General features: G+C 44.3%; 79 protein-coding genes and 1 tRNA gene (2 of these 80 only partly in view). 34 read left to right on the forward strand and 46 right to left on the reverse strand.

Features of this window, described 5'->3' with window-relative positions; genetic code table 11:
- Both G9Q97_RS15665 and G9Q97_RS15670 read right to left on the reverse strand, forming a co-directional pair.
- Positions 1–524, reverse strand: the 5' portion of a protein-coding gene (locus G9Q97_RS15665; protein WP_166148445.1) for a xylulokinase. It extends 967 nt beyond the left edge of the window; only the first 524 of its 1,491 coding nucleotides appear in the window; it begins with the start codon at positions 522–524; its stop codon lies off the left edge, out of view.
- A 19-nt stretch (positions 525–543) separates the two neighbouring features.
- Positions 544–2,187 carry a sodium/sugar symporter gene (locus G9Q97_RS15670; RefSeq protein WP_166148447.1) on the reverse strand — a complete coding sequence of 548 codons (1,644 nt, stop codon included), beginning with the start codon at positions 2,185–2,187 and terminating at the stop codon, positions 544–546.
- Between the two features lie 266 nt (positions 2,188–2,453).
- On the opposite strand from G9Q97_RS15670, the gene G9Q97_RS15675 reads away from it, so the two are divergent.
- Positions 2,454–3,845 (forward strand): transglutaminase-like domain-containing protein, encoded by a 1,392-nt coding sequence (locus G9Q97_RS15675; protein WP_166148448.1) that lies wholly within the window; start codon positions 2,454–2,456, stop codon positions 3,843–3,845.
- 50 nt (positions 3,846–3,895) lie between these two features.
- Here G9Q97_RS15675 and G9Q97_RS15680 read toward each other — a convergent pair whose 3' ends face one another.
- Complete coding sequence (locus tag G9Q97_RS15680) at positions 3,896–4,096, reverse strand: hypothetical protein (protein ID WP_166148115.1); 201 nt, start codon at positions 4,094–4,096, stop codon at positions 3,896–3,898.
- A 205-nt stretch (positions 4,097–4,301) separates the two neighbouring features.
- On the opposite strand from G9Q97_RS15680, the gene G9Q97_RS15685 reads away from it, so the two are divergent.
- Entirely contained in the window at positions 4,302–4,763 is a 462-nt protein-coding gene (locus G9Q97_RS15685) for a hypothetical protein (RefSeq protein WP_166148450.1), read from the forward strand.
- Between the two features lie 53 nt (positions 4,764–4,816).
- Here the strand turns inward: G9Q97_RS15685 and G9Q97_RS15690 are convergent, their stop codons facing one another.
- From G9Q97_RS15690 to G9Q97_RS15700, 3 genes are all read right to left on the reverse strand, one after another.
- Positions 4,817–5,500, reverse strand: a complete 684-nt coding sequence (locus G9Q97_RS15690) for a DUF2490 domain-containing protein (RefSeq protein ID WP_166148452.1) — start codon at positions 5,498–5,500, stop codon at positions 4,817–4,819.
- A complete protein-coding gene (locus tag G9Q97_RS15695; RefSeq protein ID WP_166148453.1) occupies positions 5,500–6,072 on the reverse strand; it encodes a hypothetical protein in 573 nt (190 codons plus the stop codon). The genes G9Q97_RS15690 and G9Q97_RS15695 overlap by 1 nt, the downstream gene beginning before the upstream one ends.
- Before the next feature lie 271 nt (positions 6,073–6,343).
- Positions 6,344–7,924 (reverse strand): M81 family metallopeptidase, encoded by a 1,581-nt coding sequence (locus tag G9Q97_RS15700; protein ID WP_394352995.1) that lies wholly within the window; start codon positions 7,922–7,924, stop codon positions 6,344–6,346.
- A gap of 185 nt (positions 7,925–8,109) precedes the next feature.
- Here G9Q97_RS15700 and G9Q97_RS15705 point away from each other — a divergent pair, with 185 nt between their 5' ends.
- Positions 8,110–9,177, forward strand: coding sequence for a serine hydrolase domain-containing protein (locus G9Q97_RS15705; RefSeq protein ID WP_166148455.1), 1,068 nt, complete (start codon positions 8,110–8,112; stop codon positions 9,175–9,177).
- 23 nt (positions 9,178–9,200) lie between these two features.
- Here the strand turns inward: G9Q97_RS15705 and G9Q97_RS15710 are convergent, their stop codons facing one another.
- Together G9Q97_RS15710 and G9Q97_RS15715 are read right to left on the reverse strand one after the other, a co-directional pair.
- Positions 9,201–10,520, reverse strand: coding sequence for an ABC1 kinase family protein (locus G9Q97_RS15710; RefSeq protein ID WP_166148457.1), 1,320 nt, complete (start codon positions 10,518–10,520; stop codon positions 9,201–9,203).
- 3 nt (positions 10,521–10,523) lie between these two features.
- Positions 10,524–11,180 carry a TetR/AcrR family transcriptional regulator gene (locus G9Q97_RS15715; RefSeq protein WP_166148458.1) on the reverse strand — a complete coding sequence of 219 codons (657 nt, stop codon included), beginning with the start codon at positions 11,178–11,180 and terminating at the stop codon, positions 10,524–10,526.
- 192 nt (positions 11,181–11,372) lie between these two features.
- On the opposite strand from G9Q97_RS15715, the gene G9Q97_RS15720 reads away from it, so the two are divergent.
- Positions 11,373–12,698 (forward strand): S41 family peptidase, encoded by a 1,326-nt coding sequence (locus tag G9Q97_RS15720; RefSeq protein WP_166148460.1) that lies wholly within the window; start codon positions 11,373–11,375, stop codon positions 12,696–12,698.
- A 224-nt stretch (positions 12,699–12,922) separates the two neighbouring features.
- On the opposite strand, the gene G9Q97_RS15725 is transcribed toward G9Q97_RS15720, so the two are convergent.
- The 4 genes from G9Q97_RS15725 to G9Q97_RS15740 form a co-directional block, all read right to left on the reverse strand.
- Positions 12,923–14,437, reverse strand: coding sequence for a RagB/SusD family nutrient uptake outer membrane protein (locus G9Q97_RS15725; protein WP_166148462.1), 1,515 nt, complete (start codon positions 14,435–14,437; stop codon positions 12,923–12,925).
- 25 nt (positions 14,438–14,462) lie between these two features.
- A complete protein-coding gene (locus tag G9Q97_RS15730) occupies positions 14,463–17,774 on the reverse strand; it encodes a SusC/RagA family TonB-linked outer membrane protein (RefSeq protein ID WP_166148464.1) in 3,312 nt (1,103 codons plus the stop codon).
- Positions 17,775–17,902: 128 nt separating this feature from the next.
- On the reverse strand, positions 17,903–18,961 hold the full coding sequence (locus G9Q97_RS15735; protein ID WP_166148465.1) for a FecR family protein: 1,059 nt from the start codon (positions 18,959–18,961) through the stop codon (positions 17,903–17,905).
- A 148-nt stretch (positions 18,962–19,109) separates the two neighbouring features.
- A complete protein-coding gene (locus tag G9Q97_RS15740) occupies positions 19,110–19,721 on the reverse strand; it encodes an RNA polymerase sigma factor (protein ID WP_166148467.1) in 612 nt (203 codons plus the stop codon).
- A 181-nt stretch (positions 19,722–19,902) separates the two neighbouring features.
- On the opposite strand from G9Q97_RS15740, the gene G9Q97_RS15745 reads away from it, so the two are divergent.
- Entirely contained in the window at positions 19,903–20,655 is a 753-nt protein-coding gene (locus G9Q97_RS15745; RefSeq protein ID WP_166148469.1) for an acyl-CoA desaturase, read from the forward strand.
- 167 nt (positions 20,656–20,822) lie between these two features.
- On the forward strand, positions 20,823–21,191 hold the full coding sequence (locus G9Q97_RS15750) for a BlaI/MecI/CopY family transcriptional regulator (RefSeq protein ID WP_166148471.1): 369 nt from the start codon (positions 20,823–20,825) through the stop codon (positions 21,189–21,191).
- Positions 21,192–21,241: 50 nt separating this feature from the next.
- Here G9Q97_RS15750 and G9Q97_RS15755 read toward each other — a convergent pair whose 3' ends face one another.
- From G9Q97_RS15755 to G9Q97_RS15790, 8 genes are all read right to left on the reverse strand, one after another.
- The gene (locus tag G9Q97_RS15755; protein ID WP_166148473.1) at positions 21,242–22,639 is read right to left on the reverse strand and encodes a UDP-glucose 6-dehydrogenase; all 1,398 of its coding nucleotides are present in this window, start codon (positions 22,637–22,639) and stop codon (positions 21,242–21,244) included.
- 223 nt (positions 22,640–22,862) lie between these two features.
- Complete coding sequence (locus tag G9Q97_RS25050) at positions 22,863–43,616, reverse strand: PKD domain-containing protein (protein ID WP_166148475.1); 20,754 nt, start codon at positions 43,614–43,616, stop codon at positions 22,863–22,865.
- 1,103 nt (positions 43,617–44,719) lie between these two features.
- Positions 44,720–45,478, reverse strand: coding sequence for a 3'(2'),5'-bisphosphate nucleotidase CysQ (gene cysQ, locus G9Q97_RS15765; RefSeq protein ID WP_187357729.1), 759 nt, complete (start codon positions 45,476–45,478; stop codon positions 44,720–44,722).
- A gap of 135 nt (positions 45,479–45,613) precedes the next feature.
- The gene (locus G9Q97_RS15770; protein ID WP_166148477.1) at positions 45,614–45,985 is read right to left on the reverse strand and encodes a four helix bundle protein; all 372 of its coding nucleotides are present in this window, start codon (positions 45,983–45,985) and stop codon (positions 45,614–45,616) included.
- A 315-nt stretch (positions 45,986–46,300) separates the two neighbouring features.
- Complete coding sequence (gene cysN / locus G9Q97_RS15775; RefSeq protein ID WP_166148478.1) at positions 46,301–47,560, reverse strand: sulfate adenylyltransferase subunit CysN; 1,260 nt, start codon at positions 47,558–47,560, stop codon at positions 46,301–46,303.
- 806 nt (positions 47,561–48,366) lie between these two features.
- Positions 48,367–49,272 (reverse strand): sulfate adenylyltransferase subunit CysD, encoded by a 906-nt coding sequence (gene cysD, locus G9Q97_RS15780; RefSeq protein WP_166148480.1) that lies wholly within the window; start codon positions 49,270–49,272, stop codon positions 48,367–48,369.
- Positions 49,273–49,274: 2 nt separating this feature from the next.
- On the reverse strand, positions 49,275–49,868 hold the full coding sequence (cysC, locus tag G9Q97_RS15785; RefSeq protein ID WP_166148482.1) for an adenylyl-sulfate kinase: 594 nt from the start codon (positions 49,866–49,868) through the stop codon (positions 49,275–49,277).
- Positions 49,869–49,889: 21 nt separating this feature from the next.
- Entirely contained in the window at positions 49,890–51,647 is a 1,758-nt protein-coding gene (locus G9Q97_RS15790; protein ID WP_166148483.1) for an SLC13 family permease, read from the reverse strand.
- Between the two features lie 745 nt (positions 51,648–52,392).
- Between G9Q97_RS15790 and G9Q97_RS15795 the strand changes: the two genes are divergently transcribed.
- Together G9Q97_RS15795 and G9Q97_RS15800 are read left to right on the forward strand one after the other, a co-directional pair.
- Positions 52,393–53,334: a metallophosphoesterase gene (locus G9Q97_RS15795; protein ID WP_166148485.1), complete on the forward strand. Its 942-nt coding sequence runs from the start codon at positions 52,393–52,395 to the stop codon at positions 53,332–53,334.
- Positions 53,335–53,520: 186 nt separating this feature from the next.
- Positions 53,521–55,422: a beta-N-acetylhexosaminidase gene (locus G9Q97_RS15800; protein ID WP_166148487.1), complete on the forward strand. Its 1,902-nt coding sequence runs from the start codon at positions 53,521–53,523 to the stop codon at positions 55,420–55,422.
- A 293-nt stretch (positions 55,423–55,715) separates the two neighbouring features.
- On the opposite strand, the gene G9Q97_RS15805 is transcribed toward G9Q97_RS15800, so the two are convergent.
- From G9Q97_RS15805 to scpA, 4 genes are all read right to left on the reverse strand, one after another.
- Complete coding sequence (locus tag G9Q97_RS15805) at positions 55,716–56,303, reverse strand: CPBP family intramembrane glutamic endopeptidase (RefSeq protein ID WP_166148489.1); 588 nt, start codon at positions 56,301–56,303, stop codon at positions 55,716–55,718.
- A 71-nt stretch (positions 56,304–56,374) separates the two neighbouring features.
- Positions 56,375–56,812, reverse strand: a complete 438-nt coding sequence (locus G9Q97_RS15810; RefSeq protein WP_166148490.1) for an OsmC family peroxiredoxin — start codon at positions 56,810–56,812, stop codon at positions 56,375–56,377.
- 168 nt (positions 56,813–56,980) lie between these two features.
- A complete protein-coding gene (locus G9Q97_RS15815) occupies positions 56,981–58,855 on the reverse strand; it encodes a TIGR00341 family protein (RefSeq protein WP_166148492.1) in 1,875 nt (624 codons plus the stop codon).
- 9 nt (positions 58,856–58,864) lie between these two features.
- Positions 58,865–61,987: a methylmalonyl-CoA mutase gene (scpA, locus tag G9Q97_RS25055; protein ID WP_187357730.1), complete on the reverse strand. Its 3,123-nt coding sequence runs from the start codon at positions 61,985–61,987 to the stop codon at positions 58,865–58,867.
- Positions 61,988–62,274: 287 nt separating this feature from the next.
- Between scpA and dnaA the strand changes: the two genes are divergently transcribed.
- Positions 62,275–63,699: a chromosomal replication initiator protein DnaA gene (gene dnaA, locus G9Q97_RS15825; RefSeq protein ID WP_166148494.1), complete on the forward strand. Its 1,425-nt coding sequence runs from the start codon at positions 62,275–62,277 to the stop codon at positions 63,697–63,699.
- Here dnaA and meaB read toward each other — a convergent pair.
- Positions 63,693–64,688 carry a methylmalonyl Co-A mutase-associated GTPase MeaB gene (gene meaB, locus G9Q97_RS15830; protein WP_222852006.1) on the reverse strand — a complete coding sequence of 332 codons (996 nt, stop codon included), beginning with the start codon at positions 64,686–64,688 and terminating at the stop codon, positions 63,693–63,695. The genes dnaA and meaB overlap by 7 nt on opposite strands.
- A 3-nt stretch (positions 64,689–64,691) precedes the next feature.
- Complete coding sequence (locus G9Q97_RS15835) at positions 64,692–65,099, reverse strand: hypothetical protein (RefSeq protein WP_166148496.1); 408 nt, start codon at positions 65,097–65,099, stop codon at positions 64,692–64,694.
- Positions 65,100–65,150: 51 nt separating this feature from the next.
- Between G9Q97_RS15835 and G9Q97_RS15840 the strand changes: the two genes are divergently transcribed.
- From G9Q97_RS15840 to G9Q97_RS15850, 3 genes are read left to right on the forward strand one after another with little or no spacing between them, the layout of a single operon-like run.
- Positions 65,151–65,687, forward strand: coding sequence for a CopD family protein (locus G9Q97_RS15840; RefSeq protein WP_166148498.1), 537 nt, complete (start codon positions 65,151–65,153; stop codon positions 65,685–65,687).
- A 32-nt stretch (positions 65,688–65,719) separates the two neighbouring features.
- A complete protein-coding gene (locus G9Q97_RS15845) occupies positions 65,720–66,391 on the forward strand; it encodes an SCO family protein (protein ID WP_166148500.1) in 672 nt (223 codons plus the stop codon).
- Positions 66,372–66,839 carry a c-type cytochrome gene (locus G9Q97_RS15850; protein WP_166148501.1) on the forward strand — a complete coding sequence of 156 codons (468 nt, stop codon included), beginning with the start codon at positions 66,372–66,374 and terminating at the stop codon, positions 66,837–66,839. Before G9Q97_RS15845 ends, G9Q97_RS15850 begins: the two co-directional genes overlap by 20 nt.
- Here the strand turns inward: G9Q97_RS15850 and G9Q97_RS15855 are convergent.
- Positions 66,819–67,241 (reverse strand): hypothetical protein, encoded by a 423-nt coding sequence (locus tag G9Q97_RS15855; RefSeq protein ID WP_166148503.1) that lies wholly within the window; start codon positions 67,239–67,241, stop codon positions 66,819–66,821. The genes G9Q97_RS15850 and G9Q97_RS15855 overlap by 21 nt on opposite strands.
- A gap of 157 nt (positions 67,242–67,398) precedes the next feature.
- Here G9Q97_RS15855 and G9Q97_RS15860 point away from each other — a divergent pair, with 157 nt between their 5' ends.
- On the forward strand, positions 67,399–68,235 hold the full coding sequence (locus G9Q97_RS15860) for an aminotransferase class IV (RefSeq protein ID WP_166148505.1): 837 nt from the start codon (positions 67,399–67,401) through the stop codon (positions 68,233–68,235).
- Between the two features lie 11 nt (positions 68,236–68,246).
- Here the strand turns inward: G9Q97_RS15860 and G9Q97_RS15865 are convergent, their stop codons facing one another.
- From G9Q97_RS15865 to G9Q97_RS15885, 5 genes are read right to left on the reverse strand one after another with little or no spacing between them, the layout of a single operon-like run.
- On the reverse strand, positions 68,247–68,672 hold the full coding sequence (locus G9Q97_RS15865; protein WP_246255720.1) for a hypothetical protein: 426 nt from the start codon (positions 68,670–68,672) through the stop codon (positions 68,247–68,249).
- 16 nt (positions 68,673–68,688) lie between these two features.
- Entirely contained in the window at positions 68,689–69,915 is a 1,227-nt protein-coding gene (locus G9Q97_RS15870; RefSeq protein ID WP_166148508.1) for an ABC transporter permease, read from the reverse strand.
- Complete coding sequence (locus tag G9Q97_RS15875; protein WP_166148510.1) at positions 69,912–70,550, reverse strand: ABC transporter ATP-binding protein; 639 nt, start codon at positions 70,548–70,550, stop codon at positions 69,912–69,914. Before G9Q97_RS15875 ends, G9Q97_RS15870 begins: the two co-directional genes overlap by 4 nt.
- Before the next feature lie 6 nt (positions 70,551–70,556).
- Positions 70,557–71,735, reverse strand: coding sequence for a hybrid sensor histidine kinase/response regulator (locus tag G9Q97_RS15880; protein WP_166148512.1), 1,179 nt, complete (start codon positions 71,733–71,735; stop codon positions 70,557–70,559).
- A 39-nt stretch (positions 71,736–71,774) separates the two neighbouring features.
- On the reverse strand, positions 71,775–75,206 hold the full coding sequence (locus tag G9Q97_RS15885; protein WP_166148513.1) for a sensor histidine kinase: 3,432 nt from the start codon (positions 75,204–75,206) through the stop codon (positions 71,775–71,777).
- Positions 75,207–75,338: 132 nt separating this feature from the next.
- On the opposite strand from G9Q97_RS15885, the gene sucD reads away from it, so the two are divergent.
- The 6 genes from sucD (at position 75,339) to G9Q97_RS15915 (ending at position 83,733) form a co-directional block, all read left to right on the forward strand.
- Entirely contained in the window at positions 75,339–76,220 is an 882-nt protein-coding gene (sucD, locus tag G9Q97_RS15890; protein ID WP_166148515.1) for a succinate--CoA ligase subunit alpha, read from the forward strand.
- 199 nt (positions 76,221–76,419) lie between these two features.
- Positions 76,420–78,378: a DUF1592 domain-containing protein gene (locus G9Q97_RS15895; RefSeq protein WP_222852007.1), complete on the forward strand. Its 1,959-nt coding sequence runs from the start codon at positions 76,420–76,422 to the stop codon at positions 78,376–78,378.
- A gap of 81 nt (positions 78,379–78,459) precedes the next feature.
- Positions 78,460–79,845 carry a DUF1552 domain-containing protein gene (locus G9Q97_RS15900; RefSeq protein WP_166148517.1) on the forward strand — a complete coding sequence of 462 codons (1,386 nt, stop codon included), beginning with the start codon at positions 78,460–78,462 and terminating at the stop codon, positions 79,843–79,845.
- A 69-nt stretch (positions 79,846–79,914) separates the two neighbouring features.
- Entirely contained in the window at positions 79,915–81,411 is a 1,497-nt protein-coding gene (locus G9Q97_RS15905) for a c-type cytochrome domain-containing protein (RefSeq protein ID WP_166148518.1), read from the forward strand.
- A gap of 90 nt (positions 81,412–81,501) precedes the next feature.
- Complete coding sequence (locus G9Q97_RS15910; RefSeq protein ID WP_166148520.1) at positions 81,502–82,926, forward strand: PhoPQ-activated pathogenicity-related family protein; 1,425 nt, start codon at positions 81,502–81,504, stop codon at positions 82,924–82,926.
- Between the two features lie 300 nt (positions 82,927–83,226).
- Positions 83,227–83,733, forward strand: coding sequence for a SixA phosphatase family protein (locus G9Q97_RS15915; protein ID WP_317168769.1), 507 nt, complete (start codon positions 83,227–83,229; stop codon positions 83,731–83,733).
- On the opposite strand, the gene G9Q97_RS15920 is transcribed toward G9Q97_RS15915, so the two are convergent.
- From G9Q97_RS15920 to G9Q97_RS15945, 6 genes are all read right to left on the reverse strand, one after another.
- Positions 83,720–84,451: an SDR family NAD(P)-dependent oxidoreductase gene (locus tag G9Q97_RS15920; protein WP_166148522.1), complete on the reverse strand. Its 732-nt coding sequence runs from the start codon at positions 84,449–84,451 to the stop codon at positions 83,720–83,722. The two genes, G9Q97_RS15915 and G9Q97_RS15920, sit on opposite strands and share 14 nt — an antisense overlap.
- Before the next feature lie 25 nt (positions 84,452–84,476).
- Entirely contained in the window at positions 84,477–85,841 is a 1,365-nt protein-coding gene (locus tag G9Q97_RS15925; protein WP_166148523.1) for an MATE family efflux transporter, read from the reverse strand.
- A gap of 10 nt (positions 85,842–85,851) precedes the next feature.
- Positions 85,852–86,394 (reverse strand): NUDIX domain-containing protein, encoded by a 543-nt coding sequence (locus G9Q97_RS15930; RefSeq protein WP_166148634.1) that lies wholly within the window; start codon positions 86,392–86,394, stop codon positions 85,852–85,854.
- Positions 86,395–86,454: 60 nt separating this feature from the next.
- Positions 86,455–86,937, reverse strand: a complete 483-nt coding sequence (locus tag G9Q97_RS15935) for an Lrp/AsnC family transcriptional regulator (RefSeq protein WP_073095209.1) — start codon at positions 86,935–86,937, stop codon at positions 86,455–86,457.
- 210 nt (positions 86,938–87,147) lie between these two features.
- The gene (locus tag G9Q97_RS15940) at positions 87,148–88,350 is read right to left on the reverse strand and encodes a tetratricopeptide repeat protein (protein WP_394352996.1); all 1,203 of its coding nucleotides are present in this window, start codon (positions 88,348–88,350) and stop codon (positions 87,148–87,150) included.
- Positions 88,351–88,550: 200 nt separating this feature from the next.
- Positions 88,551–89,732 (reverse strand): SAF domain-containing protein, encoded by a 1,182-nt coding sequence (locus tag G9Q97_RS15945; RefSeq protein WP_166148525.1) that lies wholly within the window; start codon positions 89,730–89,732, stop codon positions 88,551–88,553.
- A 383-nt stretch (positions 89,733–90,115) separates the two neighbouring features.
- Here G9Q97_RS15945 and G9Q97_RS15950 point away from each other — a divergent pair, with 383 nt between their 5' ends.
- Complete coding sequence (locus G9Q97_RS15950; protein WP_166148527.1) at positions 90,116–93,082, forward strand: glycosyltransferase family 117 protein; 2,967 nt, start codon at positions 90,116–90,118, stop codon at positions 93,080–93,082.
- A 124-nt stretch (positions 93,083–93,206) separates the two neighbouring features.
- Here G9Q97_RS15950 and G9Q97_RS15955 read toward each other — a convergent pair whose 3' ends face one another.
- The gene (locus G9Q97_RS15955) at positions 93,207–93,986 is read right to left on the reverse strand and encodes a class I SAM-dependent methyltransferase (protein WP_166148529.1); all 780 of its coding nucleotides are present in this window, start codon (positions 93,984–93,986) and stop codon (positions 93,207–93,209) included.
- Positions 93,987–94,061: 75 nt separating this feature from the next.
- On the opposite strand from G9Q97_RS15955, the gene G9Q97_RS15960 reads away from it, so the two are divergent.
- The 3 genes from G9Q97_RS15960 to G9Q97_RS15970 are packed head-to-tail and all read left to right on the forward strand — an operon-like array spanning position 94,062 to position 97,402.
- Complete coding sequence (locus G9Q97_RS15960; RefSeq protein ID WP_246255722.1) at positions 94,062–95,285, forward strand: GWxTD domain-containing protein; 1,224 nt, start codon at positions 94,062–94,064, stop codon at positions 95,283–95,285.
- Positions 95,258–96,040: a 23S rRNA (guanosine(2251)-2'-O)-methyltransferase RlmB gene (gene rlmB / locus G9Q97_RS15965; protein ID WP_166148533.1), complete on the forward strand. Its 783-nt coding sequence runs from the start codon at positions 95,258–95,260 to the stop codon at positions 96,038–96,040. The genes G9Q97_RS15960 and rlmB overlap by 28 nt, the downstream gene beginning before the upstream one ends.
- A gap of 12 nt (positions 96,041–96,052) precedes the next feature.
- A complete protein-coding gene (locus G9Q97_RS15970; RefSeq protein ID WP_166148534.1) occupies positions 96,053–97,402 on the forward strand; it encodes a DNA recombination protein RmuC in 1,350 nt (449 codons plus the stop codon).
- On the opposite strand, the gene G9Q97_RS15975 is transcribed toward G9Q97_RS15970, so the two are convergent.
- A complete protein-coding gene (locus G9Q97_RS15975; protein ID WP_166148536.1) occupies positions 97,399–98,043 on the reverse strand; it encodes a SprT family zinc-dependent metalloprotease in 645 nt (214 codons plus the stop codon). The genes G9Q97_RS15970 and G9Q97_RS15975 overlap by 4 nt on opposite strands.
- A 274-nt stretch (positions 98,044–98,317) precedes the next feature.
- On the opposite strand from G9Q97_RS15975, the gene G9Q97_RS15980 reads away from it, so the two are divergent.
- The 4 genes from G9Q97_RS15980 to G9Q97_RS25400 all read left to right on the forward strand — a co-directional run bounded on the left by G9Q97_RS15980 (position 98,318) and on the right by G9Q97_RS25400 (position 103,240).
- Complete coding sequence (locus tag G9Q97_RS15980) at positions 98,318–100,099, forward strand: FAD-dependent oxidoreductase (protein ID WP_166148538.1); 1,782 nt, start codon at positions 98,318–98,320, stop codon at positions 100,097–100,099.
- A gap of 2 nt (positions 100,100–100,101) precedes the next feature.
- The gene (locus tag G9Q97_RS15985) at positions 100,102–101,961 is read left to right on the forward strand and encodes a 2-oxoacid:acceptor oxidoreductase subunit alpha (protein WP_166148636.1); all 1,860 of its coding nucleotides are present in this window, start codon (positions 100,102–100,104) and stop codon (positions 101,959–101,961) included.
- Complete coding sequence (locus G9Q97_RS15990) at positions 101,936–102,988, forward strand: 2-oxoacid:ferredoxin oxidoreductase subunit beta (protein ID WP_166148539.1); 1,053 nt, start codon at positions 101,936–101,938, stop codon at positions 102,986–102,988. Before G9Q97_RS15985 ends, G9Q97_RS15990 begins: the two co-directional genes overlap by 26 nt.
- 165 nt (positions 102,989–103,153) lie before the next feature.
- On the forward strand, positions 103,154–103,240 hold the full coding sequence (locus G9Q97_RS25400) for a hypothetical protein (protein ID WP_394352999.1): 87 nt from the start codon (positions 103,154–103,156) through the stop codon (positions 103,238–103,240).
- Positions 103,241–103,288: 48 nt separating this feature from the next.
- Here G9Q97_RS25400 and dinB read toward each other — a convergent pair whose 3' ends face one another.
- On the reverse strand, positions 103,289–104,479 hold the full coding sequence (dinB, locus tag G9Q97_RS16000; RefSeq protein ID WP_166148548.1) for a DNA polymerase IV: 1,191 nt from the start codon (positions 104,477–104,479) through the stop codon (positions 103,289–103,291).
- 115 nt (positions 104,480–104,594) lie between these two features.
- On the opposite strand from dinB, the gene G9Q97_RS16005 reads away from it, so the two are divergent.
- From G9Q97_RS16005 to G9Q97_RS16035, 7 genes are all read left to right on the forward strand, one after another.
- Complete coding sequence (locus tag G9Q97_RS16005; RefSeq protein WP_166148640.1) at positions 104,595–105,290, forward strand: XRE family transcriptional regulator; 696 nt, start codon at positions 104,595–104,597, stop codon at positions 105,288–105,290.
- 267 nt (positions 105,291–105,557) lie between these two features.
- Positions 105,558–106,043 (forward strand): methylated-DNA--[protein]-cysteine S-methyltransferase, encoded by a 486-nt coding sequence (locus tag G9Q97_RS16010; RefSeq protein WP_166148550.1) that lies wholly within the window; start codon positions 105,558–105,560, stop codon positions 106,041–106,043.
- Between the two features lie 53 nt (positions 106,044–106,096).
- A complete protein-coding gene (locus G9Q97_RS16015) occupies positions 106,097–106,558 on the forward strand; it encodes a GNAT family N-acetyltransferase (protein WP_166148552.1) in 462 nt (153 codons plus the stop codon).
- Between the two features lie 272 nt (positions 106,559–106,830).
- A tRNA-Leu gene (locus G9Q97_RS16020) sits at positions 106,831–106,912 on the forward strand.
- A 98-nt stretch (positions 106,913–107,010) separates the two neighbouring features.
- Complete coding sequence (locus G9Q97_RS16025; protein ID WP_166148554.1) at positions 107,011–107,904, forward strand: aldose 1-epimerase family protein; 894 nt, start codon at positions 107,011–107,013, stop codon at positions 107,902–107,904.
- Positions 107,905–107,983: 79 nt separating this feature from the next.
- Positions 107,984–109,909, forward strand: coding sequence for an ABC-F family ATP-binding cassette domain-containing protein (locus G9Q97_RS16030; protein ID WP_166148556.1), 1,926 nt, complete (start codon positions 107,984–107,986; stop codon positions 109,907–109,909).
- A gap of 25 nt (positions 109,910–109,934) precedes the next feature.
- Positions 109,935–111,212 (forward strand): type IX secretion system plug protein, encoded by a 1,278-nt coding sequence (locus G9Q97_RS16035; protein ID WP_166148558.1) that lies wholly within the window; start codon positions 109,935–109,937, stop codon positions 111,210–111,212.
- Positions 111,213–111,362: 150 nt separating this feature from the next.
- On the opposite strand, the gene cas6 is transcribed toward G9Q97_RS16035, so the two are convergent.
- From cas6 to G9Q97_RS16060, 5 genes are all read right to left on the reverse strand, one after another.
- On the reverse strand, positions 111,363–112,259 hold the full coding sequence (cas6, locus tag G9Q97_RS16040; RefSeq protein WP_166148560.1) for a CRISPR-associated endoribonuclease Cas6: 897 nt from the start codon (positions 112,257–112,259) through the stop codon (positions 111,363–111,365).
- Between the two features lie 110 nt (positions 112,260–112,369).
- Positions 112,370–113,467 (reverse strand): redox-regulated ATPase YchF, encoded by a 1,098-nt coding sequence (gene ychF / locus G9Q97_RS16045; protein WP_166148561.1) that lies wholly within the window; start codon positions 113,465–113,467, stop codon positions 112,370–112,372.
- A gap of 5 nt (positions 113,468–113,472) precedes the next feature.
- Positions 113,473–114,564 (reverse strand): AI-2E family transporter, encoded by a 1,092-nt coding sequence (locus G9Q97_RS16050; RefSeq protein ID WP_166148563.1) that lies wholly within the window; start codon positions 114,562–114,564, stop codon positions 113,473–113,475.
- Between the two features lie 127 nt (positions 114,565–114,691).
- Positions 114,692–115,042 carry a DUF3276 family protein gene (locus tag G9Q97_RS16055; protein WP_166148565.1) on the reverse strand — a complete coding sequence of 117 codons (351 nt, stop codon included), beginning with the start codon at positions 115,040–115,042 and terminating at the stop codon, positions 114,692–114,694.
- A 172-nt stretch (positions 115,043–115,214) separates the two neighbouring features.
- Positions 115,215–115,343, reverse strand: partial view of a 4Fe-4S binding protein gene (locus tag G9Q97_RS16060; protein ID WP_166148567.1) — the 3' end only. Its footprint extends 219 nt past the window's final position; the window shows 129 of its 348 coding nt (coding positions 220–348); its start codon lies beyond the right edge, outside the window — the gene reads right to left on this strand; it ends in the stop codon at positions 115,215–115,217.

Here is a 115,343-nt window from a genome sequence, read left to right on the forward strand (position 1 = left end):
AGTATTTCACCGGTCAGCTTCATTGCGATAAAATCACCGGGAAGCATGATTTTATGGATTTTATCAAACTTATCCGGTTCGTTTTCTTTCACCCATTTAAGCTTGGATGCGGTAAAGTTACCGGGTGAGTTCAGCAGGTTTTCCAAACAATAGGCACTTCCTAAAGCCTCAAATGCTTTGTTGCCAATTTCTACCGCTCGGCTATCACACCAGATGATGGCCGGTCTGATTACGGATAATTTTTCATCCACAAGTACCAGTCCATGCATCTGGTAAGAAATTCCGATGGCCTTGACTTCTCCGGCTTTGACACCTCCCTTTTTGATTACCTCTTTTGTGGTGGCTATGATGTATTGCCACCAGGTTTCCGGATCCTGTTCTGCCCAATCCGGTTGAGGGGCCTCAATACGCATTTCTTCTTTGGGCAACCCTTCTGAAGCTACCACCTTTCCGGAATCAGCATCCAGCAAAGTAGTTTTCACAGAAGAACTTCCCACATCATATCCAATCAGTAGTTGTCTCATGCTTTCTTAAATAAATATTTTACCAGAACACGATATAAAGGGCGGCAATGATCCCGGAAATCAGGATAGCTCCTATTTTGAATTTGGTACTGGTAACAAAAAGATCTTTTGTAATTTCAATTCCTTTGGGATGGTCTTTGCCTTTTCCATCCAGCAAACTGATAACAATGATCAATGCCGAAAGGATCAGAAAAACAACTCCCATACGATCAATAAATGGAAGGTCTGGTGTCAAAAATTTAAAGGCTGTGGACAAAGGAATGGTCAGGGCAGCAGCGGTGAGGGCAGCGTTGGAAGTAGTTTTCTTCCAGAAGAAGCCAAAAATAAATATGGCAAAAACACCCGGAGACACGAAACCTGTATATTCCTGAATATACTGAAATGCCTGATCCAACTCGCTCAAGGCTGGTGCCACTATAGCAGCTATAATAAATGCAATGATAGCCGTCAATCTACCTACCCTTACTTGTTTATTTTCCGATGCATTTTGGTCGAAGAAAGTTTTGTAAATATCCAGGGTAAATATGGTGGAAGTGCTATTGGCCATGGATGCCAGGGAGGAAACAATGGCAGCGGTTAAAGCGGCAAATGCCAGGCCTTTTAAGCCAGATGGCAATAACTGAAGCAAGGTAGGATAAGCCCGGTCTGACTTGATGATGCCCGTTTCCGGATCCGTCATGGATGAAATAAAAGAGGTGTCCACCCCTTGATTGACAATCACAAAGGCAGCAATGCCCGGAATCACCACAATCAAAGGCATGACCAGCTTAAGGAAGCCAGCGAAAACCATTCCTTTTTGGGCTTCATTTAAGGATTTGGCCGCCAATGCCCTTTGGGTTATATACTGGTTAAAGCCCCAATAATTCAAGTTGATTACCCACATCCCCCCTATCAACACACTGATACCAGGCAAATCAAGGTAAGCGTCCCTTTGACCACCATCACCATCGGGGATCATCATCTCTCCCTGATTGATAATCATGTTGAAATGGGAAGGGGCTTCTTTCAACAAAGAGGTAAAACCCGCAATAACATCCCCTGAACCTACAATGGACAAGGCCAGGTAGGTAGTGGCAAGGCCACCCAGGACAAGGAAGAAAACCTGAACTACATCCGTCCAGGCCACAGCTTTCAACCCACCATATATAGAATACAACATGGCAAAAAGTGCCAAACCGGCAATGCCATAGGTCAGGGGGACACCCAGGATGGTTTCCAAACTCAAGGCTCCCAAATAAAGTACAGAGGTTAGGTTTACAAATACATAGACCAATAACCAGAATACCGCCATTACCGTCCTCACCCTGCTATCATACCTTTTCAACAAGAATTGGGGCATGGTGCTGATTCCTTCTTTCAGGTACACCGGTAGGAAAAAAATGGCCACAATGATCAGTGTGGCCGCTGCCATCCATTCATAGGTCGAGATGGCAAGTCCCAGAGCAAAACCGGATCCTGACATGCCGATAAATTGCTCGGCGGATATATTGGAGGCAATCAGCGAAGCACCCACCGCCCACCAGGGCAAAGCTTTACTCGCCAGAAAATAATCATTGGAATCCTTGATATGTCCCTTCTTTTCCCTGGAGACCAGGTATCCCATCATGAGGATTAAAATACAGTAACCTACAAAGATGATAAGGTCTAAAGTGGTGAAATTCATGAATGTTTGGATTAATGGGTTCGGTCTTAAGTCAATTCACTTGGTTTTACTATTAAAAACAAAGATGCAATATAGTCAAATAAGGTTTTTATAAAATAAAATTAAATAGATTTCATCATTCAGGATTCCGAACCTTGTTGATGAATCCCAGGAGCAAGATAAATCCGGGCTTGTCAGAACTTTGTCTTCCATATTCGATGGAACCTCCTTGTTCCTACACAGATATATTTTATCTTTGAAAAAATCAACCCTGAGCCCGATTATAAATGAAAATCAATCCATACCACTACCGGATAATAAATACCGCTTGCCTTTTCAGTCAAAAGCTACTGATTTTAGGATTAATCTTGTTTTATGGCTGCCAGCCCAATGAAAAAAAGGAAAATGCTCAACAGGAAAATAAGGTAGTTTCCCGCCCAAAAGTTGATATAGCTGATATTGAAAAGGGTATCAAGGCATACATAGATTCCAAAACGGAAGAAAACGATGGCTTTTTCATCGTAAAAGACGGGGATAAATTGTTACGGTTGAAGCTGGTCCGGGTACATACTGAGTACCTTTCAAATCTCGGCCCTAAAAGCCATTTTGCCTGTGTTGACCTGGCAGATGCAAATGGAGATGTCTATGACGTGGATTTTTTTATGGAGGGGGACCCCGGAGCCATGGATGTAACAGCAACATCGGTGCACAAACTCAATGGGAAACCATTTTACAGCTGGAAACAAAAAGAAGACAAAACCTGGTACAAATTACCCATAGAAGAAGCTACCAATGAATTGTTAGGGGTAATTGAAGGAGAGGATCAATTTGTTTTTAATTATCAAGCTACCCTTCCAATCTTGGAAGAAGCTGCTGAGATGTGGATTCCGATCGCTTTAAGTGATGCTTTTCAACAGGTGGAATTGGTAACCACGGACATTCCGGGAATTCACCGGATGATTGAGGACAAAGTCAACCTTAACCAGATCCTATACATGAAGTTGGGCCCGGAACACAGTGGACAAAAGGTAAGATTGGTTTATAAAGTAAACCGGAAGGAAAAGGGTCCTTACACTGCTCAGGAAGAAGTAGCCGACAGGTACCTGGCATCCAATCGCCTGATGCCTGTAGATAGAAGGTTCCGCGAAATAGCCATGGAAGCCATCGGAGAAAAAAACAAAGACAGCCAACTCATGCAGGCCAGGGCCATTTACGATTACATCATTGACAATATGCGGTACGCCAAATCAGGAGAATATGGTAAAGGTGATGCAGTTTATGCCTGTGATGCAAAGACAGGTAATTGCACTGAATTCCATTCCTTGTTCATTTCTCTGGCTAGATCAGTGGGCATACCCGCCCGGTTTTCGATTGGGGCAGCCATTCCATCGGATAGAAACGAAGGAGGAATAGATGGGTACCATTGCTGGGCAGAATTCTTTGCAGAAGGGAAGTGGTGGCCGGTAGATATCAGTGAAGGAAATAAATATACCGCTTTGGCCACGTATTACTTTGGACGCCACCCTGCCAATCGCATAGAATTTAGCAGGGGAAGGGATTTAGAGCTAAATCCCGGACCAGCCTCAGGCCCAATAAATTTTCTGGCCTACCCTTTATTGGAAATTGATGGAAAATCTGCCGTGGCACAGACTACATTTACTTTTTCCAGAAGTAATTAAGGCTCGATAGAAACACCGGAAGGATGCTTCTATCGACCTTATTTTAGGATTTATTCGGGATGTTCTCCTCCCCCGTCGGTGGGGTGCTCGTCTTCGCTACCTGCTTCAGGGTGTTCTCCTTCCGGATGTTCGGCAGATTCTTCTGTATCGTCCGTCTTTTTGTTGCCACAAGAACTTACAGTAGCAGAAAAGAAGAACGCAATCAATACCATCAATACTGCCGTGGATTTTACACTCTTTAATAATTTCATAGTTCTCTCGTTTCGGTTTTAAGTAATTTTAAAGTTAACAATTTTTAAAAATAAACATATTTGTTCCCTCAATCATTTTAAAAACATGCCATTATTTCCCTCTTTCATAATTTGCTCGCTGAACTAATTGTGTGTACATTAAAGTTATAAATGGAATTTTATACAAAAACTTTGCAACAAATATTTTTCACCATAATCTTTAAACATGGACAAAAAAGCATATAAAAAGAAAGTGATGGAACAAGCCATCAAATACCAGGAAGCCATTGTTTCTGATTTTCAAACCCGCATCAGGGAATTGAGGGAAGGGGAGCAACAAGCCCAGGATGACAAATATGAATACGACCAGCAAGGTCAGGAGGATGAAAGCGCTATTGTGATTAACAGGATTGCGGACGAGTTAAATTTTGTAGTAGCCGAACTGGACTTTTTGAAACAAATGAAAACTGCAGGAAACATCTTTGATGAAGTCACCCTGGGAGCCGTGGTCAAAACCGATAAAATGACCTTTTTCCCAAGTGTGAGTATAGAGAACTTTGAAGTAGAAGGAGAAGCACTTTTTGGTATTTCCAGAGAGGCGCCAATCTATAAAGAAATGAAAGGAAAAAAGAAAGGCGATTCGTTCGGGTTAAATGACCGTACCTATAAAATCCTGGATGTCTTTTAACCGATGATAAGAACAGCACCCCTATTCGGATAGTACCCAAGGCATATTCCGCATTATAACTTGAGGTACCATCCGAATTTAAACCAGGTGCGTTGCCGGAAATCATCGTCGAAAAAACGATCGGTTCTGTAATCTATGCCGGCCTGGAATTTTTGTTTCCCTTTGGAAAAATGACCTAAAGCAGCTACAACCCTGTTTTCAAGACCACTTTCTCCGGATTGTATACTATATATCGGTTCATCACTGAAGACCAGGTAAAATTCTCCCGGATCAAGGCTTTGGCCCTCTATAGGTATTTCATAGGAAATCCGGTATCTTAACCGGAATTCTACCGGATCATTTGGTGCAAAAGTCTGGTCTGTACGGATCCTGTGTCCGATCTTGAAATTTCCTTTTCTTTGCAAAATGGAAACTTGCTGTATGGAGCGGTGGCTGTTTTCACTCCCTGATTCCAACCGGTATTGATAACCACCAGTTATGGAGACAAATGGATTGATGGATGTTCCTAAAAAACCCTGAAAATCTGTTTGGTTGTGGTAATAACCCCATTTTGCATCACTGTTTTCAACCTTATCAACCATTCCATGCTGGCTTTCTATTTTACCAGTTACTTTAAGCTTTTCGGTTGCGTCGAATCCAATTTGAAATTCAGGAAAAAGGCCGAAATTACTCACCCTTCCCTGTGCCATTATTTCAATTGGCAAAACCAATAAAATAATCCAAAATATTTTTCTCATCAAAAAAACAAATTATCTGCTGGTGGAATAATGATTTCTCTTCGGCCAATAAGTTTTCCTTTATCGTCAAACAGGCCTTCCCAAAGGTTTTTCCCTTCTTCCCCTTCGGCGTAATACTCGATCTCATACCGCAGCTGTATATCCTCCTGCTCCTCTTCATCCATTAAATCTTCCAGATCATCCGGGTCACCTGTATATTGCAATTGGATCTTTTCAATTCTCCATTTGTTGTATTTGCCATCAAAATAAGATCCCAGATTAATCCTGACTTCCTCTTCTAAATCCTCCCAATCTTTTTGGATTTCAATATCTTCAATTTTTCCGGACAGGTCAAACTCTACACTGTAGGCCTCTTTTTTCCAGGAAAACTTGGCCTCATAACTTCTCTTACCAGAAGTTTCTTCCATAAACCATTTTACTTTTTTACGCCCTTCAAAGGAATCATCCAGCCAATCCCTTGCTTCAGCAGGTACCTCAGGGGCTTTTACCCTGTACTCCCTTTCCACCTTCTCCTGAGCAAGGGATTGTAAAGGAATTAAAAAAGAAAAAAAACAAGCAATTCTCAGTAACATGATAATTGAAATTTAGGGACAAGATTTTAAACAAAAGCCTTGCCAAGGGTTTTTAACCTTATAAACTATTGAATCCACTAAAGGAATTAGGTATTCTCCAACCACCTGATCCCATGACAAAATCAATCACACGTTGCCGTTTTCAACATAGCGACGGATTTTCCGAATATTTTCTTGAAATTTCAGCTTTTACTGATGCTCCTTTGGATTTACAGACAAGCTATAAGGTAACCCGATACAAAATCCGCGTTGAAATGTGCACAGTTAATAATTAATACTCATGAGACAAAGGAACGAGGCGGGCAGAAAGATCCGGCGTTTCCATGTCTTTATCAAAGGGAAACATCGGCCGGTTGATCCTTTTGAATTCGAGTCGCTCCAGATCCTGGTCCACACCTCCCGGTGTTAGGGCCATGACCCAATCAGCACGCATATCATAAAGTTCAGGAACCAAATAACCGATTTTCACAACTACTATATCCGTTTCCCGGGGATTTAAGCCCAAATTGGTGAAATCACTTTCCCTGTGATATGGCTTGCGTTTTTTGGTGACAATCACCTGCACACTGCCAACAGCTACCACCACTTCCGTTTCCGCATTTCTATCCCCATGGGCGATAGCCTTCACCGTACCCGATAATAAAACAGGTGGAGAAAAGCGATCATCCACTGCTGCTCCAACATTGGCAGACACTTGTTCCCCCACACCTGCAGCTACGGCGGCTTCCACCAATTCCGGACCTGGTATGGAAGCATAAATCAAAGAAGGTCCATCGGCATCTTTAAACTCTGGTCGCGCAAGTATTTCCCTCAAAGTCCAGGTAACATCCCCGGCTCCCCCCGCAGTGGGATTATCTCCCATATCGCTGATCATGAACGGTTTTTTATCGCTGCCTATGGCCATATCCAAACTTTCTTTCAAAGTTGCAGTTGGTGCAATAAATTCAAATTCATTTCGCTTCTCCCAAAAACTTTGTGCCAACTCTTCAGCTGTCTGGGTCACTTTGGCCTGATCATCTCCCGTGACCATTACCACCGCATGATTTCTCGGTTCATCGGCCCAGGCATACCCTACCCAGATGGCAGCATCTACAACACCTTTTTGTTCGGCTGCAGGATAAACGGCTGCATACAGACTTTTTCCAGGATCTACTCTGGTGCTGGTCTTTTCTCCTGGCAATAATATCGGTACAGGAATCCAGGCTTTATAGGCAGGTTTGCCCTTACCTGATTCCAGTCTTTCCAGCAAATTATCTACGGCCCTTTTTTTAGATTCTAAAGCATCTTCATGAGGTGCCATGCGGTAACAGGTAATCAGGTCCGAATGTGCCGCCAGCCGCCAGGATACATTTCCATGCAAGTCCATGCTGGTTGAAATGATGGTTTCATTACCAACCACAGCCCTGACTCTTTCGATAAAATCTCCTTCAGGGTCATCTAATCCAACTACGCTCATGGCGCCATGGATATCAAAAAACAAGCCGTCATATGGCAAATTTTCCTTCAGACGCGCTAATGTTTCTCCCACCAATGATTCATAGGCCTCTCTCGAAACAATTCCACCTGGAATGGCATGCCCTCTTAAAGTTGGAAACCAATTGGCCCTGCTCCTGTTCACGGAGTCCTCTTGCAAGAAGGGATAGTAAGAAAAAACTTCCTCCCCTCTTCTGGCTAGAAAAGCCTCCTCTTCAGTGACTGCCGGAGAAAAAGTACTGGACTCAATGGCTAAACCGGCAATGGCAACACGTGGTAGCTCTTCCGATACCTGCGTCTCCTTGCCGCCACAACTTATGGCAGTACAAAGCAGAAAGCCGACTAAAACCCTGGAATAAAAGTGATTGGTCATATGCATAAATCAATAATCTGGTTTGAAATATCTAAGAATGGGCTGGGGTTCTTTTGGGCAATGTTCAAATTAAGTGAAATTCATGGACAAATACAGGGAAATTCTTTCCTAATTTTCCTGGTACTCCTGAATCATTTTACAAAAACGCTCCCAAAATTTTTAGTATCTTTAAACCTTAATCCTCTTAAAGAATGATATCTTCCAGTGAAACCAACCAAGGGATTTTTACTGCCTGGCAGAATCGATTGAACGAGTTTTCCCGGCAGAATAAATTAAAGGGAACGATCCTTTCTGTTTTCAGGGAAAAAAAGGACCCGATCTCCTGGACAGGGGCAACTGGCAATCTTTCCAGGGAGCAGCCTTATTTTATTACCAGCGTAGCCAAACTGCATCTTCTGGCCCTGGTCCTGAAATTAAAAGTAAGGGGTTTGGTAAATTTGGATGATCCCATAACAAAGTTCCTTAATGAGGACATCTATCTTGGCTTGAGCATTGTCAAGGGGCAGGATTTCACCCCCAAAATCACAGTAGGGCACCTGCTTTCCCATCTTTCCGGACTTCCAGACTATTTTCAATTTTCTTTTAGTGGGGAAAAGAGCCTGAGGGAAGAACTCTTTACAGGTAAGGATCAATCCTGGAGGCCAAAAGACTTGCTGAAGGCCATTAAGGAATTAGGTCCCATTTCCAAACCAGGAAATAGGAAATCTATAGCCTATGCGGATACTAATTTTCAACTGTTGGGGAAAATTGCTGAAAAAATCACCAGGCAAGACCTGGAGGAGGCATTGATAAATTTTCAATTAAAGCCACTGGGGATGAATGAAACTTACGTTTACAATGATGTGCATGACCGGACTCCTGCCACCTTTTATCACTATGAAAAGCAACTGGAAATACCCATGGCGATGAGCTCATTCGGGCCCGTAGGAGGAATGGTCAGCACGGCCAGGGACAGTATGATTTTCCTTAAAGCCTTTTTTCACGGACAATTGTTTCCACTCACAGAATTGGATACCATCCAGCAATGGAAATCTATGAATAAATACCTTTCCTACGGCCTGGGCATAAGCAGGTCTGAAAAGCCCCGTTATGCCCTGCCGCTTAAAGCATATCCTGAGATCATTGGGCATACGGGTATGTCAGGCGCTTTTGCATTATTTGTTCCTGAAAAGAAAGTTTTTTTTACTGGAACAGTAAACCAATCCAAAGACCCTTACCTTCCCTACAAGCTGGCAAGAAAAATCATCGGAACACTTTGACCTTTAAAGGAATTTACACTTTTTCATTTTAACCATTCTGGCTTGGTTGTGTCCACAGCCGCCTGCAGTTGGTTCAATAAATTATACAAACCAAAGTAAGTACGGTTGATGTACAAACCATGCCTTGATCCTCTGGCCTGTTTGGATTTTCTAAACATCTTGTCATTGGAAATCTTATCACCTAAAGCAAAAATCTGCTGGAAATAACCATCATCTGCAAAATCAAAATGGTCTACATGGAAAGGTTTTCCCAAAAGCGAAATCATTTCTTTAAATGTATTTTTAAAATAGATTTTTTCCTCCTCAGAGTCTTTGTTTGATATAAACTCCAGGCCATAAAATATTTGGTTTAGTTCATCCTCATTGATCAAAAGGTCTTTTTTGATCAATGAAAAATAGCCGGTATAGAAATCTTCGGGTATCACCTTCACACAGCCGAAATCAATTACGGCAAGTTGATTGCCATCCTGAATGATAAAATTACCAGGATGGGGATCGGCATGTACCTGCTTTAACTCGTGGACCTGATGGTGATAAAAATCCCATAAAGCCTGCCCGATTCGGTTTTTTGCTTGCTGATCAGGATTGGTGGCAAGCCACTCCCTGAGATGCAATCCTTCCATCCAATCCATGGTAATGATCCTTGGACTACTGAGTGATTCATAATAGCGGGGAAACTGTAAATCCGCAATATGGGAACAGGCTTCTGAAATTTCTTTGCTTCTCCTGACCTCCAGTTCATAATCTGTCTCTTCCAGCAATTTCTCCTCAACTTCCTCCATGTAATGATCCAATTCCCGCTCATTCATGTTCAGCAGGCGAAGTGCAAAGGGTTTTACCAATTTCAAATCAGAGCGAACACTGGAAGCTACTCCGGGATATTGTATTTTGACTGCATAAATTTTGCCGTCTTTTGTTGCCTGGTGAACCTGACCGATGGAAGCAGCATTTACAGCTGAAGGTGTAAAGGTGTCGAAAAGTGATTCAGGCCCTTTATTAAAATGCTGCTGGAAGGTTTTTACCACCAATGGATAAGACAGTGGTGGAGCACTGTACTGTGCCATGGTGAATTTATCCTGGTAGGCACGGGGCAGCATGTTTTTATCCATAGCCATCATTTGGGCTACCTTTAAAGCACTTCCCTTCAATTCACTTAAGGAATCATAGATATCTGTAGCATTGCTTTTGTCCAGGTCATCTCTGGTCAATGAAGGATTTACTACCTTTTTTGCATAATGCTTCATGTAATTACCTCCCACCCTTGCACCGGTACTAATAAATTTGGCCGCCCTTTGCACCTTTGACACAGGGATGCTTTGTTGCTCTTTCAATTTTTGAGTCATTTGTTATCTGGATTGAAATAAAAATTTTGAGAAATCCACAAAACTGTCAAGTGCTGATTTTCCCATAAGGTCAAAAGCAAGGTTCACTGATTTTTCTATGGCAGCATCTGTTTTTTCGAATGCAGGAGAGTCATCTTTCAGCCAAAACTTAAAAACAAACATTACCTGGAGCCATAAGGCCTCATCATATCGGTCTGTAATGTAAGGCCGCTCAGCAATTTCATCTGTCTCTTTTCCTTCCATGATAATTTCATTGACGAAGGTTTTGAATTCAGACTTGAAACCCTTAAGCTCTGCAGGGAATTTTTTATCCTTCATCAAGTTCTCTCCGTAAACGGCAAGCAGATAAGACCTTCTTTTTTTCAATTCTTCTATCCAGGTGAAAAAAAATCCCAGGAGCTTTTCCCTTGCACTGTAACTTTTATACACTTCCTGCCCTTCCAGATCAGTTAGCGTCCGGTCAAAAATCATCTCCCAAACAGCTTTCTTGATGGCTCCGAAATTGGTAAAATGTTCGTAAAAAGCAGCCTCCTGCATTTTCAGATCTTTTGCAAACTTAAATACAGAAACTGGTTCCGAACCTGTTTCCAAAATGTGATTGATGTATCCTTCGATAATTTTATATTTATCCGTCTTTTGACTTTTGGCTTTTTCTGTCATCTCCTCATATTTTTAAACATACAGTCAAGTAACAATATCCGAAGGCAAGTGGTTTGTAAAAATGTGCAATTAATTTGCCCTATAGCTTTTGTCATCGCGGGAAATTATATACTTCATGTTCAAATGTTTCAAATTGGGGCATCCAAATGGACTTTGAATACGTTACTAATGAGAAGTTTAAGCAGAATAAAGATGTTGGTAGAATTTAAAAAATTAGTTTTTGTCTTTCTTTTTGGGTTTTCATTTCTTCTTTTTTCCTGTAAAGAAGATATTGGCGAATTGCCCAGAAACCAAAATCTGGTGAAGGAAGCCATTTATGAAAGCATGCAGGAATGGTACTATTGGAATGATCGTTTACCCCTTGCCCTGGATGTAAGCAATTACCGCAGCAATGATGAGCTGCTATATGGGCTGATGTACCAAGAATTGGATCGCTGGTCTTATATTACAACCAGGGAAGACTTTAACAAGGCCTTTACCGGCCAAAATGCCGGCCATGGTTTTGGCTTTGCTTTGAGCGAGGACAATAAACTTTATGTTTCTTTTGTCTATGAAGATTCTCCAGCCGGCCAGGATGGCTGGCAGCGGGGGTGGGAAATTATCGAAATCAATGGGAAACCTATTGCTGATTACAGAAGAAGCAATGGGTACAATTTTGATCTGGGTGAAAACCTGCCTGGTGTTTCCAATTCCTTTACTTTCAGGCTTCCGGATGGAACTACTACTACCCGCAGCAATACCAAGGCCGAATACCAGGCCAATTCTGTCTTGTATAAAAATGTCATTGAAACCGGAGGCAAAAAAACTGGCTATTGGGTATATAACAGTTTCAAAGCCACCGCTGGTTTAAGTCCCAACCGAAGTACCGAAGTAGAGGAAACTTTGGATTACTTTGACGCTGCGGGAATAGATGAACTAATTTTAGATTTGAGATACAATGGGGGTGGATCCGTGGATGTGGCCGAGCAAATCATGAATGGACTGATTCCGGCAGCCGCCAATGGAGAATTGATGTATACCAATGCCTTAAATGCGGACAAGAGTAATCTCAATGAAACATACAGGTTTGAAAAAAGAGGCGGTATTGCTTTGGAGAGATTGATCGTCATCACCTCCAGAGGATCTGCCTCTGCCAGTGAATTGATCATCAATTGCCTGAACCCGTACATGGATATAGTGCTGGTAGGACAAAGAACCTATGGTAAGCCTGTAGGTTCTTTTCCCCTATCTCAATTTAACCCTGTTCTGGAACAAAATGATGTGGAGTTGGTCCCCATAACCTTTGCTATTGCGAATGCTGCCGGTAATGCAGCCTATTACGATGGCTTTCCGGTGGACATTCCCGCGGCAGACGATCCTTCGTCCAATTGGGGGGATATTAAGGAATTCAGACTTGCGAGTGCACTCACTTACGTACAATATGGGGCAGCTTCAACGGCCCGACAAAAAATCCCCGAAGACCAATGGCAAATGATTGATAATTTCCATGGCCTGGAAAAGGAATTCCCTGTTTATTAAATATCGTTTTTTCGCAAGGCCAAACTACAATAGTACCATCCAGGATGGATCGGTGGTAGCCTAAGCCCGTTTAATAGGTGGCTCAGTAAATAGGTTAAGGTAAATTATACCGTACGCCCCTTCCGGGGCTTTTGGGAATCGGTAAGGGTTTAAACCAAACCCGGAAAAAATAAAAGGCGATGGAAAATATCCATCGCCTTTTGCATTGTAATTGGGTCAAGTTCTCAATAGCCAGGGTTTTGCGGACCAAGGTTGGGATTGACATCCAATTCTATTCTGGGAAGTGGCATCAGGTAATCCCTTGCAGGGTCAAAATTAGGATGAGGCTCCAGGCTTTCCGGGCCAGTGAACACCTGTTCTCCCAATTGCCTCCTTTTGATGTCATACCATCTTTTATATTCAAAAGATAATTCCAACCTGCGTTCGTCCAATACCAACTCGATAAAGCTGTCCTTATTCAAACCTGCAGGTACATCTTCAGGAAAAGCATTTTGTGTTCCGCCGGCATTTCTGGCTCTCTCCCGGATGGCATTGACATATTCGACGGCCTCTGCTGTAGGCCCACTATTCACCTCAGCTGCCGCTTCTGCAGCGATCAGTAAAACCTCGGCATAGCGCATGGCAGCATAATTATGATCCGAGTACCTTCCATCAGAATTGCTATTACCGGGATACATTCTGTATTTGGCGATATGAGGCCGTTGCGTATTGGCATATTCGGTATATGGTTCCATTACCCCATTGATCAAAGCCTCTGGTTGGAAACCAACTTCCTTGCGGTAGTCGCGGTCATCCCAGGTATTGTACACTGCCATGGAGGGAACGCAAACGCTCCATCCCAGCTGATCTGCTCCCCGGATGCCGGTCATCGGTGGCATGATATCGTCATTGGCACCCCCTCCGCCGTTTTGTTGACCCAGGAAGTCCAGTGTAAAAATTGGTTCATTCAAATTATCTGCCATCTCCGCCCGGAAGAGGTTTTGATAATCTGCCTCCAAAGCATAACCAAACCTTTCTTTATTGTCAATTACCCATTTGGCTTCCTCATAGGCCTTGGGATAATCCGCAAGGGTAAGGTGTACGGAAGCCAGATAAGATGCGGCCGTGCCTTTGGTAGGCCGGGACCTGACATTATTGGGCTGATTGTCAGGAAGCCATTGTTTGGCAAATTCCAGGTCAGCCAATATTCCCTGATAAACTTCTGAGGAACTGGTTTTGGAAATATCCTTAACCGCTTCCGGATCATTGATAAAATAATCGATATAGGGGATGTCTCCAAAAACACGGACCAGATGGTAATAGCTAAAGGCACGAACAAACCTGGCTTCTGCAACCAACCTGTTGTTGACCTCTTCTTGCAATTCAAGGCTTTCGGCACCGGAAATAGCGGCATTGGCCGCACTGATCACCTGGTACCAATAAGGCCAAAAAGAGCGGACCATTCCATTATTATCATCCATATTGAAATCATTCACCTGCTGCCGCTCGGCAGGGGTACCCCGGTCTCCAATATCTACCATATCGCCGCGAAGCATCAGCGCAGTTACAAATTGTCTTCCGTACAATCTTTCGGAAGCAATCCATCCATAAGCTCCAAAAATGGCCGTTTCCACATCACTTGCTGAATTAAACAAGCTTTCCGGGGCCAACAAACCAACCGGTTTTTCTTCCAGATCGGTACATCCGGCAAACCAGCAAGTCATGGCCAAAACCAAAGATTTATATATTTTCGTTTTCATGGTTATTTCTTTTTTGGTGGCTAGATTAAAATCCTACATTTAAACCCACTGTATAACTTTTTGCATTGGGATAGCTTCCGTAATCCAATCCCAGGTTCCTGTTGCCATCGGTAGCTCCACCGGATCGGTAATTCACCTCTGGATCATACCCTTCATACTGGGTAAAGGTCAGAACGTTCTGGGCACTCACATATACTCTCAGCCTGGATAAACTCAACCTGTCAACAATCGATTTAGGGAAATTGTAGCCCAGAGAGAGGTTTTTCAACCTGGTAAAAGTACCGTCGTAAATCCAACGGGTAGACACCCTTCTGGTCCTTCCATTAAAGGCCCTTGGGATATCCGTTTGCGTGTTTGTGGGCGTCCATCTGTTCAGCGCCGCAGTAGTGGCATTGTTTATCCCTGACATTAAATCCAACTCCATCAGGGTGTAACTCAGGATATCGTTGCCAAAGGAACCCTGAAAGAATACATTCAGGTCAAAATTCCGGTACCTGAAATCATGGTTCCAACCCCAGAAGAAATCGGGATGGGGATTACCAATGATCTCCCTATCGTCGCTGTTTAACGTACCGTCGTTGTTCAGGTCTCTGAATTTTTCCCCTCCTGGAGTTTGTTCAAAACCTCCACCGGGAAGGAAACCTTCTCCCTCCTGATAAACACCATCGTAAACCCAACCAAAGAAACTACCAACAGGATAACCCTCTTTAAGCAGTTGTGTGGTGCCAAGGCCTACCATATGTCCCGGACCGGAACCATATTGTATATCATTTCCATCGGGCAGCGATAAAACGGTGTTCCGGTTTCTGGAGAAGTTGATATCCATGTCCCATTGAAAGGCTCCAACCAGGTTTCTTGAGCCCAGGGTTAATTCCACTCCTTTGTTTTCCACCTCACCGATATTTCTCAATTGATTGGTGTAACCGGAATATTGTGGCAATTGAACAGCAAATAAAAGGTCAGAGGTGACCATGCGGTAATATTCTGCTGATAAAGTTACCCGATCGTCCCAGAAGCCAATATCCGCTCCAATATTAAATTGGGCGGTGGTTTCCCAGGTGAGGTTGTCGTTCGCTACCGTGGTTGGGCGGACGGCATTGACGGGCACACCATCGATCACTGTAAACACCGGCGAAAACCTGGCCAATGTCTGGTAGGGAGAAATCGCCTGATTTCCTGTAATTCCGTAGCTGGCTCTCCACTTCCAGAAACTGATCAGATCCGAGGTCTCCAGGAATGGTTCATTTTTCATGTTCCAGGCAATGGCTCCTGAAGGAAAAAAGGCCCACTTGTTATTTCTTGAAAAGGTAGAAGATCCATCATAACGGGCATTAAAAGTAAGGAGGTACTTGTCTCCCAGAGAATAATTCAAACGACCATAAAATGATGAAATCCTCCAATCGGTAAGACCTGAATTGGGGGTTTGCCAAACCGCAGCAGAGCCCAGATTCCAGAAGGAAAAGGCATCGGTGATGAATGAAGTACCCCTTGCTCCCCAATTTTCATTTTCAGATGATTGGTAGGAATACCCTCCCATGGCGGTGAATGTATGGTCACCGGCAAAGTTCTTCGTGTAGGTCAGGTAATTTTCATTTAAGAACAAGGTGTTTCGGGAGGCATTAATGCGTGCATCTCCTCCTACATTTCTGCCTTCCGTCACGGTAGTTGGGGAATACAAACCAGTGCGACTGGCATTGGCAGTTGCTCCTAAGGTAGTCCTGAATTTCAGGTTCTCCAACAGGTCATATTCTGCAAAGAAATTGCCCTGAAACCTGTCGTTTACATTTTCATTGACCAATTGTGTAGCCACAGCATACGGGTTGTCATGGGGATCATTCAGGCGTGCAACCGTGAAAGTTCCATCCTCCCTGTAAATGGGTTGATCCGGTTCAAACTTAAATGCTGAGGCAACTACGCCCGGGGTGAGTCCGCCGGAACCTTCCTGGGTTCTTACCCCGTCACTACTGCTTCTCCGGGCGAAAAGGTTCAATCCTATTTTTAGCTTTTCCGTAGCCTGAATATCCAGGTTACTGGTAATGCTGAACCGATTGAAATCCGAATTGATGATTACCCCTTTTTGATCAAAATAGGCTCCTGATACATAATAATTGACATTATCTGTTCCTCCACTGATGGAGAGCTGGTAATTCTGAATGCCTCCCGTCCGAAATATCTGATCCTGCCAATCGGTATCTCCTCCAGCAGGCTCAATGTTGGGTCTGGCATCGGATATATAGTCATTGAATTGGTCCGCATTCAATAAGTCCAACCGGTTGATTTCGTTTTGCATGGAGTAAGAAGTATTGAATTCAATTCTGGCGGCCCCCTTCTTGCCTCTCTTGGTGGTGACCATAATGACTCCATTGGCTCCTCTGGATCCATAAATGGCCGTGGCCGAAGCATCTTTCAACACTTCAATGGATGCAATATCTTCCGGAGGAGGCATGGCCGCACCTATAAATCCGTCCACCACAAAAATAGGGTCACTGCTGGCATTGATAGAAGTACCTCCCCTGATCCGAACCTTAAGACTTGCACCTGGTGCTCCGTTATTGGCCTGAATCTGCACCCCCGCAGCCCGTCCTTGTAAGGCCTGCACCGCATCGATGGCGGGATAAGCTGTCAATTGTTCTGCCTTAACAGAGGATACTGCACCAGTCAGATCACTTCTCTTCTGAGTACCGTAACCGATGACCAAAACTTCCTCCAGAGAAGACTCATCCATACTCATGGTGATATTGATCGTTGTCTGGTTGCCTACTGTTACCCTTTGGGTATCGTAACCTATGTATGAAAAGATCAATACGGCATCATCAGGAACAGTCAGGGAATAACTGCCGTCCAGATCCGTAACAGTACCCGTAGAAGTTCCCTGTACAGAAACAGTGGCACCCGGCAGGGGTTGACCCTGCTCATCTTTTACCATTCCACTCACCGTTATTTCCACCAAGGTTTCCACTTTAGCGGATAACTTGTTAATTTTTCTCACATCAATCTGATCATTGACCTGGCGGAAACCCAGTGAAGTTTGCTGGGATACTTCCTGAAGCATGGTCTCCACACTTGCACCGCTGTCGGTCAAAACCACTTTCATTTCCCTATCCAGATCCTTTTTGTCATAGGAAAAGGTGAAGGGTGTCCTGGATTCAACCTGCCTGAAAAACTGGCCCAAAGACATCTCCTTTTGATTCAAATTGACCCAAACCTTATCAATAGTCTCCAATTGGGCATTGACACTTCCTGCTAGAACCAGGTTTAATACCAGTAGTTGCAGGGAAAATCCATAAAGGAAATAGCGTGACAACATATAAATTGTCTTTTGTAATTTAAATTTCATAATTTTAAAAGGTTTATTGAAACATTCATTAAGCCTGGTTCGGTGATGGTGCATTCCCCAATGACTTTCCATCCCGGACCATTTTAGGGGTTCTTTACCCATTTTTTCATTGGAAGTCTGTCATATATTTAAAATTTTAGGTTTACGTTTTTGCCGCTGATGTAATATTCGAAATTTTCTATATAAGCCATTCGATCCAACACCAAATCGAGATTTTGATTGTTGTATTTTCCGCTGAGTTGCCAGGTATTGGATGGATGGCCTGTAACTGAAATGCTGACCCCATACCAGCGTTCCAATTGACGAATCACCTCTTCAAATCCAGCATTGGAAAATTGAAGCAGCCCTTCCCTCCATCCTGTAATTTCAGCAGTAGAAAAGGGTTTTACCTCAAAACGCCTATCTGAATCAAGGTAACTAAGCTGCTGGCCTGCTTGTAAAATCAAGCCACGTTCCAAGCTATCGTGGTTTATCCTTACCTTCCCACTGACCAAGGAAACTGCCAATTGATCCGTATCAATGTATTTGATATTGAAAGAAGTGCCTACTGCCTCGGTGACCAGATTACCGGACACTACCCTAAATGTGCTGCTGGAATCCTGCTGAACGTCAAAAAACCCCTCTCCAGTCAGGATAACCCTTCTCTCCAATGAATCGAATCTTTCCGGGAAAATCAATTCACTGCCTGAATTCAACCAAACTGTTGAGCCATCGGGAAGTTTGAAATTCAATTTTTCCCCAAATTGCGTAGTTTTTGCTATCATGGCCACTTTTGGTACATCGGCAGGTTCCAATGGTGCCGGATCAATGGCCATCCTGCTCAATAAAAAAATGGATACCAGTACAAAAACCAAAATGGCAGCTACCTTGGTCCACTGCCCCATAATGAGCCAAAAAAACGGGTCTCTTTGCGAGGTGTTTTTTTCTGATGAAGGCCCTGTCCCCGGTGTTTCTGTTGCCAAAATTTTTTGTAATACCTCGTATTTATTATTTTTTGGCAAGACACCTTGTTTCGACTTCAAACCATTAATTATTTCTCTGGCCTCTTTTACACTCTTTATTTTATCAGGATGTGCTAGCAGCCAATTTTTCCAATACGTATCCAACTCCGCATCAGGGGACCTGACCCAACGGACAAATTCCGGATCGGTTAACAATAGAAAGGTGGTATCCTTAGCCATTTTCATATTTCAGCTGCTTTCTTATGGGTATAAGGCAAAGGGAAGGAAAATGACATCATTATTTTTAAAAAAAAATCAGAAAATTTCACTTTGATGGTAGAGGAAATACTTTAAAAAGGCAAATGCAAAAAAAATACTATAGCCAGCTAAAGGGCTATTGAAGTACCAATTTCAATGTGGATATGGCTTGGTAAATCAGGTTTCTGGCGGATTTAACATGGGAAAACCCCATTAACTCGCTAATTTGGTGATAGGGAAGGCCCTCAAAATAAAAATAATATAGCGCTTCCTTTTTCCGTCCTGACAATTTTTTCAAAGCTTGATTAAGTTGATTTGCCTGTTCTTCATGAAATTGTTGATCAATCATTACCTGCTCATGGGAATAAATGATCTGAAATGGTTCATGATCTTTGAAGGCTACGGTCTTTTTGGATTTGCCCATTTCACGAATCAGTTTCCTTTTCAGGCATTTCATCAGGTAAAATTTGATGCTATCTGTATCTCCCAACCCCGATCTTTTTAGCCTGATTTGAATAAAAAGGTCCTGAATACAATCTTCTGTAAGCTGCGGCTGTCCGGAAAGCCTTAACCCATAATTAAAAAGCTGATCGTAGTACCTTTCATAAATTTTAATAAATGCGGTTTCACTACCCTGCTTAAATTGAATCCAAAGATCAGCATCTTTCTCATTTACAGCCAATTCTGAATTTCGCAAGTTATTATGCTTTCCCTGATTTGGGTCGGTATAATTTTTGGGTTTATTCATTCTAAACTTAAATGTAGCCCATTCTGTTAAGAAATAAAAAAACAGGTTTCTTATAACTCCTTTTACATTGCTCAAAAAAGTGACATGAATCACCTTTTATATAAATAATAGGTTCTGATGCTTTTTTTAAAAAAAAATGGATTTAATTTTACCTTATAATTACAATCAAATCTGACAGCTAGTGATTCTACTATTTCTATTTCTTATCCATTGGTATTTCTCCTTGTTTTGCCAGAGTTTTTTCCTTCACCGCTATGCGGCTCACCAAATGTTTATCATGAGCAAATTCTGGGAAAAATTCTTTTACGTTTTCACCTGGATTGCTCAAGGGAGTTCCTATTTATCCCCCAGAGCTTATGCTATTTTACATCGCATGCATCATGCCTACAGTGATACCCCGGATGATCCTCATAGTCCACACCATACAGAGAACCTGTTTACCATGATGTGGAAAACAAAAAAAATCTACAATGAGCATTTCACATTCAAGGTAAAGCCCGAAGAAAGGTTCTCAAAGGATGTACCGGACTGGAATCGGTTTGACCGCTTTGCCGATACCATGGGCATTAGAATAGGATGGGTTTTGGTTTACGTATCTATCTATGTGTTATCGATAAGCGTGTTTGAATTGGCTGGCACCCATTGGTGGATGTATTTTCTATTGCCCATACATTTTATGATGGGACCAGTACATGGTGCCATCGTCAATTGGAGCGGCCACAAATACGGTTACGCAAATTTTAACAATAACGACCAGTCAAAAAATTCTCTGTTTCTGGATTTTCTGATGCTTGGAGAATTGTTTCAAAACAACCACCATCGCCTTCCAAAACGGGTTAATTTTGCGGTCAAATGGTTTGAGTTTGACCCAACTTATCCGCTTATCAAATTATTGCATGCTTCTGGAATAATAAAAATGAAAACTTTGCAATAAAACCAATATGAGCAAATTCATGGATATTTGTAGGCCCTACAGGTAATTTTAATTTTAAACACTTTTTTTTGAATAATTCCATTTAAAAAAAATTTTTTTTATAAAAGTTTTGCAAATAAAAAACTAAATGGTTAAGTTCATGAAAAATCACCTACTTAAATAAAAATATGAGAGAATTAACAAGAGCGGAAGAGCAGATCATGCAGATCCTTTGGGACATTGAGAAAGGTTTTGTCAAGGATGTCCTGGAAAAAATGAAAACACCGAAACCAGCCTATAATACTGTTTCAACCATTATACGGATATTAGAAAGGAAAGGTTTTGTCAAGCACAATGCCTATGGTAAGTCTCATGAATACTATCCAATCGTTTCAAAGGATGAATACAGGAGTTTTACCATAAAAAACCTGCTTTCGGGTTATTTTAGCGGTTCCTTTGCCAAACTTGCATCATTTTTTGCGAAAGATGAAAAGCTTGATGTGAAAGCTGTCGAAAAAATATTGGACGAGGTTAAGGATGATGTTAAGGACAAATAATTGAATTAAAAAAGGGGATCAATTGATCCCCTTTTTTGTTTTACTTTTTTTTAATCTGCAGTGCCTATTGCATGAACCTGAAATCCGATAGCCCTCAGGGCTTCTTTATCCAATAAATTCCTTCCATCAAAAACATGGGCAGGTTTTAACATGCTATCATAAATTTTCTGCCAATCATAAGTTTTAAATTCATCCCACTCTGTAAGGACCGCAACTGCATGTGATCCTTCGCAAACCTTGTAAGGGTCAGAGCCAACTGTAAGATTTTTCCGGTTGTCCTCGGGGCTTCTGGAGCCCAGATAATCAAGATCAGAAAAAATCTGCTGTTTGTTGACTTTTGGATCGTACACTTCAATAATAGATTGTTCATTCAAAAGGTGATCTGCCACATAAATGGCCGCCGACTCCCTGGTATCGTTGGTGTCCTTTTTAAAGGCCCAGCCTAAAAATGCAATTTTTTTACCACTTACGGTATTGTACAAATTCCTGATGATTTTTTTGGAAAACCGCCTTTTCTGATGGTCATTCATAATGATCACCTGTTCCCAATAGTCAGCCACTTCATGCAATCCGTAAGACCGGGAGATATAAACCAGATTCAAAATGTCCTTTTGAAAGCAGGACCCTCCAAAGCCCACTGAAGCCTTCAGAAATTTGGGGCCAATACGCGAATCTGTCCCGATGGCCTTGGCTACCTCATTCACATCTGCTTCAGTAAATTCGCAAAGTTCAGACAGTGAATTGATAGAAGACACCCTTTGGGCCAAATAGGCATTGGCTGTCAATTTTGACAATTCAGAAGACCAAACATTCGTGGTTAGTATCCTGTCTTTAGGTACCCATCTGGCATAAACCTCAACTAGTGCCTGAATGGCCCTTTCCCCATCAGGTGTCTGATCTCCTCCAATAAGTACCCTATCAGGTTTCATTAAATCATCCACCGCCGTACCTTCTGCTAAAAATTCGGGATTAGACAAAATCTGGAAATTCAACCCATTTCCCGTATGGGTCAGGATATCTTTTAATGTACTGGCCGTGCGGACCGGAAGGGTAGATTTCTCTACCACTATCTTATCCCCTTTTGCCACCCTTGCGATTTGACGGGCACACAATTCAATCCATTTCAGATCTGCAGCCTGGCCTTTTCCCTCCCCGTAGGTTTTGGTAGGTGTATTCACAGATATAAAAATCATCTCTGCCTCGTCAATGGCCTTATCCACTTCAGATGAAAAAAACAAGTTTCTTCCTCTGGCCTCGGCTACAACTGCAGACAAGCCAGGTTCATAGACCGGAATATTTTCCACATTCGGATCGTTCCAGGCTGCGATTCTGGCTTTATTGATATCTACAACAGTAACATTAATGTCAGGACACTTCTTCGCGATCACGGCCATAGTCGGGCCTCCAACATACCCGGCACCGATACAACATATATTTCGGATTTTCATTTTTTATGTGTTAAAAACAATAGAAAATTTAAAAACAGCGTTAATTAGCAATAATAAAAATTATTTTTATTTCAAAGTCAACACTTATTTGAGTTCAGGTTTCAAAATTAAAATATTCAAACGAATATCAAAAACAAACCATTCTTTTTGATTGGATATGTAAATAAAAAAAGGGGAATCCTTTTAGGATCCCCCTTATTCAATCTAATCGGGTAATCAAGCACTAATGCACCACAATCAACCTTTGCATGTCTCTGGCTCCGGTTTGGGTGACAGTACTTACAAAGTACACGCCAGCAGCCAGATCATTTACAGGTATCTCAAATGCGTTACTGCTGACTTCATCTGCAGGCTCGTAAATGTTCACCAGCCTACCCCTCAGGTCAAAGATCCTCACTTCTGCTATTCGCTCTGTTTCATGATCAATGCTAAGGGTTACAAAGTTAGATGCCGGATTAGGATACATGCTAATGTGCAACAGCCTTTCAGCAGCTTCTTCAGAATCAGGATTGATTCCCTCATCCCAAACCGAAATCGAAATGGTTTCAGTAAGTAATGGAATACCATATTTACTGATTCGCACTTTGACTTCATACGCTCCTGCCTGCTCAAAGGTATGCTTAGGATTCTTTTCCTTGGAAGCGTTGCCATCCCCAAAGTCCCAGAAGTAACTAAGTTCAGGATCAGCTGTTCCCAGGAGGTCTCCGGAGAAGCTTACCAATAAAGGCCCATCTCCTTCCATAGGACTAGCCACCAGCATTGGGGTACTGCTTGTTTTTATCCTTGCTCCTTCAGTACTAAATCCTTCTATAGCTATTCCGGAAATAGTTGGCCTGTTGGCACTGACAGGGAAATCGATATTCATCTCTCCGTCGCTAACCACGACGTCTTCGAAGGTAAACTTGACAGGTTCATTTCCTGATTCAAGGAATAGGTCCATATCATCTTTCACCAAAACTCCTTCGATTAAGATATCAAACACCCTGTTTCCTGCACCACCTTCAAAGAACAGTTCATTGTGATAAGTACTTACAGTATAAACCCCATCCGGCACCTCAATTGCCAAGCCCAATGGTTTCAATCCATCATCAGGACCTCTCTCTGTTTGATAAAGAGGTTCTTCACTTGCAGCTGAATTTGTATAGGTGTGGTCAGAATCATAGTACACTGGAAGATTAACATCTCCAATAAAGGTTTTACCCTCAAAACTCACATCATCTGCACTACCCGTATTCAGGTACAAGGTGAAATCAGGTTGGATTTGCTGACCTGTAATTTCAAAGGCTGACAGTTTTGGTTGGTTTACACCATCCAAAGAGGAGAAATTCATGTTGAGCTCCCCATCAGTCACTGTAACTTCAAAGGTTTCGGCCAATATCGTTTGAGCACCAACTTCAGCATTGAGATCCAGGTCGTTTAATACCATGTCGTTTTCAATGTTCACATCAAATATCCGCTTACCGGTACCTCCAGTTCCTCCTGCATTCGCTCCCCAATAAATCTCTGCAAAGTGCAGGGTTACCTGGTAAGTGCCATTCGGTAAAGGAACAGCATAATCAAATACCTTCATTGGAGAACTCCGTTCGGTCTGATACAGGGCTGGCACTTCCGCATTGCTATTGGAATAGGTCTGTCCGCCGATGAAATAAGTGTCGGCCACAAAATCCCTGCCTTCATAAGTCAATGCTGGTCCTCCCGCATTTACCCTCAGTTCAAATTCCGGGTCATCAGGGATAACTACCACTGGCTCCTCTACTTCAACGCCGACAACCGCCATATCGGTAAGTCCCTCTTCATCGGTCACCGTGAGGCTTACTTCATAAATGCCCGCACTGGTAAAGGTGTAAACCGGATTGGCAGCTGTGGAGGTATCTCCCGTGCCAAAGTCCCACTGATAGGTGACAGGTCCCTCAGGATCACTGCTCGCATCTCCAGTGAAATTCACTGTCAGCGGAGCTGTTCCTGAACTGGCGGATGCCGATGCAACAGCTACCGGAGCTTCATTCTGCTTCTCTCTTATGATTTCAAAAGCAGACAGTTTGGGCTGATCCGATCCGCCTACAGAAGTCAGAGATGAGAAGTTCATATTTAATTCTCCGTCGGTCACTTCCACTTCAAAGGTTTTCGTTAATGCGGTCTGTGATCCTGCTTCCTCATTGATATTGAGATTATCCAGTACCAACTCTCCTTCTATTCCCACATCAAATACCCGCTTACCGGCTCCCTGAGGCGCACCTCCAGTGGCTCCCCAGTAAATCTCTGCAAAATGAAGCGTCACCTGGTAAGTACCGTTCGGTACAGGTACCACATAGTCGAATACCTTTGGAGAAGAACTCCGCTCTGTCTGATACAGGGCTGGCACTTCCGCATTGCTATTGGTGTAAGACTTGCCGCCGATAAAATAAGTGTCGGCCACAAAATCCCTGCCTTCATAAGTCAATGCTGGCCCTCCCGCATTTACCCTCAGTTCAAATTCCGGATCATCAGGGATGACTACCACTGGCTCCTCTACTTCAATGCCGACAACCGCCATATCGGTAAGTCCCTCTTCATCGGTCACCGTGAGGCTTACTTCATAAATGCCCGCACTGGTAAAGGTGTAAACCGGATTGGCAGCTGTGGAGGTATCTCCCGTGCCAAAGTCCCACTGATAGGTGACAGGTCCCTCAGGATCACTGCTCGCATCTCCAGTGAAATTCACTGTCAGCGGAGCTGTTCCTGAATTGGCTGATGCCGATGCAACAGCTACCGGGGCTTCATTCTGCTTCTCTCCTATGATTTCAAAAGCAGACAGTTTGGGCTGATCCGATCCGCCTACCGAAGCCAGAGATGTGAAGTTCATATTTAACTCTCCGTCGGTCACTTCCACTTCAAAGGTTTTCGTTAATGCGGTCTGTGATCCTGCTTCCTCATTGATATTGAGATTATCCAGTACCAACTCTCCTTCTATTCCCACATCAAATACCCGCTTACCGGCTCCCTGAGGCGCACCTCCAGTGGCTCCCCAGTAAATCTCTGCAAAATGAAGCGTCACCTGGTAAGTACCATTCGGTACAGGTACCGCATAGTCAAATACCTTTGGAGAAGAACTCCGCTCTGTCTGATACAGGGCTGGCACTTCCGCATTGCTATTGGTGTAGGACTTGCCGCCGATGAAATAAGTGTCGGCCACAAAATCCCTGCCTTCATAAGTCAATGCTGGTCCTCCTGCATTCACCCTCAGTTCAAACTGTGGATCATCAGGGTTGACCACTACTGAACCAACAGTTATTTGTATTTCATCAGAATCTTCCAGTCCAAGGGCATCCGTTACTGTCAGGCTCACCAAATAGGTTCCTTCCTGATTGAAAGTAAAAGTCGGATTTGGTTGGGTGGAAATAAATCCATTGCCAAAATTCCACAGGTAAGTAAGCGATCCTTCCTGATCACTGCTTCCATCCCCCGTAAAGTTCACCGTCAACGGCAAACTTCCTGAGGTTACATTCGCAGCTGCAACAGCGACTGGTGGCTGATTGGCGACCACACTTATGGTTAATGTAGCCGTATTCGTTTCACCCAATTCATCCGTTACGGTCAGAGTTACCTGATACTCGCCTGCCGATTCGAAGGTATAGGTCGGATTGGCCGCCGTTGAGGTGATTCCGGTTCCGAAATCCCAGGCATAGCTCACTTCTCCTTCTGCATCACTGCTCTCATCTCCAGTAAAGTTTACGGTCAAAGGCGTGGATCCTTCAGTTACATCTGCCGACGCTACCGCTACCGGAGGCTCATTCGTTACCACCGAAATATTCAGTGTGGTCGTGTTTACAGCACCCAGTTCATCGGTTACGGTCAATGTCACTTCAAAATCTCCCGGATCGGCAAAGGTATAAATAGGATTAGCTTGAGTGGAAGATATTCCGGTTCCAAAATCCCAGACATAGCTCACTTCGCCTTCTGCATCACTACTCTCATCTCCGGTAAAGTTTACGGTCAATGGAGCAAAGCCTTCGGTCACATCTGACGAAGCTACGGCTACAGGCGCCTCATTGACTGCCACTGCAATGTTCAGTGTGGCAGTATTAGTAGCTCCAAGATCGTCCGTCACCGTCAGGGTGACTTCAAAATCTCCCGCAGATTCGAAAGTGTAAGTCGGATTAGCTTCCGTGGAAGAAATTCCCGTTCCAAAATCCCACGCATAACTCACTTCGCCTTCTGCATCACTACTCTCATCTCCGGTAAAGTTTACGGTCAATGGAGCGAATCCTTCGGTCACATCTGCGGAGGCCACAGCTACAGGCAATTCATTGGCTGCCACCGCAATGTTCAGCGTAGCTGTGTTGGTAGCTCCAAGTTCGTCAGTTACCGTCAATGTCACTTCAAAGTCTCCCGCAGATTCGAAGGTGTAAGTCGGATTAGCTTCCGTGGAAGAAATTCCCGTTCCAAAGTCCCATGCATAGCTCACATCGCCCTCTGCATCGCTGCTGTTATCTCCGGTAAAGTTGACCGTCAATGGGGCGATTCCCTCAGTTACATCTGCTTCTGCCACAGCTACAGGGGGTTCATTGGCCGATGTAGCACCTACTATGGCGATACCAGAAATACTTGGCCGATTGGCACTTGGATCAAGCGTAATATCCAGTAAACCATCCGAAACTTCAATATTGGTGAAAGTCAATTTAAGTGGTTCATTTCCTGATTCCAGGAAGAAGTCCAAATCATCTTTTACAAGCTGACCTTCCATCAACACATCAAACACCCTGCTTCCGGCGCCTCCACCAACGACTTTACCAAAATACAATTCATTGTGGTAAGTGCTCACGGTATAAGTACCATTTGGCACTGCTATACTTAAAGTAACCGGTGCCAGATTGGCTCCTGAACCTCGTTCCGTCTGGAATAGCACATCCGGACTGGCAGCTACATTGGTGTAAGTATGATCGGTATCATAATAAGGGGGTAGATTTACATCTCCCACAAAAGTTTTACCCTCATAACTCACATCCGCTGTTCCACCCGTATTCAGGTATAGCGAAAAGTCAGGTACAACCGGCTCTTCAGCCACACTTATGATTTCAAAAGCAGACAATTTGGGTTGATCTGTTCCTCCATCTGCCGAAAGCGCAGAGAAATCCATGTTCAATTCCCCATCAGTAACCTCCACTTCAAAAGTTTGCGTAGTGGGTGTTTGAGGTCCAACAGCTGCATTGATGTCATAATTATCCAGAAGCAGTTCCCCCTCAATGCTCACGTCAAAGACCCGCTGACCTGCTGTTCCAGTGCCACCGCCTCCGGTAGCGCCATGAAAGATCTCTGCAAAATGCAGGGTGACCTCATAGGTACCATTGGCCACTGGTACATTGTAGCCGAATACTTTCGGTGTTGAGCTGCGCTCGGTCTGGTACAATGCAGGTACAGTAGCACTGGCATTGGAATAGGTTTTTCCACCTTCAAAATAATTATCAGCAGCAAACACATTCCCCTCAAAAGTCACTTCCGGACCACCGGCATTCACCCTGATTTCCAGAGAAGGCTGCAGGCCAGGATCAGTAACCACGACCTGAATCTGCTGAACATCTTCGTTTCCATTTGCATCCGTTACGGTCAGGGTTACATTATAGGTTCCTGTCTGGGTAAAGGTATAGTCAGGATTCGCTTCGGTAGAAGTATCACCGTTTCCAAAATCCCACAGGTAAGTCACTTCACCCTGATCATCACTGCTACCATCACCATTAAAAGCTACTGTAAGCGGCGCATTCCCCGTGGTCACACTCGCATCCGGTATAGCTACCGGTGGAAGGTTCTCCTGCACTTCGATTACCAGGGAGGTTTGCGCACTTTCTCCGGTATCATCAATCACCGTCAAACTTACCGTGTAAGTACCGGGGTTATTAAAGGTATGGACAGGACTTACCATCGTAGCAGTGGCTTCATCATCAAAATCCCAGGCATAGGATACTATACTGCCATTGGCTTCCGACTCACTGCCATCAAACTGAACTGTCAACGGAGCAATTCCCTGCTGCACATCTGCAGTTGCGACAGCTATCGGCTCTTCCAAATCCACTACTTTTATCTGCACAGTAGCTGAACTTTCAAGACCGCTGTCATCAGTAAGTGTAAGTACCACGTCAAACTCACCTATATTGTTGTAAGTATATGTTGGATTTGGAGCTGTGGAATTGTTTCCATCTCCAAAGTCCCAGGCATAACTGACGATCTCGCCTTCATCTGAAGAATTCTCACTACTGAACGCGACAGTAAGTGGCACCCTTCCCTCCGTAACATCTGCGTCCAATACCACCACCGGAGCCTTATTAATTAGCAAGCTCATGGTTGCGTCTGCTGTCAAACCATTAAGGTCTGTAGCAGTGATTACCAGATCGTAATTGTTTTCTTCATCTTCTGGAACTGTTCCTGACAACACCCCTTCATTATTTATGCTTAACCAGCCTGGCAAAGAAGTTCCGCCAGCTAGTGTAGCTGTGTATTGCAGTTTGTTGCCGGGATAGCCCTTATCAAAGGAGCCTGAAAGATCGGTGCTGAAGGTATCTCCAATATCTACCAGATAATCCTCAATGGCTTCGGCTGTAGGTACAGCTTCCGGCCTGATGTTGATGTAGTAGAAGGTATTGTCGTTCCAGTCGCAATTGGCTGATCCTGCCCCGCAACCATTCTGCACAAAATCCTGAAGCACGATGTATTCATTGGGTATGATGTTTCCATCACTGTCAATCGCCTTGTAAATTCTCAGCCCCAATAAATCCGGCCGATCACCATTGACATTATTGCCTCCACTAGAGAGGTAACCGGAAACGGAAATTCGGAAGGCCTGATTGATACTATTGGCCACATCGAAGTTAACGGTTTCATTATCATTGGCTTTTGGCAGCAAGGTCTGGTACCAATTTCCCTGGTGGCTAAAACTTATTCCACCTACAGTTCCAGTGCCATCAACTTCCACCAAACGAGATCCATTGCTGGACGGTCCCCCATGAAGGGCCGACAATTGTATGCCGATCACCGGTTTGGTTGGATCTGCCTGTACAAAATTATCGGACAGGATCATGTCTCCTTCATAACCGGCATCAATGTTTGCCGGATCAGGATAATTTGAACTTGGCCGGTAAGTAATGGTATTTGGCGGATCAATGGTGCCATCGTCATTGACGATACTCAGCATGCTGGTTTTGAAGCCAAAGGCATCAAAGACCTGCTGGGCATCAATCTCTTTTCCACCTTCAGGTACCGGTACATATCCGCCATGCAGTGTTGCCATGGCCTTGATCCCATTATCGGCATTGCTGACAATTTCTATACTCTCTTTCATCAGGATTGTATTGTTGCCATTCACTCCGATAAATGTCAAGGACAAATCTCTGGATTCGCCTGGCTGGATAACCAAAGGCAGTGTAGTAGATTCAATTCCCTGCGGTACAATATTGTAGATGAAACGGTTTTCATCCGAAATATTGATCTCCTCGATCACCAATGGCTCAGTTCCCGTATTGTTAAGTCTCATCACATTGCCGTCATGGAACCTGGCACCCGTAGAACCGGTATTGTTAATCTTGTAGAAGGTGAAGTAATTCTCTGCAGGGAAGCCCCTGTCTGTGCCCGGAACCTTGGTCATGTTTTCAATTTCGACCAGTGCCCCGGAGGGTTCCTCTATGCTAAAGGAATAATTTCTGGAAGTCACATTGCCATTGCCATCCTCGGCTTCTACCAATAACTGGTAATCTCCGGCATCGCTTAGAACAAAGGCTGAGGTATAATTCTCAAATGATCCACCGTTGATGCTGTACTGCAGGCTAACGATTTCTCCGCTTTCGCTCTGGTCAGCAGCAGATACAGCAATGGACACAGGCCCCCTGTAAACGCCTTCTTCAGCTTCAAGTCCTTCGAATACCGTACTCAATGTCGGTGGCAGCGCCGCCGTATTGATAGGTGCTATCCGAATATAATTAGGCTTGGCATTAACACCTTCAGGAGCCAGGCTCAACCTAAGTTTACCATCAGTAACTTCCACCATTTTGGTATTTTCGAAGAACAGGAGATTATCCGGATTACTGGCTTCCTGATTGAAATCGACCACCCGGGTACCGTTAACATCCAGTGCATGGTAACTGTCCGTAAAATCCGGATCACCTACACTGATATTCACATTGTACAGACCATTGGGAAGATCCACCACCCAATCCCTTTGAGGATAGGTAGCTGCTGTTCTATGACCAATGATGGTAAAGGTATTCAATAAGGGTTCCTCATTGGCTACCGTATTTCGGTTTCTGCCATTAGCACTGGCGTCTGCCGGCGTCTCCGTATTTGGAAGCACCCATCCAAAGTTCAATTGTCCCAAATCGGTGGTCTGCAATCCATAAGGAGCCCCCAGATCATCGATATATCCCTCAGGGGATTCGGAAACCTGCTCCGGTGTCTGGAAATTAAACTGATATACATATACAGCTTCCTGGGTAATATTCACCCTCAATTCCAGTACAGCGGCTACATAATTAGGAGCATCTGCTGTAAGCTCGACAGTATAATTTCCTATGGCCAGACCAGCCTTGTCGAAGCTAATTTCAAATGGTGTACCCAATTCGAATGTCTCTGGCAAAGTGAGTCTTGGATCTGAACTGCTCAAATTTACTTCTCCGGCAGTCAATCCACCATTAGCATTCAAGGTAATTTCCTGTGTGATTGGATCACTGTCATTTATCGTGCCGTTCAGACTCAACACTTCCGGATCAAAATTCAACCTCAAAGTCCCGTCTTCAAAAGGAATGACATTGTCTATGACAAACATGTAATCCTGATAATCTCCGTTTGAAGCATCCTCAAAGGTGATCAGGTAGCTGTTTTCCACCAGGTTGCCTTCCCTGTCTTTAACAGGGTAGGTTCTAACCCTTCTGGCAACCCCTTCGGTGTTAATGTCATCCTCAGTATAATTGGTTCTGCCAAATACATTTGAAGTAACATACACTCCGAATACCGCTCCCTGAGGGTCAAAGTTATCCGTTCCATCCGAAATATCCGGATAGAGGGTTTGGTGTTGCCCAAATACACCGGACATCACACCTACTTCGTTCAATGTAATCTCCTCATCTCTGGTGTACCAGCCAAAAGGTATGCCTTCGTTTGGAGAATACCTGCCCACAGGGGTAATATTCACCTGACCGGGGCCGGCCTTCACCCATTGCTGCACCAGCACTTCCTCTCCTTTCAATACAGCTTGTGTACCATCGGACAGACTGGTCCATCCCACATCGATGCCTATTCCCAAAGCATCCACCACATCCTGCAAAGGAGGTTCATTTCCACCTTCATATCCTGTTTTCTTCAGGGCATGCAGGCCAACTTCAAATATAGGTTGATCGGGATTATCGGTAGCGATTTCCAATACCGCTTCCTGGTAGCCCAGGTTACTGTTATTGAGATCCGGAGCATAGGTCACAGTATAGGTGACATCCTCTCCCGGTTCCAGCGTGATGCTGCCGGCTGGTGTCACCAGATCGTACTGATCTGCAAATGCTCCTGCTACCGCTACCCCTGTAATGGTCAGACTTTCGTTGCCTTCATTTGTCAGAAGCACAGACTTGCTTTGAGACTGATCACCCTCAGTATTATTGGTGGTTTCAAACAACAGCTCGTCAGGTTCTGCAACCAATTCCGGTTTCAAAGTGGCCGGAATTGCCGCCCGCAATAAGGTAAGCCTTGGAATACCATTGTTATCCCTGTCATATTCGGAAATATAGATGTTTCCTGTTTTGGGGTCTTCTACCAAATCCAAAGGATCATCAAATCCGCCCAAACCAGGTATTTGGTTGTATACTTCGCCGATGTTGCCATTGTTGTTCGGCTCCATAACGAAGATATCATCCTGACCGCTAAACCTTACCACCATCAACAATCCCTGCAACTTGCCTTCAAAGGCATCACTCTTGTATTCAATTACTCCGTTTGGAGACTTGTTGTTTCCAAAATCGTAGGCAGGGGTTCTGTAGTTTGGATCCGGACCCAAAGTGGTTGGGTATTTGGACACATCCCTGTACGGTTCAGTTTCCTGACCGGGCACACCACTGTATGGCAAGCCGCCATGATTCAAAATAAACTCTCCCCTGTATGGATTGGGGTGTCCGTGATAACTTCCTCCCTGGGTTTTGAACAACCAGTCCTTCTGGGTTTCACCGCCCGTAAGTGCAGGTGCAAAAGGAATACTGGTCAGCCCATCAATTCTCCTGGCCAGCGGGTAGTCGGCTGTTGATGGAGAATTCGGCGAATTGTTGTTGTTACCGGCAGTTCCGTTGGTGGGTACGTATAGCCATCCATTGGAGTGCCAGATCAAATCGTATGCATTTCGGATACCAGTGGCAAATATGGTCACCGGAGAATCAGCGGAATAAGGGTTATAGGTCGATCCATCCCCCATCAACAGTCCGTTTGCCGGAGCTGCATTGATCACTGCAATATCATCGGTAGTGTACACACTTAGCGGCAAGTTTGCCGGTAATTTATCCAGGTCTACTTTCAGTACAGCGGCCGCAAGCAATCTCTCCGGACGGTTGTTCCATGCCGGATCAGGAGCTCCTCCTGCTGAATTGCTTCCCTGAGCGATGTACAATATGCCTTCTCCATCAAAGGTGACGCTATTGGTCAGGTGATCTTTGGTGGATCGGGGCAGGTGAATAACCAGGTCTTGCACAGTGGAAAGATCCGGGCCCGACAATCTGGTAAGTTTGCCATCCCATGCCGGACCATTGCTCAGCGATGCTGCACTATGGGTCACGTAGGCGATCAGGTTATCCGCAGTGGAAGCCGGATCAAATGCCAATCCTATGATCAGCCTGTCATCTCCGGCATTGATTCCGGTTTCAGGATGCGGAGAACCAGTCAACTCAGGAGTCAATACCTCCAGATTACTTAAGGTTCCATCTGCTTCCATATCCCATCTGAAGATCTCTCCATCTCCCTGGAAGTTTCCAACGGTACTGGCGTACAATTTACCATCAGGACCTATCACCAGGCTGGAGAACCTTTCGTTTATTGTTCCATCTCCCAGTTCGACTCCTCCGGGAACAGCTGTAAAGGCCACACCCTCCAGATCTCTTTCAGGAACAGGCAGATCAGCCAGGGTACCAGTGGTAAACCTGGATTCAAAAGTTGCAAAGGTCAGCCTGTCAGAAAGATCCCCTGAACGGTTGGCTTCCACTCCTGATATTCTGAAAATATAAGTCGTGTTTTCTTTCCAGTTTCCGGTCGGTGTCAAAGTAATGGCATCTCCTCCACCCGTATCGTTGGAGTTACTTGGGACCAATACCTCCCCATCCAAGGTCAATTCGTACAAATTGACATTTCCGGCAAGGGTACTGTTATCCAATTCGTATCCATCAGGGGTGAGAATTTCCACATTCACCTGTAAGTCATTCAGGGATACGTTGGTTGCATTATTCGAAGGTGTCACATTGGTGAATACCGGAATATCGGAACCCGATGTCTGAACGATTTCCAGAGAATGGATTTTAGTATTGAAACCTCCCTGTGCATCTAAGGTCAACCTTCCATCAAGCACGTTCACCGTAACGGTGGCACTTGTCATTCTGCTTGCCGCACCATCAACTCCTGTAGGTACAAAACCACTTTCTGCATTCACACCCTCTACATTGATGGTATGGGATGGAGTGGTTCCTTCCTGGGTGTCCAATTGCGGATCACCTACCCCTATGGTGACTTCATAAGTTCCATTCGGTACATCCATTTCCCAGACACCTTCTGTATTGACACCGTTTGTGCCGCCCACATCCCCGTATTGCAGGTGAATAATGGTATTCTGAATGAGGTCCACACCTGGCAGATCCCTGTTACGGGTATTGTCTGTCAGGTTAAGTCCGGTCAGCCCATTGGTGGTCAACCAGCCATAGGTCCTTCCTTCTCCACGGTCACCATAAGCCGCACCGCTATCTCTGATATATCCTGCAGGAATATCATCAATCGGTCTGGAGAAGTTGATCTTGACCGGATCAAAATCCGTGTCCGGCAACTGGTCAGGAGTTACGGAGAATTCGGTAAATGTATACTCTACTTCTGCCACTGCTTCCCTTCTTTTGCTGGCAAAAACACCGGCAAAAGTCAGGTCATTATGGGCTGGATTACCATTGAGGTATACCGCAGGAAGAACTACGTAACCAATTTCTGTTTCCGCACCTCCATTGAGGCTGTAATAGCCCGTTAGTAAATTATTTTCTACGTCTACGTACAAGCGCAGGGTGACAGCACTGCTGTGAATTCCAGCAACGTTTGTCGCCTGCACATTGTTTGCAGCATCCGCAGGCGCCAGTCCGTTGATTTCACGCAGAATTTCCAGTTTTCCCCCGTTGGCAACCACCAGTTTCACAAAATTATCCTCGTTCAATCCGAACCAGATACCTGCCTGTTCTGAATTATCAGTTCCATCGCTGAATGGATTGACTACGGTAGTCCGGATACTGAAATTCCCATATCCTGTGGCATCCAATCCAACACCCAGGGTATTGATCTGGGAATTGACATCAGTGCTGGTAGTATTGGTGGTACCGTTCGTCCTGTAAGCAATACCATTGGCGGCATTGATCAGAAGGTTTCCGTTGCTCAGCTCCAGTCTTTCCGGCTCGTAACCCGGTACATTTGGATAGGAAACAGGTGCATCTGCTTCCAGACGGGCAGAAGGACTATCCACCATGGTAAACCCGGTGTTGCCCAATCCACCTTCGTCTCCGCTAAACTGCAGACTAAATGGCAGAGCTACTTCCAGCTCGTCACAATCCAGCAAGCTTATCGGTGAGCATCCTGTAGAAGCTCCATCAAATGGCCTTACATTTCTGGCAATGACCACAATGTCCTGATAATCAAACCCACTGACATGTTCTTCTGTGGCAATAATATAAGCATTGGACTCGCCCGGTAAAGCATAGACCCTGATATGGTGAGGAATGGCCCCACTAAAGGTATTCAGGGCATCTTCACTGTAAAGGAAGCGGTTGCCAAAGAAAGGCCACCTGTTGTAAAAACCAAAGCTTCCCGTACCCGGATCGAAGGAAGTAGTGCCGTTGATTACCGGATTCAAGGTTTGTCCATTTCCTGATAGGATATTCTGTGCAGTGAAAAGTTCCTGTGTAGAACCACCATCCGTACTGTTGTACCAACCAAATCCTACTATTGGATTGTTGTTCTCGGGACCATATATGCCCAGTACCTCAATTTCTACCGGGGCATCTGTGGCCCGCTGGAAAAACTGGATATCCAGTTCATCGCCCAGCAGGTTATTGTAAGACTGACCGGCAGGCAGGTTGATCAGGTTGGTGGCCGGATCGTTATCTCCTACATCGATCAGTCCCTGACCCAGTTGGGTATCCAGAATCCATTGCAGGGAAGGCTCATTACTTCCTCCATTACCTGTTTTACCCAATCCACTCAAACTGATCTGAACCGGTTCTGCACCATTCCCTGAAAGGGTAAGCTGGGCAAATTTTGGTCCGTTGGTAGTTGGGTCAAAGGTAATGGTAAATGAAGAGCTGTTCTGAGTAGCCACCGTGGCAGGAAGTCCCAAAACAGAGAATTGATTGCTATGGGTACCGCTGATTTCAGCAGTAATTCCCTCCAGCGGCGCATTGCCCAGGTTAGACAATAAAATTTCCTCTGAATAAACAGACTCATCAACTCCTGAAGTGATGGCATCCCCGCTGATAGCTTCCTTGCTGACAGCAATGGAAGGTGCAGGGGCAGCCTGGTTACCAGGCTTCAGCAACACAATTTCATTCCTGGCGTAATCCGATACATAGATATTTCCTGTATTGACATCTTCGATCAGGTCCAGTGGATCACCAAATCCGGTAAATCCGGGAATACCTTCCTTAACGGTAGCAATATCTCCATTGGGTCCGTCAGGTACCAGGGCGATAATATCACTTCCTCCACTGTATCTAACAACCAAAAGGGTTCCCGTCAGGTTGCCATTTTCGGCATTGCTGCGGTATTCGATGACACCGTTTGGCGATTTGTTGAATTCAAAATCAAAGGCAGCTCCCCGGTAATTTGCATCCGGATCCACACCATTATAATTGTCCACATCTGCGTCACCACGGTTCAGAACAAACTCTCCGCGGAAAGGATTGGGATGGCCATAATAACCTAATCCGGAAGAAGGATTCATTCTAAACAGCCAATCCCTTTGCGTATTGTTGTTGTTGGCAGCAGGAATTGGAGGAAAATCAGGATCGGAATGATCGTAAATGCTGCCATCAGGCCTTCTGGTGCCGCTGACCGAGGCAGGCGAATTGCTGCCTCCTGCGGTACCATTGGCTGGCACATATAGCTGACCATTGGAATGCCAAACCAAATCATAGGCATTTCTCACACCCGTAGCAAACAGCGTCAGGGGTGCATCCACATAATAGGGATTGTACATGCCATCCAGAGTTGGAGAATTGACATCTACATTGTTGATGGCCGTCTGGTTTCTGCTGGTCATGGCATCCAGTGGAAGCGTGGCAGGTAGCTTGTTCAAGTCCAGTTTCAGCGTTGCTGCTGAAAGCAGGCTTTCCTCCCTGTTGCCCCAGGCACCGTCAGGAGCACCTCCTGCACTGTTGCTTCCCTGGTTGAAGTAAAGCATGTTTGGTTCTCCGGGTCTGAAGGCAATGCTATTGGTGAGGTGATCCCTCAGAGATCTGGGCAGGTTGGTCACCAGCAATTCCTCATTTTCTAAATTCGCTCCGGTCAGTCGGGAAAGTTTTCCGTCCCAATCCGGTGCACTGCTCAAACCGGCAGAGTTGTGCGAAACATAGGCGATCAGATTTCCCGCTGTTGCCGAGGGGTCAAATTCAAGTCCCACAGCCGTTCTTCCTCCGTAAGCATTTTTCCAGCCACTGAGGGTTTGCTTGCCGGAAAGGGTCCCATCAGCATTGATGGTCCAGCGATGGATATCACCTCCTATGGTTAATCCGTACAATTTATCATCCGGACCTATGGTCAGGGTAGTGTACTTGGCACCAGACGCCACTGCTCCTTCTTTGGTGAAGGATACATTGTCCAGGTCAGTAACTGGTCCGGTGCTTCCTCCTGCCCCTGTCGTGAAAGAAGAACTAAAGAACGCAAAGGTTTCTCCGGTAAGGTCTTTTACCCCGTCTACTTCAAACACATAAGTGGTATTCGCTTCCAAAGGTAAGCTTGGCACCAGATTAATGGCATCTCCTCCACCGGTACCATTTACACTTGCTCCGATTGGTGTATTGATGCCCTGCTTGAAAAGTTTTACGGTACTGTTGGTAATTGTGCTGTTGTCCACACTGGTCAATCCATCCTCGTTTGGATTGGGCAGGAACAGGTTGTTGGCAGAAACACTGGTGTTAACAGGAACATTAACTGCTCCATCCACCGGGTTTACATCCAGAATCCTTGGTGTTTGAACACCGCTGTTAGCGGAACTGATTTGTACATAATTGATCTTGGTATTGAAACCATCGCCCGGGTCAAGCGTAAGGCGGCCATCCGAAACGGTCACCACCAGCGTAGCGCTGGTAAAGCGCGTTGCAGCTCCGGCTGCTCCGGAAGGAACAAAGCCATCAATGGCATTAAGCCCCTCTATATTGATAGAATGTGAAGGGGTATCTTCAACCGAACCATCTATGTTTGGATCACCTACCCCTACGGTTACGCTATAGGTACCATTCGGTACTTCAATTTCCCATTTGGCATCAGGAAGGTATCCATTGGCGGCATTGTCTGAAACATTCCCGTATTGCATGTGAGAAAGGGTGTTTTCCAGAACGCTCACGCCTCCTACTTCACGGTTCCTTCCGTTCAGGGTAAGATCTGCCGGAGAATCATCAGCCGCATCCAGCCAACCAAAATTGAAGCCACTGCCTCTATCCCCATAGGCATCCCCAGCATCCCGGACGTATCCTGAAGGTGCTGCCGTTTCCGGATCAGAGAAGTTGACGTTCAAATCAAAATCAGGTGTACCGGGATCAACAGATGCTTCAGTGATCTCAAGGCTCACTTCCATTTCTGCATTGGTATAGCCCAAATCAGGCTGGTCGATTGCAATAACCGTGGTGGAATAGACACCCACAGGCAAATCTTCTTTGATGGTAAATTGAAGCGATCCAAGACTAGGGTCTCCCGGAAGGATCAGCCAGTCACCGGAATCCGGATCATCAGACAGCACCACATCGGGCGTTCCAAAGCTGGAAATCAAATCGACTACCTGTGGAGCAATGGCAGCACCCTGCTCACCCGCAAAAGTCAATTGTGAAACAGAGAATCCCAGACTCAATTCCGGACTTACCTGCTCCACGGAGAAGTAGGCAAAATCCGTATCAAAAGGTGTACTGCCATTCCTGTAAGAAGCATAAATCCCTGCAAAGGCCGTACCTTCATTGTCCCCTACGCTGATTCCATCCAGGTATTCCTGTGGCAGCACAAGGGCATCCAATCCGGTCTTACTTAGCTGTACAAAGGCTCCTGCTCCTATGGCATAATAACCTTTGATGCTCATATCTGATGGATCGATGACCAATCTCAGGGTCACATCCTGCCCGGCTACACCCACATCATTGACCTGAATCTGGTCAGGTGAGGTGGCTCCGTTCTCGGACAAGGCATTGATTTCCCTTCGGATCTCCACATTGTCTGCATTGACATTCAGTTTGACAAAATTATCTTCATCCAGGCCAAACCATATTCCGGACTGCGCCGAGGTGCCCACAGTATTGATGTTCAGCAATTGCGTTTCAATCACCAATGGCTGGCTCAGGTCAGTCAGACCAACTCCCAGACTATTTACCTGAGTATTGGTATTGGCACTTTGTCCTGGATTCAGATAGGCAATGCCTTTGGAGGCCGTCAAGGTAAGGTTACCCCCGTTGATATTGATTTTTGAAGGCTCATAGCCAATTACGTTTTCATATGTTACCGGCAAATCGGCTGCCAGGCGGTCTTCGCTATGCGGGTCAACCATGGTGAATCCGGTGCCTATTGCATTGGCATCCGGCAATCCTCCCTCAGTGCCATCAAATTCCAGACGCAAGGTAAGGGCTTTGGGAATGCCATCACAATCCAGTAAACTCCATGGAGAACAGGGTAATGGATCCGCTACTTCTACCGAAGCCGTCCATTCCTGCACACTGCCGTCTGCTGCCGTTACCGTGTAAACTACCGGATTGCTGAAATCCTGCGCCACTCCGCTTTCAGGAGAAGAACTCGCTCCTGCTGAAAGGGTAAATTCAGGGGCAAGAGCCGTTACATCCGTGCCAAATGGCACTTCTACATTCACAGCAAAATTGGCCGCATCCAGCGTGCTTTCCCCTATATCTCCCGGCAATGCAAAAGTCAACAGGGACTTCTCATCACTCAGGCTGGTGGAAACAGAAAGACCTGCCTCCAGCAATGCCGGCGCAAATCCCTGCGCAGTGGCAATAATGGTATTGTTTCTGCTATCACCCTCGTTTAGGCTGGCTGCAGTCATATTAAATTCTATGGCACCAGGTGCCGTTGCCTCCGGCAATGTCAACCAATCGTTGCTGCCGGTAATAAATTTGCTCTCCGTATTGACGTTGTCATCAATCACCAGGCCGATGTTGCCCGCTCCGCTTCCGCTAAGCGTGCTGCTGAACACTCCTGTGGATCCGGGTTCCAGACTGCTATTTACTGCTGCAGGATCGAAACTCAACTGCCCACTGGCAGCGGTACCCGTGCTGGCCATTATTTCAAGGTAGGTGATTTTGCTATTGTATCCGCCAAGGCCGGTGATGGTCAGAAGACCGTCGTTCACTTCAACCGTTATGGTACCGGTCCTGGTTTCTCCCTCCTCGGGCACAAAGGCCGCTATGGCCGTATAACCTTCCACTGTGGCACTGTGGCGGCTGTCCAAATCGGAGCCCGCATCGCCCAGGCCAACGGTCACTTCATAGATTCCGTTGGGAACTTCCATTTCCCAGATCAGTTCATTGCCTCTCGGCTGTCCTGACCAGGACTGAACGCCTCCAGTTGCATTTATAATGTTGTCTCCCTGGAAATGTACCAGTGTACCCTCCAGTTTTTCCTGGTCGGTAGCGGACGCATAGGTTCCGGATATGCGGTTTCTTCCCACGCCAGGACCGTTATTGGCCGCCTCATCAGAAGCGTCAATCGGAGTTCCGTCAGCTTTCAGTTTCCAGCCGTAGGCATAATCCGTTTCTTCAAAAGTAAGGGAGGCATTCCCAAACTGCTTGCCGTAATCTACCAGGTAGCCGGTAGGAGGTGTGGTCGTTCGGTCCTGGAAGTTGATCCGGGCCGCAAAACCCTCCGCTACTTCTACCGTAACCGTCCATTCCTGAACGCTGCCGTCTGCTGCTGTTACCGTGTAAAGCACCGGATTGCTGAAATCCTGCGACGTTCCGCTTTCAGGAAAAGAACTTGCTCCTTCGGAAAAGGTGAATTCAGGGGCCAGTGCCGTAACATCCGTGCCGAAAGGCACTTCCACATTCACCGAAAAATTGGCCGCATCAATCGTGCTTTCACCTATATCTCCCAGTAATGTAAAAGTCAGCAGGGACTTCTCATCGCTCAGGGTTTCTGCTTCAATTTCTTCGGTCACCACCTCAGAATAATCCGTACTCAGGCGCACCGGCCCGATTTTGGCATCGTTGGTAGATGCTGAACTGATAAACAAACGGCCGATTTTTGGGGTACCCGATACCGTTTGCGCACCTGCATTCGTCCAGGTATTGGCACTCTCAGTCAATTGAGGATCAATGGTCCATTGGTAGGTAATGTTGGAACCACCGTCCCAGACACCTTTGACCAAAAATTGTATGGTTTCATCAAATGCTACTTCTGCAGTACCATTGTCAGAACCTGGTCCACCCAGCCCCAGACGGGCAATCAGACCTGTACTTCCTCCCTTGGCCATTTGCAGCCTGACCCATGGGGTAGCGGGCGAATCCTCGTCTATTCTTATTGCCGTCCGGATCCTGTCCCCGGCACCGGCACCAAAACCACTGATGTTGAAATAGGTGGCAAAATAGAAAGGCACATTGGGGGTAAGGCTTACAGGGTTGTCTGTCAAAGGGATCAGGTCATGGGCATGATTACCCAGAGAAAAATCCAAGGAATGACTGGTATTGGGGGTCAACCCTTCATTCAGCACCGGAATGGAGGCATCCCCCTCATTTTCTTTCAGCCATTGGCCGGGTGCAATCTCATGCAGGTTACCGGTACCATAGCCATCAAAATTTTCTATAAAGGAAAAATCAGCCGGCAAAGCAGAGACAGTTACAGTCCAGTCTTTCTGGCTGCCATCTTCCGCTGTAACCGTGTAGGTCAGCGCTGAGCTAAAGTCCTGCTCCTCTCCGGATGCCGGTATGGAGCTGGCCAGATCAGAAAGGGTAAAAGCAGGTGTCAAAGCAGTCAGATCGGTACCGGATACCACGGTAACTTCAATTGTTCCTGCTGTCTGATCAATCACTGCATCTTCTACCTGCTCCGGCAGGGTAAAATTGAATATGTCTTTGTCTGAACTGGCAGTCAAAGGTAAAATTTCAATGGCCTGGATCAGGGCATTGTTGGCTGAAGCAAGGAACTGCATGTTCAGTTCTCCATCAGTAACCGTTACATTGTTTTGGGTAATTCCCAGCACACCTTTTCCGTAAAGCGCAAAAAGATCCAGGTCATCCTGCACCACTTCACCCTCAATGATGATATCAAAAATCCTTGCCCCCGGTGCCTCCTGGTAATTCTCTACCATGTGTACACGCACGGTATAGTCTCCGTTGGCTATGGGAAAGTTGTAGCTGAAGTTTGCTCCAAACCTGCGTGGAAAATACAGGTCCATATGGCCTCCTGGTACAAGGTAGGGTTCTTCAATTTGAGTCAGGGAAGCCTGGGTTTCTAAAGTTTCGACCAGGAAAGCCGTGTTTTCTGCTACAAACAGATCGCCATCCTTGGTATAATCAAATCCTGCCACATTCATTCGGTAAGGAATGCTGATCAGGTCGGGCTCAACCACAGGCTCAGCTTCAATGGAAAAATCCTGAAACAGCACGGTAATTGGCTCATTGGCAGCAGCATTTCTATGGCTGGTAAAAATTCCTGCATAGGTATCTCCGGAAAGGTAGGATGCAGGAACTTCCCGGATGTCTCCTTCAGGCCAGCTAACCAAAATTTCTTCTCCAGCTCCCAAACGGTAAAAACCCTGTACCGTATTGGACACAGGGTCAAACTCAAGCCTCAGGCTTATGGGTCCGGTATCGGTGCTCAGGTTGGGTGTATTGATTTCCAGAAATGCCGTCATGGTACTGGTATTGTCCATGTTCTCTACCTGCAGCTGGATTTTCCGCTGATTAGGAGTGCCGTTTTTCACCACCACCAGTTTTACATAATGGTCTTCATCCTTGCCCAGCCAGATTCCCGCCTGTTGGGAGTTGGTTCCTCCACTTACCCCAAAATCGGGATTGGTCATGGTAGTGGAAACGCTGAACTTGCTGGCAGGGACTTCCAATCCGGCACCCAGGGCATTGACCTGAGAATTGGTATTGTTGCTGGATGGAGTACCGGAAGGCTGGCTGTAAAAAATCCCCTTGGTACTGGTAATGCTCAGGCCGCTGCCATCCCTGCTGATCAGTGCAGGCTCATAGCCTGGAACAGCCGGATCGGATGGGGTGCTGAGAGGAGCACTTGGCTCCAGTACCATGGTAAATCCCGATTCGGAAAGCCCGCCCTGATCTGTGGAAAAATCAAGGTTTACCGGCAATTCCTGCTGGATCTGCTCACAGTCCAGGGGACTGATGCCCGGGCAGGGCGCTTCCCGAAAATGAAGAATATCCGGTAAGAGGTCAATCGCCTCCAGATTTCCGGATTTAACTATCCTATCTTCAGGCTCCTCTCCCGTGTCGGGATGGGCAGGATAGGCAACATTAAATTGCGTCCCTGTGGTGTTAAAAAATAACAGCAAAAAACAGAGCGCCTTGAGCAAATAAACGTGCTTCATGTGTACAAAATGGTTTGATAATGATTTTTGAGACCTTCGTTTTAATGAAGCACATTGCACTTTGACAAGGTGCCAAAGAGTACAATATCTCCATCAAACTTAATCGACTCGAAATTCAAAAAACGCTTATGTGTATTTAAAAAACAAATTATTTTATTTAAAAATATTTCAAGGAGGCATTTGACTACAATTTGTGGAAGTTTATACACATTTTTTTTCTCGAAAAAAAATTTCTTATTCTTGAATTATTCATATTAAATAAAAAACAGAATGTTTTAATAAGAAATTAGCCAGTATTAATGAAATTAGTAAAAAATATGAAAAAAATTTTTTTCGCCAAAGGATGGTTTTTTTCATTTTTATTTTTAAGAAAGCCCTAAATCGTTAGAATTTTTTATTCAAGAGGGGAATAATATAAATTTTAATCGAGCTCACTAAATATAACTAAAAAAATATTTTATTGTCTTTAACTATAATTATATTGCAGGTTAAGCTCCCGGTTTCAGTGCATGAGAGTAATGAATTTATGTATTGCCATGCTCCACTATACAAACCTCTGGTTTCGATGATTTAACCAGCCAGATAGAAAAAGTATCCCCTTACCAATAAATGGCTTCATCAAAAAAATTTACCCTATTATCCCTATTGTATTTATCAGAAGCCTTTGGTGGAAATGTACCCTGTTTTGGTTTTGTTTAACCCATGCTTTCCACCGGAAGCACAATCCCAGAAACCTGGTTAACATTAACATAATCCTTAAAACCTGAGTTCGACCTAATTTGATAATAAAATCGTCATTCCGAGGCTTTAGAGGGGGGGGGGGTTGAGCGATGGAAGCTGTGGGAATCTCTGGTAAAACGGGACTGCCAAAACATAGTACCCACAGAAAAGAGTTCGCAGTGAGGAAAAAACCGGCTTTTAATGACTTTCGTAATTCGAACTCAGTTTAAAAATACAAACTAAAAAAGGGTTTAAATCAGGTTCAATTTGGCTATATCGGCATGAAAACAAAAAGATCAACTGCAGTTTTGGGAAAAAATCGCATAAAAAAAGCCGAACCTGTTAAGGCCCGGCTGCTTTTGGAAAAGGATCCGGATTAAAGTTTATCCCTCACAAATGAAAAAAGGGTTTAATAAGTTTTGTTTATTATACCGCAAAGGCTGATTATTATCGGTTTTTTTTACAGTAAATCCCAGGGCCAGCAAGACCCCATGGGCAGCAGCGGTATCCCATTCCATTGTTGGCGCAAAGCGGGGATAGAGTTGGGCCTTCCCTTCCGCCAGCAGCATGAATTTCAGGGATGATCCCATGCTGATCACTTTTGCATCCGGGTATCGGTCGATTACTTCCTGTGTTTCCGGACTCAGGTGGGAGCGGCTGGCCACGATAGCGCGAACCATTTTGGTCTCAGGTCGCTTCAGCATGCGTGCCTCTTCCTTCCCTTCTTGTTTCCAGGCTCCTTCTTCGGCATTTCCCCAGTACATCCTATCCAATACAGGCGCATACACCACGCCCATCACCGGTGTATCCCGGTGAATCAGCGCAATATTGACGGTGAATTCCCCGTTTTTTTTGATAAACTCCTTCGTGCCATCCAGTGGGTCTACCATCCAGAAATATTCCCAGTTTTTGCGCTCTTCATAGGGAATGGATTTACCTTCTTCGGAAAGTACGGGCAGACCGGTTTCACTTAGGTATTTCATGATCTCCTCATGGGCAGCCTTGTCGGCCAGTGTCAAGGGAGAATCGTCGCTTTTCATCTCAACACCAAAATCGGCAGAATGGTAGATCTTGAGTATTTCCTGCCCGGCTGCTTTGGAGGCCTCGACGGCAAGGATGGTTAATTTTGGTAGGTCGATCATATTTTCTAGTCTATGTATTCAATAAAAAGACTGAGTGAGAGACGAAGGGACTGAGGGACTACTGAGAGAGGAAGGGACTGAGGGACTAAGTGACATCTTTAAGTCTCTACGTATCTAAGGCAACAAGCCCCCACCTCAATACTGCCACTGTTGCGGATTTCTGCCCATGTTTACCAATTTCCCCAAAATACAATCATATTTTTCTGATTTGCGGTCCTTGACTTCTATGCTTATGTATTTACAAGCGCAAGCAAACTTTAACCAGGTCATGGTCTCTGCTGCCTCTCCCTCGCTGTCAATAAGTTTTGCTACAAATGGTTTTGGATACCTTCGCTTCCGGAAACCCTCCGAAATATTGGAGCAAACAGATCGGGAAGACCTTCTAATTTGATCTGTTAAAGAGTATTTTTCTTCTTTCGGAAAACGTTGAGATATTTCAAAAATTTCCATGGCTGCTTCTAACGCCAATTGAAATACCTCTAAATCTTCATGGGACCTGATTTTCATGGATAGGAAATTTGAATCTACTCTCCTTGGATTTGATCTACGACCTATTTGCTTGCATTTTGGCTTTTATCTGGATTCAGCCTGAAAGCTCAATGGATGCTCTTTTCCAGGATAAGTCTGCAGAGGACCAACTCTCATCAGCGTCCATAAATCATCATATCGGCCCTTTATCTCTTTGACTCTTCGTCTCCAAGTCCCTTCGTCCCTTTGTCTCTTCGTCCCTTCGTCTCCCTCTCACTCCGTCTCCAGGTCCCTTCGTCCCTAAGTCACTTCGTCTCCCCATCCCTCAGTCCCTAAGTCTCATCGTCCATCCAACTAAATCACCATCCCCGCAGCGACGGTTTCGTTGGTATTGGGGTCGATAAGGATGATAGAACCAGTTTGGCGGTTTCGCCGGTAGGCATCCATAAACAAAGGTTGAGCGGTACGCAGACTGATGCGGGCAATGTCATTCATGCCGATTTCCTGCACCCCTTCTTCCCGGTGAAGTGTGTTGACATCCACCCGATAAAGGATCTCTTTTACCATTGCCTGACACTCTTTGGTGGTATGTTTTATCAGTAATTTGGTTCTCCCTGCCAGCTTTTGCTGACTCATCCAGCATACCATTACATCCAGATCCTGAGCCACATTTGGTACATTGTTAGGCCTTACGAGCATGTCCCCCCTGCTGATATCCAATTCATCCTCCAGGGTCATGGTCACCGACATGGGTGAAAAGGCCTCGGCAATAGCTTGCCCGTTGAGCTCTATGCTTTTGATTTTGGAAGTGAAGCCGGTAGGCAATACCTTCACATCGTCCCCGGGTTTAAATATCCCTCCTTCTATCCTTCCGGCATAACCTCTGAAGTCCTGATGCTCGTGGGTATGGGGCCGGATGACCATTTGGACAGGAAAACGACAATCAATGTGGTTCAGGTCGGAGGCGATGTGAACATTTTCCAGCAGGTACAACAGGGTAGGCCCCTCGTACCAATCCATATTTTTGGACCTGTCCACCACATTGTCTCCCTTTAGAGCGGAAATAGGCACAAAATGTACGTCTTTGATTTCCATTTTGCTGGCAAAGTCTTTGTAATCCTTGATGATTTTTTCGAAGACCGCTTCATCATAATCCACCAGATCCATTTTATTGACACAGACGATCACATGAGGTATTTTCAGGAGAGAAGCGATAAAGGAATGCCGGTAGGTTTGTTCCAGCAAGCCCTTTCTGGCATCAATCAGAATAATGGCCAGGTTAGCAGTAGAAGCCCCTGTCACCATGTTTCTGGTATACTGAATGTGACCAGGAGTGTCGGCAATGATAAATTTTCGCTTGGGAGTGGCAAAATACCTGTAAGCCACGTCGATGGTTATGCCCTGTTCCCTTTCTGACTTGAGGCCATCGGTTAGCAGGGAAAGGTCTACATAGTCAAACCCTTTTTTTTCACTGGAGGTTTTTACGGCGGCTATCTGGTCTTCAAAAATAGATTTGGAATCGAATAACAACCTCCCAATTAGGGTGCTTTTCCCATCATCCACAGACCCTGCCGTGGTAAATCTCAACAATTGATTGGTTTCTTGTATACTCATGCTCTTTTTATATTTCTAAAATCAGTCTAATATTTATTTAGTCACAAAGGACACCAAGAACCACAGAGGACACAAAGGATAAGGGTTAAAGTGATAGGTAACTGCCAGGCTGTTCAACCGGTCTGTCTGGCAGTTGGGCTGGCGGTGATATCAACCTTAGTAGTTAAGGGTTAATCAATCGTACCATTGTACCATCAAATCATCACATCATGCCTTCGGCTCCGCTCAGGGACCGGAACTAGTTTAGCCTTTTTCCAGCTCCTGTTCACATCGTCTTTAAGTCCCTTCGTCTCTAAGTCCCTTTGTCTCTTTGTCTCTAATTCTCTTTGTCTCTCCGTCCCTTCGTCCCTATGTCTCTTCGCCTCCCTCTCTCTAAGTCCCTTCGTCTCAAAGTCTCCCTCTCTCTAAGTCTCAAATCCCCTTCGGTACTTCCACTGTTATGGATTTTTTACAATTCATACTACCGAATAAAGGAAAATATGACGCTCCTTTAGAGCTAAACCAAAATATGCACAATTTTCGATGGGCTTCACCCATCGCTGGGAGCTCCCGCCCCTTCAGGGCTCAAGTTAGATATGATATTCAGAATGCATATCTTCGCATCATAAAACGCTGCTCTTTTTCAAATTAAGTCTACAATTGACCAACTCTCCTCAGCGTCCATTAATCATCATATCGGCCATCTTTCTTTGTATCTCTCAGTCTACCCCCCAGTCCCTAAGTCTCTTCGTCCCTTCGTCCCTAAGTCTCCTCTTCGTGTCCTCTGCGACCTTTCTTTTTTTTGTTCGCTCACTCTCCCTTATTCTCTAGAAATACCCGCTTTTCTTCCTGTCTTCCATGGCGGTTTCGCCTCTTTTGTCATCGGCTCGGGTGCCTCTCTCTGTGGTTCGGGTGGTGGCTACTTCGGCAATGATCTTGTCAAGGTCGTCGGCATCTGATTCCACCGCTCCCGTGATGGGCATGTCTCCACAGGTTCGGTACCGGACCGTCATGGTTTTGACTTCTTCTTCCGGCTTCAGCTGGATAAACTCCGACTTGGCCAGGATCACCCCATCTCTTACCACACATTCCCTTTGGTGGGAAAAGTACAGGGACGGCAAATCGATATTTTGGTTTTGAATGTACTGCCAGACATCCATCTCCGTCCAATTAGAAATAGGGAATATCCTGAAATGTTCTCCCAAATGCTTTTTGCCGTTGAACAGGTTCCAAAGCTCGGGTCTTTGGTTTTTAGGATCCCATTGTCCAAATTCGTCCCTATGTGAGAAAAAGCGTTCTTTTGCCCGGGCCTTTTCCTCGTCTCTTCTGGCACCACCCATAGCGGCGTCAATTTTGAATTTTTCCAATGTATCCAGCAGTGTTACCGTTTGCAGGGCATTACGGCTAGCATTTACACCAGTTTCCTCCCTTACTTTTCCTTCATTGATACTTTGCTGTACCGAGCCAACGATAAGTTGTACGCCCAGCTTATTGACCAGGTCGTCCCTGAAAGCAATGGTTTCCGGAAAATTGTGGCCTGTATCGATATGGATCAGGGGAAAGGGGATTCTGGAAGGATAAAATGCTTTTTTGGACAGATGGGCCAGTACAATGCTGTCCTTACCACCTGAAAACAAAAGTGCAGGCTTTTCAAATTGGGAGACCACCTCCCGGATAACAAAAATTGCCTCTGCCTCCAGTTCCTCCAAATGGGATAAATAATATTGCGCCATAACTATATTTTAATTTTTTTCTCTAATTCATTCATTAATTGTTCCACAGCTTTCTCCGGAGATACTTCTGCTGTTTTGATCACCAAAAAAGGGGATTCAGGAGCTTCATAAGGGGAATCAATGCCTGTAAAATCCTTGATCAAACCTTGCCTGGCTTTTTGATACAGGCCTTTTACATCCCTTTCTTCACAGACTTCCAGCGGACAATCTACATGGATTTCCAGAAAACGATCAGTGCCTACCAGATCCCGTATCATCTCTCTGTCGGAAATATAGGGAGAAATGAATGCCGATAAGACAATCAGTCCGGCATCCATCATCAACTGGCTTACAGCGGCTATTCTGCGGATATTTTCAATACGGTCTGATTTACTGAAACTCAGGTCCTTGTTCAGTCCGCAGCGGATATTGTCCCCATCCAGCAAATAGGTATGGTAACCCCTTTTGTGCAAAGCCTGTTCTGTGGCATTGGCCAGGGTGGACTTACCAGAACCCGACAGGCCGGTAAACCAAACCAGTTTGGCCTGTTGCCCCAGAGCTTGCTGCCGCAGTTCGCGTGTAATTTTAAATTCTGAGGGATGTATGTTTTCCTGCATTTGACCTATTCTGAATAAAACTTACAAATAATACCATTGGATAAACAACAGTACCACGGTACTATAAATCAGGGTTAGGGGAAAACCTATTTTAAAGTAATCCTTAAACTTGTAATTGCCCGGTCCCATGACCATCAGATTCGTTTGATAGCCTATGGGGGTCATAAAGTCTCCAGATGCCCCAAAGGCGATGGCCACAAAGAAGGGGGCCAAGGGTTGCTCCAGCTGGTTACCCAGCTCCATGGCAATCGGAAACATAATAGAGACTGCAGCCGCATTGGTGATCAGGCTGGTCAGTACCAGCGTCATGACAAACAACAGGACCAAAGCCAGCATCACCGCCGTCCCATCGGTCAGGTAAAGCAATCCATTGACCAGTTGGTTGGCGGCTCCGGAATTGTTCAAAGCTACTCCCAAAGAAAGAGAACAGACCAGGATCAACAAAAGGTCCAGGTCTACTGCCTTCCTTAAAGTCTGCAAATTTAACACTTTAAATATATACAGGGTAAGGATTCCTGCAAAAGCTGCCATAAAAAGATCCAACCAGCCGATAATCCCGGTGAACAATATGAACAATGCCATCAGGGAAGGCAATCTTTTGAAGGTGCCCCTGTCCTGGCTGATCTCTCCTCTAAGGGTGATAATGATCAAGTCTTTCAAATAATCGTTCCTGTTATCTTCCTTACCAGTTAGCATCAAAAAAAGATCTCCCGCCTGCACCTTCGTTTCGCCAATGTTTCCTTTCAGCTGCGTACCATTTCTGTGAATGGAAATAATCGAAGCCTGATAGCGGTTTCGGAAATCGCTGTCCTTGATCTTTTCCCCTATCAAGGCAGAAGAGGCCGGCACCACGGCTTCGGTCAATTGGAAGAAGCCATAGTTGGACACATAACCGTCTTCCGGAAGGCTAAGTCCATTTTCTTCCTGAATCAACTTGAGAATGGCTTCAGAATTACCGGTAAAGAAAAGCTTGTCTCCTTCCTGCAAAATTTCATTGGGTCCTACCGGTGATATTTCCAGACTTCCCCTTTTTATTTCTGCAAGAAAAATTTCTTTCAATTTCCTGAGCCCTGCTTCTTTGACCGATTTGCCATGCATTTTCGATCCTTTGGGCAGGTAGGTTTCCACCAGGTATTCATTCAGGTGATCAATGATCTCACTTTTGTTTTCCTCTCTGGTTGGTAAAAGGCGGGAAGAAGCCATGCTCAGATAGCTGATCCCGAAGAAAGTAACCAATAAACCCAGGTAAAGGAAATCTTCAAAACCCAATAAGGGCAGACCATACTGACTGATCAGCCCATTCAACACCAGGTTGGTAGAGGTTCCTACCACAGTAATCATTCCTCCCAAAATGGTGGAAAAGGAAAGAGGTATCAGAAATTTTGATGCAGGATAATTGTTGGTTTTGGTCCACTCCTTGACATAAGGAATCATAAAGGCTACCACCGGAGTGTTGTTCAATACAGCAGACAGGCTTCCCACCAGAAGCATCAGGCGTATCCGAAAAATACCAGGCTTCAATTTTTGGCTGAAAAGTCTGAAGAAAAAGCCCGTACCGATATTTTTTTGAATTCCTGCCGTGAGTCCGATCAGCAAAAATATCACAATGATCTGTTTGTTGGCCAGGCCCATCAAAAATTCCTCGGGACTGATGATCTGCAGAAGGAGCAATAAAAAAACTGCACCCAAAAATGCAAAAGATGGTCTTAGCAAGTCTTTGTATAGTACAAAAACCAATATTGCTACAACGAGTAAGGTAATCAGGCTGGGAGAAAACATCAAAAGGTTAATGGAGTCAGGCACAGCTTCGCCAGGTAAGTCCCTGTATTGAACTGAACATTATTGATTACAATAAAAAATGCAGCATATGCCCCTGAACAAAAAAAGGACAGTTTAGCTGCAAAATTTAAACGCATAATTTTATCAAATTTAAAACCTATTTTCCAAAAGCTGAAAGTTTATATACCGACACTTTAGAAGATTAGCAATTGGAATATAAAAGTAGCAGGGTAGTAATTTAATTCAAAATTTTCCAAAGAATTTAAAAGGAGCGTTCAGCCAATCACAAAAGAATTCCTCCCGATAGTTCCCGGTAAAATTTTTCCCATCTTCCAAAAATTCAGTTCATCTGCATTTTTCATTTTAAAAACCAAGTATTAATTTGATTTTTCTTAAATCACTTCATTCCCCTTCTTCCATCTAACTAATAAGTGGAAGGGGCTGGTAAAGTAAAACCAGACAAAATGCTTCTATTAAATGGCTAAAAACGACTGTTAAAACAATAAAGTCCTTAATCTAAGCCAAATGATTTTATTAACTTTGCTGTTTATAGGAAACATACCTAAATTTTACTGATTGAATTTGAAAGCCAAAAGGAAGTTTTGAGTTTGAAAATTTCTTGCTGTGAAAAATTAACAAAAATAAGTCGGTGACAAAAACAGCATTCAGCATGAATTTTGCCTCCGATATCTGATTTTAAATGTAAGGTAAAAATGGAAACCAATTTTTTATCAATCAGGAAAACATGAGCTACCGATTTGTTTTCATTTTAATTACAGGCACCTGCCTGATTTCCTGCTTTCCACAAGATAATAAAAAGGTCACCTTTATGGCCATTGGTGATGTCCCATACCACCTCCCTGAGGATTTTCAACGTTTTGAACGCCTGATCCTGTCAATAAATACCACAGCAGCCGACTTCACGCTTCATGTTGGCGATATTAAATCCGGAAGCACCCCTTGTACGGACGAATATTTTGAAAGGATTAAAGGCTATTTCAATAACTTTAGGCAGCCTTTGATTTATACACCGGGAGACAATGAATGGACGGATTGCCACAGGGAAGCCTGTGGTGGTTTTGATCCGGAAGAACGATTGGATAAACTGCGACAGGTTTTTTATTCAGAAGATCAAAGTCAGGGCAAAAACCCCATGCCCCTGGAAAGACAAAATAGTTGGGAGGGATTTGAAAAATTCCCTGAAAATGCCCGCTGGCAAATGTCTGGGTTGACCTTTGGGACCTTTCATGTCACCGGATCCAACAATAACTTTAAACTAGATTCGGCTGCTCTGAATGATGAATTTTTTGAGCGGGAACTTGCGAATAATTTCTGGTTGAAGCAACTTTTTGAACAGGCAAAAACAGCAGGTAGCCGGGGCCTCGTACTAGTGCTGCATGCGGGCTTGAATTACAATAGCAAGGATGAGCGCAACGGTCATGCCAGTTTTGTGCAATTGCTGCGGGAAAGCGTGATGGCATTTGGAAAGCCTGTGCTGCTCCTTTACGGAGACCACCACCGCTTTATGGTAGACAAGCCCTTGCGTGATAATACCGGAAAAACACTGACAAATTTCACTGCTGTTCAGGTTTTTGGCGACCGGGACATGCATGCGGTAAAGGTGACCGTAGCTCCTGAAAATCCAAACTTATTTCTTATAGACCCTTTTTATGTAGCAGGGAATTGAAGGCTTAGAATTATTGACCCGTAATTTCATTAAAAAATTACCGATTTCCCCCTTACAATTGTCTGAAAATTCATCATTTTTATATTTATTTTTTTTAATTACATTTGATGGTTAATAAAAAATTTTAACAAACTTACATTTAATAATCTGCTAACCTGGTTTTTAACCTGATAAAAAAAAAGATTCATGAATAGAAAGCTTTTGCTAACAGGCGTATTGGTTTTAATGTGTGCAATAACCCTTCCCGCCCAAAACATCAGCATTGTTCCCCAGCCCAAAACCATTCGGATGGGAGAAGGTCATTGGGTATTACAGCCAGGGACGGCGCTGCTGGCTACTACTTCAGATGCGAGAAAATCCGCTGCCATTTTTAACGAAATGCTGGAAGCAAAAACTGGTTTCCAGCTGAATATCCTGCAGTATTCCCCTGGCGAAGGGCCAGTCATTCATTTGGAAGAAAATTTGGTGGATGGACAGGAAGAAGCTTATTACCTGAATATCGGCGATGGTGGGGTGCACATAAAAGGTTCAGGCAAAGGTTTGTTTTACGGTTTGCAATCGCTGATTCAACTACTGGAAGTAAGGGAATCAGCAGTAGTCTTGCCCCAGCTGGAAATTTCAGATGCCCCGGCTTTTGGCTACAGGGGTATCATGCTGGACGTTTCACGGCATTTTTTCAGCAGCCAACAGATCAAGAAAATACTGGACCTGATGGCGCAGCTGAAGTTCAACACCATGCACTGGCATTTGACAGATGATCAGGGCTGGCGGCTTGAAATCAAAAAATACCCCAAACTTACCACCATCGGTGCCTGGAGGGATTCTACCATTATCGGGCAATATTACGATTTCCAACCCTTCATTTATGATGGCATGCCCCATGGTGGCTATTACAGCCAGGAGGAGGCCAGGGCCATCGTACAATATGCCGCTGACAGGAAGATTACGATTATCCCGGAAATAGAACTACCCGGACACAGCTCTGCAGTCCTGGCTGCCTATCCTGAACTGGGAAGCTTTGATGTCAACCGGGATGAAGGTAAAGGTACCATTGCTGCTCTCAATGATAAGGGCGAGCCTTTGGACAATGATATCAGCAGTCAGGTACCTGGGTATTGGGGAGTCCATTACAATATTTATGGGCCTACCCCTGAAGCTTATCAATTTCTTGAGGATGTACTGAGCGAAGTAATGGAAATCTTTCCCGGGGAATACATCCATATAGGAGGTGACGAAGTACCCAAAGACCATTGGCAAACCTCAGCCATCGCTCAAAAAGTCATAAAAAAAGAAAAGTTGGCAGATGAACATGAGCTGCAAAGCTTTTTTATCCGCAGAATCGAGCAGTTTTTAAACAAAAATGGCCGTAAATTAATTGGCTGGGATGAAATACTGGAAGGTGGATTGGCACCTAATGCCACGGTCATGAGTTGGAGAGGGGAAAAAGGAGGCATTGCCGCAGCGAAAATGGGGCACGATGTTATCATGACCCCAAACAGCCACATGTATTTTGATCATTACCAGGCAGAAGATAAAACTACAGAACCCCTTGCCATCGGTGGCTTTTTACCCCTCGAAAAAGTTTACGGATACAATCCTGTTCCTGAGGCCCTGACCACTGAAGAAGGAAAACATGTATTGGGGGTACAAGCCAACCTTTGGACCGAGTACCTGGCTACCAATAACAAAATGGAATATTACCTTTTCCCCCGGGCCCTAGCCCTGGCCGAAGTGGCCTGGAAGCCAAAAGATGAAAAAAATTACCAGTCCTTTATCGAGGACCGCTTACCCTACAGGTTGCTTGATTTTGAGGAAAACGGGGTGTTTTTCCGGATTCCGGAAGCGGATGTGGAAATCAGTATAGATTCCGAAAGCGGAAGACATAAAGTGGAAATTCAGCCTTTGGTAGCCGGGGCCAGGGTGTATTATACCCTGGACGGTCACAAGGCAGATCAGACTGGTTCGCTGTATGCAGGACCAATTTTAACTCCTATTCCCGGGGAAGGACAGGGGCCATTGACCCTAAGGTATGTGACTGTCACTCCTGGTGGCAGAAGCAGTAATGAATTCCAGGTGTTGATTGAGTAAAAAAGTCAGTTCGAACGGATCAAAGCTCTTTTCAACTGTCAATAAAATAGGTCATGACATGCCCCGTACCCGTAGGTAGGGTAGTTTGACCTAAATTCGGGAGAATCGCACACCTATCTGCGGGTAGGTCGGTGTTTTTTTATCATCCATCCTTTTGTTAGCTGCGAAAGCCCGATTTAAGTTTTCCTAAGCCCCGGCTGTCCAGGTCGGGGCTTTTCGTTTGGGAGATTAAATTAAGGGGATCAAGTCTGCCGAATTGGTGGAGGAAAAATAAAATTCCAAAGACTTCACCATCAGGTTTTAGAATTGAAATTCTCCCATACTTTCTCAGTTGAATTATTCCCCTTAGTCATCCAGAACAACAATACTGCATCAAACACGGCATGGGCAGTCATGGGCGCTATAATCCCTGCCTCTTCATATAAAAAGCCAAAAAAAGCAATCAGTCCTACCATAAGCAGTCCGTAAACACTGATGCGCCAATTGAAAGGGTTCAGATAACCATGAATGAGTACAAACACCACAGCTGTAGGCCATAATCCCAGCAAGGGTTGTAATCCGGCACGAAAAAACATTTCTTCACCTACCCCTGCACAGATCGAAATAAATACAATCCCTTTGCCCGACCATGACCAGTGGTTGATCAATACTCGGTATCGGATTTTTTCCGTCTCAAAAAAAGGTTGCAGGATAAGCCATTTAGACAAATGTGCTCCAAGAAAACCCGTCAAACCGCCCAGGAGAAACTGGGCCGGTAAATACCAATGTCCAGTCCATAGCTCGGCCATGGATTGCTCCTGAAAAAAATATACCAGCACCATGCCGGCAAGGCCAAAACCCAGGAGGGTAATCCAGCCCAAAAGCCACATTTTTCTATTCATGTTTGAAATTAAACAGAAAAAGTGCCGGAAAGGACTTTCCGGCACTTTAGCAACAAATAAAAAGCCTAGTATTAAGCGTTAAACGTGATCTTTAAAGTAATCGGCACAGCACTTAAAGCTTTACTTACCGGACAGTTTTCCTTGGCTGCCTCAGCCAGTTCCTTGAATTGGGCTTCATTCATTCCAGATACCTTTCCCTTTAGATCCAGCAAAATCCCGGTAATGGAAAAACCGGCATCACCTTTTTCCAAAGTAACAGTAGCCGTAGTGTTCAATTCGTCAGCTTTTAAATCTTTACCAGCTATTTGAAAACTCAGGGCCATATTGAAACAACCCGCATGGGCGGCGGCAATCATTTCCTCAGGGTTGGTTCCCTGAGTGCCATCTTCATTTTCAAACCTGGTTTTAGCACTATATGGAGAATTATCAAAAAAACCACTAGGAGAAGACAAAGATCCACTGCCTTCCAATCCTGTTCCTTTCCAGATTGCTGTTGCTTTTCTTTTCATTTTTTTTGTTTTGTTGATTTGTTAATTGAGTAAAACTGCTTCAAGGTATCAATAATCTGTCAAAATAACTAAAGCTGCTTCTATCAGGATTAAAGTCCCAAAAGCCTATGGTGGTGTCTACCTAAATTTATTACACCTGATTTTGGCTCATGGATAGATGAATCAGGATTAAAATACTTTTATACCCATGGTGACTTCCAGTTCCACTTCTTCCCCCAGCATTTCTTCAATTTCATGCTTTATCGATTTCAGCCTTTTTTCATCCAGATTGCCTTCAGTAACAATCTTCACGGCCAGCCTGACAGGATTTATTCCTCGGACCGTAATGTCCCTCAGGGTAGCGCCCTCCACCTGATATCCATCCAGTTTGGAAATCACATCATTTTCCCGGACCATATCCATGAATCCGAAAAACAAAGGCAAACTAACAACGCCTACCACAATAAGGGAGTAAGCAATGCCCTTTCTGGCCAGTCTAAATGGGCTGAATCCCAAAAACAGAAATGTCAAAGCCGCCGCCATGACCATACCGGCAAGGTTGGTCAATAACAGAAGCAATGCTCCCTGAAAAATGCTCCAATCCATCCAACCCAAGCCAATTCCGGAAACGGCAAGCGGCGGTACCAGGGCAACGGCTATGGCCACTCCCGCCAGGGTTTTGGCGATCTCCTCTTTGGCACTTGCATAAGCTCCTGCTACGCCCGACCCCACCGCTATACCCAAATCCAATAAATTGGGTCTTACCCTGGCCATGATTTCCTCATTGGAAATATTCAAAGGGGTTAACCAGGTAATCAACATGGCGCAGAGGTATCCCAATAGCATGCCCCAACCAATGGCTTTGGCACTGTTGAGGATCAGGTTTTTGTCCTGGCGCAATACACCCATCGAGAGCGAAATAATGGGAGCCATAAGGGGGGCAAGTATCATGGCTCCGATAATTACCGGAGATGAGTTGCCAAATAAACCCAAAGTAGCAATAAATGTAGACAACACCATCAAAACCAGGTAGCTATTGCTTGTCCGGGCACTGGATCGTAAGCTGGAAAAAAGCTCCTTGAATTCCTCAGTGGAAGCATGGTGGATCAGGGGAAGTTTACGTTTCAGCAATTCATCCCTTACCTCTCCCCTGGGCAATACCTTAACCTTGAAAACATCCTCCTCGGAAACATTGCCCTCCATATCTAAATGCCTCCCTGGCAGCATTTTTAATGCTTTAGGACTTACCTTTAATTCCAGTTTTTTTGCAGTTAATAATATACCATCCTGTGAATATTCTATCGCATCTTCGCTGCATATGGAAAGTGCCGAAGTTTTGATATGGGCTGCAAAAGGAGGAAGACCAGACTTCCCACTCTTGCGAAAAAAGCTATCCAATCCAAACCAGAGCAGGCCAGAAATACTCTTGGGTGCCAGAATCATGGCATGCATTTTCCCGTCATTGATATAGGAATCCTCCAAAACCTTTCTGCTGAGGAGGTTGCTTTTGCCATGTTGCACAATCACCATACCTATAGCAGCCGTATCCAACTTCTCCTTGTCTTGCGCTTCCAAAATGTACCTGTGGGATTTTACGACCCAGAATAACTTGAAAAAATAACTGAGCTTTTTCCAAAATCTCTCCCAGCCGTTTTTGGCCACCGAGGTGCTCATCAGGCTCAGGGATTCTCCTATGATCACCGTATTGAAAACGGGTATGTCATTTACGGTAAGCAAATCCACATTTCTGATTTCTCCGGCCTCCAACACCATCTCCAGACAGTCTTCCAGGTCATTGTCGACCCCAAAGCCCTGCCTGCCATGAACCAGTTTGGGATGGGGCAGCAGGGCAATGCGCCATTCATGTTTCAAGGCTATAGGCAACAATTCCTTCAACTGTTCGTCCGAGAGGTAGGCAACGACAAAGTCATCCTTCCCTAATTCCACAGTCAATTCGGTATTGAAAGGCAGCTTGAGTTTCAAATCTGCACCCAATTTGGGGACTATGACTTCATCTACCAATTCTTCCTCCTCGGGATCATACAATAGGATAATGCTTATCATGCTAAATGTCTATTTCATTAACGCAACCAAAAGTTTGATTGCCGCTTCGGCCAATGGGGTTCCAGGGCCAAAAATAGCCAAAACCCCTTTCTCGTAAAGGAAATCATGGTCCTGGTCGGGTATGACCCCTCCCGCCACGACAGCAATATCCGCTCTGCCTTCCACTTTTAAAGCGTCTATTAAACCTGGAAGAAGACTTTTGTGGCCACCAGCCAGGGAGGACACCCCTACCACATGTACATCATTTTCCATGGCTTGCCGGGCCACTTCCTCTGGGGTCTGAAACAGCGGACCTACGTCTACATCAAAACCCAGATCTGCGAAGCCACTGGCGATGACATGGGCTCCCCTGTCGTGTCCGTCCTGCCCGATTTTAGCCACCAGTATTCTGGGCCTCCTACCCTCCAGCCGGGCAAATTCATCCGACTTTTTCAGGGCTTCCTTTACTTTGATATTGTCCTTCATACCTTTTAAATAAGTTCCACTCACAGTTTGGTGTACCGCTTTGTAGCGGCCATAAACCCTTTCCATGGCCTGGGAAATTTCTCCAAGGGTGGCCCTTTCTCTGGCAGCCATTATGGCCAGTTCCAAAAGGTTTCCGTTGTTTTTTTCTGCTGCTTCCGAAATGGCCTGAAGGTTTTTTGAAACGGCCAACTCATCCCTTTCGGATTTTACGGCTTGAATTTTTGCTAGCTGAGCGGTTCTAACCTGCTCATTATCTACTTCCAGTATTTCAAAATCGTAAGGCTGACTTTCTCCTTGTTGCCGGTTTATCCCTATAATGATTTCAGTTCCACTATCAATTTTGGCCTGTTTCCGGGCTGCAGCCGCCTCTATTCTTAACTTTGGGATACCTTTCTTAAGGGCAGCTACCATCCCGCCATGTCCTTCTATTTCTTCCAGGTGGGCTCTGGCTTTTTCCACCAGGTGGTGGGTCTGGGATTCCAACTCCACAGATCCACCCATTGCATCCACCACCTGGTTCAGGTCGGTTTCCTGCTGCAGGTAGAGTTGGGTATCGCGGGCAATTTTGGCAGAGGTGGGACTTGGCAGGGCGATGGCCTCATCAAATGCATTGGTATGCAGGGATTGGGTATGACCCAGAACAGCGGATATAGCTTCAATAGTGGTCCTGCAAATGTTATTGTAGGGATCTTGCCGGGTCAACGACCATCCCGAGGTCTGGCAGTGGGCCCGCAACATAAGAGATTTTGGATTTTTAGGTTGGAATTGTTGCATGAGTTCTGCCCAGAGCAACCTACCTGCCCTGAGCTTGGCCATTTCTTCCCAGTGATTCATCCCAATGGCCCAAAAAAAAGAAAGCCGGGGCGCAAATTCATCAACCGAAAGTCCCATTTCCAGGCCTTTCCTGACATAGGCCAGGCCGTCTGCCAGTGTATAGGCCAACTCCAGATCGGCTGTAGCACCTGCTTCATGCATGTGGTAGCCTGAGATAGAAATGGAGTTGAACCGGGGCATGAATTTTGAAAGGTATACAAAGATATCTCCTACTATCCGCATGGAAGGTTCGGGGGGATAAATATAGGTATTCCTCACCATAAACTCCTTGAGGATATCATTTTGAATGGTCCCGGTCAGGGCTTCTAATGGTACTCCCTGTTCCTCGGCTGTGACCACAAAGAAAGCCAGTATAGGGATCACAGCTCCGTTCATGGTCATGGAAACAGAAACTTTATCCAGAGGTATGCCCTCAAAAAGGCATTTCATATCTGCTACACTGGAAATGGCCACACCGGCTTTACCCACATCCCCGATCACTCTGGGATGATCGGCATCGTAACCCCGGTGAGTAGGCAGGTCAAAGGCCACTGAAAGACCCTTTTGCCCGGCCTGCAGGTTTTTTTTATAAAATGCATTAGACTCCCCGGCAGTGGAAAACCCTGCATATTGCCGAATGGTCCAGGGTCTCTTGAGGTACATGCTCGCATAGGGTCCCCGGAGATAGGGGGGCTCCCCTGCCCCGAAACCGGTATGAGGAAAATCCGGTAATCTCTCCCTATGCTTATTTTTTTTATGACAGTGCATCTGTATTTCCGGGAACAAGGCAAGGATTTGCCGGTCAGTTTCCGCCATTATCACTGCCTTTAATTTTTCCAGAAAATAACTGCCCCTCCAGCTACTATCCGGGTTCTGCAACCGGGCTTCTTCCTCCAAGATCAGTCCAATATTGAAGGAAGTTTGCAAGACCTGCCTGGTCGGTGGTTGCCCCCTTTCGCTGAATGGCTTTATCCACAGGGCCGTTACAGGTGCCAGCATTGCCGCCCAGGACCGGGCCGTTTGCTGAATATAGGATTCCAGGGAGCTGGTTTTGTCTGTGTCCACAATGGCAATTACCGGTAATGGGCAAGAGCTGGTTTCCGGAAAAAGATTCTCGTAAAAACGGGAAAAACTACTGCTTACTGCACTGATCCTCGCCACTTCATAGAGTAGGCTGTCCCCTACCTCACAAACCCATAAAATATTGTCCCATATTGCCTTTGCCAATTCTGCTGAAGGTTGAACATTTAAAACATCCATCCAATTTCGGCAGTGGTCAAAAAGCTGACCATTTTTTCCGGTTACTGCCGGATCCCTAAAGCCCAAAACTTTAAAATGAGGATATTCAGCAGCCATTTTCAAGTATTTCCAACGCTTTTGGGGGTTGGAAGAGAAATCCTCGAATCCATTCAATAGCACCCCTCCCTTCAGCAAGTCAGGATTGGCACCTCTCTCCCGGTACCAGGCAAGAAATTGTTGCAAAACGGCAACAGGATCTCCTACAGGCTTCACATAAAAATGAATGGCCTCTGGAATTACTTTTTCCAGTCGAATCTGAAGATTTTCCTCTCCGGTAAGCTCCAAAAGAATGCCATTTGCCCCCAGCTCAAATGCCTGATGAATGGCTTTTGCAGCCTGAAGATCATCCGGATTATCTACCGCTACCAGGGAATGGGTACTTTCAAAAACAGCCTTCGTCTCCCGCCCTTGAAGAGATCGTTCCTCAGGAGAATAATAAGGATCTAAACTTCCTCCATGAGGAAGTTTATACCTGATTTCCTCAGGAGATAAGCCTTCCTTTTCCACTGTGGATTTCCAGTTGGTTTTATTGGTTTTTGGAAAGGAGTATGCCATAGGGGATAAAAATGTCCATCAGGCGTCCTGATTTCAGGGCCTTTTCCAAAAATAAACTTAAAACGGTTCTCAAACAAAACCGTTCATCATGACATAGGTGTAAAACAAAGGACTTTTTTCACTTTTCAAATAAAAAAAAAATAAAAACCGCCTGAACAATCTGCTTTCCCACAAAGTAAAAAAGTCAAGTAAAATGGCATTTTTTATTTAAGATATTTTTCCACAATTTTGTTTCCCCCTGTTAAGGAGTATTCAAATTTTTCCTACTTTCGGTTAAAATAAATTCAATGAATTCAGAAGCAACGGCTATATGGACTGAATGTTTGCGGGTAATCGAAAAACACGTCAACGAACAGAGTTTTTCAACCTGGTTTAAGCCCATTTCACCTGCAAGAATTGAGGGCTCTGTCCTTACAATTCAGGTGCCCAGTCAGTTTTTCTATGAATGGTTGGAGGATAATTATGTAGATGTACTAAAACTTGCCATCAAAACCGTCCTCGGTGCCAATGGAAGGCTTGAATATGCAGTGGTTGTGGACAAGGGCAATTCCCAGAACCAACCCTATATGGTCAGTTATCCACAGGGAGTAAGCAGCCCTGCTGGCAAAAAGAAAAAAGAAGTACTTGCAGCAGCAAACAGCCCTTTTGACCTGTCCAGCCTGGACGAAGAAACCACCCTGCAATCCAATCTGAGTTCAAATTACACCTTCAGTTCATTTATAGAAGGTGATTGCAACAGACTTGCCCGATCTGCGGGGTTTGCTGTAGCCAATAAACCCGGCATCACCTCTTTCAATCCCCTGATGGTTTATGGGGGTGTGGGCTTAGGTAAAACCCATCTGGTACAAGCCATTGGCAATGAAATCAAAAATGGACCCGAGGATAAATTTGTCCTTTATGTTTCTTCTGAGAAATTTGTCAACCAATTTATGGATGGTATCAAGGACGGTAATATCAAATCATTCACCAATTTCTACATGCAGGTGGATGTGCTGATCATTGATGACATACAGTTTTTGGCCGGTAAAGGCAGAACGCAGGAGATGTTTTTCCATATCTTCAACCACCTGCACCAGAACAAAAAGCAAATCATCATGACCTCAGATTGCGCACCTAAGGATTTGATGGGCCTTGAGGAAAGGTTGCTTTCCAGGTTTAAGTGGGGGCTTACCGCGGATCTGCAAATGCCTGATTTTGAAACCCGTATCGCCATTATCAGAAAGAAGATGCAGTCCGAAGGCATTACCATACCCAATAACGTAATAGAATACCTGGCCTACACCGTAGATACTAACGTGCGGGAGCTCGAAGGTGTGATGATTTCCCTGATAGCCCATGCCTCCCTAAACAGGGTGGAAATAAGCCTCGACCTTGCAAAGACCATCATGAAAAATATTGTCAAGGACATAGAAACAGAGGTCAGCATAGAGTATATTCAGAAATCCTGTTCCGACTATTACGGTATTAAAGTTGAAGAACTCAAGGCCAAAACCAGAAAAAAAGAAATCGTCATCGCGAGACAAGTCGCCATGTATTTCAGCAAGGAATTCACCAACCATTCCCTGAAGTCCATAGGATACCATTTTGGGGGAAGGGATCACAGTACCGTGATTCATGCCGTACAATCGGTAAATGATTTGATGGAGACCGACACCAATTTCAGGAATGCCATACAGGAGCAAAAGAAACAGTTCAAAATCAGGTCTTACTGATTAATTTCAAAAAAACGGCGGACCAACTCTTCAGCCAATCCAATAGGGTTTGCCTTTTCCTGATTCAATATTTCAATCGCTTTTTGCTTTTCCAATTCCACCGAGCTATTTTCATTGAACTTTTTAAGGAGTAAAAATGAAATGTGGTCTTCCAGCCACTGTCGCTGCTGGATTTTTCTTGTTTGTTGAAATTGACCACTATCTTTCATTTTTTCAACCAGGACATCGAGACTTTCCAATAAATCCACCATTCCCTTACCATTAAGAGCCGAACAGGTTTTTACAGGATTATCCCATTCTTTTCCAACCGGACTAATAAGGGGAAGTATTGTTTGAAGGACCTGTTTCATCTTTTCGGCTTCGGGGGCATTGGCTCCATCCGCCTTGTTGATGACAAATATATCCGCCCATTCCATGATGCCCCTTTTGATACCCTGCAATTCATCTCCTGTCCCGGTGATCATCAATAGCAGGAAAACATCTACCATGTCTTTCACTGATGTTTCTGACTGGCCGACGCCCACGGTCTCAACCAAAATCCTGTCAAACCCGGCCGCCTCACACAAAAGCATGGTTTCTCTGGTTTTGGCACTGATCCCTCCCAGGTTTTTTCCTGCGGGAGAAGGACGGACATAGGCCGAGGGATGATGGCTCAATGTCTCCATCCGGGTTTTATCCGCCAATATACTGCCCCTGCTCTTACCACTGCTGGGATCCACTGTCAGCACGGCCGTTTTATGACCTTTGGACAACAAAAGTTGTCCAAAGCTATTGATAAAGGTGCTTTTTCCTACACCAGGAATACCTGAAATACCGATCCTTAGTGCATTTCCCGTTAAAGGCAATACCTGTTCGATCAGCTGATTCGCCAGCTTCCGGTCTGCCTCCAGCTCACTTTCTACCAGGCTGATGCTCTGGCTAAGCAGGGACCTGTTTCCTGCCAGTATTCCTGCCTCATATTGGGCCACAGAATGTCTTTTTGCCACCATAGGTCAGGGACTTTCAAAAGGGAATTGTTGAAAACTAACCTGCCCCATAGCCGATTTTTCATATTTTGCCACACAGGATTTTCTGAATTCAGGGTCAAAATGAGGAGGCTCTGGAGAAAGACGGATATCCTTCAGGTCCTGGTCAAAAAAGAAAACCCGGGTATTCCCATATTTTGTATGGGGCATGAAATTCCCATATGCCCGCATATCCTCCCAAAGCCTATCGCTGGTGTAAACGGCAAATACCCGGACTACCGGCCCCGTATTGTTTTCATTCCTGTACTTTGCCAGCTCCCGGTAATCTCCTTTCAGGTCAGAAACACCAGGTTGGCTAAGGCTGGCATACACCATTACTGCCATCAAGATACCGACAGCAGCTGCTATCAGGTAAAACCAATAATTTGTTTTCATTTTGGACCATTTACTGATGTGAAACCCTTAATTTAGCCCAAAATATTGACAATGGCATTCGAATACATCAAGGCCCTCCATATAATTTTCGTAGTTACCTGGTTTGCAGGCTTGTTTTACATCGTGCGACTTTTCATTTATCAGACGGAAGCACTCGAACGCCCGGAACCGGAAAGGGCCATACTAAAGCCACAGCTTGACCTGATGGCAAACAGGTTATGGAACATCATTACCTGGCCTTCTGCGGTGCTTACCCTGATCTTTGGAATATGGGTTTTACTATACCGGCCTGCATACCTTCAATTACCCTTTATGCATGCCAAATTGGGATTTGTGGTTTTGCTTTATGCCTACCATCTACGTTGCCATTTTATTTACAAAGCCCTGCAGCAAGGCCAGGCCAGGTGGAACAGTACAAAACTGCGATTGTGGAATGAGTTGGCTACCCTGTTCCTTTTTGCCATTGTATTCCTGATCGTATTGAAAAGCCTGCTCAACATGGTCTGGGGCATGTTGGCCTTGGTACTTCTGGCAGTTACCCTGATGCTTGCCACCAAATGGTACAAAAAAGTCCGGGAAAGGAACTAATGGGTTACCGGGTATGTAATGCTAATAAAAAAATGAAAACTTATCATCTGTTCATAAGTTCGCTGATACTTGTCCTGACATGGGTTTCCTGTCAACCTAACCATTCCTCAGATCAACCCCTGCCGATTTTGGGCAACAGGCATGTGGAAGAAAACACAGTAAACGGGAATGTGAGTGCCGATACTGTCTATCATAAGATAGCTAATTTCGAATTTGTCAACCAGGAGGGGGATACGGTTACCAATAGAGATGTTAAAGGCAAGGTCTATGTAGCAGACTTCTTTTTTACTTCTTGCCCCACTATTTGTCCCATCATGAAAAAAGAAATGCTTAGGGTTTATGAGGAGTTTAAAGATGAGCCCAATTTCAAAATACTCAGCCATACCATTGACCCGGAGTACGACACGGTGACTTTATTAAAAGATTATGCCGCCCGGTTGGGAGTGGATAATGCCAATACCTGGAATTTTCTTACCGGTGATCAGCAAAAAATATTTGAAATTGGCCAAACTTCTTACCTGACTACTGCCATGACCGATAAAGAAGAGCCTGGTGGTTTCCTTCACAGCGGGGCATTTCTTTTAATCGATACGCAAGGCAGGATCCGGGGGGTGTATGATGGAACAAAGACCACTCAGGTAGACCAGTTGATAAAGGACATTCCCAAATTATTAGCAGCAGGTGATGAGGTTAGTATCCGGTAAAGTCTTGGTATTATTCATTCTGATGGCAGGGTATGGCTGTAACCAAAAAGAGAAAAATCAAGATGCTGGCATCAATGAGATCGAAGATCTGAAAACAAAACAATATGCCATCCAGGGGCAACAACTTTACCTGCAATATTGCGCCAACTGTCACCAGAAAGACGGTAGCGGGCTCGCAAGGCTTATCCCGCCTCTAAAGCGGGCAGATTACATGCTGACAGATATAGAAAGGACCATACGTTTAATCAAATATGGTATTAAAGGTGAAATTCAGGTAAACGGCATTACCTATAATCAACCAATGCCAGGATACCCGCAATTAACGGCCATTGAAATCGCCCAAATCAGTACTTATATTTATAATGTTTGGGGAAATAAAAAGGGTATCATTGAAACGGAACGCGTCAACAATGCTTTGAAAATTAAATCAGATACTGACATTCAATAAGGAATCAGCAGTGCTTTTGGCGGAAAGTATATCAACTTTTACCTTTTCAACCATTCGAAGTTGCTCCATCAAATAAGCCTTGGTTTCCTCCTCGCTCATCTCATCATATTCACTTTTAAATTGCCGCATCCAAACAAACATATTGTCATAGGCTGATTCACAGGACTGGGCTGCGAGGTTTAAATCCTCACGATAAGAAGCTACACTGGCTTCGTTCTCCAGAGAATTGGCTTTCTCGATCAACTTTGATTGTTGGTTTTTTAAATGACCAATTTCAGGCATCACTTCATCGTGAATGGCAATAACCTGCTCCTTTAGCGCTTCATTCTCCTCTTTTTCTGCTCCACAAGAAAATAAAAGGGTGAAAAATAGCAAGGATAACACAAAAGGTATTAATTTCATGGCAAACGTTAATATTGGGTTTGGGTGATAGGTGATATTCAAAACAGCAGTAAATTTTAAAAAAATTACCCTTATAAAAAAATAAAAACTAATATAATTTCATTGTAAAAGAATAATTATAACAATAAAATTAAAATAAATATAATTTAGATAATAAATGAAACCTTATTGCTTTGCAGAAAATAAGATTATTGCCAGCGAAAAGGCCAGCGTTCATCCGCTGGACATTGGACTGATCAGAGGCTATGGCATTTTCGATTTTTTCAGAACGGTGGGCCACCACCCTTTATTTCTGGAAGATTACCTTATAAGATTTACGCTTTCAGCAAACAAGGCCGGATTGCCACTGGCATACAGCATTCAGGAGCTGAGGGATATCATTTATCGGCTGATAGAAAAAAACAACCACCAGGATGGGGGAATAAGAATGGTGCTGACAGGGGGAATATCTCCCAATCACTTCCTTCCTGCTCAGGGCAAGCTGTTTATTTTTTGCGAGCCATTGATGCTCCCTTCTCAGGAAAAGTATGCAAAAGGGGTGAAACTATTGAGTGTGGATTATGTCCGACCCTTACCAGCCATTAAAACCACCAATTATACGTATCCCTGCTGGCTGAGCCTGGATTGGAAAGCACAGGGTGCTGAGGATGTGGTTTACCATCACAATGGCAGGGTTTCAGAAAGCTCCAGAAGTAATATATTCCTGGTAAAACATGGTCAGATCTATACTCCTCAACGAGATATCCTTTGGGGGATCACCAGAAAAAAAGTCATGGAACTGGCCGCTCAAACCAGCCTTTCTGAATTTAGCCTGGAAGACTTATTGGATGCTGATGAGGTTTTTATCAGTTCCACCACCAAAAGAATCCTTCCTATTACCCAAATTGATGCGGTAAAGATAGGCGATGGTCTACCGGGCGCTTTCACCAAAAAACTGATGACTGATTTCCTGGCCATGGAAACCGAACATGCTGAAGCTGGGAAAATGGGTTAAATTATTTGACATCAGGGAGAAACCAACATGGCGTCTTTCAAAATGTACATTAACTTCTCTGGGTCCTTTGCATTCAGTTCTAACTTGCCTTTTACCTGTACTTTCTTTGATGTATATTTTATAGGTTCATTGAGCATGACTTCCATGACCGTTTCCGGTCCCCCGGAACCACAAAAAAAGCATTCCGCCAGGGGCAAAGAAGAAAGGATTATGTGCTCGGGTTTAAACATTCCTTCAAAAGGAATAATATACCCCTCTGCTGTGATTTCTTCTCCCTGAAGTTTTTTGATCTTTTCGTCAAATACAGGAAGGTACAATTCCCCGAATTCATCCTCTCCAATTTCATAAGTTACATTGGATAAATCCTTCCAAACACTACCCTGTTGGGCCATAGAAGAAAAAGAAAAAAAGGTCAATAGTACAATCAAATATCTCATTATCATCTTCATTTTTTTATTTAGTTAGTTGGTTAGCAATATCTGTTCGATAGGCATTCCAGGCAGGTATCAATGAGGCCAATATGCCTACCGCCAACGCATAGGCCAGAATCCACCATTCCTGATTCAGAAACACGTCCGCCCGTAAACCAGATAGTGCCCCCTGCTCATTCATCGTAACCAAAATATACAGAAAAAGGTGTCCGATCAACAATCCTGCCAGAGCCCCAAGAAAGGTAAGCAGTATTCCCTCCAAAATGATGAGGATAAAAAGCTGTTCTTTGGAAGCACCTATAGCCCGCATTACCGCCAAATCATATTTCCTTTCTTTAAGTGAATTGTATAGCGCAATAAATATACCTAAACCCGCAATCAACACGATAATCAGGGCCAAACCCTGGACAAGAGAAATCCCCACTCCCAACAATTCGAAAAGGCGTGAAATCTCAAATGAGGGAGAGGCAGCCTGGAGGGAACTTCTGCTGTTTACCAATCTGGGCAATTGAACTGCAGCTATGGGATTTCTGTATTGCACCAAAAGGGTGGTCAGTTCCCTTTCCTCATCTGCTTCTGTCTCTGGGAAACCGGATTTCGCGATTCCCTTTTCCATTTTATCGTGGTCATGCTCCTCATCATGGGCGTACCAAACCGATTCAATACTGGTCAGGATCAACTGATCAACAATATTATCTGAGGGAGCCAAAACCCCAACCACTTTATAGGGATGTTCATCGTGTTCGTGACTTGCCGCTTCGATACCATGAGATCCAACAAATACATCACCCACCTCAAATCCCGACTTCTCTGCTACTTCGCTTCCCAATACCACATCAAATGCAGTATTCCAGGCCTCACCATCGGAAAATGTAACTCCATATAGGTCTAAATAGTCATGGTTGGTACCCACTATCCTGAATCCCTGATAGTTATCCCCCAATCCCAGCGGTATGGTATTTTTTATCAACCGGTTTCTGGATATGGCTTTGGCCTCATCCAAAGGAATGTTACCTGTAGGAAAATCAATGTGATAAACGGATGACAGCACCAGTTGTAAGGGACTACCTTTGGCACCAATCACCAAATCTATACCGGCAGCATCCCTGTTCATTTTATTTTCAAATTGATCCTGAATAAGGATCAACACGGTAATGATAGACAAGCCTAAAGCCAGCAGAAGGATGTTCAATGCAGTATTCCAGGGTTTGGCCAGCAGGTATTTCCAGCTCAGCTTCAACATACTCATAGGTCCTTTCGCTTTAGGGTTATGCTCTGGTTGATTTCATTTTTGATGCGCTGATCATGCGTGACAATGACCAAGGCTGCCTTGAGTTTGGCAGCTTGAGTTTTCAAAAGGTCTACTACTATCTTGGCATTTTCATCATCCAAACTAGCAGTAGGTTCATCTGCCAGGATAATTTTTGGTTCGTTGACCAGCGCGCGGGCTATAGAAACGCGTTGCGCTTCCCCTTCGCTCAAGGTATTGATCCTGGCATTTTTCTTATCCAATATGCCCAATTCTTTAAGGTAATGGTCCACATTATCGGCTTGGGAACTTTTGCTGAAAAAATGTGGCAGTGCAATATTCTCAGCCACAGAGAGCGGGCCGAGAATGTGAGGTTTTTGGAATACTATACCAATATTTTTCCCCCTGAATTTGTCCAGATTTTGGCCTTTCAGGGAATAAAGCGAGATGCCATCAATTAGAATTTCTCCCTTTCCGGGAGCAAGCAAACCGCCTAAAATATTTAAAAAGGTAGTTTTTCCGCTACCTGACTTTCCCAAAACCAGCAAAGCTTCACCAGCCTTGATTTCAATATCCGGGATTTCAAAGGCCGGAACTCCTTCATAGGCAAATTGAATAGACTTGGTGGCAATCATTAAACCTTATTTTTTTGCTGGAATTTCCAGGTTGAACTCTGTCCCTTTGTTAACCTTACTGGTGAAGGATATCTTCCCGCCGATTACTTCAATACATTTTTTCACAATGGACAAGCCTAATCCTGAACCTTCTCTTAACCCTACATTTTTACCTCTGAAAAAACGATCGAATAGCTGAGATTGTTCCGCCTCCGAAATCCCTATCCCTTCATCTTTGATAGAAAGTTTCAGCAAATCATCCTCATGGTAAACTTTAAATGTTACCTTCCCTCCATCTTTCGAATATTTGACTGCATTGGAGAGAAGATTCTCCAGGATCTGGTAAAGAAGATCCATGTCGGAGGTAATCATTTTGGGAAGTTTATCAAATGCTGTATGAATCTTTACATCATTGTCAATACCAGCCTTTACCATGTCAACCACCTCATTCAGAAATGCTGAGGTGTAAATCCTTACCGGCTTATAATTCATTTTATCCGCATCCGCTTTCCCAAAAAACAACACGCTGGTCAAAAGACTGTTCAGGTTTCTTACAGAATTTTCTATTTTGGTAGAATGCTTTACAATTTTGACCTTATGGGGATGGTCTTTTTCAGCATACATTTTAAGCAATTGCGCGGAACTCAGAATCGAAGTTAGGGGAGTTTTAAATCCATGGGAAACGTTCTGCACAATCCTGGATTTTAATTCACTCAATTCCCGCTCCTTTTCCAAGGCCTTCTGAAGTTCTTTGTTGGCTTCATTCAGGTCAGCTGTTCTCTTTCTCACCTTTTCCTCCAGCTCGTTGTTAAGGTTTTGCAGTTCCTTTTCCTTTTTATCTTTAAATATCGCCAGTTCTATGACCATATTCAGTTCCCTGATATTAAAAGGTTTGATCACATAAGCACTTGGATTGGTAACAGCGACTTTTTGCAATGTTTCTGAATCAGAACTGGCAGTCAGGTAAACTACTGGTATATTATATTTTTCATTGATTATTTCAGTAGTTTTGATACCATCCAGTTTTCCGGACAGGTTGATATCCATCATGACTATATCTGCGCGGTTATTTTTGAGGATTTCAAGCGCCATTTCTCCTGAATCAGCCATTCCAATAATTTGATGGTGATTTTTTTCAAGAGCTTTTTTGAGCAAAAGTGCCGAAACGGTATCGTCTTCGGTAATCAATATTTTAAGAGAAAACATACTTACAAAATTATTAAAATTGCGGATCTCCATATGGGTCTACTCGTCTAAAGGAAGGGATATTTTCACCAATGTGCCTTTACCTTTTTCGCTTTCAACCTGAATATGCCCATTCAGGCGATCAACTAAATGCCTGGTAATAGCCAACCCGATTCCCGAGCCTTCAAATTTACGGCTAAAACCCTTACTTTCCTGCTCGAAGGGATAAAACAATTTCGCCAAATAATCCTGACTGATTCCCACCCCCTGATCCTGTACCTGGAAAGCCAACTGATTTTCAATTTTTTCCACCCGTATTTGAATCATTCCCTTTTCAGAATATTTAATCGAATTTCCAACGATATTATTCACAATAATTTCCAAACCCCTTCTTTCCACTTTGGCAACAAAAGGTTTTGTGACAAATTTTGTTGAGACTAAGATACCTTTTTTTATTCCGATCGATTTATGTTTTACCAATATTTTTGAAATAAAATCATTGATATTGGTATTTTCAAGCATGAAATCAACCTTATCGGATTCAATCAGGGATAGGTCAAGAATATTGGTCATGGTATGGAGTAATCTTTCCCCACTTTCCCTGATAATCTCCAGATGGCCTTGCAAATCTTCGTCACCTGTTCTGTTTTGAATAAGTTGCTCCGTACTTCCCAAGATGCCGTTCAGAGGGGTTCTGACCTCATGACTCATATTGGATAAAATGTTGCTTTTCAATTGACTTACTTCCTCTGCCTTTTCCTTGGCTATTTTCAATCCCTGTTCATAGGCCTTTTTGCTAGAAATATCACGAAATACATTCAAATAAAGCGGTTTCCCCTGATAATCTTCTTTCATTCTTGAAATAAACAATTCAATTTCCCTTTCCCCTGAGCGAAATGGCATTTTCAATTCGCAGGTAAAGCCCTTCCCATCGATATTTTGCAAATCGCCTTTTATCCGGTTGCGAATAGTCGCATAATAGGTCGGTTCAGCAAAAAGGTGTCCAAGTCCGTAAGTCTGCAGGGATTTCTCAGTTACGGAAGCCATCTTGCATATATTGGGATTAGCTGCGATAACTTGTCCTCCCAAAACAGAGAGCAGTAAGCCATCCTGTGAACTATTCCAAACATTGCGAAAACGGTCTTCCCTGTTTTCAATTTCAATGGTTTTTTCATTTAGGGAATTTTTTAACACTCCCTGGTGCCTGGCCTGTCTGAAAAGGGTATTGATCCCGATTCCCAAAACAATTAAAAAGACAGTAACTAGAAATACAAACCAAAATTGAAAATAAAAAGGATTATCAATTTGAAAATCAGTGGAATAGACGGTTTCCGATTCAGGATACCCTACCAGTGATGCCTTCATGGCCAGCCGGTAACTTCCGGGAGGAAGATTATTGAAATACAGCTCATTGCTTCTGGGGTTCTCCACTTTTTGCCATTCCGAATGAAAACCCTCTAAACGGTAATGAACCACCAGGTTTGGGGAATTCAGAAAACTGGCAGCACTGAAAGAACAGACAATGTTATTTAACTGATAAGGAATGGTCAGGAAGTCCGACTCTACCGGTTCCGCATCTACTACCGCTACTTGGTTGAGGTTCACCAGAGGGCTGGATAGGGAGTTCTGGTCTTCTTCGGGGTAATAAACAGAAACCCCATTCTGGGTACCAATAAAAACCCTACCCCGGTCTGCCTGAACCAAAGCCCCTCTTCCCACATCATTTCCCAGCAGTCCTGTATTTTCATCAAAGACCCGCAAACGATCCTTTTCATGGAGGATGACCCCTGAATCTGTACCCAACCAAACATATCCCTTTTCATCTTCTAATATGGCATAAACCGGGTGGTCAATCAATTGTTCTTGTAACTGTGCAGGAATCAGCTCACCATCAATATAAGAAAAATACCCCTTTTCAGTACCTAAAAACAAAGTATCGTTTCTTTCCAGATAATCATAGCCATTAACTTTAATTACCTTATCATAACTTTTCACATCTTTGATTGAAATAGGCCTTCCCGCTACAAATACAATCCATTTGCCGTTTTTCAATTGTCCAAATTTCCGGATAAAACCAATCGATTCATTTTCAGGAAGCCCAATATCATAGGGACTCAGCTGCGGGTCAGCACCAGGTCTTGGCAATTTCGCAGTATAGATTTTTTCATTTCCTGCTATCCATAGGTCGTCACCTTTTGCCAAAACATAGCTTACAAATTCCTGATCAGGTAATTGAAATAATTTGTAGTTCTGGGTTTTGGTATCGAAAAACCCGAGACCATTTTCATAAGCAGAAAACCAGACATTGCTGTTCTTGTCCAGACTGAAATTCAGTACCCTTTCTCTCCTGGTAGGAAAGTCTTCATCTGAAAAAAAATAAGTCTTCACCGGTCGGGAACCATACCAAACCTGAATGCCATTTTCAAATCCAACAAGATAATTCCGCCGGCCATACATGATCGCTGCCGAAATATCAGAATTGGGCATACCAGTTCTTTCGTCAAAATTCTGGAATCTGGTACTGGCAAGATTGGCCAATCCACGGAAAGTACCCACCCAGATTATTCCCTCCCTGTCCACCAGGGCGGTATTTATCTGATTGGTTTTCAAGTCATCATAAGCAGAAAGTTCAAACCGGCGCCGGGTTTTGAGGTTGTATTGAAACAATTGAGAATTATAATAAAAATAGAGTTTACCATACTTGTAAAAAAGGTCGTAGGAATCTTCCGGACCTATCGACTCCTGCCGGAAATTTGTATGCAATGTATCAATCAGGTTACCTGCCCCGTCTCCCTGATAAACCGCATTTTTGGTGAGATAAAAATAGGTGTCATTATCTTCCAAATGAATCATCTTCAATAATGGGTTCTCAACTTGACCAATGAAAAGGTCTTCTTTGGGCTGAAGTGATTCACCCAACAATTGGTAGATACCACTCTCAAATAAAAAAAAGGTATCCGCATCGGAAACAAAATGGGAATAATATTTCCCGAAACCTTCTGTCCATAAATCAACCGGTTCTTTTTCTGGGTGTTCCTGATAAACAATCCTATTCTTCAAAACCAGAAATAGCTTTTTGCTTTCTTTCCTACCGAGGGTGAAAAAATCTATAGAATCAAAAAAGGCCGATGAATCAATTGATGACAAAATGGAATGGGGCTTTTCCCAGGAATTCATATTAAAATGATACAAAAGAGGGCGACCGGCACTTTGGTACACCCATACCAAACCCTCTTCATCCACCCAAACTTTCTGTTGGGTGGAAAATGCGGTTTTGATACTGTCTGGGAGCTCAAGAGAAACGATTCCATCGGAGAAAATGGTGCCTCTGTTGCTGGAAACCCAGACAAATCCTCGCTGGTCCTGGGCGATCGAATTGATTTGGTTGGGGATTTGTCCAAAGCCTTTAACCTGTTTGTTGAATTTAAAAGTTTGACCCAAGGCCAAATCCTGGGCCAGAAAAAGAAAAATAAATAGGAATAATTTGTTCATGCCTTGTCAAACTAATCCTAAAAATATAAAAAGTTATCAATACTCTAAATTAAATTGATATTGTTTGCCATTTCTTTTTGTGATCGCTCTTTATCTTCTATTTTTGTACCGAATTAATTATAATGTAGACTTATGAGCGTACTGGTAAATAAAAATTCTAAAGTTATTGTTCAGGGCTTCACCGGCACTGAGGGTTCTTTTCATGCCCAACAGATGATCGAGTATGGCACCAATGTAGTTGGGGGAGTAACACCTGGAAAAGGGGGCACAACCCACCTTGGGAAACCTGTTTTCAATACTGTAGAAGATGCCGTCAAGTCCAAAGGGGCAGACACCACCATTATTTTCGTGCCTCCTGCTTTCGCAGCGGATGCCATCATGGAAGCAGCTGATGCTGGGATAAAGACAATCATTACCATTACCGAGGGAATTCCGGTAAAAGACATGATGAAAGTCAAACCCTTTGTCAAAAAGAAAGGTGCGATTTTGATAGGCCCTAATTGTCCGGGGGTAATCACTCCGGGTGAAGCTAAAGTTGGTATTATGCCGGGATTTGTTTTTAAGCCTGGGAGAGTAGGTGTGGTGTCCAAATCAGGAACCTTAACCTATGAAGCGGCAGATCAGATCACAAAAGCTGGTCTTGGAGTTTCTACTGCCATTGGAATCGGTGGCGACCCCATTATTGGCACATCCACCAAAGAAGCGGTACAAATGCTGATGGAAGATCCTGAAACAGATGCCATCGTAATGATTGGAGAAATCGGGGGAAATTATGAAGCTGAAGCTGCCAAATGGATCAAAGAAAACGGAAATAAAAAACCGGTAGTTGGCTTTATTGCAGGGCAGACTGCACCTGCTGGCCGAAGAATGGGGCATGCAGGTGCCATTATCGGTGGAAAAGATGATACAGCCATTGCCAAAATGCGCATTATGAAGGAGAATGGTATTTATGTGGCTGAATCTCCTGCCGAAATCGGAGAGGTAATGGCCAAGGCTTTGGGGGTAGATGCCTGATTTTCATATCACCCTCACTGATAAAAAATAAGATGAATATTAAAAGGAAACCCTGAGGGTTTCCTTTTTTTTGTTCTCTGAATTAGTGATTTTTGAAGGAATTGCTACCTTCTATCAAAATAGTATTGGAAAAATAAGAGATTTTCTTTTACTTTCATTTTATCTGATAGCAAATAGCCAAATAACCTATATCTCTGCGATGAAATCTTATATTTTCCTCGTTTTATCTATTTTTTTACTTCATTCCAGCATGGCCCAGGAAACCCTGGATTATGCTACGGAAATCATTCCTGTACTCAGAAAACACTGCTATAACTGTCACAATGTGGGCAATGCCAAGGGAGGTGTGAATCTGGAAAGATACGAGGAAGAGGGCAGAATCATAAAGGAAGGGCAACTCTGGCTTAAGGTAGTGGACATGGTAAAAACCAAAGAAATGCCCCCTTCCAACAAACCCTCGCTGGATGAAACTGATTACCATGTATTGGTAGATGGCATCAATGGCATTTTGGTTAAATCCCTGGAAAAGAAAACACCCGGTAAGGTGATCATCCGAAGATTAAGCCATTCAGAATACCAATATACCATCCTTGATCTTACTGGTATATCCTATGATGCCAACGGCAGGTTTCCTGCAGATGGTTCAGGCGGGGGCGGATTTGACAATCAGGGAGGATCATTGTTTTTTACTCCTTTAAAAATGGAAAGGTATTACGATGCAGCAGAAGAAATCGTATCCAATCTTTTGGAAGAACCGAAAAAATGGCAAAAACTGGTACCTGTACGCTATCGCCAAAGCCTATGGCAACGCTTTCTCAACTGGTTAATGCCCAAATTATACGCAGACTTTGAACTTGTAAATACACCGGAAAAAGCAGCAGAAAAGGTGATCTTTCCCTTTGCCGGCAAAGCCTTCAGAAGATTAATAAAAGTGGATGAAAAAGAAAATTTTATCAGCCTCTTCAAAAAAGTTTATCAAACCATGCCCGGAGAGCCAGACCCACAAAGATTTAACCGTTCCGTGGCAGAGGTCTTTAAAGCCATTCTAATTTCACCTTCCTTTCTTTACAAAATGGAAGAAGAACCCGTGGTCAATGAGCCTGTCCCCCTGAGTGATTTTGAACTGGCCAACAGACTTTCTTTTTTTCTATGGTGTAGCATGCCGGACGACGAATTGTTTCAGCTTGCGGTTCAGGGAAAACTACAGGAGCCCGAAGTGCTGGAAAACCAGGTCCGCAGAATGCTGGATGATCCTAAGTCGATCCGATTTGCTGAATCCTTTGTCAGCCAATGGCTTGGGATCAACAAGTTAAAAGATCCCAACGCCCCATTGGCAGAACTGGCCCGGTTTCCTCAATTTACCCAATCCATAAGAGAAGCCATGTTTAAGGAAACAACATCCTTTTTTCACCATGTGCTAACCGAAAGAAAAAATTTTCTGGACCTGATATCCAGCGACTATGCTTTCCTGAATGAAGAATTAGCTGAATATTATGATATTGAGGGCGTACAGGGAAATGATTTTCGCAAAGTAGCCCTTAGCAACACCAACAGGGGTGGATTTTTGGGCATGGGCAGTGTTCATTCCGTCACCTCATTACCTACCCGTACCAGCCCGGTACTCAGAGGCAAATGGGTATTGGAAGAAATTCTGGGGACTTCACCTCCGCCTCCCCCACCCGATGTAGCAGAATTGCCTGAGGATGAGGGGCTGCACGAAGACCTGGGCTTAAAGGCGCTTCTGGAGCAGCACCGCTCTGATCCGGCATGCCAGTCCTGCCATGAAAAAATGGATCCCCTGGGTCTTGGACTGGAAAACTTTGACGCAGATGGCAAATGGAGAGACAGTTATGGCAATACGCCTATCGATCCCTCTGGAGTATTGGCTAGCGGGGAAACCTTTGAGGGACCCGCTGAACTAAAAAGCCTTTTGTTGAAGGAAAAGGAACAATTTGCCAGAAATATTTCCAAAAAATCACTTTCGTTTGCCATTGGACGGGGCATAACTTTCACCGATGAAATGGCAGTCAGAGACTTGTCCGCTGTACTGATGGAGAATGACTTTAACCCGGATTCATTTATAACCGAATTGGTAAAAAGTTATCCCTTTCGGATGAAAATCAAAGATTTTCAGAAAAAAGTCAATGAAATAGATTAAATTACTTGATAATCATCGATTTACTTGATATAAAATAGCTTATTAACCTATACAGGCAATACGAGAAAAAACACAACACCCATGAGTAAAAAGTGGCAAATATCGAGAAGAAAAATGTTAAAGGGTGTGGGTGCAGCCATTGCACTTCCTTTTATGGAGGCCATGGCTTCACCCCTTAGCCTGAACACCTACAGAAACGACGGTTTTCCAGTCCGATCTGCTTTCATGTTCATGCCCAATGGGGTTCATCCTGGTCGCTGGACACCTGAGGGAATAGGTAGAAACTTCCAGCTTTCCCCTACCCTTTCTCCCCTGAATCATTTGAAAGACGATATTTTGGTTTTGGGTCAGTTGATGAATAAGAATGCCATCTTCCAGGGGGCTGATGGGCATTACGCCAAAACCGCAAACTTACTCACCTGCATGTCCATTCAAAAAACAGCAGGAGATAACATCAATAGTGGGGGAATCTCCGTTGATCAGCTGATTGCCAATCACTATAAAAATGAAACCCTTTTTCCTTCCCTGGAATATGGTTTGGACCGCATTAAAACAGGAGTAGACATCAATGTGGGATTTACCCGCCTGTATGCCAGTAGCATCTCCTGGAAAAATGCCACCACACCCCTATCCAAAGAAATTGATCCCAGGCTGGCTTTTGACAGGCTTTTCAAATCCTTTGTACCGGGAAACAATAACCAAGAAAATCCCCATAAAAGCAGTATTCTGGATGCAGTAATGACTGATGCCAAAAGCCTGAAAAACAATCTGGGGCGCTCAGATCAGGATAAACTGGAAGAATACCTTGAATCCATCAGGTCTATAGAAAAAAGAATCAACAACCAGTCAAACATTAAGGATTTTGCGGGTAATATTACTCCTGACATTAAAAAGGAACTGGTCCGCGTGAATCAGAATATTGATGAATACGTGGAGGTCTATGCAGGGGTAGATGTCACGGAAAAAACCAGGTTGATGTTTGATATCATGGCCCTGGCACTCTGGAGCGATGCCAGCAGGGTGGCAACCTTTATGTTCGGTAATTCAGTAAGCAACAGGAACTTTTCCTTTCTGGAAGGAGTAAATGGTGCGCATCATTCCATATCACACCACATGAACCATCCTGAGAAAATGGAACAATATGACCGGATAACCAAATGGCACCTGGAGCAATATGCTTACTTCCTGAACAAATTGAAATCCATTAAAGAAGGAAATGGTACCCTGCTTGATAATTCACTGGTCATGTTTGCCTCTGGATTAAGGGATGGGAACCGGCACTCTCCCCGGGATTTGCCCATTATTGTTGGTGGTCGTGGTGGAGGGAAAATAAAATCCGGTCAAAATCTGATTTTCGAAGAAAATACCCCACTGGCAAACCTGTACACTACCTGGATGCAGGCAACAGGTATAGAAATGGAACATTTTGCCGATAGTACCGGAATATTACATCCCATTATCAGCTAATTTTTTCCCTTCATCAATATAATTCAATATCAATTTTCAGGAAATGCAGTTCCTGGTACCTGGAATTTTATGGACAAACAAAATTACCCCCATACACAGCAAAATAATGCTTTATTTGAAAGGAAAAGATTGCCACTTCTGCTCCTGCCCCTTGTTTTTTACCTGATTTTATTGCTCTTGCCATTCGATACAGCAACTCAAAACCCCTTAATGGTATTTTTGGGAAGATTCCATCCACTGATGTTGCATTTTCCCATCGTGTTGATCCTCCTTACCACTGCCTTTGTCCTGTTGGGAAAATTTAATCCTAATTTTAATAAACCAGTGATCATCAGGTCCTTGTTGGGAAGCTCGGTACTGTTCACCTTGGTAGCGATCATGGCAGGATACCTGCTTTTTATTTCCGATGCCTACACAGGATCCCTTGCAAAAAATCATTTTTATGGTGCCCTGATCACCGGTGGAGGCATCACTGTCAGTTTTCTTTTTTATGAATGGATGCATGCCAAAGAAAAACCCATTGGATTTGTCTTTTTTATCTTTTTGGCTTTGACCAATTTTGCATTGGCTTATACCAGTCATATGGGCGGGTCCCTGACGCACGGGGCAGATTATCTTTCCGAACCTCTGGTAAGCCTGCTACCCTCCAAAATAGAACAAAAAAACCCGGAGGACATGCTCTTATACGATGATATAGTGGCCACTGTATTGGAAACCAAATGCGCCTCTTGCCACAATGAAAACAAAACCAAAGGAGATTTGCTCCTTAACAGCCATGGTGCCTTGCTGGAAGCTGGAAAAAGTGAGAAGAAGGCCGTAGTCCCCGGAAAACCAGATGCCAGTGAACTAATGGTCAGGGTTAAGCTTCCCGAAGGTCATGAGGACCGCATGCCGCCAGAGGGCAAACCAGGATTAACCGAGAACGAACGCGCAGTGATTTCTTTTTGGATAGCAAACGGGGCTTCACAGGAATTCAGGAAGGAAGAGGTGAAAGATACCAGCATCCTGGCCAGGCTGGAGGAAATGATGCCTGATATCTACCAGGCCCAATTTAAAATACTGAAAGACAAGGCGGAATTTGAAGCGGCACAAAAAGAATTGGAAGCCATCGCTTCCAAACTAGGCGTGACTGTATCACCGGATAAAAAGATGAATGAAAAATTTTTTGATATGAAAATGAAATTTCCTCCTCCACCTTTTGGAACGGAGGAATTACAGGAATTTTCTCCCTATTTTCCATTCTTTTCCCGCATTTCTCTGGCTTCCAGTAATGTTAAGGACGATGACTTGTTTTTTTTGGCCAAAATGACCGAATTGCGGGAGTTGGTACTACAAAAAACTGCTGTCACAGGGGATGGTTTGCCTTATTTAAAGGATTTGCCTCATTTGGAGGTATTGAACCTCTCTTTCACACCATTGGAAGATGCCCATCTGCTCCACCTCCTGGCCTTTAAAAGTCTGAAAAAGGTGTATTTGTTTGGTACCCCGGTAAAAAACGAACTTATAGACGCCTTTCAAAAACACCGGCCGGAGGTAGCTGTGATTTTGGAAGAAGGGCCCAATTAATAATGGCCCGTTTGTCATTTATTGGGTAATATTAGGGTAAAATTATAAATCATGCTTAGGAACCACGCTATTTTCACTAACACAGGATTAATGTTTTCTTATATCCTGTCGATTATTTTATTTTCTCATTGTCAACCAAACAAAACCCTTGAAACCAATGTAGCAGAGGTTAAGGGCCTGGATCTGCTCAAAGCTTATGTTATGGAAGATCAAGATGCCTATAACTATGAGCTGGCCTACAAATCCAAAGGAGACAATTATTCTTATTATGTCCTTAAAATGGTTTCACAGGAATGGTTGACTGAAGCTGAGGTAGACTCTACCACCTGGTGGCACTGGGTATCCTTTGTAATTCCAGATAGCTTGAAGTTTGACACCTCCTTACTGATGATTACCGGGGGGAGTAACCAATCGAAATTGCCTGAAAAGGCCGATGACCTTATATTACAAGCTGCCCTTGCTACAGGATCTCCGGCCATTAAAGTTCACAACATTCCCTATCAGCCGGTCCGGTATGTAGGAGATACCCTTGAAAAAAGAACTGAAGACGGTCTGATTGCTTATGGTTGGAGAGAATTTATGGAAAGGGGTGCTTCAGACGATGCGGCTATCTGGTTGGCCAGATTTCCCATGACCAAGGCCGTGGTATCGGCCATGGATGCCGTGGTGGATTTTACCAGCAAAGAACTGGGCCTTAGTTTGGACAAATATGTAGTGGCTGGTGGATCCAAAAGAGGCTGGACCACCTGGACTACCGCAGCGGTGGATGACAGGGTGGTGGGCATGGCTCCCCTGGTTATTGACATGTTGAATTTGACTCCTTCATTCAAGCACCATTGGCAAACTTATGGGTTCTGGGCACCAGCGGTGGATGATTACACGGAAGAAGGTATTTTTAATTGGATAGACAGCCGGGAATTTGAACGCCTCACCGAAATTGTAGAACCATTTAATTTCCTTGATGAATATGCTGAAATCCCCAAATTGCTCATCAATGCCTCGGGAGATCAATTTTTCCTTCCTGATAGCTGGAAGTTTTATTGGGACGATTTGCCGGGAGAAAAACACCTGGCTTACATTCCCAATACTGGTCACTCTCTGGATAAAACAGATGCAGCACAGGTACTGCTTGGGTTTTATAGCCATATCATTGCCGGTCAGGAGCGGCCCGAGTACCAATGGGAAATATCAGATGAAGCAATCTCCCTGGAGATTGACCCTGAAAATCCACCGGTGGCCATCAAACTTTGGACGGCTACCAACGAATCGGAAAGGGATTTCAGGATAGATGTGCTCGGTCCTGCCTGGACGGCAAGCAATATTCCTATAGCTCCTAACGGTAGTTACAATATTCCCATCCAATCTCCTGCAAAGGGTTGGCGGGGACATTTTGTCGAATTGACCTATGCCGGCAATGCTCCCTTGAAATTTACAAGTGGCATCAAGGTCCTTCCGGAAAGCTACCCCCATGAACCCTTTGTACCCGATGTTCCCAAAGGAAATCCAATAGAATAAAGTTTAATCTTCGAGTGTAAAGGCCAGGTAGTAATCCCCTGAAGGAGTTCCCATTTTGCCACCTCCCGCTGCAATAACCACATACTGTCACCATCAACAGCATAAACTGCGGGTGTGGCATAGCCTCCGGCAGGCAATTTGTACTTCCACAATTCCTCCCCGGTATCGTTATCAACCAGTAAGCCGCTTTGCGTATTTTCAAAATATTCATTTAAATTAGGTCAATTGTTCCAGACAAATATATCAAATTTGACAAAAGCAGCATTGCAATAGGAGGCATGAAGTATTAAACAGCCAATAATGATGAAAAAACTACTGATTTGCAGGCACGCCAAATCCTCCTGGGTGCAAGCCTGGTTAACTGACCACGACCGGCCATTGGCCAAAAGAGGATTGAAGGATGCTCCCCTCATGGCCAAAAGGTTAAAAGCGAACCACATTTTTCCTGGAAAAATTACTTCTTCTGATGCCTCAAGAGCATTACAGACAGCAAAAATATACCTGGAAGTTTTTAGCAAGGAGGATGTGATTTTTGAACAGACACCGGAACTCTATCATGCCTCTGTAAAAGACATCCTGCAGGTGATCCACAAGACTTCGGAACAGGTAAACAGCCTGTTTATTTTTGGCCATAATCCCGGCTTTACAGATTTGATCAACCATTTGGGGGAATCGCTTGATAACCTGCCCACTGCGGCAATTTTTGGGTTCACCTTTTCTACCGATCGCTGGGAGCAAATATCCCGGAAAAACGCCTCCTTCTGGCTATATGATTTTCCAAAAAACAAATCCACTAAAAATTCCTGACGTCTTGCAAAACTCCGGAAAATTCCGAATGATTTGCTATCAGGTAGACTACTTTTTTTGCAATAGCTTCAGGTGTACTCAGTGCTCCCTCAGATTTAAAAGTTTTGAATTTTGAAAGGCTGCTAAAGCTTTCCTCTGGTGCTGAGCGTATGGTTTCCTGCATGGGGGTATCGATTATTCCGGGGGAGAGCGCAAACAAACGAAATCCCCTGTTCTTCAAATCGGACTCCTGCTGGGCAACTGCAGTCATTTGATTGAGCGCAGCTTTTGAAGCGCTGTACCCGGACCATCCATCGGTTACTTTACCCGCTGCACCTGAACTGACATTGATGATCATTTTTTCACCTGGATGATGATCATATTTTTTCATGAAAGCATTCATCAGCAAGGCAGGTGCAATTACGTTTACCTGATAGATATCCCTTATGGACTTAGGGGCAAGATATCCTGTATGGGCGATTTCCCCGATCCATCCGGCATTATTGATCAAAACAACCTTTTTGAATGGGCCCTCAGGAAGCATTTCATCCATTTTTTCTATGAGTTGATTTGTATTTCCCAGGTCAAGGCTTATTCCGGTAAAATTTGCTACGGATTTCAGGTGGGATCTGGCGATCCCGATCACCAGGTTATTTTTATCGACTTTTAACAAATCGCTCAGGGCTTTTCCCAGCCCTTTACTTGCTCCTGTTATGATATAGCAGTTGTTGTAATCCATGGTTTCTCTTTTTTTTGCCGGCTATTTAAACAGCCGTTCTTTTTTGTGATTGTCGATACAAACGCAAACTTAAGGCATGAAATCGATAAATCAACATGAAGGCCGTCAAGGTTAAGCCGATCAATAGCCCTGTCCAAATCCCTATTTCCTTCCAGCCCAGGCCGAAGGCAAGGAAATACCCCAAAGGAAGACCAATTACCCAATAAGCGACCAGGGTAACCAGAGTGGGGACTTTGACATCCGACAGCCCTCTCAACGCACCTAAACCTACCACCTGAACACCATCTGATAGCTGGAAAAAAGCGGCAATGACCAATAAACTGGCTGCCATTTCCACCACCTCTGCATCATTGATATACAGCAGGGGCAAATGGTTTCTTGTCAATAAAAACACTACTGCAAAAGACAACATAAAAACAGCCACCATGACAAAAATAGAAAATCCCACCTCCCTCAATTTTGAAATATCCCTTTTGCCCAGTTGGTTGCCCACCCTTACCATGGCGGCAGCAGACAAGCCTGAGGCCATCATGTAACTGATAGAAGCAAGGTTAATGGCAATTTGATGGGCAGCGAGGGCATTGACACCTATCCAACCCATCATGATTGCTGCCGTGCTGAAGGCACCGACTTCAAATACAAATTGTAAGCCGGTGGGAATTCCTATCTGCAACATTTTTTTTAAGATCGGGAACCTGATATTTTTTAAACTAAAGGTACCAAGCAGTTTCCGATACCTTTTGGAACGGGTTACATACAAATAAATGGCCCAAGCCATTAAAACCCTGGAAATCAATGTTGCCCAGCCCGCTCCGTTCAGTCCCAACTCAGGAAATCCCCAATTGCCATAAATCAATAACCAGTTCAGGCCAATATTCAGCAAGTTAAAGATTACTGTAATGTACATGGCCTGTTTGGTCTGGGAAAGCCCTTCAATAAATTGCTTGTATGTCTGGAAAAACATGAAGGGAACCAGAGAAAATGTAATGATCAATAAGTAGGGTATGGCCAAAGAGACCACTTCTTCGGGCTGGCTCAACCATTTTAATCCTGGAGAAAGCCCTAGGATCAGCAAAAAAAGAAGCAGGGAAGAAAAGCTATTGATAACAAAGCTATGACTTAACAACCTGCCAATTTTGCCCTTTTTTCCCTCTCCATCAGCAGCCGCCACCATGGGCGTCACTGCCATAGATATACCAATACCGAACATCAGAATCAGAAAAAAGATGCTGTTGGCCAGGGAAGCCGCTGCCAAAGGGGTAGCGCCTAACCTGCCTACCATTACATTATCTGCGACACCTACCATCACCTGTCCCAGCTGGCTTAGCATCACAGGATAAGCCAGGCGGAAAGTAAAATTGAAATCCCCTTTAAATCCTTTAAAATTCATGAATTCAAGACTATCCCTGCTTTAAAATAATTGCCGTTTTTAATATAGCTGCAATACTGATACCATCGGTAATTTGTCCTTTCATAACCATATCCAGTGCCTCAGAGAAAGGTAAACGCCAAATCTTCAGGTCTTCGGTATCATCAAATTCTGTCTCTCCCTGCTGCAGCTCTTCGGCAATAAACACGAAACCCACCTCATCTGTTACCGAATTGGAGGTATGGATTTTCATGATCTCGGTCCATTTATCAGCAATAAGCCCTGTCTCCTCTTTCAATTCTCTTTTGGCACTAAGTAAGGCATCTTCTTCCATGGGACCTCCTCCCATAGGAATCTCCCAGGAATACTCATCTAAAGTATATCGGTATTGCCCCACCAGCCAGGTATGCAAATCCTTATCCAACGGAACGATACCTATGGCCATATTTTTAAAACATACCTTGCCATAGATACCTGACTTCTGCCCAGGTGTGATTACCTGATGTTCCTCAACCCTTATCCAGGGGTTATCGTACACCTTCTTTTCCGAAATTTTTGTCCAGGGATTTATCATCATAAAAAAAAGGGTGACATCAAGCCACCCTTCAACCAAATTGAAATGAATTAATGTAATTTATGCCGGAATTGGCAATACTTTGCTGTCTTTAAAAGTAGAAAGAATAACCATTGATTGCATGGAGTCCACTTCTTTGATTTCGCTGACCTTCTCCAACATCAGTTTCTGATAGGAATTGATATCTTTGGAAATGATTTTCAGAATAAAATCACCTGTTCCCGTGATGTGATGACATTCAATCACTTCAGGAATCTGGTCGATTTCTTTCATGAATGCATCGATGTTGGACTTGTTGTGACCTATCAGGCCCACCAGTACAAAGGTACTTACACCCAGACCTATTTTTTCAGGATCCAATTTAGCGTGATAGCTTTTAATAATGCCTGACTGCTCTAGCTTTTTCACTCTCTCGAGGGTTGGAGCAGGTGACAAACCTATATCTTTTGAAAGCTGTGCATTTGTTATTTTTGCATTCGCTTGAAGGATTTCTAAAATTTTACGGTCGATTTTGTCAAATTTCACTTTTATGCTATTATCCATATTGTAAAGAATTTACCGAATTATATGTGGTACAAAGGTAATCCAATTTATATTTATTTTAAAGACATTTACGAAAAAAACGCAAGCGCGGACGAAATATTGTTATTAAATTGTCAAATTAATTAAAATAATTACTCTTACTGTTTTGTCATTTCTGAGAAAAGATAAACTTCCTCTCGAATAAGCTTATCAATAACAGTTTAGTACCTTTCAAAGTTTATTCTTTTTTAAAAATGATCTGGCTTCTTTGTGTGCGGGATGATTTCTTTTGGCATTCCTTTTTACAGCGTCAAAATACTGCCTGGCTTCGGTGCGATTACCCTGACCCAGATTAATTTTCCCCAGCTGAACGAGTGCAAATAAGTAATAGCCGCTTTCCTGAGATTCAAGTTCATTTCCAAAAGTCACCGTTTGCCCATAATGCTTCTTGGCGGCTTCATACTGCCCCATTTTGTCAAAATACTGGGCGGCAAAAAAGGAGGCATACCTGCCACTATTGGCTTCATATCCGGTCCAACCATTTTCAATTCGTTTAAGGATTTCCAATGAAACCTCCATCGCTTCCTTTCCCCTACCCACAGCATACAACTGCCTGGCAAAAAACCGATGGAAATATGGATTGTTGGGATACTTTTCATGCAAGTAAGCAGTTATTTCCAATGCCTTAAAAGGTTGTTTTTCTTCTGAAGCGTACAAGCGGAAAAGAAAATATTGAGCTTCCACCCTGGCATAAAAAGAATTTTCTGCCACTTCTTGCAATTGCTTTAAGCCGAGGTCCTGATCTCCTTTTGGAAAAAGCAACATCACCGGCCTGAGCAATGGATAATTTTCCGGTATCCAAACCGAAAAATAGTTGAACAATGCGTCTCCCAACAATAATTCCGGATTCAACTCCTCTTCCCCCCTGCTCAACTCCAAATATTTTAGGGCATTTTTACCAGCAAAAGTGGCACTGGTCCAATTTCTTCTTTCACTATGCAGGCGACCTTGGAAACCATATGCCCCAGCCAGAAAAAAAGCCGCCTCTTTATTGCCCGGTTCGCGATCCAAAATCGCTTCCGCTTTCTCAATCGTCAGCTCCATATAACGCAAAAAAATCGCGTCATGTGATTCATTCTCGGTGGCAACGGCAATTTTCCACCATTGGCTTAGCCCCATCAAAAAGTAAGGCAGTGGATGATCGGGATAAGTATACCGCATTACCTCAAAGCCCCGCTCTGCATTCTCAAAATCAAAATTGTACATGCTGTTGACAGCATCGGTAATCCGAAATTGTAGCCCCTTGTCCAACAACAAATATTCGCTTTCACGCTCTCCAATTTGTGTTATGGCCTCCATTTGAGCTTGAAGGGATATGTTGGGCAAAACAAATGCCGCAAAGATAAATAAATAACCTATTGTCCTCTTTTTCAATTCCAGATATTTTCAAGTCAAAAATATTCCACGAAAATCAAAACAATAATGTTTTATAATTAATTTCGATTGGGATGGAAAATTTATTTTTTTACCCTTTTGCCTTTAATGAAAAAACAGACCCATTAGACCAAAACTACATCAAATGCAATCCTGGCCAATGGATCTGTAAACAGCAATAAGATAAAAAAATTAACAGCTTACCTTCTTACCGACACCTTCTTCAAGGATAGGTCTGCTAATGTGCTTTTCCAGGCAGTCAATGCCAGGGAATCCGGAACATGGATATCATCAAAAGTAATCAATTCGCCTTGTTCAATATTTCTTTTCAACTCAACATTACTGAACAAACCTATGGGAACATGATCAATGGCATCCTCAATTTTCAAGGCCTCTCCCCTAACTTCCATGCCACCAATGCCTTTATCAATAACGGAGCCTTTGGATAAATCTTTTTTTGCAATGGCTCCTACACTTACCGAGGGCACTTTACCATTGTCCAACAATATTTCACCATGGTTTACCAGATTTAATATGCTGTTGGGGATTTCAAAAAAACAAAGGTGCATGGGCTTGTACAATAAGTAAAAAGGTCCATTTCCCATTTTGTAAGTTTGAAGTTCTGCTGCCAGGTCCTCCTGGTGGGTGGCTGAAATAAATACACCGGGAGGAGATTCTCTGGAAATGATATAATCACTGATTACTTTGTCTTCATTGCGGGCAATTTCAGCCAGTGCAAAAGCCCCTTTTTCGAAATCAGAGGTTTCATACCCCACCAAACCCTGCTGTACGATATCAAGTCCAAGACCATTGGCAATCAACGCTTGTTCTATTTGTAATTTGGTGCCGTCTGTGAATGAAGTAACCGAACTCAGGCTATAACCCTGCTTCTGTCCCCAGAACAACATGTCCTCCAAGGATGGGTTTTTGTTTAGAAAACCCTTGATATTACCATAAACCAAAGGATCAAAGCCCATTTGGAGGATTTCCTTATTCAAAGCGGCCAAACAACCTGGTTGATCTCCGTTCGCCTCAGTAATTACGCCTCTTTTCGACAACCAGGATCCGGTAACCACCTGGGTATCCGCATCCATTGTCACCACGGGTAATCCATACTCAAAGGCACTATTGATTACCTTGGTGGAGTAAATGGCGTCTCCGGTACTTACTACTATTAAATCCGAGGACTCAAATAACCTTTCTTGCTCAGTGGTCAAATAATCCTGGCTTACCCCCAAATCATCAATCTTGCCTTTCCTTCTGGTTAGAATTTTTGAAATGACCATGTCTTGCCTCCTGGCAATCAATTTTGCCAGCCCTCTGCCAATGCCACCGGTACCTGCTATACCGATTCTTAGTTTTTTGCCGTTTTGTGATTTCATATTAAAAATTGTTTTGCTGTTTTTTATGACGATGTAAAGATAGGTAAAAAAATCTAAAAACCATTTTATTGTATTTAAAATACATAAAAAATATTTTAAAACATTAATTTTTGGAACACTACGGAATAGGCCGGAATCTTGTATTTCCCATATTATTAAAGCCTGATAAGATATTTAATTCTAGTTTAAATCTGCAATTGGTTCATTTTAAAAATTATATTTTGCAAGAATATTATTAAAAAAAAATAAATTAAAATCTAACCAACAGGTAAAACCATGGAATAAGGGATCAAAACCAGACATCATCCTACTTAAAAATAGTTAATTCATCCATAATTCCTGATAATTTTTTTAATTTCGTTTTTCAAAAACAATCCGATCACATGCCAAAATATGCCAGGTTGAACAATATATTCGGTTGGACCGCCTTTTTAATTGCGTTCATCACCTATTTACTCACCATAGAGGAAACCGCCAGCTTCTGGGATCCTGGGGAATTTATTGCAGTAGCTTATAAACTACAGGTTCCGCACCCTCCCGGAGCTCCTTTCTTTTTGTTGATTTACCGGATGTTCAGTTTTTTTTCCTTTGGGGATAATCTGGCCATTGCCTATTGGATGAATGTGGGGAGTGCTTTATTTTCGGCTTTTACCATATTATTTCTTTTCTGGACCATTACTCTCCTGGGCAGGAAATTGTTTTCCTTAGGCAAGGAGGAAGCTACAAAGGAACAAACCTATCAGCTGATGGGAGCCGGCCTGATAGGAGCTCTGGCCTATACTTTTACGGATAGTTTTTGGTTTTCTGCAGTTGAGGCAGAAGTGTATGCCATGTCATCCTTTTTTACAGCCATTGTTATTTGGGCATTTCTGAAGTGGGATGTCATCAAAGATCCACGGGCAGAAAATCAATACATGATTTTCATTGCCTATCTGGTGGGTTTGTCCATAGGTGTACACCTTTTAAACCTGGTTACGCTACCAGCACTGGCATTGGTTGTTTATTTTAAAAAATACAAAAACCACAACCTAAAAGGGGGGATTTTTGCTTTTGTGTTGGGAGGCATTGCGCTGGTGATCATCAACAATATTATCATCCCAGGGCTCCCAAGCATCGCAGGAACCATGGAAATATTCTTTGTCAACAGCCTGGGGCTTCCTTTCGGTGCAGGCATAGTATGTTTTTCCATATTATTTCTTGGCGGTCTGGTTTATGCCCTTGTTTATGCACACAAACAAAGAAAGGTAATCATGAGTACCGTTTTGATATGCCTTACTTTTATCCTTATCGGTTATGGCTCCTATGCACTAATTGTTATCCGTGCCAATGCAGAACCAGTCATCAATGAAAATGACCCCAAAGACATTATCAGCTTTGTCAGCTACCTTAAAAGAGAACAATACGGATACCGCCCCTTGCTGCATGGCCAATACTTCACTGCTGAAGTGATCGACCAGGTAGAAGGAGCTCCGGTCTATGCCAAAGGAGAAGAAAAGTACGAAGTAGTGGATTACCAATTGGAAAACATCTATGATCCTGAAAAAACCACCATACTCCCCAGAATTTATTCTACCCAGGCCAGACACGTTCAGATCTATCAATCAAAGCTTGGCCTTCGGGAAGGGGAAGATCCCACATTTTTCGACAATATTTACTTTATGCTTGATCATCAGCTGGGGCACATGTATTGGCGGTATTTTATGTGGAATTTCAGCGGTCGGGAAAGCGATTTCAGTGATGCGCCTTTTTTAAGTATCTGGACCAGCATCAGCACAGATTTCCCCGAATACATTAAAAACAACAAAGGCCATAACAATTACTTCATGCTCCCCTTGCTTTTAGGCATGATAGGGATGTTTTTTCAAGCCAAACATGATCCTAAATCATTCTGGTTGACTTTAATGCTTTTCTTAATGATGGGGGTAGTGCTGGTACTATACCTGAATTCCCCTCCAGTCGAACCCCGTGAAAGGGATTATATATATGTGGGTTCTTTTTATGCATTTGCCATCTGGATTGGCTTCAGTGTTTTGGCCATAAGCAGGCAGTTGGCCCGGTTAAAAAAAGACCTGGTAATGGCAGGTTTGTATGCCACATTAATTACCATACCTGTACCCTTGTTAATGGCAAGCGAAAATTGGAATGACCACGACAGGTCAGATCGCTTTTTTTCGGTAGATGCGGCCCGGAATTTCCTGGCATCCTGTGCACCCAATGCCATTTTGTTTACCGGAGGTGATAACGACACCTTTCCATTGTGGTACGTTCAGGAAGTGGAAGGTTTCCGTACAGATGTTCGGGTGATCGTATTGAGTTATTTTGATACGGATTGGTATGTGAAGCAAATGACAAGACCGGTCAATGAATCGGCTGCACTGGATTTCACACTACAGTACAATAACTTCAAAAAAGGCACCAACGACGTCTTGTACATCACCGACAGGCTCGACAACTTGCCGCTGCCAGATTACCTCCAATTGCTAAAAAGCGACAGTGAACTCCTTAAATTATCTTCCAGCAGGTCTGGTAGCATCAATACCGTCCCGTCAAGGACGCTCTCCATGTCAATTGACCAGGAAAAAATCGAGAACCTGGACATTGTTCCGGAACAGTTCAGGGATTTAAGGATCCCTGATATCAATATCAGGCTTAAGGGAAATTATGTAACCAAAGGCAATTTGATGCTTCTGGACCTGATAGCTACCAATAACTGGGAACGGCCGATTTATTTCAACAACACTTCATTGGCTACAATCGGTTTTGATATCAGTGACCACGTGGTGATGGAAGGCCTTACTTACCGCCTGTTGCCCATACAAAAACCTGATAACCAGGAGGAATTGATCAATACAGACCTGGCCTATACCAATGTCACTGAAAAATTTGCCTTCAGGGGAATGAATGACCCGGACAATTACTTTGATGACGAGTTCAGAAGGTTTACTTCCAATCACAGAAGTGTATTAAACAGCATTACCATTGCGCTGTTGGATGAGGGGGATTTGCAAAGGGCCGAGGACATCATGCGTCTTAGCCTGGAAAAATTCCCACATGGGGCCATCCCCTATGATCTGGCAAGTGGACAAGCCGTTCCGCTGCTCCTTGAATTGGGTATGGAAGAAGAAGCCATGCATATTATCGATGAAATGTCCTCCCGATCTGTAGAAATGCTGGATTTTTACCAGGAAACAGGGCGCGCGATGGACAGGGAGGCTTCCATTTCAATGCAAATGCTTCGCTACTTCATTCCCCTATTAAGGGAACAAGGATTTGAAGAAAAGGCGAATCAATTGCAACAGGAATATGAAAGATTGTTTGGCTCTATGGACCAAAGAATGCAAAGAAGGTAAAAGCCAACCTACAAGTAAGGCCCCTGATAGCATGCAGGCAGAATAAAAGTGAAAAAATTAAAAAATGTGATTTTGCCCATGCTGTGCGTTCAATAGGGTACAGCATGGGCCAAACTTGTCCTTTTTACGCTTTCTTGTGCAGCAAATAAAAGAGGTCTAATGCCTCGGTGGGATCATCCAAAAACAGGTAGTCTGCATGAAATATTTCCTCCACGGCTTTTCCCTGCTTTTCGTGCAGCTTGTTGCGGTTAAAGCGGTTTAAAATTTCATAGGGGATTTTCAATAGACCGGCAGGAAGGCGGTACTGCAAATTAAGGAAATCCCATTTGGTTATTCTTTCTACTGAAAGTTTATTGGCCCTATGGTATTCCCAAACCTTTTCATTGCCTCCAATTCCTTTGGTCTCGACCTTGTCAAATACCTTCAAACACAATTCCTGAAGTTGATCTGGGGTATACTCCCTGATGTGCCAGGGATTCCTGGAAAGAGAAAATCGAATATTAGGGGTAGAAATCAGGGCAAATCCTCCCGGTTTCAGTACCCTGTAGATTTCCTGTAAGTACAACAAGTCATCGGGGATGTGTTCAATCACCTGAAAGCTGACCACTACATCAAAAGTGTTGTCTTTCAAGCCAGGCATGGGTGGCAAAACGGCCTGCTCAAAGACAAAGTCAGGGTGCTTGACTTTCAGTATCTCCAGGATATCGCCAATTTTATCCATTCCATGGTAATGATTGACCAGGGGACCCAATACCTCCACCCCCCTTCCTTCACCACATCCAATCTCCAATAAATCACCGAAAACATAATCTTTAGCGACAATGTAGGCCTTCAATAGGCGTTGATGAATAGGGTTATCACTGATCAACTTATCGGAAGTAATTTCCGTTGTATAGGTAGCCATTTAAAATTTTATTATTTTCAACAAAATTAAGGTTAATTTTTAAAACCAACTATGGAAACAATAAAGTCATTGCACATGAAAAAAATAATTGGTTGCCTGGCCGTCCTATGCTTTTTGTCGCTGTCGGTTCATGCACAAAACAATCTGCAAAGCATTAACCAAAACCTGAGGTACTCCAGATATTCTCGGATCTCCCTCAAAGTGATCCCTATAAAAACGGCCGAAAGAACCTTTACCCTTCAAATGGTGGTAGAAAAAATCGAAGAGGATCCTGATTTTGACAATTATCTTTTCAGCTACACCATAGTTAATAGCTTCCAGAAAACCATTGCAGATGAGCAAGTGATTGCCCTTGACAGGGACTTGCTGAAAGCCGATACTGACAGACATTTCTATTTTGAAGAAACCGTGGAAATCCCTGCAGATCAGGAAGAGGCTTATGTGATCTTCAGGGCATTGGATAGCAGGCAGCAGGATGAATATGTCTATCATGCGGACCTCATCAGCCCATTTGTACCAGAACAACCAGGTTTTGGTGCTTATTATGGCAACGACATTCCCTTTGATCAGAATTTTTTAAATGTGGAAGAATCCCTTTTATTTAAAAGTGAGCAAGGGGTAAACTTATACCGATACTATTACCCCCGGGAATTTCCTCTCCCCCTACCCCCAATGGAAACCAACACACCGGATATCCCAAGGGAGACCGAGGTGGTGGATGAGGGAAGTTTCCTGGTGAATGTGCCCGTTCCATTTGAAAAATCGGGATATTATTACATACAGGCAGACACCAGTTCAACCACAGGACTGATGATTAAAACTGCCAGCCAGACTTTCCCCAGGGTCTCGACCTGGGAGGAAATGATCCAAATGGTGACCTATATTTCTACCCGTAAGGAACACGAAACCTTGCTTGCCGCAGAAAATAAAAAAACCGCGTTGGATGAATATTGGATCAGAATGACCCGGGATGAGGAAACAGCAAAAACCCTGATAAAAGAATATTTCAGGCAAGTGGAGTTTGCCAATATTCTCTTTACAGATTTCAAGGAAGGCTGGGCCACAGACCGTGGAATGGTTTATATTATCATGGGGCCCCCGCAGGAGGTTTATTTTGATAAGGACAAAGAAACCTGGGTTTACCAGTCACAAGACTCAAATTCAAAAATTACTTTTACCTTTGCCCGCATAAAAAATATTTTAACCCCCAATTATTACACATTGAACCGATCAAGGGCCTACCAGCCGATTTGGTTCAAAAACATTACAGCATGGAGAAACGGAAGGATGGTTTTCTGATCGACAGAGAAGACAACCAAAAAGATTACTTGTTTGGCATCAGGCCTATAATGGAGGCTTTTAATGCGGATCAGCAAATCGATAAGATTTTAGTGAACAAGGAATTGAAAGGGGATCTGTTAAAGGAACTACTGGCAACCGCCAGAGAGAAAAAAATCCCTGTGACCAAAGTACCGGAAAGCAAGCTGAACCGCATTACCCGTAAAAACCACCAGGGAGTGGTGGCGTATATTTCAGCAATTGCCTATGCTTCCCTGGACAATGTGGTGGATGGCTGTTATTCCAGAGGCGTAGCTCCGCTCATACTGATGCTGGACAGGGTGACTGATGTCCGAAATTTTGGAGCCATCGCCAGGACAGCTGAAGTAGCAGGTGTTCATGCCATTGTGATCCCGGAAAAAAGCAGTGCACAGATCAATTCCGATGCCGTAAAAACTTCTGCTGGTGCATTGAATTTTTTACCGGTAAGCAGGGAAAAAAACTTGTATTACGCCTTGAAAGACCTGAAAAAATCAGGCCTCAATGTAGTGGGTGTAACCGAAAAAACAGAGCGGAATATGTATGCAGCAGACCTGACCTTACCTACGGTGTTGGTGGTGGGCTCAGAAGAAGACGGCATATCCGAGGAACTGATGGAACTCTGTGACGAATTTGTAAAGATCCCGGTATTGGGGAAAATAGAAAGTCTTAATGTATCGGTAGCTACCGGCATTGTTATCTATGAGGCCATAAGGCAGAGAAGTGAGACTGCCTAAATAAATTTGCTTATGGGAATAGAAACTGTAGCCCTGATCTTTACGGCAATGGCGCTGGCAGGAATGGCATTCTTTAGCTATAGCAACTTTCAAAAAAAGGAGACGCTTCAGGAAAAGATCAGGGATCTGACCATGGAAAGGAACGGCCTGCAAGAAAGCAGGCAGTTACTCAGCGATAACCTGAACCGCCAATTAGATTTGTATCAGACCCAGACAGCAACCATCAAGGCGTTGGAGGGAGATAAATACGAGTTGGCCCTGGATAAAAACAAGCTGGAATCCAAATTGCACTATCTGGGTGAAAAGCTGGCTTTTCAGGAGCAGGAACTGGAAAAGATGGGGAAGAAGTTTCAACAGGAATTTGAACTTCTGGCCAACAAAATTCTGGAGGAGAAATCCCTGAAATTCTCCCTGCAAAACCAGGAAAACATAGGAAGGATTCTGGACCCGCTGGGAAAGGACCTCGAGGCTTTTAAAAAACAGGTACAGGAAACCTATTCCATGGAATCCAAGGAGCGCTTTTCACTGGAAAGAAAAGTAAAGGAGCTGGCCGAACTCAACCAACAGATCAGCCAGGAAGCAAGAAACCTCACCAATGCACTGAAGGGCAACGCCAAAATCAGGGGCAACTGGGGGGAAGCCATCCTGGAGACCATCCTGCAAAATTCCGGATTGGAAAAAAACAGGCACTACAGTGTACAGGAGTTTTTAAGAGACGATGCCGGCTATCCCTTGCTGGGTCAGGATGGAAAAAAAATGCAACCCGATGTGATCATCCATTATCCGGATAACAAAAAGGTCATCATAGATGCTAAAATTTCACTTCTGGCTTACGAAAAGTACAGCAGTAGCACCGACGAACCCGATCAAAAAGACGCCCTGGAAATGCATCTAAAGGCTATTAAAACCCATATTGACCAACTATCCGGCAAGCAATATGAGGGCTATGCCAAGGCACTGGACTTTGTGATCATGTTTGTGCCCCTGGAGGCAGCTTACATAGTCGCACTGCAGGCAGATGCCCAGCTCTGGGAATATGCCTATAAAAAACGGGTATTGCTGATCAGCAGCAGTAACCTGATCGCGGCCCTTAAAATGATCAAAGACCTGTGGATTCGGGATGATCAATCCAAAAATGCCCTGGAAATTGCAGAAAGAGGAGGTCGCATGTACGATAAGTTTGCCTCCTTTCTGGGAAACCTGGAAGATATTGGCAAACACCTGGAAAAATCACAGGACAGCTACGATGCTGCCATCAAACAACTGAAAACAGGGAAAGGCAACCTGGTCTCCCAGGCTGAAAAACTGAAAAATCTGGGTATCAATGCCCGACAACAAATTTCCGATTCCGGTAAAAATTAAAAAGGAACATCTCCCTCATCGTCCTTTTCTACCACTTCCGCATGCCTGGAAATCAGGTATTTCCTACCCGTTGACAATTCCATACACAGTACCCTGGATCTTTTGGTCTCCAGCTTTTCAAAAATCCTGGACCTCAAGCCAAACTGAGCACCTGTCTTCAAATCACCCAATAGCACCCCAGTGTAAGAAGCAGAACGCCTGTCATACTTTTTCAATTCCTTCATCAGAAAGAAATCCGCTCCGGTACTTGCTTTGGGATTATTAAGGTACAGGCGGAGGGGAATCAACACATCCATGGGGAATACATTTTTATGCAGTAATGGGGCCATCAAAAACCGAAAAGAGCGCTTCCATTCCGGCCCATGGGGTTTGACCCCTACACCTTTGAATTGACTAAAAACCCGGTGATGCGCTACCTCATGTACAAAAGTGATCAGAAATTGATAGGGGTTCAAATCGTGATTGATGGTAATCTTTTGGATTTCATGGCCCTTCCTGTACCGAAAATCACCCAATTTGGAAATCCTGGAACGGGTGATTTCAAAGTGAAATGGCTCCTCTTCCCACAGGGCGTAGCAATAGGGAATGGCCTTCTCCGGAACCCGGTTTTCCAGCATTTTATTCCAATCAGCTTTGTTCATCGTATAACAATTGACCGGTCAAAAATAGCTTTTAAAAATGGATCGGTAAATGTCCTTTCCTAAAAAAATCGGGATTTTGTAGCTGCAATACCTGGCACCAGAGCTAACAGGTTTAAAAAACAGGGGGCTGGCCTAAACCAAGCTCAAGTGAACAATTGAAACCACAAAGAAAAATTATTTAGACAATCGTTTGCATAGATAACTTTATTTTGTAACATTATTCTGCAATAGCAATTACCGCCCAAATAGGAAGGGCAAAAAAACCCAAAATGCCATGAAACCTACAGATACCCGCAATCCGGAGTATTACCACAAAGTAGTGGACTGCCAATACGCCTGTCCTGCCCATACTCCTGTACCAGAGTACATCCGCAAAATCGCTGCAGAAAAATACACCGAAGCCTACATGATCAATTGGGAATCCAATGTATTCCCGGGGATTTTGGGCAGGACCTGTGACCGGCCATGTGAACCAGCCTGTCGCAGAGGCCGGGTGGAAGAGGAGCCCGTAGCCATCTGCAGGCTAAAAAGGGTGGCAGCAGACAACAAGGGAGATGTACAGTCCCTGATGCCTCAGGGACCATTCAGCCCCAATGGTAAAAAAATAGCCCTGATAGGGGGAGGTCCGGCTTCTCTTTCTGTAGCTCGGGATCTTGCTCCGCTTGGTTATGAAATTCACCTCTTTGATGAGCAAATCGCCGGAGGAGGCATGATGCGCAGTCAGATACCTGCCTTTCGCCTTCCCGAAGAAGTATTGAATGAAGAAGTAGGATATATATTGAATCTGGGCATTCATACCCAGTTCATGACGTACGTTGAAAGTCTGAAAGAAGTGCTGGAAAAAGATTATGATGCTATTTTTGTAGGCACAGGTGCTCCCCGAGGCCGGGATTTGCCAAAGTTGCCGGGAAGAAAGGAAGCAGATGCGCACATTCATATCGGAATAGAATGGCTGGCAGGAGTAGCCTTCGAGCACATCGACAAAATCGGCAAAAAGGTCATTGTTTTAGGAGGAGGTAACACCGCCATGGATTGTTGCCGAACTTCCAGGAGACTGGGTGGAGAAAGTGTCAAAGTGGTGGTCAGGAGCCCATTTAAGGACATGAAGGCTTCCCCCTGGGAAAAGGAGGATGCCATGCACGAGGACATTGAAATTTTTGATAACCATGTCCCTTTGAGTTTTGAAGTGGAAAACGGAAAACTCACCGGCATGAAATTTCAACGTGTAAAAGCTGTTTATGATGATGCCGGTAAAAGAAAATTGCTTCCTACCGGAGAACCTGACGTGTTCATAGAGGCAGATGAGGTCTTGATCGCCATTGGTCAGGAAAACAGCTTCCCCTGGATAGAAAGGGATTTGGGATTGAAATTTGATGAATGGAACATGCCAGAAGTGGACAAAGTAACCTTCCAATCCACCCATCCCAAGGTTTTTTTCGGAGGTGATGCAGCCTTTGGTCCGGAAAATGTAATTACCGCTGTGGCCCATGGGCACCAGGCTGCAGTGTCCATACATTTGTTTTGTCAGGGAAAGGACATTACCAAAAGACCCGCTCCCTATACCAAACTTTTCAGCACCAAGATGGGCATCCACGAATGGAGCTACGACAGCCCGGTGACCATAGACCAGCGCTACCTGGTGCCACAGGCAGAAAAATCTGTCACCTTGCTGGACCGGAGAAAAGAAGTAGAACTGGGCTTTGATCTGCCCACCGGCTATAAGGAAGCCCAACGTTGTCTGAATTGTGATGTACAGACGGATTTTACGGCTGATCGCTGCATCGAATGCGATGCTTGCATGGACATTTGCCCCACTTCCTGCATTACTTTCACCACCAACGAAGAAGATGAGGATCAGCTGAGACAAAAATTATTGGTGCCTGCTACGGATAAAACCCAGGATATCCTGGTTTCGGAAAACTTAAAAACCGGCCGTGTGATGGTCAAAGATGAAGATGTTTGCCTGCACTGCGGGCTTTGTGCTGAGCGTTGCCCCACTTCTGCCTGGGACATGCAGCAATTTTTCTACAGTGTAACCAAAGCAGAAAACATATGAGCATGCCACAAGCCATTTCCAGGCCCAGGGCCCGGATAAACAATTTTGTCGCCCGTTTTGCCAATGTCAATGGCACCGGTTCGGCCAGTGCAAATTTTCTTTTCGCCAAAGCCATCTTCAGGATGGGGATTCCCGTAACACCCAAAAACATTTTCCCTTCAAACATACAGGGTTTGCCCACCTGGTATGAGGTGAGGGTAAGCGAAAAAGGGTATCTGGGCCGTAGGGAAGGCATTGACCTTCTTGTGGCCGTCAACGCCCAAAGCATGAAACAGGATATAGAAAGTGTGCGGAAAGGCGGCTACCTGGTATACGACAGCACCAAAAAACTTTCACCCGACCTGATACGTGAGGACATTCACTACCTGGGAATCCCGATGATGGAACTGGCCAATGAAAACTTTAGCAATCCCAGGCAGCGGCAATTGTTCAAAAATATCATCTATGTAGGTGCCCTTTCCGTGCTGCTTCAAATTGAATTTGAGGTATTGGAAAACCTGCTCAAAGAACAATTTGCGGGAAAGGAAAAACTAATCGCCCCCAATATCACTGCGATCAAACTGGGTATGGATTACGTCAGGGAGCATTTTGACTACCCCCTGGATTTTTACCTGGAAAGAAGGGACCTGGTCAGGGATAAGATCATGGTGGACGGCAACACGGCCTGTGGCCTGGGTGCAGTTTATGGAGGTGCTACGGTGATGGCCTGGTATCCCATCACACCTTCTACCTCGGTAGCAGAGGCCTACGAAAAATTTGCTTCCCAGTACCGTCTTGATCACCAAACCGGAAAGCACCATTATGCTGTGGTACAGGCAGAAGATGAACTTGCAGCTATGGGAATGGTCATCGGGGCCAACTGGAACGGTGCCAGGGCACTTACCGCTACCAGCGGACCGGGTGTTTCGCTGATGAACGAATTCATAGGACTGGCCTATTTTGCGGAAGTACCGGCAGTATTGATAGATGTGCAGCGGGCAGGACCCAGCACAGGCATGCCGACACGAACCCAGCAATCGGACATCACACTGGCAGCCTATGCTTCCCATGGTGATACCAAACATCCCTTGGTGTTTCCGGCTTCTCCGGAGGAATGTTTCCGGATGACCGCTGATTGTTTTGACCTGGCCGACCGGCTGCAAACACCGGTCATTCTGATGACCGATCTGGATCTGGGCATGAACGACCACATGAGTGAGCCCTTCCAATGGGATGAAAACCGAAAATACGACCGCGGTAAAGTCCTGAATAAGGAAGAACTGGAAGACATGGGCCGTTATGGACGTTACCTGGACACTGAAGGGGACGGTATCCCCTACCGAACCTACCCCGGTACACATCCCTCCAAAGGGGCTTTTACTACCAGGGGAACATCCCGGGATGAATATGCAGTCTATACCGAGGACAGTGCGGCTTACAAACGCAACATGGAGCGGCTGCAAACCAAATGGGAAACTGCCAAAAAAATCGTTCCTGCCCCCAGCCTATATCAGGAAAGCAACCAAAGTGAAATCGGCATGCTCTTTTTCGGTACTTCTACCTACTCTTCAGAGGAAGCAAAAGACATCCTGGAAGAAAAAGAAATCCAGTTGGATGCCATCCGCATCAAAGCTTTTCCATTTGGAACTGAAACCGAAGCCTTTATCCGCTCCCACAAATTGGTATTCATCATCGAACAAAACAGGGACGGGCAGCTTCGCAGCCTGATCATCAATGAGATGCAAATGAACCCGAAAAAACTGGTTTCTGTGCTGAATTACGATGGCATGCCCATCACCGCCGATAACATTGCCCTGCAGATTTCCGATTATTTAAAGCAAAAAAACGCTGTGCCCCATGACTTATCTGAAACCCTTATTTAGACACCCGAAACTGCCCAAAAACAAACTGGGGTACACCCTAAAGGAATATGAGGGCACCATTTCCACCCTTTGTGCGGGTTGTGGTCACGACAGCATCAGTGCCACCATCGTGCAGGCCTGCTTTGAGTTATCCATAGAACCCCATCTGGTAGCCAAAATTTCCGGCATTGGCTGCTCTTCCAAAACACCGGCTTATTTTCTGGGCAATTCCCATGGCTTCAATTCCGTACACGGACGCATGCCATCGGTAGCCACCGGTGCCAACCTGGCCAATAAAAACATGGTCTATTTCGGTGTTTCCGGAGATGGAGACACGGCATCCATCGGTATGGGACAGTTTGTCCATGTCATCCGCAAAAACCTGAACATGGTATATATCGTCATGAACAACGGATGTTACGGCCTCACCAAAGGACAGGACTCTGCCACAGCGGATGTGGGCTCGGCCAGCAAATCCGGACACATCAATCCCTTTCAGCCGGTAGATCTGGCCAGCCTTGCCGTAGAGTTGGGCGCCACCTTTGTCGCACAGAGTTTCAGTGGTGACAAACAACAACTGGTACCCCTGATCAAAGCAGCCATACAGCACAAGGGGCTGGCCTTTATCAATGTGATGTCTCCTTGTGTGACCTTTAACAACAACCCCGGCTCCACCAAATCCTACGATTATGTGCGTGAACACATGCAGGCAACGGGTACCCTGGATTTTGTTCCCGAAAGGGAAGCCATCAAAGCAGAATATGCAGCAGGTACAGATACAGCAGTTTCATTGCACGACGGCACGGTAATGCGACTGCACAAGCTGGCCCCTGAATGGAACCCGGAAGACCGGCTTTCGGCTGTGAATGCCATGCAGCAGGCCCGTGCAAAAAATGAAATATTGACCGGTCTGCTGTACATCAATACTGAGTTTGGTGACCTGCACGATATCCTGAACACTTCGGACGGGGCATTCAATACTTTAGGAGAGAAAGCCCTGTGCCCGGGTGAGGAGCAACTACAGGCCATCAATGCCAGCCTTCGCTGAAAGATCAGGAAAGCCTGGTCTTGTACGCCGGAGGAAGGCATTCATACCGAAGACATCTTCCGTCCCGGACCGGGCAAGGCGAAGGTCGGCACCAGGGATTTTGCCCGGGCGGTAATTGAGAGGCTGGGGAAATTACCCAAAAAAATAAAGCCGGTATCCTATGCCATACGAAATGATGTAGACGTAATAACAACCGAAAATCTATATACCTTTGACAGGCAGCGGTCCTACTCCCTGGTTCAGGGGCAATAGCCTGACAACCACTGCGGTTAGAGCTGCCTGGGGTTTACTAAAAATTGTTCAGATTTCCTTCCCGTTAAAGGGATTGAACCGCCTGCGCCCCACCTGCATGCCCACTGCCCTGCAGACAGTTTTGTCTCCATACTTTCCATTAATCCGGTCCATGGCCTGGTACAGGGAAATACTTTCTTCTGTATCCTCAAACAAATTGATCTGGTAGTGACCATGCACCAATCCACTAAAGCGCAGCCCTATCAGCCGGATCAGCATGCGCCGCTGATACAATCGCTGAAAAAGTGCCTTGACCACCGGGAGAAGCATGTGATCTGCGGCCGTGAATGGTACGCGCTGCTGCATGGTATGGGTATCGAAATCGGAATAGCGGATCTTCACAGCTACCGTGGAAGTGAGTTTTTGCTGCTGCCGCAACTTCCCCGCCAGTTGTTCGGTCATGGCTGTCAGTGTAGCCTCCAGCAAGCGCACATCAATGGTATCTGCCTCAAAAGTATTCTCCGAGGAAATGGATTTGGCCTCTGTATATGGAATAATCGGCGAACGGTCAATCCCATTGGCCTTGTCCCAGATCAGCAGGCCATTTTTCCCAAAGGCCGACTCCAGCAGTTCTGCCGGCATGCCCTGCAAGGTATGGATACGCTTCACTCCCATATTGTACAGGGTATGGGAGGTTTTCTTGCCAATCATGGGGATTTTCCGTACAGACAACGGTGCCAGAAAAGGTCTTTCCTCCCCATGGGGTACTTGCTTTTCATTGTTCGGCTTGGCCTCTCCCGTGGCCACTTTCGACACGGTCTTGTTTTCCGAAAGCCCCAGGGAAATGGGCAGACCAGTCTGCTGCATGATTTTCTGCCGCAGCTCCCTGGCCATTTTAAAACAGCCAAAAAACCGGTCCATACCAGTGTAGTCCACATAAAACTCGTCTATGGATGATTTTTCGAAAAGCGGCACATTCTCCCGGATGATTTCGGTGATTTCATGGGATTTCTGGCTGTAGCGGGAAAAATCCCCACGGACCAGCAGCGCCTCCGGACAAAGCTGCCGGGCGGTACGCATGGGCATGGCCGAATGTATGCCAAACTGCCTGGCCTCATAACTGCAGGAAGCCACCACTCCCCGGTCCCCCGACCCCCCGATCAGAATGGGCTTTCCAAAAAGCCTGCGGTCATGCAGCCGCTCCACAGACACAAAAAAACTGTCCAGGTCCAGGTGCACAATATTCCGACTATTCTCCATATTCCTCTCTCTCTTTTTACAAAGATTTAAATGTTAATAATATTGACATTTTTATGTTTATAATTTAAACATAATGTTTTATATTTGTTTATCTACCGTCCTAAAAAATTTATCCATGTACCTGCATGCCAATATCAAACTCCTGCGCAAAAGAAAGGGGCTCACCCAATCCCTGATGGCTGAAAGCCTGGGTATCAGCCGCTCCAAACTGGCAGGGTATGAGTTGAACGTCAGCCCTCCCCTGGATACCCTGGTAAAAATCTGTGAATACCTGGAACTATCCGTGGACCTGATGCTGAAGCAAAACCTGGCAAGATACCCCGTCCACAAGCTTGGGGAAATCCTGGAGACCAGTCGTTACCTGAAGGGCCGTGACCTGCGCATCCTGGCCACCACGGTGGATGCAGCCGGAAGAGAACTGATAGAAGTGGTTTCCCAAAAAGCCAGGGCCAGCTATCTGGCCGGCTTTTCGGATCCGGATTTCATAGGTGACTTGCCCCGGTTTCACCTTCCCTTTCTGCCGCAGGACAAAAAACACCGGGTTTTTCAGGTAGATGGTGACTCCATGGACCCCATCCCGGACGGTGCCTGGATTATCTGCGAATACATGGACGACTGGACCCGCATCAAAGATGGAGAGAAGTATGTCATCGTCACGGCACAGGATGGTGTCACCTTCAAACTGGCCTACAATCAGTTGCAGGAAAAAAGACAACTGCTGCTCTGCTCCAGCAACCCCCTCTACAAGCCTTTCGAAGTAGCAGCAGATACAGTACGGGAAGTATGGAAATACCGCATGATGCTGGTATAATGTGCAAGTAGTTGGTAGAAACTGAAATTAAACCTACCTTTGCATGATCGATAGCCCGTCGATAGCATAATTACCGGCAACATTTTCTGCCAAAACCTGTTAAAATGTTTACCCCTTTGCTGGCACCATTCTGATCATGAGCCAGTAGTCGCATGTATTTTTATTTAAAAAAGGGCTGAACAAAGAGCATCTCATTGGAAAAGCAGCAGTGTCTCACTGCCTCAGTTTAGGTTAAACCTTGTTTTTGGTTTTAAAGTTGAAGAGGATATGAAAGAAACAGTGGTAATGGCGTCCCCCTTAGGAAATATCCGGCTCATCGCCGAAGATGGTTTTCTTTTATCCTGCCGGTTTACGGATGATAAGGCATCAGAAAATGCCGATAAACCCTTTTTCCTGGATATCATGGTACAGTTAGAGGCTTATTTCAAAGGAAAACTAAAATTTTTTGACATCCCTGTAGGCATCGGGGGCACGGAGTTTCAGAAATTGGTTTGGATGGAAGTAAACAAGGTCCCCTTTGGCCATACGGTTTCCTACCATGACATTGCCAAAGCCCTGGCCAAACCCACTGCTGTCCGTGCGGTAGGAGCTGCCATAGGCGCAAACCCCCTGCTGGTCGTCATTCCCTGTCACCGGATCATTGCCAACACGGGAGAATTAACCGGTTATGCCGGAGGGCTGTGGAGAAAGCTCAAGCTGCTACAACTGGAGGCCAAAGACAAGCCCGGAAATCAATTTGACCTTGGCTTTTAGATTCCTTTTCTGAATTTACTTTATTTTACCCACCGGCTTCCTTATTTTTGGTTATGGAAAAGGTAAGCATCCACCCCTACAGCGAAAGCCTGGCACCCTATTTTCTATCCATCAACCGGGAATGGATAGAAAAATACTTTGCCATGGAGCCTTTTGACCTGGCCCAGTTGCAAAGCCCCTGCGAAACCCTGATCAATCCTGGCGGGGAAGTGCTGTTTGCCAAATGGCAGGGAGAAATCGTCGGCACCGTGGGATTGAAAAAAATGAGCAACCGGCAATATGAGCTGATCAAAATGGGCGTATTGCCCAAAGCCCAGGGGCAAAAATTCGGGTTGTTGCTGGGACAAGCTGCACTTGACTGGGCCAAAAAGCAGGGGGCGGTGAAGGTCCTGCTTTACAGCAATTCCATCCTTGCACCTGCCATTGCGCTTTACCGGAAACTGGGTTTCCGGGAAATCCCCATGGAGCCGGGCACCTACCAGCGCTGTGATATAAAAATGGAGTATTTGCTATAGCCTGTTCCCGGCTTATTTATCCTTTGCTTTTATTTCTCAAATATTCCTTTTCGTCGTAAAAAGACAAACCCAGTCCTGATGGCTATCGCAATGGCGATGACAGGCAATACCTGGTATAACCGGTAACCTGCCCGGAGCAGCTATGACAAAGAAAGTTCTATCAATAATTCACAAAGTATGCTGCTATCAAGATTTAGCAGGGGCTTTATTAATTTCTACTACCTTTTGTTTGCACTGATGCGATTATATCTCTACTTTTGCCTCTCCAAACTGCGCACGTGGTGAAACTGGTAGACACGCCATCTTGAGGGGGTGGTGCCTTCGGGTGTGGAAGTTCGAATCTTCTCGTGCGCACGCTACCTTTCCTTTTTTTAGGAAAGGTTTTTTTTTGACCCTCTTTTTTACAAAATTACCTGAATTCGATTTTAATTCATCCCTAACTTTTCTCATCCATGACAAAAGCAGCCATATACTCAGTAAAGAATGGACCCCTTGAAGCCCAGGTGTCCAGCCTGGGTGCGGAATGTATCTCACTTAAATACAAGGGCACGGAATACCTCTGGCAGGCTGATCCTGCTGTTTGGGGCAGGCATGCCCCGGTACTGTTCCCCATTGTTGGTAGATTAAAAAACGATCGTTTCAGCCATGCCAACCAAAGCTATACCCTGAAACAGCATGGTTTTGCCCGCGACCGCGAATTTCAGTTGCTGGATCAATCCGGGAATAGCCTCTCTTTTGTATTAAAACAGGATAAAGAGAGCCTGGAAAATTTCCCCTTTGATTTTGAATTGATTATCCGGTACACGCTTATTAATACGGGTTTGCAAGTGGATTACAGGGTAAACAACCCTTCCCCGGAGCAAGACCTGTTGTTCAGCATTGGCGCCCATCCGGGATTCCGCTGCCCCCTGCTGCCTGATAGAGAAGGTTTTGAGGACTATGTATTGGATTTCGGGCAGGAGCAACTGTCCTCCATACCCATTTATTTCCTGGAAAATGGTTTGATTGCGGCAGACCGTAAATCACTTCCTCTGGAACAAGGCAAACTGGACCTAAAGCAGGAACTGTTCAGCAATGACGCATTGATATTTGATGTTAATCCAATTTCATACCTAAGCATCCGAAGCAAAAAAAGTGGAAAGGGCTATGCCATGCAATTTTCTGATTTCCGATGGCTGGGACTTTGGACAAAAGGCGAAAATGCCGGTTTTATTTGCATAGAGCCATGGAATGGTATTGCCGATACCGAAGGCCATGATGGTGAACTCAAGAGCAAGTTGGGAATCATCCGCCTTTCTCCCGGTGATTTTCATGAAGTGGCCTATCAGGTAGAACTTTTGGGGTAAAACCAGCAAATTACCAAAGCAGGTTGAAATCCTTTTTCCAATCCTGCTAAATACCACTTTGTTTTCTTAATTTTGCGGCATGTTATCCATTAATAATCTCTCTTATTACATTGGGGGGCGTCCCCTCTACGAAAATGCTTCCCTACACATCAAGCCAAAGGACAAAATTGGTCTGGTAGGTATTAACGGTTCGGGCAAATCCACCCTGCTGAAAATTATCTACGGGGACATTCAGCCCAGTGGGGGCGAAATCCAAAAGGCCAAAGACTGTAGCATCGGCTTTCTTAACCAGGACCTGCTTTCCTACCAGTCTGAAGACAGCATTCTGGATGTGGCTTTGGAAGCTTTTAAAGAAACCCTGGCTCTTCAGGAAGAAATTGACGCTGTGCTCAAGCAAATGGAAACAGACTATTCCGAACAGATCCTTGAGAAGTTGGCGCATTTGCAGGAAAGGTTTGAAGCTCATGAAGGCTATACGATCAAGGCCAAGGCAGAAGAAGTGCTGGAAGGGATCGGTTTTCAAACAGCAGACCTGAGGCGCCCTCTGAAGACTTTTTCGGGGGGATGGAGAATGCGGGTCATGCTGGCCAAGCTGCTTCTGGAAAAACCCTCTCTCCTGATGCTGGATGAACCTACCAACCACCTGGATTTGCCTTCCATTCAGTGGGTGGAAAACTACCTGAAATCCTATGAAGGTGCTGTTGTCGTGGTATCTCACGACCAGACATTTTTGAACAACTGTAGCGAAACTACGGTGGAAGTTTCTCAGGGGAACCTGACCAGCTATGCCGGAAACTACGCGTATTACAAAAAAGAAAAGGTAGCCCGGGAAGAAATCCAGCAGAATGCCTATGAAAATCAACAGCAGATGATCAAACAAACGGAACGTTTTATCGAGCGTTTCCGTGCCAAGGCCACCAAATCCAACCAGGTGCAGTCCCGGGTCAAAGCCCTGGACAGAATGGACAGGGTTTCTGAAGTGGTCAGGGATGAGGTATCTGTAAATTTCAAATTCAAGTTTTCGCAAAAATCCGGGAGAGATGTGGTGGTGCTGGATGGCGTTTCCAAATCTTTTGGTGACCTTAAAATCCTGGACAATGCGCATGCCCGTATCGAAAGGGGTGATAAAATCGCACTGATCGGGGCCAATGGAAAAGGAAAATCCACTGTGCTAAGAATCATCGATGGATCTGAGCCCATACAGGGCCACAGGGAAGATGGGTACAATGTGATCAAATCCTTCTTTGCCCAGCACCAGCTGGAAGCACTTGGAATCAACAATGAAATCCTGCAGGAATTGGCTCAGGAAGGCAGCAAAAAGACGGAAACAGAACTCAGGAATGTGCTGGGCTGCTTTCTTTTTACCAATGAAGATGTTTTTAAAAAGATAAAAGTACTGTCTGGTGGTGAAAAATCCAGGGTTGCCCTTGCCAAAACACTGATCTCCGAAGCCAATTTCCTGCTTTTGGATGAGCCCACCAATCACCTGGACATACAGTCAGTGAATATTCTCACCCAGGCCCTGCAACAGTATGAGGGCACCTTTGTCACCGTCTCTCACGACCGGCTTTTTATTCAGGGAGTGGCCAACAAAATCTGGTATATCGAAGACCATCAGATCAAAGAGTACCCTGGTACCTATGATGAATACGTGTACTGGCGTTCTCAGCAAGCTCAAAAAACTGAAAAAGCAACAGTTACTCCTCCTAAAAAAGAAACGCCGGCTCCGGTAGTAAAAACCACTGCCAATGGTGAGGATCCTGGCAGAAAAAAAGCCATTCGGGAAAAGGAAAAAGCGTTGGAAAAACTGGAGGAAGAAATTACCCGACTGGAAAACAAAAAGCTTGCCCTGGAAAATCAAATGGCCGATTCGTCCGTTTATGAAGATGAGCACCAAATGCAGGAACTCAATGCGTCCTATTCTCAGGTCCGGCAGGACGAAGCGAAACTCAATAAGGAGTGGGAGGCATTGGCTGAACAAATTGAAAGCCTGCAGGGATCCTGAAATCCGTTATACCAACCCTTCTGCCATGAAAAGTTTCTTTTTTTTTCTTCTACCGGTTACTTGCTTACTTTTATCTGCACGCCTTGTTCAGGCACAGGATATCTATGAGGACAGGGTTTTTGATGAAAATATTCAGACGGTGCAGCTTTTTCCTGCTTCCGGTAATTTTGAGGCCCAAATGACATCTCCGGTCATCTCGCTAAACAGTCCGGTGCCTTTGCTGCTTCAATTTGATGACATTGCCTATGAAGCGGACAGGTACCTGGCCAAAATCATCCATTGCAATGCTGACTGGACCCAGTCCGGTTTAAGAGATGCCGACTATCTGGAGCAATACAACGAATATAACGTAAACGATTATGAGTACAGCATCAATACCAGGGTGCCTTATATCCATTATACTTTTAAAGTCCCCAGGGTCAACCGAAGCGGAAATTATATCATCAAAGTATACCGTGGCCGGGAGGAATCCAAAGCCCTGTTCACCAAGCGCTTTATGGTATATGACAACCAGGTCGCAGTCGGTGCTTCAGTGGTAGTACCCAGCAAAAATGAAGACCGGAGAACTTCTCAGCAAATCAACGTGAACGTTAATTTTAGTAACAGGGAGTTGATAGACCCCCTGAACAACACCCTCCTGGTGATTCGACAAAACCAAAGGTGGGACAATGCGATTGTTGGGTTGAAATACAACAACATCAGGGAAGATCTGAAACAATTGCAATACCAATTGTTTGATGGCAGCAATACTTTTGAAGCAGGCAATGAATTTCGCTTTGTGGACCTGCGCTATGTACGGACCCGTGGGAGAAACATCGCCGCCGTGAGGATGGAAGAAGATGTGGTATTTGCAGAGGCAGGTGTGGATCAGAGTAGAAATGGTCAGGGCTATCTGGAGTACCTGGACATCAACGGTCAGTATGGGATTTTTAATGTGGAGCGGCAAAATCATGAATTGGAAAGTGAGTATGTTTTGCTCACTTTTAATCTTGAAACAGAAAAGCTGTCTTCCCCTCCATTTGTCCTGGGGGCATTGAGCAACTGGGGCAAAAATCAGAATGCCAAAATGGTCTATGACCAGGCATCAGGAAACTACCAGGCTACCTTATTTCTAAAGCAAGGTTGGTATGATTATCAATACGGGCTTCGCACAGATACGGGCTGGGACATGGAACATTTTGAGGGCAATCATTTCCAGACCGAAAACGAGTATGAGGTCTTTTTCTACTATCGGGATATGGGATCCAGGTATGACGAGTTGATCGGCTATACGGTCCTCAACCCGAACAAAAGGAGGTTTTGATTACTGAAACCAATCTTGGGCAAATAGCCGCACTGTTTAAGTGATTAATTAATCATGGAAGATTCTCCAGAAATCCGGAACAGGCATCTCTCCCCCTAAAGGAAGAATGTACAGGTGTAATAAAAAACCCGGAATAAATCCGGGTTTTTTTCAATCATTTTCTTCTTCTTCGGTACTACTGTTTCCCTCATCCGCCCTTTCATCATTTTTTCTGGGCTCATGCGATTGTGATCTGTAGGGAACAAAACCCTCTCTCTTAAATTTGTAGGGTTCGGTACGTTGGCTGGGCATATTGTTGGCCAGGTCAAGCATGCCAAAACCTTTGTGGGTAAAGGCCCCCAATCCACATTTGAAAACAAAATCCTGTACTTCTCCGGCGGCATACAAGGTGAAGGGAAGCGTATATCCCCGTACTTCATATTTTACATCCATGTCATAGACAGAATAGATTCTCGCAAATTTCTTCTGCTGCTCGCGCAATTTATTGACATAATTCATGTCAGGGACTACCTGAAACTTGTAAAAAGATTCCATTTGTTCCTGATCATACCAGCCAGATTTTTCCATCCTGGTCAAGGTGGATTCATACAGCAAATCTGAAAACTCATCCGTATCCGGGTTGATAAACCTTTTTCCGGACTCATCGTCAAAAGTTGGTGTCAAGAGAACCAGTGGAGAAATACAAACAAACTTGTTGGAGGTTTCCAGCGGTGGTTCAATTTCCTTTTCCGTATATTCAGGGGACAAAATCAGATTTCCCAACTCAATTTTTGGGGTTTTAAACACCTGTGCCAACAAATAATCTATAAACGCTTCATCAGGAGCGGATACGACCAGGGTAACTAAGCTGGAATAATAGTGCAACCCACTTCTACTAACTTTGGTTTGACCTTTCAAACCAGAGAAGTTAAAGTAATTGTAGTTAAAAAACTCTTCTTGCCCACCTTTTACAATCAGACCTTTGAGAAATTGAGCCAAGATGTACTGGTGGTGAAAAGGTAAGTAAGCACCTTTGTTCTTTAAGGAAAATATTAATCTAATTCTCACGACGTTAAAAATGAAAAGTTAAACAATGATTAAATACATCAATCTTATGGAATAAACTAATTTATGGGTAAATAAGTTGCAACAAACTTAACAATAATATTTGAATATATTTATACATTGAACCTAAAATGCATGATATCTCCGTCACAAACTACATATTCCTTACCTTCAACTGCAATTTTTCCGTTTTCACGGCAGACTGCCTCAGTTTTGAACTGTTCGTAATCCTTTAATTTGATCACTTCCGCTTTGATGAAGCCTTTTTCAAAATCGGTATGTATCACCCCCGCCGCTGCAGGTGCTTTCCAACCTCTTTTGATGGTCCAGGCCCGGACTTCCTGAACGCCGGCTGTGAAGTAGGTTATCAAATTCAGTAACTTATACGCAGCAGCGATCAAACGGTTCAAGCCACTTTCCTTGAGCCCATATTCTCCCAGAAACATTTCCTTTTCCTCTTCGTCTTCAAATTCAGCAATCTGGGCTTCCAAAGCTGCACACAACAGGATCACTTCTGCGTTTTCTTTGGCTACCTCACTTTTGAGTGCCTCCACATGGGAATTGCCGGTTTGAATGCTTCCCTCATCTACATTGGCCACATAGAGGACTGGTTTGATGGTCAGCAGGTGAATATCCCGGATGGCTTCCAAATCATCAGCATCGGCATCTACTGACCGGGCATTCTGTCCTGCTTTGAGGGCATCCTTAAACTTTAGCAGGCTTTCCATTGCTTTCTTCGCTTTGGCATCCCCGCTTTTGGCAATTTTTTCCAGGCGAAGAATTTTTTTATCCACAGATTCAAGATCCTTTAACTGCAACTCCGTATCGATCACCTCCTTATCAAATACCGGATCCACTGATCCGGCCACGTGCACCACATTGGGATCCTCAAAACACCTGATCACGTGGATGATGGCATCCACTTCCCTGATATTGGCCAGGAATTTATTACCAAGACCCTCTCCTTTGCTGGCCCCTTTTACCAGGCCTGCTATGTCCACGAATTCAATAACCGTAGGGATAACCTTTTGTGGATTAACCAATCCTTCTAAAACCTGTAACCTTCCATCAGGTACAGTAACTACCCCTACATTGGGTTCTATGGTACAAAAAGGGAAATTTGCCGCTTCGGCTTTTGCACTCGATATCGCATTGAATAAAGTTGACTTTCCCACGTTGGGCAAACCAACGATCCCACATTTTAATCCCATGAATGTTAAATCTTGTCTATTTTAAATATTCTGTATTCTTTATACCCTTTATACAGCTCCTTGATGGAAACCCTGAAAATGGTATAAACCGGTATGGCAAAGATCATTCCCAATACCCCTGCAATTTTTGCACCCACAAAGATAATCACAAATATTTCAAGCGGGTGTGCTTTTACGGATTTGGAAAAGATAAAAGGTTGTAAAATCACGTTATCACTCAATTGAACCACTGAAAATACCGCAAGAATCTTTATGAGAAAAAAATATATCTCGCTTGCTGCATTGAATTCTCCCGTAGACAGCCCTACCAGTACACCAAAGGTAGCTCCCAGAATTGGGCCGGCATAAGGGATCAGGTTTGCCACTGCAGCAAAAACGGCTATGGTCATGGCGTAATCAATATTGGCTATAGTTAAGCCTATGGAAGCTATGGAAAATATTACGGACATCTGTATCAATAAACCCAAAAGATAATTGGATAGCAATCTTTCCACTTTGTGAAAAGTAGCTACAGACAACTCAAAATATTTATTGGGGATGAAATTCATTAGATTTCTCCGCAACAATCCGTTTTCCAGAAGGAGAAAAAAAGTAATGAAACCCACAGCAAGAATACCGATAAAAAAAGTGCTTGTGGCAGAAATCACCCTATTGATAAAACCCTGAACATTTACTTCATTGAGGCTGCTTATCAGGTTTTCCTTTACCAAATCGATCAGGTATCCGGGTTCATTGTTGATCAGGTTTAATTGTATCAATATGGCTTCCAAATTGTCTATGGGCCGCTGAATTTGGTCATAGAGGTAATTGATGTCCAGGTCTTTCAATAATTCTATTTGTGAGCGAATGAGAGGCGTAAACAAGAGCACCAATAAAAAACCAACTGAAGCAATCGCTAAAAAAGAAAGCATGATAGCAATGCCCCGCGGAATATGCTGCCCCAAAACATAGAGGTTGTTGATCTTGTTGGTCAATGGACGAAGGGCTGAAGCCAGTACAATCGAGAAAATAAAATACAAACTGATATCAGAAAAATACCAGCCCAGTAAAAAAACCAATATGGTAACAATTACCACTGTGAGGATTACCTTGACCATAAATCAAAAATAACAAAAAAAACGAACCCTGTTCATGGATCCGTTAAATACGGATCCATATACTGATTCGTAACACCATTATTCAGCTATACAGCTTGTCCTGAAAATAAAACAGACTGAAGGTTTATCAATCCCACTTCAGATCTTCTCCAAACTTATTGTTATCATTATTGCTTTCTGAAGGCTCCGGCTCTGTATCAAATTGAGAGAAATCGAAATCTGACATCAAGTCATTTTTAACGTGATCTACGGCATCCTGAAGTGCCTCCACGAATTTGGCGAAATCTTCCTTGTACAAGAAAATTTTATGTTTCTCGTAAAAAAAATTATCGTCTTTGATTTTTCTCTTGCTTTCTGTTATGGTCAAATAGTAATCATTGGACCGTGTAGCTTTCACATCAAAAAAATAGGTCCTCTTGCCAGCCTTTACCCTTTTGGTGAAAATCTCATCTCTTTCGTAATCTTTGTTATTTTCCACTATCCAAACATTTATTTTTTTAAAAATGAATTTAATGCCAAGTTAAATCAATTCAATTATCAAATTCAAGTTATTGAACGTTTTTTTTTTCAAAATATGGGATATTGTTCAAATTACCTATTGGAAAAAACAATTTTATGAGTACAAAAGATGGTTTAGTCTGAGAATCCAGCTATTCTCCATGCATAAATTGCTTTTTGGCCATCAACTCTTCTTCAGTCTCTCTGTGGTCGGGATCGTCTACACAACAGTCAACCGGACACACCGCCGCACATTGCGGCTCTTCATGGAAACCGGTACA

Origin of the sequence: Cyclobacterium plantarum (assembly GCF_011290685.1) — a bacterium.
GTDB lineage: Bacteria > Bacteroidota > Bacteroidia > Cytophagales > Cyclobacteriaceae > Cyclobacterium > Cyclobacterium plantarum.

Excerpts from the sequence above, each read along its gene's own strand:
- G9Q97_RS15800 (WP_166148487.1), top strand. The coding sequence starts at position 53,521 with ATGAATAGAAAGCTTTTGCTAACAGGCGTATTGGTTTTAATGTGTGCA.
- G9Q97_RS16050 (WP_166148563.1), bottom strand. The coding sequence starts at position 114,564 with ATGGTCAAGGTAATCCTCACAGTGGTAATTGTTACCATATTGGTTTTT.
- meaB (WP_222852006.1), bottom strand. The coding sequence starts at position 64,688 with ATGGTGGCAAAAAGACATTCTGTGGCCCAATATGAGGCAGGAATACTG.
- G9Q97_RS15850 (WP_166148501.1), top strand. The coding sequence starts at position 66,372 with ATGAGGTTAGTATCCGGTAAAGTCTTGGTATTATTCATTCTGATGGCA.
- G9Q97_RS15875 (WP_166148510.1), bottom strand. The coding sequence starts at position 70,550 with ATGATTGCCACCAAGTCTATTCAATTTGCCTATGAAGGAGTTCCGGCC.
- G9Q97_RS15910 (WP_166148520.1), top strand. The coding sequence starts at position 81,502 with ATGTTTTCTTATATCCTGTCGATTATTTTATTTTCTCATTGTCAACCA.
- G9Q97_RS15730 (WP_166148464.1), bottom strand. The coding sequence starts at position 17,774 with ATGAAATTTAAATTACAAAAGACAATTTATATGTTGTCACGCTATTTC.
- G9Q97_RS15815 (WP_166148492.1), bottom strand. The coding sequence starts at position 58,855 with ATGATAAGCATTATCCTATTGTATGATCCCGAGGAGGAAGAATTGGTA.
- G9Q97_RS16035 (WP_166148558.1), top strand. The coding sequence starts at position 109,935 with ATGAAAAGTTTCTTTTTTTTTCTTCTACCGGTTACTTGCTTACTTTTA.
- G9Q97_RS15835 (WP_166148496.1), bottom strand. The coding sequence starts at position 65,099 with ATGAAAACAAATTATTGGTTTTACCTGATAGCAGCTGCTGTCGGTATC.
- G9Q97_RS15895 (WP_222852007.1), top strand. The coding sequence starts at position 76,420 with ATGAAATCTTATATTTTCCTCGTTTTATCTATTTTTTTACTTCATTCC.
- G9Q97_RS15900 (WP_166148517.1), top strand. The coding sequence starts at position 78,460 with ATGAGTAAAAAGTGGCAAATATCGAGAAGAAAAATGTTAAAGGGTGTG.
- G9Q97_RS15930 (WP_166148634.1), bottom strand. The coding sequence starts at position 86,394 with ATGATAAATCCCTGGACAAAAATTTCGGAAAAGAAGGTGTACGATAAC.
- cysD (WP_166148480.1), bottom strand. The coding sequence starts at position 49,272 with ATGGCGCAATATTATTTATCCCATTTGGAGGAACTGGAGGCAGAGGCA.
- G9Q97_RS15810 (WP_166148490.1), bottom strand. The coding sequence starts at position 56,812 with ATGAAAAGAAAAGCAACAGCAATCTGGAAAGGAACAGGATTGGAAGGC.
- G9Q97_RS15950 (WP_166148527.1), top strand. The coding sequence starts at position 90,116 with ATGCCAAAATATGCCAGGTTGAACAATATATTCGGTTGGACCGCCTTT.
- G9Q97_RS15710 (WP_166148457.1), bottom strand. The coding sequence starts at position 10,520 with ATGACTCAAAAATTGAAAGAGCAACAAAGCATCCCTGTGTCAAAGGTG.
- G9Q97_RS15795 (WP_166148485.1), top strand. The coding sequence starts at position 52,393 with ATGAGCTACCGATTTGTTTTCATTTTAATTACAGGCACCTGCCTGATT.
- dnaA (WP_166148494.1), top strand. The coding sequence starts at position 62,275 with ATGAATTCAGAAGCAACGGCTATATGGACTGAATGTTTGCGGGTAATC.
- G9Q97_RS15685 (WP_166148450.1), top strand. The coding sequence starts at position 4,302 with ATGGACAAAAAAGCATATAAAAAGAAAGTGATGGAACAAGCCATCAAA.
- G9Q97_RS15805 (WP_166148489.1), bottom strand. The coding sequence starts at position 56,303 with ATGAATAGAAAAATGTGGCTTTTGGGCTGGATTACCCTCCTGGGTTTT.
- G9Q97_RS15670 (WP_166148447.1), bottom strand. The coding sequence starts at position 2,187 with ATGAATTTCACCACTTTAGACCTTATCATCTTTGTAGGTTACTGTATT.
- G9Q97_RS15955 (WP_166148529.1), bottom strand. The coding sequence starts at position 93,986 with ATGGCTACCTATACAACGGAAATTACTTCCGATAAGTTGATCAGTGAT.
- G9Q97_RS15740 (WP_166148467.1), bottom strand. The coding sequence starts at position 19,721 with ATGAATAAACCCAAAAATTATACCGACCCAAATCAGGGAAAGCATAAT.
- ychF (WP_166148561.1), bottom strand. The coding sequence starts at position 113,467 with ATGGGATTAAAATGTGGGATCGTTGGTTTGCCCAACGTGGGAAAGTCA.
- sucD (WP_166148515.1), top strand. The coding sequence starts at position 75,339 with ATGAGCGTACTGGTAAATAAAAATTCTAAAGTTATTGTTCAGGGCTTC.
- cysQ (WP_187357729.1), bottom strand. The coding sequence starts at position 45,478 with ATGATCGACCTACCAAAATTAACCATCCTTGCCGTCGAGGCCTCCAAA.
- G9Q97_RS16010 (WP_166148550.1), top strand. The coding sequence starts at position 105,558 with ATGAAAGAAACAGTGGTAATGGCGTCCCCCTTAGGAAATATCCGGCTC.
- G9Q97_RS15880 (WP_166148512.1), bottom strand. The coding sequence starts at position 71,735 with ATGTTTTCTCTTAAAATATTGATTACCGAAGACGATACCGTTTCGGCA.
- cysC (WP_166148482.1), bottom strand. The coding sequence starts at position 49,868 with ATGCAGGAAAACATACATCCCTCAGAATTTAAAATTACACGCGAACTG.
- G9Q97_RS16025 (WP_166148554.1), top strand. The coding sequence starts at position 107,011 with ATGACAAAAGCAGCCATATACTCAGTAAAGAATGGACCCCTTGAAGCC.
- G9Q97_RS15790 (WP_166148483.1), bottom strand. The coding sequence starts at position 51,647 with ATGTTTTCTCCCAGCCTGATTACCTTACTCGTTGTAGCAATATTGGTT.
- G9Q97_RS15700 (WP_394352995.1), bottom strand. The coding sequence starts at position 7,924 with ATGCATATGACCAATCACTTTTATTCCAGGGTTTTAGTCGGCTTTCTG.
- G9Q97_RS15715 (WP_166148458.1), bottom strand. The coding sequence starts at position 11,180 with ATGACAGAAAAAGCCAAAAGTCAAAAGACGGATAAATATAAAATTATC.
- G9Q97_RS15725 (WP_166148462.1), bottom strand. The coding sequence starts at position 14,437 with ATGAAAACGAAAATATATAAATCTTTGGTTTTGGCCATGACTTGCTGG.
- G9Q97_RS15860 (WP_166148505.1), top strand. The coding sequence starts at position 67,399 with ATGAAACCTTATTGCTTTGCAGAAAATAAGATTATTGCCAGCGAAAAG.
- G9Q97_RS15770 (WP_166148477.1), bottom strand. The coding sequence starts at position 45,985 with ATGAAAATCAGGTCCCATGAAGATTTAGAGGTATTTCAATTGGCGTTA.
- G9Q97_RS15845 (WP_166148500.1), top strand. The coding sequence starts at position 65,720 with ATGAAAACTTATCATCTGTTCATAAGTTCGCTGATACTTGTCCTGACA.
- G9Q97_RS16030 (WP_166148556.1), top strand. The coding sequence starts at position 107,984 with ATGTTATCCATTAATAATCTCTCTTATTACATTGGGGGGCGTCCCCTC.
- G9Q97_RS15865 (WP_246255720.1), bottom strand. The coding sequence starts at position 68,672 with ATGAGATATTTGATTGTACTATTGACCTTTTTTTCTTTTTCTTCTATG.
- dinB (WP_166148548.1), bottom strand. The coding sequence starts at position 104,479 with ATGGAGAATAGTCGGAATATTGTGCACCTGGACCTGGACAGTTTTTTT.
- G9Q97_RS15925 (WP_166148523.1), bottom strand. The coding sequence starts at position 85,841 with ATGAATTTTAAAGGATTTAAAGGGGATTTCAATTTTACTTTCCGCCTG.
- G9Q97_RS15675 (WP_166148448.1), top strand. The coding sequence starts at position 2,454 with ATGAAAATCAATCCATACCACTACCGGATAATAAATACCGCTTGCCTT.
- cysN (WP_166148478.1), bottom strand. The coding sequence starts at position 47,560 with ATGAGTATACAAGAAACCAATCAATTGTTGAGATTTACCACGGCAGGG.
- G9Q97_RS15735 (WP_166148465.1), bottom strand. The coding sequence starts at position 18,961 with ATGAAAATGGCTAAGGATACCACCTTTCTATTGTTAACCGATCCGGAA.
- G9Q97_RS15905 (WP_166148518.1), top strand. The coding sequence starts at position 79,915 with ATGGACAAACAAAATTACCCCCATACACAGCAAAATAATGCTTTATTT.
- G9Q97_RS15855 (WP_166148503.1), bottom strand. The coding sequence starts at position 67,241 with ATGAAATTAATACCTTTTGTGTTATCCTTGCTATTTTTCACCCTTTTA.
- G9Q97_RS15750 (WP_166148471.1), top strand. The coding sequence starts at position 20,823 with ATGAGAGAATTAACAAGAGCGGAAGAGCAGATCATGCAGATCCTTTGG.
- scpA (WP_187357730.1), bottom strand. The coding sequence starts at position 61,987 with ATGGCATACTCCTTTCCAAAAACCAATAAAACCAACTGGAAATCCACA.
- G9Q97_RS15705 (WP_166148455.1), top strand. The coding sequence starts at position 8,110 with ATGATATCTTCCAGTGAAACCAACCAAGGGATTTTTACTGCCTGGCAG.
- G9Q97_RS15970 (WP_166148534.1), top strand. The coding sequence starts at position 96,053 with ATGGGAATAGAAACTGTAGCCCTGATCTTTACGGCAATGGCGCTGGCA.
- G9Q97_RS16015 (WP_166148552.1), top strand. The coding sequence starts at position 106,097 with ATGGAAAAGGTAAGCATCCACCCCTACAGCGAAAGCCTGGCACCCTAT.
- G9Q97_RS15960 (WP_246255722.1), top strand. The coding sequence starts at position 94,062 with ATGAAAAAAATAATTGGTTGCCTGGCCGTCCTATGCTTTTTGTCGCTG.
- G9Q97_RS15945 (WP_166148525.1), bottom strand. The coding sequence starts at position 89,732 with ATGAAATCACAAAACGGCAAAAAACTAAGAATCGGTATAGCAGGTACC.
- G9Q97_RS15840 (WP_166148498.1), top strand. The coding sequence starts at position 65,151 with ATGGCATTCGAATACATCAAGGCCCTCCATATAATTTTCGTAGTTACC.
- rlmB (WP_166148533.1), top strand. The coding sequence starts at position 95,258 with ATGGAGAAACGGAAGGATGGTTTTCTGATCGACAGAGAAGACAACCAA.
- G9Q97_RS15720 (WP_166148460.1), top strand. The coding sequence starts at position 11,373 with ATGTTGGTAGAATTTAAAAAATTAGTTTTTGTCTTTCTTTTTGGGTTT.
- G9Q97_RS15690 (WP_166148452.1), bottom strand. The coding sequence starts at position 5,500 with ATGAGAAAAATATTTTGGATTATTTTATTGGTTTTGCCAATTGAAATA.
- G9Q97_RS15990 (WP_166148539.1), top strand. The coding sequence starts at position 101,936 with ATGACTTATCTGAAACCCTTATTTAGACACCCGAAACTGCCCAAAAAC.
- G9Q97_RS25050 (WP_166148475.1), bottom strand. The coding sequence starts at position 43,616 with ATGAAGCACGTTTATTTGCTCAAGGCGCTCTGTTTTTTGCTGTTATTT.
- G9Q97_RS16005 (WP_166148640.1), top strand. The coding sequence starts at position 104,595 with ATGTACCTGCATGCCAATATCAAACTCCTGCGCAAAAGAAAGGGGCTC.
- G9Q97_RS15985 (WP_166148636.1), top strand. The coding sequence starts at position 100,102 with ATGCCACAAGCCATTTCCAGGCCCAGGGCCCGGATAAACAATTTTGTC.
- G9Q97_RS15915 (WP_317168769.1), top strand. The coding sequence starts at position 83,227 with ATGATGAAAAAACTACTGATTTGCAGGCACGCCAAATCCTCCTGGGTG.
- G9Q97_RS15885 (WP_166148513.1), bottom strand. The coding sequence starts at position 75,206 with ATGAACAAATTATTCCTATTTATTTTTCTTTTTCTGGCCCAGGATTTG.
- G9Q97_RS15870 (WP_166148508.1), bottom strand. The coding sequence starts at position 69,915 with ATGAGTATGTTGAAGCTGAGCTGGAAATACCTGCTGGCCAAACCCTGG.
- G9Q97_RS15935 (WP_073095209.1), bottom strand. The coding sequence starts at position 86,937 with ATGGATAATAGCATAAAAGTGAAATTTGACAAAATCGACCGTAAAATT.
- G9Q97_RS15975 (WP_166148536.1), bottom strand. The coding sequence starts at position 98,043 with ATGAACAAAGCTGATTGGAATAAAATGCTGGAAAACCGGGTTCCGGAG.
- G9Q97_RS15695 (WP_166148453.1), bottom strand. The coding sequence starts at position 6,072 with ATGTTACTGAGAATTGCTTGTTTTTTTTCTTTTTTAATTCCTTTACAA.
- G9Q97_RS15920 (WP_166148522.1), bottom strand. The coding sequence starts at position 84,451 with ATGGATTACAACAACTGCTATATCATAACAGGAGCAAGTAAAGGGCTG.
- G9Q97_RS15980 (WP_166148538.1), top strand. The coding sequence starts at position 98,318 with ATGAAACCTACAGATACCCGCAATCCGGAGTATTACCACAAAGTAGTG.
- G9Q97_RS15755 (WP_166148473.1), bottom strand. The coding sequence starts at position 22,639 with ATGAAAATCCGAAATATATGTTGTATCGGTGCCGGGTATGTTGGAGGC.
- G9Q97_RS15680 (WP_166148115.1), bottom strand. The coding sequence starts at position 4,096 with ATGAAATTATTAAAGAGTGTAAAATCCACGGCAGTATTGATGGTATTG.